The 95,997-nt window shown below is 60.8% G+C and carries 68 protein-coding genes; 36 read left to right on the top strand and 32 right to left on the bottom strand.

The genetic code is table 11. From position 1 onward, the window contains the following. Positions 1–118: 118 nt before the first annotated feature. The 10 genes from SR3_RS32425 to SR3_RS32190 form a co-directional block, all read right to left on the bottom strand. Positions 119–283: a DUF5818 domain-containing protein gene (locus SR3_RS32425; protein WP_245653916.1), complete on the bottom strand. Its 165-nt coding sequence runs from the start codon at positions 281–283 to the stop codon at positions 119–121. A 201-nt stretch (positions 284–484) separates the two neighbouring features. Continuing rightward, positions 485–985, bottom strand: coding sequence for a hypothetical protein (locus SR3_RS32420; RefSeq protein WP_245653915.1), 501 nt, complete (start codon positions 983–985; stop codon positions 485–487). A 900-nt stretch (positions 986–1,885) separates the two neighbouring features. Continuing rightward, on the bottom strand, positions 1,886–2,797 hold the full coding sequence (locus SR3_RS13950; RefSeq protein WP_157098847.1) for an adenine nucleotide alpha hydrolase family protein: 912 nt from the start codon (positions 2,795–2,797) through the stop codon (positions 1,886–1,888). A 207-nt stretch (positions 2,798–3,004) separates the two neighbouring features. Further along, entirely contained in the window at positions 3,005–3,793 is a 789-nt protein-coding gene (locus tag SR3_RS31295; protein WP_068087012.1) for a hypothetical protein, read from the bottom strand. A 55-nt stretch (positions 3,794–3,848) separates the two neighbouring features. Then, the gene (locus SR3_RS13940; RefSeq protein ID WP_157098844.1) at positions 3,849–4,559 is read right to left on the bottom strand and encodes a DUF5983 family protein; all 711 of its coding nucleotides are present in this window, start codon (positions 4,557–4,559) and stop codon (positions 3,849–3,851) included. A 158-nt stretch (positions 4,560–4,717) separates the two neighbouring features. Further along, a complete protein-coding gene (locus SR3_RS13930; RefSeq protein WP_068087004.1) occupies positions 4,718–4,930 on the bottom strand; it encodes a hypothetical protein in 213 nt (70 codons plus the stop codon). A gap of 88 nt (positions 4,931–5,018) precedes the next feature. Continuing rightward, on the bottom strand, positions 5,019–6,215 hold the full coding sequence (locus SR3_RS13925; protein ID WP_068087000.1) for a hypothetical protein: 1,197 nt from the start codon (positions 6,213–6,215) through the stop codon (positions 5,019–5,021). Positions 6,216–6,300: 85 nt separating this feature from the next. Continuing rightward, on the bottom strand, positions 6,301–10,563 hold the full coding sequence (locus SR3_RS13920) for a strawberry notch family protein (protein ID WP_068086995.1): 4,263 nt from the start codon (positions 10,561–10,563) through the stop codon (positions 6,301–6,303). Positions 10,564–10,628: 65 nt separating this feature from the next. After that, positions 10,629–12,653, bottom strand: coding sequence for a ParB/RepB/Spo0J family partition protein (locus SR3_RS13915; protein ID WP_245653914.1), 2,025 nt, complete (start codon positions 12,651–12,653; stop codon positions 10,629–10,631). Continuing rightward, positions 12,646–13,608 (bottom strand): DUF7146 domain-containing protein, encoded by a 963-nt coding sequence (locus tag SR3_RS32190; RefSeq protein ID WP_084455550.1) that lies wholly within the window; start codon positions 13,606–13,608, stop codon positions 12,646–12,648. The genes SR3_RS13915 and SR3_RS32190 overlap by 8 nt, the downstream gene beginning before the upstream one ends. Before the next feature lie 419 nt (positions 13,609–14,027). On the opposite strand from SR3_RS32190, the gene SR3_RS13905 reads away from it, so the two are divergent. The 3 genes from SR3_RS13905 (at position 14,028) to SR3_RS13895 (ending at position 16,237) form a co-directional block, all read left to right on the top strand. Beyond that, positions 14,028–14,921 (top strand): MucR family transcriptional regulator, encoded by an 894-nt coding sequence (locus SR3_RS13905; protein WP_084455549.1) that lies wholly within the window; start codon positions 14,028–14,030, stop codon positions 14,919–14,921. Positions 14,922–15,088: 167 nt separating this feature from the next. Further along, the gene (locus SR3_RS13900; protein WP_068086988.1) at positions 15,089–15,364 is read left to right on the top strand and encodes an HU family DNA-binding protein; all 276 of its coding nucleotides are present in this window, start codon (positions 15,089–15,091) and stop codon (positions 15,362–15,364) included. 282 nt (positions 15,365–15,646) lie between these two features. Then, the gene (locus SR3_RS13895) at positions 15,647–16,237 is read left to right on the top strand and encodes an HD domain-containing protein (RefSeq protein WP_218018827.1); all 591 of its coding nucleotides are present in this window, start codon (positions 15,647–15,649) and stop codon (positions 16,235–16,237) included. Between the two features lie 173 nt (positions 16,238–16,410). Here SR3_RS13895 and SR3_RS13890 read toward each other — a convergent pair whose 3' ends face one another. After that, positions 16,411–20,421 carry an nSTAND3 domain-containing NTPase gene (locus SR3_RS13890; protein WP_068086985.1) on the bottom strand — a complete coding sequence of 1,337 codons (4,011 nt, stop codon included), beginning with the start codon at positions 20,419–20,421 and terminating at the stop codon, positions 16,411–16,413. A 314-nt stretch (positions 20,422–20,735) separates the two neighbouring features. After that, entirely contained in the window at positions 20,736–21,857 is a 1,122-nt protein-coding gene (locus SR3_RS13885) for a hypothetical protein (protein WP_157098843.1), read from the bottom strand. Positions 21,858–22,232: 375 nt separating this feature from the next. Here SR3_RS13885 and SR3_RS13880 point away from each other — a divergent pair, with 375 nt between their 5' ends. Genes SR3_RS13880 through SR3_RS13870 form a run of 3 tightly spaced genes read left to right on the top strand, consistent with a single transcriptional unit; the run spans position 22,233 to position 25,753 of the window. Continuing rightward, positions 22,233–22,751 (top strand): hypothetical protein, encoded by a 519-nt coding sequence (locus SR3_RS13880; RefSeq protein WP_245653913.1) that lies wholly within the window; start codon positions 22,233–22,235, stop codon positions 22,749–22,751. Beyond that, complete coding sequence (locus SR3_RS13875) at positions 22,748–25,255, top strand: N-6 DNA methylase (RefSeq protein WP_068086980.1); 2,508 nt, start codon at positions 22,748–22,750, stop codon at positions 25,253–25,255. The genes SR3_RS13880 and SR3_RS13875 overlap by 4 nt, the downstream gene beginning before the upstream one ends. Next, the gene (locus tag SR3_RS13870) at positions 25,256–25,753 is read left to right on the top strand and encodes a PIN domain-containing protein (protein ID WP_068086976.1); all 498 of its coding nucleotides are present in this window, start codon (positions 25,256–25,258) and stop codon (positions 25,751–25,753) included. Between the two features lie 326 nt (positions 25,754–26,079). On the opposite strand, the gene SR3_RS13865 is transcribed toward SR3_RS13870, so the two are convergent. The 7 genes from SR3_RS13865 to SR3_RS13835 all read right to left on the bottom strand — a co-directional run bounded on the left by SR3_RS13865 (position 26,080) and on the right by SR3_RS13835 (position 37,486). Continuing rightward, complete coding sequence (locus SR3_RS13865; protein WP_068086974.1) at positions 26,080–26,976, bottom strand: LysR family transcriptional regulator; 897 nt, start codon at positions 26,974–26,976, stop codon at positions 26,080–26,082. Between the two features lie 15 nt (positions 26,977–26,991). Next, on the bottom strand, positions 26,992–28,227 hold the full coding sequence (locus SR3_RS13860) for a multidrug effflux MFS transporter (RefSeq protein ID WP_245653912.1): 1,236 nt from the start codon (positions 28,225–28,227) through the stop codon (positions 26,992–26,994). Positions 28,228–28,552: 325 nt separating this feature from the next. Beyond that, a complete protein-coding gene (locus SR3_RS13855; protein WP_245653911.1) occupies positions 28,553–30,058 on the bottom strand; it encodes an efflux transporter outer membrane subunit in 1,506 nt (501 codons plus the stop codon). A gap of 3 nt (positions 30,059–30,061) precedes the next feature. Continuing rightward, positions 30,062–33,223 carry an efflux RND transporter permease subunit gene (locus SR3_RS13850; protein ID WP_068086968.1) on the bottom strand — a complete coding sequence of 1,054 codons (3,162 nt, stop codon included), beginning with the start codon at positions 33,221–33,223 and terminating at the stop codon, positions 30,062–30,064. A gap of 6 nt (positions 33,224–33,229) precedes the next feature. Then, a complete protein-coding gene (locus SR3_RS13845) occupies positions 33,230–34,285 on the bottom strand; it encodes an efflux RND transporter periplasmic adaptor subunit (protein ID WP_245653910.1) in 1,056 nt (351 codons plus the stop codon). Between the two features lie 663 nt (positions 34,286–34,948). Continuing rightward, the gene (locus tag SR3_RS13840) at positions 34,949–36,121 is read right to left on the bottom strand and encodes an aldo/keto reductase (RefSeq protein ID WP_084455548.1); all 1,173 of its coding nucleotides are present in this window, start codon (positions 36,119–36,121) and stop codon (positions 34,949–34,951) included. A gap of 270 nt (positions 36,122–36,391) precedes the next feature. Continuing rightward, positions 36,392–37,486 (bottom strand): alpha/beta hydrolase, encoded by a 1,095-nt coding sequence (locus SR3_RS13835; protein ID WP_068086959.1) that lies wholly within the window; start codon positions 37,484–37,486, stop codon positions 36,392–36,394. A 543-nt stretch (positions 37,487–38,029) separates the two neighbouring features. Here SR3_RS13835 and SR3_RS13830 point away from each other — a divergent pair. The 18 genes from SR3_RS13830 to SR3_RS13745 all read left to right on the top strand — a co-directional run bounded on the left by SR3_RS13830 (position 38,030) and on the right by SR3_RS13745 (position 61,212). Continuing rightward, on the top strand, positions 38,030–39,160 hold the full coding sequence (locus tag SR3_RS13830; protein ID WP_218018826.1) for an FAS1-like dehydratase domain-containing protein: 1,131 nt from the start codon (positions 38,030–38,032) through the stop codon (positions 39,158–39,160). Next, complete coding sequence (locus SR3_RS13825; protein ID WP_068087045.1) at positions 39,160–40,770, top strand: class I adenylate-forming enzyme family protein; 1,611 nt, start codon at positions 39,160–39,162, stop codon at positions 40,768–40,770. The genes SR3_RS13830 and SR3_RS13825 overlap by 1 nt, the downstream gene beginning before the upstream one ends. Positions 40,771–41,153: 383 nt before the next feature. Further along, positions 41,154–42,410, top strand: a complete 1,257-nt coding sequence (locus SR3_RS13820) for an MFS transporter (RefSeq protein ID WP_068087042.1) — start codon at positions 41,154–41,156, stop codon at positions 42,408–42,410. Positions 42,411–42,488: 78 nt separating this feature from the next. Then, positions 42,489–43,613 (top strand): zinc-binding dehydrogenase, encoded by a 1,125-nt coding sequence (locus SR3_RS13815; protein ID WP_218018825.1) that lies wholly within the window; start codon positions 42,489–42,491, stop codon positions 43,611–43,613. A 196-nt stretch (positions 43,614–43,809) separates the two neighbouring features. Beyond that, on the top strand, positions 43,810–45,297 hold the full coding sequence (locus SR3_RS13810) for an aldehyde dehydrogenase (RefSeq protein ID WP_068086948.1): 1,488 nt from the start codon (positions 43,810–43,812) through the stop codon (positions 45,295–45,297). Between the two features lie 40 nt (positions 45,298–45,337). After that, a complete protein-coding gene (locus SR3_RS13805) occupies positions 45,338–46,501 on the top strand; it encodes an iron-containing alcohol dehydrogenase family protein (protein ID WP_068086946.1) in 1,164 nt (387 codons plus the stop codon). Next, the gene (locus tag SR3_RS13800; protein ID WP_218018824.1) at positions 46,498–47,979 is read left to right on the top strand and encodes an aldehyde dehydrogenase family protein; all 1,482 of its coding nucleotides are present in this window, start codon (positions 46,498–46,500) and stop codon (positions 47,977–47,979) included. Before SR3_RS13805 ends, SR3_RS13800 begins: the two co-directional genes overlap by 4 nt. Beyond that, positions 47,979–49,067, top strand: a complete 1,089-nt coding sequence (locus SR3_RS13795) for an NAD(P)-dependent alcohol dehydrogenase (RefSeq protein WP_068086943.1) — start codon at positions 47,979–47,981, stop codon at positions 49,065–49,067. The genes SR3_RS13800 and SR3_RS13795 overlap by 1 nt, the downstream gene beginning before the upstream one ends. Beyond that, a complete protein-coding gene (locus SR3_RS13790; RefSeq protein ID WP_068086941.1) occupies positions 49,064–49,648 on the top strand; it encodes a DUF2889 domain-containing protein in 585 nt (194 codons plus the stop codon). Before SR3_RS13795 ends, SR3_RS13790 begins: the two co-directional genes overlap by 4 nt. Positions 49,649–49,658: 10 nt before the next feature. Beyond that, the gene (locus SR3_RS13785; protein WP_068087038.1) at positions 49,659–50,450 is read left to right on the top strand and encodes a crotonase/enoyl-CoA hydratase family protein; all 792 of its coding nucleotides are present in this window, start codon (positions 49,659–49,661) and stop codon (positions 50,448–50,450) included. A 458-nt stretch (positions 50,451–50,908) separates the two neighbouring features. Beyond that, positions 50,909–52,498 carry a carboxylesterase/lipase family protein gene (locus tag SR3_RS13780; RefSeq protein WP_068086939.1) on the top strand — a complete coding sequence of 530 codons (1,590 nt, stop codon included), beginning with the start codon at positions 50,909–50,911 and terminating at the stop codon, positions 52,496–52,498. Positions 52,499–52,591: 93 nt separating this feature from the next. Then, the gene (locus tag SR3_RS13775) at positions 52,592–53,710 is read left to right on the top strand and encodes an alpha/beta hydrolase (RefSeq protein ID WP_084455545.1); all 1,119 of its coding nucleotides are present in this window, start codon (positions 52,592–52,594) and stop codon (positions 53,708–53,710) included. An 88-nt stretch (positions 53,711–53,798) separates the two neighbouring features. Next, positions 53,799–54,404, top strand: a complete 606-nt coding sequence (locus SR3_RS13770; RefSeq protein WP_068086931.1) for a TetR/AcrR family transcriptional regulator — start codon at positions 53,799–53,801, stop codon at positions 54,402–54,404. Positions 54,405–54,499: 95 nt separating this feature from the next. Further along, complete coding sequence (locus SR3_RS13765) at positions 54,500–56,236, top strand: acyl-CoA dehydrogenase C-terminal domain-containing protein (RefSeq protein WP_068087031.1); 1,737 nt, start codon at positions 54,500–54,502, stop codon at positions 56,234–56,236. An 18-nt stretch (positions 56,237–56,254) separates the two neighbouring features. Further along, positions 56,255–58,324: a 3-hydroxyacyl-CoA dehydrogenase NAD-binding domain-containing protein gene (locus SR3_RS13760; protein ID WP_068086929.1), complete on the top strand. Its 2,070-nt coding sequence runs from the start codon at positions 56,255–56,257 to the stop codon at positions 58,322–58,324. Between the two features lie 16 nt (positions 58,325–58,340). Continuing rightward, positions 58,341–59,519: an acetyl-CoA C-acyltransferase family protein gene (locus tag SR3_RS13755; RefSeq protein WP_068086923.1), complete on the top strand. Its 1,179-nt coding sequence runs from the start codon at positions 58,341–58,343 to the stop codon at positions 59,517–59,519. Between the two features lie 15 nt (positions 59,520–59,534). Beyond that, a complete protein-coding gene (locus SR3_RS13750) occupies positions 59,535–60,281 on the top strand; it encodes an electron transfer flavoprotein subunit beta/FixA family protein (protein WP_068086921.1) in 747 nt (248 codons plus the stop codon). 1 nt (position 60,282) lies between these two features. Next, positions 60,283–61,212, top strand: coding sequence for an electron transfer flavoprotein subunit alpha/FixB family protein (locus SR3_RS13745; protein ID WP_068086917.1), 930 nt, complete (start codon positions 60,283–60,285; stop codon positions 61,210–61,212). Between the two features lie 511 nt (positions 61,213–61,723). On the opposite strand, the gene SR3_RS13740 is transcribed toward SR3_RS13745, so the two are convergent. From SR3_RS13740 to SR3_RS13725, 4 genes are all read right to left on the bottom strand, one after another. Beyond that, on the bottom strand, positions 61,724–62,716 hold the full coding sequence (locus SR3_RS13740) for an aldo/keto reductase (protein WP_068086915.1): 993 nt from the start codon (positions 62,714–62,716) through the stop codon (positions 61,724–61,726). 3 nt (positions 62,717–62,719) lie between these two features. After that, complete coding sequence (locus SR3_RS13735) at positions 62,720–63,307, bottom strand: flavodoxin (protein ID WP_245653908.1); 588 nt, start codon at positions 63,305–63,307, stop codon at positions 62,720–62,722. 106 nt (positions 63,308–63,413) lie between these two features. After that, positions 63,414–64,391, bottom strand: coding sequence for an aldo/keto reductase (locus tag SR3_RS13730; protein ID WP_068086910.1), 978 nt, complete (start codon positions 64,389–64,391; stop codon positions 63,414–63,416). A gap of 189 nt (positions 64,392–64,580) precedes the next feature. Continuing rightward, positions 64,581–66,011 (bottom strand): MFS transporter, encoded by a 1,431-nt coding sequence (locus SR3_RS13725; protein ID WP_068086908.1) that lies wholly within the window; start codon positions 66,009–66,011, stop codon positions 64,581–64,583. 122 nt (positions 66,012–66,133) lie between these two features. On the opposite strand from SR3_RS13725, the gene SR3_RS13720 reads away from it, so the two are divergent. Continuing rightward, on the top strand, positions 66,134–67,027 hold the full coding sequence (locus SR3_RS13720) for a LysR family transcriptional regulator (protein ID WP_068086906.1): 894 nt from the start codon (positions 66,134–66,136) through the stop codon (positions 67,025–67,027). 5 nt (positions 67,028–67,032) lie between these two features. Here SR3_RS13720 and SR3_RS30590 read toward each other — a convergent pair whose 3' ends face one another. Together SR3_RS30590 and SR3_RS13710 are read right to left on the bottom strand one after the other, a co-directional pair. Further along, positions 67,033–67,848 (bottom strand): (R)-mandelonitrile lyase, encoded by an 816-nt coding sequence (locus SR3_RS30590; protein WP_218018823.1) that lies wholly within the window; start codon positions 67,846–67,848, stop codon positions 67,033–67,035. A 157-nt stretch (positions 67,849–68,005) separates the two neighbouring features. Further along, complete coding sequence (locus SR3_RS13710) at positions 68,006–69,082, bottom strand: alpha/beta hydrolase (RefSeq protein WP_068086903.1); 1,077 nt, start codon at positions 69,080–69,082, stop codon at positions 68,006–68,008. A gap of 364 nt (positions 69,083–69,446) precedes the next feature. Between SR3_RS13710 and SR3_RS13705 the strand changes: the two genes are divergently transcribed. After that, positions 69,447–70,688, top strand: a complete 1,242-nt coding sequence (locus SR3_RS13705; protein ID WP_068086901.1) for a CaiB/BaiF CoA transferase family protein — start codon at positions 69,447–69,449, stop codon at positions 70,686–70,688. A 78-nt stretch (positions 70,689–70,766) separates the two neighbouring features. On the opposite strand, the gene SR3_RS13700 is transcribed toward SR3_RS13705, so the two are convergent. Genes SR3_RS13700 through SR3_RS13690 form a run of 3 tightly spaced genes read right to left on the bottom strand, consistent with a single transcriptional unit; the run spans position 70,767 to position 74,044 of the window. Next, positions 70,767–71,570, bottom strand: coding sequence for an SDR family NAD(P)-dependent oxidoreductase (locus tag SR3_RS13700; RefSeq protein ID WP_068086899.1), 804 nt, complete (start codon positions 71,568–71,570; stop codon positions 70,767–70,769). Between the two features lie 10 nt (positions 71,571–71,580). Beyond that, positions 71,581–72,711 (bottom strand): amidohydrolase family protein, encoded by a 1,131-nt coding sequence (locus SR3_RS13695; RefSeq protein WP_068086897.1) that lies wholly within the window; start codon positions 72,709–72,711, stop codon positions 71,581–71,583. Between the two features lie 40 nt (positions 72,712–72,751). Continuing rightward, positions 72,752–74,044: an MFS transporter gene (locus tag SR3_RS13690; protein WP_068086894.1), complete on the bottom strand. Its 1,293-nt coding sequence runs from the start codon at positions 74,042–74,044 to the stop codon at positions 72,752–72,754. Positions 74,045–74,512: 468 nt separating this feature from the next. On the opposite strand from SR3_RS13690, the gene SR3_RS13685 reads away from it, so the two are divergent. From SR3_RS13685 to SR3_RS13670, 4 genes are all read left to right on the top strand, one after another. Further along, positions 74,513–74,896, top strand: a complete 384-nt coding sequence (locus tag SR3_RS13685) for a carboxymuconolactone decarboxylase family protein (protein WP_068086889.1) — start codon at positions 74,513–74,515, stop codon at positions 74,894–74,896. Between the two features lie 47 nt (positions 74,897–74,943). Beyond that, complete coding sequence (locus SR3_RS13680) at positions 74,944–75,981, top strand: alpha/beta hydrolase (RefSeq protein ID WP_084455541.1); 1,038 nt, start codon at positions 74,944–74,946, stop codon at positions 75,979–75,981. Between the two features lie 56 nt (positions 75,982–76,037). After that, on the top strand, positions 76,038–76,967 hold the full coding sequence (locus SR3_RS13675; protein ID WP_068086886.1) for an NAD(P)-dependent oxidoreductase: 930 nt from the start codon (positions 76,038–76,040) through the stop codon (positions 76,965–76,967). A 466-nt stretch (positions 76,968–77,433) separates the two neighbouring features. Continuing rightward, the gene (locus SR3_RS13670; protein WP_084455540.1) at positions 77,434–80,028 is read left to right on the top strand and encodes a TonB-dependent receptor; all 2,595 of its coding nucleotides are present in this window, start codon (positions 77,434–77,436) and stop codon (positions 80,026–80,028) included. 91 nt (positions 80,029–80,119) lie between these two features. Here the strand turns inward: SR3_RS13670 and SR3_RS13665 are convergent, their stop codons facing one another. After that, entirely contained in the window at positions 80,120–80,509 is a 390-nt protein-coding gene (locus SR3_RS13665) for a (R)-mandelonitrile lyase (RefSeq protein ID WP_068086881.1), read from the bottom strand. A gap of 382 nt (positions 80,510–80,891) precedes the next feature. Between SR3_RS13665 and SR3_RS13660 the strand changes: the two genes are divergently transcribed. The 5 genes from SR3_RS13660 to SR3_RS13640 all read left to right on the top strand — a co-directional run bounded on the left by SR3_RS13660 (position 80,892) and on the right by SR3_RS13640 (position 87,670). Continuing rightward, on the top strand, positions 80,892–81,695 hold the full coding sequence (locus SR3_RS13660; RefSeq protein ID WP_084455539.1) for an IclR family transcriptional regulator: 804 nt from the start codon (positions 80,892–80,894) through the stop codon (positions 81,693–81,695). Positions 81,696–82,208: 513 nt separating this feature from the next. Beyond that, the gene (locus SR3_RS13655) at positions 82,209–83,675 is read left to right on the top strand and encodes a serine hydrolase domain-containing protein (protein ID WP_157098842.1); all 1,467 of its coding nucleotides are present in this window, start codon (positions 82,209–82,211) and stop codon (positions 83,673–83,675) included. A gap of 74 nt (positions 83,676–83,749) precedes the next feature. Beyond that, positions 83,750–85,213: an MmgE/PrpD family protein gene (locus SR3_RS13650; RefSeq protein WP_218018822.1), complete on the top strand. Its 1,464-nt coding sequence runs from the start codon at positions 83,750–83,752 to the stop codon at positions 85,211–85,213. A gap of 47 nt (positions 85,214–85,260) precedes the next feature. Further along, the gene (locus tag SR3_RS13645) at positions 85,261–85,971 is read left to right on the top strand and encodes an NRDE family protein (protein ID WP_068086873.1); all 711 of its coding nucleotides are present in this window, start codon (positions 85,261–85,263) and stop codon (positions 85,969–85,971) included. A gap of 61 nt (positions 85,972–86,032) precedes the next feature. Next, positions 86,033–87,670: a carboxylesterase/lipase family protein gene (locus SR3_RS13640; protein ID WP_068086871.1), complete on the top strand. Its 1,638-nt coding sequence runs from the start codon at positions 86,033–86,035 to the stop codon at positions 87,668–87,670. Between the two features lie 16 nt (positions 87,671–87,686). Here SR3_RS13640 and SR3_RS13635 read toward each other — a convergent pair whose 3' ends face one another. Continuing rightward, entirely contained in the window at positions 87,687–89,351 is a 1,665-nt protein-coding gene (locus SR3_RS13635; protein ID WP_084455535.1) for a carboxylesterase/lipase family protein, read from the bottom strand. Positions 89,352–89,818: 467 nt separating this feature from the next. Here SR3_RS13635 and SR3_RS13630 point away from each other — a divergent pair, with 467 nt between their 5' ends. Further along, the gene (locus SR3_RS13630; protein WP_169805636.1) at positions 89,819–92,722 is read left to right on the top strand and encodes a TonB-dependent receptor domain-containing protein; all 2,904 of its coding nucleotides are present in this window, start codon (positions 89,819–89,821) and stop codon (positions 92,720–92,722) included. 150 nt (positions 92,723–92,872) lie between these two features. Here the strand turns inward: SR3_RS13630 and SR3_RS13625 are convergent, their stop codons facing one another. Both SR3_RS13625 and SR3_RS13620 read right to left on the bottom strand, forming a co-directional pair. Continuing rightward, positions 92,873–94,429, bottom strand: coding sequence for a carbohydrate porin (locus tag SR3_RS13625; RefSeq protein WP_084455533.1), 1,557 nt, complete (start codon positions 94,427–94,429; stop codon positions 92,873–92,875). Between the two features lie 766 nt (positions 94,430–95,195). Further along, positions 95,196–95,873, bottom strand: a complete 678-nt coding sequence (locus SR3_RS13620; RefSeq protein WP_068086857.1) for a type IV toxin-antitoxin system AbiEi family antitoxin domain-containing protein — start codon at positions 95,871–95,873, stop codon at positions 95,196–95,198. Between the last annotated feature and the right edge of the window lie 124 nt (positions 95,874–95,997).

Genomic DNA, 95,997 nt, shown 5'->3' with positions numbered 1-95,997 from the left:
CCGAGCCAATAGCGAACGGCGGGACAATTTTTGCCGCCGAAGGTAAGCCACGTTAATCGTGTGATGGTTCAGGACACGCGCAAGGTCAGAGAAACTGCAAAGGCACGTTGGCCTGTGGTCAGACCGCCTGGCGTCCAATCCACTCGACCTGAAGGCGATCGGTCCCGGCGAGACTGCCTTCGACAATAACGTGAAGGCCGTCAAACTCGCGGAGGTTTTCACTGGTGGTGAGGCGGAAAAAGAGGCTGTCTTCAGCCTCAAGCAGTGGGCTGCTGCCGTTCATACGCAAGGTGCCGGTCAAACGGCGATAATGGCTCATTCCCCCGGACATGGTGCTCAATCCCCTGTATTTCAGGGGATCACGGATCGGATCAATGATCCCTTCGCCCCACAAAAAGCCCGCGGCACCATGCCAAATGCGGCGATTCGTAGCAATGGAAAGGCCCCCTCCTCGGGCTCAAAACTGAGTGTTTATCCCAAGGTTTCATGCCGACCCGGCATTGATCGGTCGGCCGATCACATGGGCGATCTGCTGGTCCGTGAAACTCGCTCGAAGTCGAGCTTCGCCTTCGATCATATCGTCGCGGGTCTCATAAACCTCGCTCGTGTATGCGCCGCGGGCAAAGAGGTCGCTCCCCGGTGAAACCATACAGGTATAGGCCGCAGGCCAAAGGCAGACCAGGAGCCACGGCCACCCAGAGGTAGGTGGCCGGTACCGCGCAACGATCACACAGGCGCTGTGGGCGGCAGAGGGCCGGCGGTCGAAAAGGTCCGGCAAGACCAACTCCGGACGCTGCCGGGCGAGGAAGCCCTCAGCCTCCGCCAATTCGTGAGAGTTTTCTAGAAGGATCGGATAATACCGCCCAAGGGGGAGCGTCGAGGCCGCAAAGCGCTCCGGGATATCTATAACCAGCACGTCTGGCATGGTGAGCATTGGACGTCGGTAAAGGCACCGCTTGGCCGCGAGGTCGTCTATCAAACGCATGGTGGCGATTAGGGCTCGCATCGGGATAAGCGTCAAGCACAGAAAGTCGCATAATTGAGAGGGAAAGAAGCGCGCCGCGCCCGAAGGCGCGGGATGTCCATTCCCTCCTCGCTGCAGAACGCGAAATCATATATATGGAAGCGCCATGGCCGAGATTGATCCCCATACGCTGCGAGTCGTCGCCAATCTGCTGCGGTCGCGGGTCTCGTGGCTCCACATGGATAACCGCCTCGATGGACTGCAACGAGTGGGCGTCGAGCGCTGCCTCAAGCAGTTAGCAGCAGACCTTGCAGTATGCGCGGATCATGCCCGCAAGCCAAAGACCGGACGCAATCGTCGAGCCTAGAGGTCGTCCCGGAGCCAGCGGCCAAGACCAAAGCAAGTCATGGTCGAAACGTTAGAGGCGGCTCGCAGACGATTGATACAAGGGCCCAGAATTTTGCTCAGGAGGGGCTGGCGTCGTTCGCAGGGCATTCCCCATTGGCCAGATCCCACTCCGCCCTTGCCGCTTCATCGCGGGTTTTGAAGGTCGGGCGCTCGTCGAATGGGCGTGGATCACAAACGATGCGCCATTTGCGATCTTCGTAGTTTCGGGAGACGCAGCCGCACGCCCCATTGGGATAGCGGACGTCGTGAACATACCATCCGCCATGGCGCCACGGAGAATAGGTGAAAGTGGTTCTACGGGCCAAGATCTGCTCCATTAATAGGATGTTGTTTTTCTTAAGAGAAAACCTGACTTGACGTGCAAATTTCTCATAGCATCAAGCCGGGGAAAGCGTGGAATTGGTTTGCGCTCCCTGCCCATGGACCAGCTCGCGATCACCGGCTTCCCGCGTGGTAAATTGACCGACATGTGGCCGGTGGCAGGTCCCAACCCGAATAGCAGGAAGCGTCTCGTCAGATCTCGATTCCGCTCACGCCGGCATTGAACCGATCAATCCATTCGCGCAGCGCAGGTCGCTCGTGGAGTGGGATTTGCGCGGTGACCTGCTGGAATTCTATCAGATCGACCGGCGCTCCGGTCGCAATGGCGTCGATATCATCATGCGCCAGCAGCTCCCTCTCACGAATGAACGCCGTCATGGTGCCCGGCCGTGTGCGGGTCGCCCTGCGCCAGAGGCCTTCAACATTGCGAAGTCGCGGTGCTGCCCGCGCCTCAAGAAGAACGATGAGCCGGAGAGCCCAGTGCGGCAGCGATGCGACCTCCTCCGGCCGCATCGCCGCGCAGATAAAGCAACTTGACTTGACCGGCACCGGGAGGCCCTCGGCCCGAACGCGTTGAGCGCAGGCCTCGCGATCCCAGCCCCATTCCCGCAAGGGATAGCGGAAATCGTAGCGCGGGTCTTCCACGCCCACGCGATGCGCATACCGTCGGCTGTCTGCCGGAGACGCATCGTAGCCAATGAGCTTCGTCACTCTCCGGCCTCTTGCCCAGGCGGCTTTTGCAGATGGCCAATTCTCAACCCAGCGGTTTTGAGGCGCTATCTTCCACTTTACACTGCAGGACTTCCTGTTGAAGGAGGCCGAGGGCAAAGTCGCATTGGTCAGGCAGTTCTCCAGGATTGTGAAGTAGGGCGGCCAGTGTTTGAAGCGCTGCGGCTCATACTGCACGACGTGATGCTCGATCCCGTGCCTATCCATCCAGCGCTGGAAAACGGGCAGGAATTCGTAGGTCTCTGGACGCTCGGCTCCCGTGTCTGCGGTCAGGACAACATCAAGGCGCATGCGTCTGGCGACCCACTCGATAATCATCGCAGTGCTGTCCACGCCCATGCCCCATGCCGCGACAACCGGGGCATCCGGTTCCATCTTCCACGCGTTCATAGGATCAGAGCCGTCCATTGCTCGGGAAAGGCAGGAAGTCTGCTGGAAACCCGGTAAGGCTGGATCTCATTACCCGTGCAAATGATGTAGACGGGTGCCGAGCTATTGTGTCGGTGCCAGAGGCCCACGGCATAGGCATGGTCGAAAGAGGCGAGGCGCTCACGAAGAGGGGATAGAGAGGGGGGCTCAATCTCAGTCACCAGACTGGTCCCCATTCGGCTTTAAGACAATTGCTTCGTGACCGACATCCACCTCGCAGCCGCCGCAAAAGGCGGCTTCGAACACGTCCACGAGAATCCAGCCCCTTTCGTCGTTTTCCCAGCGAGCGGATGCATCGCAAAGGACATCGCTCGTGCCACATCCCGGGCAGCGCAATGATCTGGGCCTATCCAACTTATCCGCTCTTGAAACACAGCTTTTGTCGGGCTTTTGGCCAGACTTATCCACAAGCACGCGATGTTCCCCGGCGTCCGGCGTTGCCGCCAGATCGCCATGGGTCGCTTGCTCGAACAGACACCTTGCCAAATCGGTTGTCATTTTGGTCAGCGCCTGATCGGCGGTGATCACCGTCACAGCGCCGCCGAACCCATCCTCCTTCATGCGCGAGCAGGTCCAGGCGGACGTAACCATGATATGGTCAATATCTTTGCAACGCCTAAGGATATCCTGGAAGATCCTCACATCAAGGCCTTCGGTCACTTCGACCTCAAAGACCGTGTCTTCCGGTTTGAGGTTGGCGAGGAGCGTCCTCAAGAAGTCGGGCAGGCGACCAGCATCCTCAGGAGCGGCCTCGATCAGGTTAGCGATTTCCGCTACCTGCAACTCGATGGCAGACGGGCGCCCTGTTTTGTTGAAGAAATAGAGCCGATCGCCCCGATGCTCCCAATCATACATCTGGGTGAGCACCAGCACCTCAAGGAGGCTGATTGCGTCGGCAGGCAAGGGTGGCGTGACCACCGTGGGATGGATATATTCGGCCATCACGGCCTCCTTTCATCAATGACAGGGCGCCGGCCCGCCAAGCGGGATCGAGGCCTCACCAATTGTGGACCTTGAGGTCATCGGCGGTATCGCCGTCGCAATCGAGCAGGACGTAGTCGAAACCACCATCCCGCCCGAAGGCCATGAGCGCGGCCAAATCCTCCGGCAGTTGCTCGGCAAACGGGCTTTCTGGCATGCCCGTGGGCACAAACCAGCCATGGACCGAGCCTGCGATATCCATTGGCCTCGAACTCGGTGGCCAATACGACCAATGGCTGATCAGATTGACAGTGCTCATCGTGATATGGGCTGTCGATAGGACGCAGTACCGGCCGCGTTCCAGGTGATGGAGGGAATCGCTTGCCCAGACATTGACCGAAGGCTCGAGCGTAATCGGTTCTCGCGTCATCGTATCCCGATGATGTCGCTCGAAATAAGTCGTGATCGTCGTTTCATCATCCAGCCGCCCTACGTCTTCGGCATCTTCGATCTCGCTCCAATAATCTCGGCAGAAGTTCGCGATTTGGGCTGCTAGGGATTTGGATTCCTGAGCGACATAGATCGTCGTTCCGAAGTTGTGCTCGATCACGCCGACATGGACAGCTATGGGCCAGGGCAAAGCACCCATCGCGAGTGATTTCTCAGCAGCGGCAAGCTCGGCGAGCAGCATCTTGCGGGAGGAGACAGGAGATGACGAATGGGCCTGGAGGGCACGACGGGCGCGGGCGAGCAGTTCCACAAGGGATCTGAGCAAATGGTCGATCATGACGGGATCTCCCAACCGAGGCCGGACATCAAGTTCGGCCATACAAGAAGCTTCAATGCCCTCGGCAGATGGAGACAGGACGGGTTCAACGACTGGACCCATTTGCCGAGGGCAATGGCGGCTGGAGCGAGCTTAAGGCGCTACTGCCAACCGTGACGTCAGGCTTCTCGCGCTACTGCCTCCCGGCGAAGGTCCGGAATCCGGGCGTCGTCATAGGGGCTCTCAACAGACATCTGCAGCGCGGCCTGCTCTGCATGATACCAGTTTCCGGCATCGATCGTGTAATTCTCGCGACCATATCGGTCATTGCCGCTGAAAAACGACACTTCAACAAGGAAGGTTTTCAGGGGATTATGAGGAGATGTGGACATCGGACATATCCTTCAGACATGACTATGGCCGCTCCGGCGGGAACCGAAGCGGCCATCGAGTGGGTTGAAAAGGCGGTGGAAGCGGGGTTCAGTTCACTCGTTCGAGTAGCCTGCGGGCCTTGCCCTCAAGCTCGAGGCGGGCCTCCTGATGGGTCTTGGTGCGCGCATGAGCCGTGATGCCCTGCACAAAATCGTACAGGGATTCCGGCGGGTGGCCTTCCTCAACCAGCACGGTCTCGATAATCTTGGACGTTTCTGCCCTGGAAAAGCCCCGCTTTCTCAGGAAGTCCTCGCGGTCCTCATCCTTGCGCGCCACGATCCGCTCGCGCGCAGTCTTGACACCGGTGATAAAACGCTGCGGTGAACTCTCGGCAAAGTGCTCCAGCGCCGGCGCGGCCTGATGGGCGAAGCGGGCGGCCGCGAATTTCGAGTGGCGGATGTTGACCTCCTCGAAATTCTCGACGCCCCAGAGGCAGCGATTGGCGCAAACGCCGCGCAGATAGAAGGTCGCGATGCCCAGCGTCTTGGAGCCCACCTCTGAATTCCAGCAATAAAATCCGCGGAAATAGATGTCGGGCTCGCCGTTCGGGAGGTGCCCCGCCACAATAGGGTTGCGATCATCCACCAGAAACAGGAAGACGTCGCGATCGGAGGCGTAAAGCGTGGTGGTCTCCTTGGTGATGTCGACATTGGGGTTGTAGCGCATCGAGCCCCAGTCGATGGTACCCGGCACTTTCCAGCGCGTGTCGCCTGTGCCGTCACCGGCAAAGTTCATCACCGCGCTCACCAGCTCGTGATCCCAGATGCGACCGTAATCAGGGCCGGTGGCCGCGCGCAGCTCGGTACGGCCGCTTTCGGTCTGCAGCAATTTGACCTGTTCGCCGCGGTGCGAGATAAGCCCGTGCTGGAGATTGATCCCGGCCAGCGCAGCGGGAAGGTTTCGGAGATAGGAGGCTGGGGCACCGACCAGGCTGGCCAGTTGCCCGAAAGACCAGTTCGTCGGGGCGATCCCGCGCTCGTCACCCGGAGCGATCAGCATCAGGCGTTCGGGATTGTCGCTTCTTGCTTCGACGCGAATGTTGCGGCTTTCGACGATCCGCGTGGTAGCACAATCCGCGCGAGCGCGGACGCTGCCATAGAGATCCCGCAGCGAGAGGAATTTTTCATCATCAGGCCGCGAGAACCATTCTGACGATACCCGCGTGCTGCGCTGGCCACGATTGACATCGATGCTCCAGGGCTGGTGCGACGACGAGGTCTGGTTTGCAGGGGCAGAACTTGCCATTTGCTGTCTCCCGATAGGACGGGGCAAGGTCACCATCCGCCTTGCCACCGCCCCTCCCTCCCCCCTTCCCTCCTTTGGCTGGCCCCTAGGCACGGACCTCGAGTATCTGTGTCAAAATCTCGGCAGCCCGCTCATGGGGGAGAAAGAGCCTTGTCTTAAATCGGATGACCTCGCTGAACGCCCCGCAGGACTTGAGCCAGAGCCGGTCCTCAGGCGGAAAGTCGCGAATTTCCAGACGCCGGCTGTCGTTGACGAAGGCGGAGGCCAGCCTGGCCGGCTTGAGACCGGGAATGGCCACACCCTCGGGCGCGCTCGCCCCTGCGATCATCTCCTGAACGCTGAGGCGGTCGTTGGTTTCGAGACCGAACTCGCGCTCGAGCGCATCATAGGCGTAAGAGGGGATGATGCGGCCGAGGATCGGAACACCGGCGCCATCGTCGATGCGCCAGACCCGCACGTCGCTGTCGGGCAGCCGGTTCCACACGGGCAGCAGCACGCCTGTCGCCATGGTGACCGTATCGACCTCGAGCCTGGCTTCCGCCTCGGCAACCTCTGCGCTCCACAATGCCTCAAAGGCACCGGCATCGACCGGCTCCCAATGCGACGTCGCAAGCGAGGCCACATCGACCCGGAGTGAACCGGTCGGGCGCAGAAGCTGGCAGCGCTCGATCCGTTCTCCCTCATCATTCTGGCCCGGCCAGGTTGGGAGCCGCATGGCGACCCGGCCGGATCGTGCGTTTCGCATCGGCATGGCCTCGCTGGCACCCTTGATCTCGAGCTGAAGGCCGGCCCAGGCCAGCACGCTGGGGCGGCGGTGCAGTTCCAGCCGCATGAGACGGGTTTCAGCACCGGTGGCCGGGTCCCGACGCAAGATCCGGTCGGAGAGCACTTTTGCCTGCTTCACCCGGATCGTCTCGATACCCAGATCAAGCGTTCCGGCCGCGCGCGCGGCTTCGATGCGATCCTCGACCAGGCCGAGGAATTCCTCGAAAATCATGTTCTGGGTGGCAATCCGCAGGGCAAGGATACGGTTGAGCCACCGGTGGATGGGAGGCAGGCGTTCGAGGAGTGCCCCGCCCTCATCGCAGAGCTCGAGACCCGTCATCGCCTGGAAAGCGGCCAGTGACACGCTGCGCAACTTGCCCCGATAGAGCAGACCAAACCATTCATGAAGCGCATCGCGGGCATAGTCGCTTTCCAGATTGTCGGAAGGATCGAAGAGATTTTGCGAGCCGGTCTGCCGCTGGCCACGGGTCAGGGCGCCCAGCGCTTCGAGGCCGCGGATGATCGTGCTCAGGAAACGGCGCTCGCCCCTGCAATTTGTGGTGATTGGCCGGTAGACTGGCGCGCTGGCCTGATTGGTGCGGTGGCTTCGCCCGAACCCTTGCACCGCGGCAAAGATGCGGAAACCCAATTCGAGCAGAAAATGGATGCGCCTCATATGGGCGCTCAGGCTGTTCTTTTCCGCATGCATGGAGCGGCCCGTCGTGCCCGCCAGCGAAAAGGCCCCGACGGGTTTCCTCCCATCCATAAAGGCCTGCGTTTCATAGACGTTTGCACGCGCGCTGCGTCGCTCCAGCTTCTGCCTGCCGGACGCATCGCGCACAATGCGGCGCGAGCGGCCGGTGATTTCTGCAAGCTTGTCGGGCCCGAAATGGGCGAGCAGGGCATCAAGAGCGGTCGGGATGACCGGGAGCGAACAGAGGCTTTCGATCATTTCATCGCGGGCCGCCAATGCCTCCCGGCTCAGCACCGGATTGCCATCGCCATCGCTCATGGGCTCGGCGCGGAGGGCACCATCGTCGCCGCGAAAGACCCGCATCTGCCGTACCGGGAAAGCGTTGTTGAGGTAGTCGGTCATCGTCTCGATCGGCGAGAGTTCGACATCAAGCTGTGCCCGCTCTTCTGCTGAAAGCGCGGCAAGCCGCCGGTCAAGAATGGCCTCGCCCGTGGTCGCAAGCTGAACCAGCACCGCATGGCCGGCTGCCAGTTCCATTTCGATCGCCTCGATCAGCGCGGGCACTTTCATGCCCACCAGCACGGCGGAGAAGAACCGCAGCTTGGCCGATTCAAAAGCGCTCAGGGCAGATCCCTTGGCTCTGGCATTCTGGGACCTGCCGGATATGCGATCGACGATACCGGTCTTGGCAAGCACATCCTGCAAGCCGCGATGAATGATCGCCCAGGCATCGGCATAGGCATCATAGGTCGCGATCTGCTCGGGGGTCAGTTCGTGTTCGAGCGGGTCGTATTCGACATCGGCATAGCTCAGCGCCCGGGCGGTATAGAGGCCCAGCGCCTTCAAATCGCGGCAGATGACCTCGAGCGCCGCAATACCGCCCTCTTCCATCGCCGCCATGAACATGTCGCGGGTGCCAAAGGCCGTGCCCGGGCCCCAGAGCCCGAGGCGAAGCGCATAGGACAGGCTCTCGGGCTTGGCGGCCCCGGTCGCCGACATATAAAGCACGCGGGCACGCGGCAGCGCATTCTGCAAGCGGACACCGGCCAGCCCCTGCTCAGAGCCCTGAGCCTTGCCATAGTCGTTCTCCGTGCCTGCTGCATGGGCCATCGCATGGCTTTCGTCGAAGACCAGCAGGCCCTCGAAATCTCCGCCCGCCCAATCGAGCAATTGCCGGAGACGCGACGCGCTGTCGTGGCGGGCCGTGCGCAGACCGGCATAGGTCAAAAAGACGATGCCGCTGTCCATGGTGATCGGGCTGCCCAGAGGGAAGTTGGCGATGGGCTGGACATCGATGGCGAGCCCACCAAGGGCCACCCAGTCCCGCCGGGCGTCCTCAATGAGATCGGCCATGGAAATCCAGATCGCCCTGCGCCGCCCACGGTTCCACTGATCGAGGATGATCGCCGAGGCCTCGCGCCCTTTGCCGACGCCGGTGCCGTCAGCAATGAAATAGCCCGTGCGGTAAGGTTTGCCCTGAAAATCCTCAAGCAGGCGATCACCGGCAAGATTGGGCGTAAACAGGCCGGTCAGATCGCGGCTGAATGCCTCGCCTGCATGGATGATCGTCTCAAGTTGCGCTTCGGACAGGGCGTCAATGGCCCGCCGCTGCAACAATGGCTGGTAGGTCGGTGCCGGCGGCACGACCGAGGCCATGGCCAGGGACTCGACCAGATCGTCAGGATGGCGCCGCGCACCCTCGATCTCGATCCGGGCGAGCCGCCACGCCGAATAGATTCCAACCTGCTCGCCGGGAGGGAGCGGTTCTTCCCTCACCCGATAGGTCACCAAATCGGGCTCCTGGCCGGATGCCGCGATCCGCAAAGGTGCCGCCGGCTTACGCGTCGGGACCTTCGCTATGACGCCTCCTGCGCGCAGGCGTGGAAGTGGGCGAACAGCCGGCACTGATGGCGGCGGCGTACCCTCCGGTCCCAACCGCTGCGGCAGCGCCAGAACGAGAGGCAGGGCAGCCCTGATATCGGGGGCGATCTGGTTTTGTGTGCGCCCGCTCCAGCCTTTGTCGAAGATGACCAGGCGGACATCGATCGAGGTCCCGTGCTTGGCATAGGGGCTGGAGAGAATGGTGATTGCGACGCGCGGTTGGCAGGTGTCAGCGACGGCAGCGTAACCGGCAGCACCGGTCCCGTCAGCCGAAAAGCTGGAAGGCATGATGGCGACGCAGCGACCGCCCGGCGCCAGACGGCGCAAGGCAGCGGCGAGATGACGCGCGCCGGCATGGCGATCTTTCCCGCGCCCCTCGCTGCGACCGAAAGGCGGGTTGATCAAAACGATGTCCGGCTCTTCATTGGCGGCGAGCAGATCATCGACATGTTCCGCATCGTAGAGCGTGACGCCCTGGCCGAAGATTTGCGCGCACAGATCCGCCCGTGCGGGATCGCGCTCATTGAGCAATAGGCGCGCACCGGCCCGCCTGGCATGGGCCGCCAGCATGCCGGTTCCTGCCGAGGGTTCGAGCACAACGTCGCCAGGCCGGCAGGCTGCCGCGAGCCCGACAAGCCATGACAGCACAAGCGGCGTGCTGAATTGCTGCATCTCGACCTGGCCCTCACTGCGGTAGGTCTGGGTCGGCAAAGCGCCTTCGAGATCGAGCAGCCGGGGCAGGACCTTCTCCGGCGTGTCACCCTTGAGGAGCGGACAATCTTGCGCGGACAGCACCATCGCCTGCGCAGCCTCGAGGGCATTGTAAGCGTCGCGCATCGACCAGAGGCCGGAGCTGTCATCCGCGCCAAAGGTCTCTTTCATCGCGCGCTTGAGCGCCTGGCGGCTGAGCGCGCCAGCGTTGAGGCGGGTGCGCAGGAAGCAGGCGACATCATGGAGCCGCCTTGCGTGCCCCTCATCGGGACGCAAGGCCAGTTGAGCAACCGTCATGGAAAACCTCGTACAAAAAGCAGGCGGGCGCCGCATAGGCGCCCGCCTGTCAGGATCCTCAGAGCTCAGGCGGCGGCAGAGAGGGGCGCGGTCTCGCCGTCCTCGGCGCTCACCTCTTCGAGCGGCTCGTCCGCGAGAGCGGCACCCTCGCTTCCGGCAGGCGCGCTGTGATCGAAACGCATCGGCTCGGGGAGCCAGATGAGGGCCTTGTCCTTCACCTCGGCCTCGACCAGCACATCGCCGGCAAAGAGGCGCTCGGCGGCAGCCGCCAGATCGTGCTTTTTCGACCCGGCATAACGGGATTTCAGATCCGCGCCGCCGATCTCCTCGAAGAGATCGAGCAGCGCTGCCTTCGAGATCTTGTCGAAATAAGTGAGCGCGGTCGGACGCCACCAGGCCGCAACATCGATGTCCAGCTGCACGCCCAGATGATCGAGGAAGGAGGCTTCCTGACGACCATGCGGCACGGCCTGGAGCGTACGGGCAATGGCCCAGCCCAGCCAGGTGCTGCGCGCCGCATCGGGCAGAGCAAGGAAAGCATCGTAGCGCTCGATCAGTTGCCTGTGCTCTTGCCAGCTACGGTCCAACCCTTCCGCCAGCCTGTCCCATTGGTCGGCTGCCGGTGTCCCACTTTCAAAGCCGTGGATCAGGCGGGCAGGCGTGGGGCCACGCAGTTCGCTCGGAGCCCTCGGAAACTGATGACTGGAGGTGTCGGCGAGGATGAAGGTGGCCAGATCCAGCGCGAAGGCCGGATCGCTTGCCACATGAAGCGCGAGCAGTTCGGTTTTCATCATCGCAAGCCTCTCGATCAAGCGCTGATTCAGTGCCGGGCGCTCGTCACTGTCATCCGGCTCGACGAAATCGTCCGCCTGCCCATCGCCCTCATCGCCATCGCCATTCTCATCAACAGCGTCGCCATCCTCGGCGGTCTCGACCGGCACGGCGTAGAAGGTCTCGTGGACACAGGGAACGCCGTCCTCACCGATGACAAGATAGGCCAGCGCCTGCCCTTTCTGATCGTCTGCCAGGATCTCACAGCGGTCCGTCAGATCACTCAGCTCCTTCTCAAGGGCCTCGATGCGCTCTTCATCATCGCCCAGCGCCTCGAAATTGCCCGAGTCCACAGCGTCATTCCAACGCTCAATCTCGGCTTCGAGCTCTTCCTTACGCGCTGCCTGCTCCTCGGTGAGCTCAGGGACTTCCCCGCGCAAACGCTCGAAGCCCAGCGTGGCATGATAGGGCACCCGGGCAGCGACAATGGGCCGAACCTCGCCAAAACCATCGCGCTGGCGCAGGGCTTCGGCCGCTTCGGCCATACGGGCGGTGGCGAGTTCATCGACGATCTGCGTGTCGAGCCAGCGCTGCGTGCCTTCGTCAGAGAAGAGGTCCTCGTCAATGCGGCCGCCGGCTGCCAGATAGGCCTCGCGCCCCACCAACAGGGCCTGGGGATCATTGCCCCGATAGCTGTGGGCCGCGAGCTGACGCCTGATCTCATTGACATTGTCCTGGAAATAGCCGCGCGTCATGATGTCATAGACCGCGACCTGCCGGGCCGTGTCCGAGGTGGATGCATAGGCCTTGGCAACATCGAGCGTGATTTTTCCGGCTTCGAGCGCATCGAAGATCGGCTCTGCCAGACTTGCAAGCCGCAACCGCCCAAGCACAAAGCGCTCGGTAACCCCGAAGCGTTTGGCGACATCGGCCGGCTTCTTGCCTTCGATCTCGATCACATCGCGAAAGGCACGGCAGGCCTGCGCCGGGTTCATATCGAGACGGAAGAAGTTTTCCGAGAGGCTGATCTCGACGGCATCCTTCGCGTTCTTGAGGACCAGCACGGGGACAACGTAATCATCCGGCAAAGTGCCCGCGGCGATCAGACGATGAACGGCATCGAGCCGGCGCCCGCCCGCCGTAATGCGATACTGGCCCTTCTTGCGCGCGACCGGCACGCCCACGAGGTTCTGGATGATGCCGCGATCGGCGATATTGGCCTCGAGCCGCGCATCGGCCTGCGGATCGCTCGTCTTGCGAACATTGGCGGGCGACTTTTCAAGAGCCGAAGCGGCAACAAGAATGGGAAGATCAGACATAGGATTGTATCTCCTGGCGGCAGCGGGCCAACCATTCGGTCCACCTGGCGCCGCCCATCCCTCCCCCCTTCTCTCCCTTGCGCAGGACATCGTTCCAGTCCTTGAAGCCCGCAGGCGGCCAAAGCACATCCACCCGCAGCCCCAACCTCGCGTAGGCATCCACAGCCTTGGCCGCGCCAACCTGACCGGCGGCATCGTGATCAGGCAGCAGGACAATGCGCTCGACGATGGATGGCAGAGCGATCGCGCAAAGACGCCTGGCTCCAAGCGTGGCCCAGACCGGCAAGCCCAGGATTGCCATCGCGGACATGGCCGTTTCTGTCCCTTCCGCGAGCCCCAGCACCGGGCCAGCTTCGGCCAACATCACCGCACCGCCATAAGGGCGCCCAAGCATCCGACGCGAATTGCCCAGATCGCGGGCGCGGCGCGGCTGGCCCCATTCAAGAAAGGTCCGCTGAACGCCGAGCAGGCCAGACCCATCCTGCACGGCGGCAATCATGGCCGGCCGATAGCGAAGATCCTTTCCCTGCCCTAAAGGCGTGGCCCCGCAGAAGCGCAACACCGACGGCAGGGAGACCAGCGAGCGCCTGGCGAGATAGGCCGCTGCCTGCGTGCCGGCGATAGGCCGGCTTTTTTCCCAGAGCTCGCGGGCACGCTGCCGCAGCCAGGCGTCCACGCTCGCCGACTGTCTTGCGATAGGCGCAGGCGCCTCGAGCGATGCCATGGCCCGCCTGTCAAACTGCACAATGGCGCGGATGATGTCGCGTCGGTCGCAACCGGCAAAGCAAGTGAAGAGCAGAGCGCGATCACCGAGCCGGACGGAAAGACTTGGGTTCCGGTCGGCATGGGCAGGACACAGACACATGCCGTTATCACCGCGCCAGGTGCCACCGAGCTTGTGGACCAGCCTGGCTGCGACAAGCGCCAGATCAGGCGCCCGCATGGCAGTGGTCATCGAACAGATTTATAAAAAGAGCAAAGAGCATGAAAGCACCTCGAGCGAATTGGATCGCTCTTCGCCTCCCTTCTCCTCTTCATGTTCACACCTCAGAAACCCAGTAAGGTACCTTGAAGACTATCCCGCTCAAGGCCGGTGCAAAGGAAACAGAGAATTTGCGGAGAAAACCGGCCCGTCGTGCGGGAGGATCGGTGGCAGACGAACCGGCACTCACAGGGAGCCATGCAGAGAGACGACATTTCACGAGCTTGTGCAAGGCTATTGTCTATAAAAAGTCCCTATGCGCAGATGGCGCGAAGCAGTCGTTCAGCCTGAATTTACCAATTCGATCCTACAGAGGCACGATTTCAGTTCACAAGAACCAAATCATCGTGCAGTTATAGCTCGCAGATGGGTCGAAACCAAGGAACAGAACAATGTCCGAAGATACCAACCGCGACGTCACGGATCTCACGGTCCAGCTGCTCAGCGCCTATCTGGCCAACAACACCGTGCCCAGTGACCAGCTCGCCGGCCTGATCGCCAGCACGCGCGAGGCTCTGGCCGCACCGGCGACGCCTGCACCCGTTGAGGAGCAGACCTATACGCCTGCCGTCTCGGTCAAGAAGAGCACGGCATCGCCGGATCACATCATCAGCCTGATCGATGGCAAGGCCTACAAGACGCTCAAGCGTCACCTGAGCTTGCATGGCCTGACGCCGGACGCCTATCGCGCGCGCTACGGCCTGCGTTCGGACTATCCGATGGTTGCTCCTGCCTATTCCGAACATCGCCGCAATGTCGCCCAGACGCTCGGGCTTGGCCGCAAGCCCAAGGCGACCGAAGAGGTGAGTCCGGTGGCTGCCGCAACACCGGCCAAGAAGCCGGCCAAAGCTGCGACCGCCGTGAAAAAGCCTGCTGCGGCTGCCAAGGCCAAGCCTGCGAAGGAAGCTGCGACCACCACGCCGGTCGCCGAGACCACGGCCGCTCCAGCGCCCGGTGCCAAGGCAAAGCCGGCCGCCAAGCCCAAAGCGCCTGCAAAGCCAAAGGCCCCGGCCAAGGCGAAGGCCCCTACCCAGGCTAAAGCCACCCCGGCCGCACCGACAGCAAAGGTGAGCGAAGACAAGGCCCCTGTGGCTCCCAAAGCCGCCAAGCCGGCCCCCAAGGCCAAGCCGGCCGGTGACAAGCCTGCCATCGAGAAGACTGCGAAGGCTGCAACCACCCCGAAGGTCGCGAAGGCCAAGGCTCCGGCTGCCGCCAAGGCTGCTGACGACAAAGCAGTGCAAGAGAAGCCTCCCATCACTGAGGTGGTGAGCCCGAACGCCGCCTGATCAGCGTCACGTCATCAAGGCGAGGCTGGCTCCTGTGAGCCAGCCTTTGTCTTATTCGCTCGGGCCAGAAGCAAAACGGCTTGGACGGGCGGCACCCAACCCTATAGATCATCCCCATAAGCGCGGCATGGATAGTCCGTGCCAAACAATGTCTGGAGTAACCTGCAATGAACAACAGTGATCTGGCCGAGCGCCTGGCTTCCGACCATGGCCTGACCAAGACCGATGCCCGCAAGCTCGTCGATGCTATTTTTGCCGAGATCGGCGATGCCGCAGCCAAGGGCGAAGAAGTCTCGCTCAACGGCTTCGGCAAGTTCAAGGTCAAGGACACGCCGGCGCGCGAAGGCCGCAATCCCTCGACGGGCGAGACCATCCAGATCGCCGCTGCCAAGAAGCTGACCTTCACGGTCGCCAAGGCGGTGAAGGACAAGCTCAACGGCTGATCCTTGCGGGGGCAGATCCACACGCTGCCCCCGCCCCATTCTCTCCCTATCGCCTTTACCCTTACCTCGAACCCTGCGGCCCAGCGATCGTCACCGCAAGGCGGGGACGCGAGCATCGCGGCCCCGGGTGAAGGCGCCGCTCACGGCGCCTTCACCTAGAGCGCGGTCGCGCGGCGCGCAGCGCCGCGCGAGGGCCACAGACCGATCCGCCCCAAAAAATTGGACAGGCTCTGATCCCAAGCAGACTTGCCACAGTCCTATGGATTGAGCAGAGCGAGACACGTGATCGACGCGAAAAGCCATTCCGAGACCTACTCTCTGGATCTTATTCTGAGAGCGGCATCCTATGCATCGCGGATGCATGAAGGGCAGAAGCGCAAATACACCGGTGAACCCTATATCCTCCATTGCCTGGAGGTCGCGCGGTTGGTGGCAAGCGCGGGTGGCACGCCGGCAATGATTGCAGCGGCCCTGCTCCATGATGCTGTCGAAGACACCGCAGCCACCATTGAGGAGATCGGCCAACTTTTCGGCTTTGAGGTGGCGGAGTTGGTGGCCTGGGTGACAGACGTCAGCAAACCGGAGGATGGCAATCGGGCTCACCGCAAGACTCTTGATCGTGACCATATTGCCCAGGCTTCTGCGCAGGCCAAGACCATCAAGCTTGCCGACATCATCTCCAATACCGCGACGATCACGGAACAAGGGACCAGTTTTGCACGCTATTACCTCAAGGAGAAGCAATTACTGCTCAATGTTCTGAGTGAGGGCTCTCCGCCTCTTATGGCAAGAGCAAAGGCGCAGATCGAGGCGGGTCTGGAGAGGCTTGAGCCAGGGCCTCGCGAAAGCCGAGATGAAACGAAGGATGGCTAAGAGCCCGTTTGGAAAATGCGCAAAAGCGCATTTTTAGCGCGGCACCGGTCCTCTCCCCCTCCCGGCCACCTGCGGCAAGTATCCTGTGGGTGGCCGGGAGGGGGAGAGGGCTGGTGCCGCAAATTCGGCTGCGCCGAATTTCCAAACAGCCTCTAAGCCCGGTGAGACCGGCATCACCACCATTTATCGAAACGCATGCGGGTGCCGGCGAGGCGGCGTTTCTTGCCATCTGCCCCGATCATCCCGGCCGCGAGCCAATGCGAGACTTCCGCCCTGATGCGGACACGTCCAAGGTCATCAAGGCAATCGGCGGGCAAGAGGTGGTCGTCATCGATCGTGAAAATCATCGTGCAGGGGTGATCGGGCGGCAAGAGGGTTAGGAGACGGTCGGCCAGGGCGCGATCGCGCTCTGCGAGCCCCACACTGCCGAGCAGGAGTAGTGCCCGCAAATTCGTGTGCGCAGCGATCTTCGTGAAAACCTGATCGACCTGGTCGAGATCACCATGTCGCGCAAGAAGAACAGCTCGAGAAGCGAGCAGCACCGCATGGCCCCCTGAAAGACGTTCGGGCTCAAGCTTCGCGAGGATCTCTGGTTCGAGGAAAGGCGCGGCGCTCAGCGCATCGATGGCCTCAATGGTGAACCAATCAAGGCTCTCGCGTGAGGCAATCGCTTCGAGCTGACAGCGAGCGGCCACCGGGCCAAATCTGGCTGCAGAACGAAAAGCAACGCCTCTGAGTTCGGGATCTTTTGTGACCATGCCTTCTTCGATCAAGGCAAGGGCTCGACCCTCGTCAAGCAAGCCATATCCGGTCAGGCCAGCAATCGCCTCGCGCGCAATGGGAAAGCTTGGCGGCTCATCATGACGGGGGTCGGAGGCCGACCATTGATCGTGGATCAAGGACCAGAGCACATCGCCATGCGCTGGATCCGGGCGCGTGGAGAGCAAATCGACAAGGCTTCGTCGAACCCGGCTCCCCTTGTCCTGGGCCAGAGCCAGCAACTCAGATGGCAGTGGGGTTGGAGCCGTCGGCGCCAGGGCTTCAAGGGCTGCCTGCCGCGCATCCGCATAGCGGCTGGATAGAGCTGCCTCGACAATATCCCAGGCTCCAACATGCGCGGCCATTTGAACTGCCTGTTCCGCAGCTTCCGGCGCGGTTGCCCGATCGAGAGCTGCGCGTAACGTTTCATTCGGCAAATGGCCGCAAGCATATTGAATTCGTGCGATCTGCTCGATCAGTGCGGCGGACGCTTCTGGCACGGCTGCATCAAGCAGCGCCAGAGCTGCTTGGCTCAGATTGGCCCCTTCTTGCGGCATGAATGGTGTCAGGCGGAAGAATTCCAGCTCATCTGGTGACAAGGTTTCGGATAGGACAGCAGTTGCGCGCTGCCCATGCTCGGCATTTCGGTCAATCGCCCTGGATAGATGGAGGATGAAGCAGAGGCGATCTGCTGGCCCAGGGCCCACTGCAGCCAGAGCGTCCGGAATACGATCCTGCGCCACTTTGATCAGACAGGTGGCAAAGGCTGCATTAAGCCCATAATCCAGCTCCCCTGCCGCCAGTCGAGCGAGCAGGAGGACGCCAAGGTCATCCTGCCAGTGGGCTTGAGCCGCACGCCATGCATCCTCCTCACGTCCTGCCAGCTTTCCCAGTTCGATGAGGGCTTCGAGCTCGGCAAGAGAAACTTGTCCCTTGTCTGCTCTGACGTCTCCCTCCCAGAACGCAAAGAGCGCTCGATGCTCGGGATGTCGCGCCAGACCTTCCCAGTGCCCCTTTTCCCTCAGACGCTCGACATAGGTTGCGACGATTTGCTCTGAACCAAAATCTTCCTGGCCGCGGTCAATGAACCAATCCTCTGCTCCTTCATCGAGTTCATGGTTCTGGATCTGAAGCCATATTTCGGCATCCTTGGCTTCCTGCTGTTCATCGGGCCGCAGGTGTCTCAGCGCCTGTTCGAGGATCGGTTCATATTTTAAGAGATCCTTGCTTGCGGCGCGGGCGATTGTCTCAGCGTTGGAATAGTGCGACCCCTTTGCAACCTGCATGGCCGCGTCGAGAAAGGCATCGTCCAGGTCTCCACCAAAGGGAGCGACCTCGGCAGCGAAATCGGCGCCATAGCGATCATTGCTGTTTGGCAGAATTGTGCGGACGAACCGATCGCAGACAAGGTGGCATTGATGGTCATGACCGATGGCGGCAAACATGCTTTGCGGAAAATCCGGACGCTTCCAGTTGTCATCAAAGATGTGACCCCCGGTCTGGAAACCTTTGACCAGCCATCGCGCCAGATTGCCAACTGGGAGTCCAGCACTGCTGACGTCAGCTGTAAGCGAAAGCAGATCCTCAAAGCGCGACGTGGGGTCGATCAAGCCCTCCGTCAGCCAGCTGTCGATAATCGACTGGGCGCGCTCGGGGCACATGAAGTCTTCGTGGAACTGCGATGTCGCCAGGCGCGCCATCAGAGCGGCAGTTTCAGCGCCCCAGGAAGCCAGATCGCCCTTAAGGTTGGTGAGAGCCTCGACCAGGGCCTCCACAGCACCTACAGCTCTGGCAGGATCGATCTGCATGTGCCTTTCAAAGGCATTGCGAACAGATGGATGCGCGAAACTCACGACATCCTCGAGCTGGCGCAGATGCTGGGCGGACACGAGAAAATTCACCAGCGGTGCCAGCCCTTCGCTCCACCTTGTTTGCGTTCGGCGCATAACATGCTGGATTTGCACCAGGGTCGAATAGCGCATGCCACCGCGAACCCTGAACAGGGCCCAGAGGATGGGCGTCCATCCATACCTGTCTTGCCGCAGATCGCTGATCACGACGCCTTCGACCGCATCGCGGTGAGCAAGGTCGATCGCATTCGACATATGCTGCCAGGCGCTCTGCTTTGCTCCTGGGCCTTTGGAGACCTCGCTGAAAAACCGCTTCACCTCGAAGGGCGTCTTGAGCCTGGATAGTGCGGTTGGGCGAAACTTATAGGCGTCCTCCTGATGTTGCACGGCCAGGGCGTTGAGGTGGCGATCGTAGATCGCCGCAAGCTGGCCTTCTTCATAGTCCCCCTCGTCAAGCGTGACCGACCAGTCATCCAGCGCTGCTTCGGCTTCCCCCAGTTTCAGCATGTCGGTTCTGCTTGTGACGATGTAACGGCAGTCGGGGCGCGCATCGGAAAAGGCGGCCTGGGCCTGTCTGCCGAAGGTCTCCGATCCGGGGCGAAGTGTCGATTGCCCCCAGGGATCGTCAACATAAAACAATGTCGGCCCTGAAAGGTTGAACGGGCTCAAACGGTTGATGTCACTACTTGTATCGATTGCAAGGCGAGGATTTCTTTCGCGGGCCCATTCGCACAGTGCCAGGGCTGTGACGGTCTTTCCCGTGCCTGAGGGCCCCTTGATCAGGAGGGCATTGGATTGTTCGAGCTTTGCGGTAAGCTCGCTCCAATTTCCAGGTCGCACATAGTGTTCGAGCAGCGGTGAACTTGCCAGAAACCCGCCAAAGGCGCGGATAAGGGTTTCCATTTCAGACCGCAACCAGCGCCCCGCGCCAGTGCCTTGCATCCGAGAGGAGGCCTCCTCGCGCAATGCGCGTTTGCAGTCATCCCATCGAGCATACGGCACGCGCAATTTTGTGAAAATATCCCCGATCTTGTGATCGAGAACGTAGTCACTCAGGCTTTCCCAGATCGCGACACGGGTATCAACGCTGTCACCAAGTGCCGAGATGAGGTCGCCCTCCAGAGATCCTGGTTCAGGCCAAGCCCCGAAATCCTCGATCCGCAAGGACCTCAGGGTGCCTCTCACAGCGGCGGTGGTGATCAACAGATAGCGATTGCGTTGCAGCTCGAGGGTTTTGCGCGCGGAATCCCGGCTTTTACCGTGGTTGAGCAACCTGATGAAATCCGCGGGCCGCCAGGGCTCACCGCTCCTGCGTTTGACCTGGATAATCAGATTATAGCCTTCGCTCATCGTGCTATGGGCTTCGGTCGTGTCGGGTTGCCCTTCATCGAGGATGCTCTCGATGTCCTCGCTGTTGGCAGGCTCGAGAGTCACGACGCGTGCGGATTTCTGGATAAGAAGCAGGTCGAGCGCGACAAAGATCGATACATTGAGCTGATAGGCAAATCCGGCGAGAGCGGCCGGCGCGCCAGAGGATGACCCACCCTTCCCCGGCTTGTCAGCTTTGAGTTCCATCACGTCATTCCCCCAGCAGCCGGTTCAACTCTTTATGCGAGGATATCACACCCTTTACTCGAGGCAATTTTTGAAGGATCTTGCGAGCCAATGCTGTGGAAAGACGGGCGAGGACGATCATGAAAGAGATCCGAAATTCACCGCTCCCATCCAGCGGAGCAATCAGACAACCAAAGCACGATCGAACTCGACCAGCGCGCGTATCGGAACCCAGATCTCTGCTCCGGTCATGCTACGCTATCCGAGCGTTTACCATGGGGCTTTGGAAAAAGGCTGGACGTCAGCCCGACGCGTATTGTTTGGTTTGATTTAAATCATCGTGTTGATTTGACGCGTTCCCATTCACGTTTGAGCACGACATGGGCGAGCCGCACGGCATATCCGATCAGATCACTGTAGCTTTTGGCACGCTTCTCTTGCGGTATCGAAAATCTGGCAGGAATAGGCTTCAATATATCACCCCATTTCCCCGCATCATAGCCATCGGAATTTTCAATCACCTCTTTAAGATTCTCGACATCCCTGATTTTATCAAAACCGCCATATTTGTTGTTTTCGTGCTCTTCGAAAAATGCCAGCTTTTGAACGAGAAAAATCAACAGTCGATGATCTTTCTCGTTGGGATTGAGCATGAGCTCCATCTCCAATCGTACATCGATCAGTTCTTTGGCCAGATCGGGCTTATCCGGTGCTCCAGGATCATAGCGCATCGCGTCAGCCAGAGCGATTGCCCGCGCAATCCGGGCTCGCAACTTGTCGATCCATGCCTGTCGACTGTCTGCCTTGACCTTTGCCTGGAGTTGCCGGTGCGTAAAATAGATTGAAATCGCCGCCGCGATCAGAGCGAGAAATGCTGTCAGATTGCCGGAGACGTTCATGACCATACCGGCTTCGTCGGCGCCAATGTCCGGCTTGACGTATCCGGTGAACAGGAATGGGAGAATTCGGTCCTGAGCTATCACTGCGAGGCCAGAAAGGGTGGTTCCTCCGACAATAAGGAAGCCGATCAAGAGCAAAATTGATCGATATGCGATCTGATGCTGTCGCTCAGCCTTCTCGAATTTTACAGGATCGAACTCGATACAGCCCATCGTCATCCTCCGGACATCTTCCCAGCTCGGCTCCTCGGGAACAGATCCAACATTCCACCATCGGGTCTTGAAATTGCCCTCGTGAAGGCGCCACATCCACTGGCAAACGCAAAGAGCGATAGTCAGCAGGAGCAACAAGCCAACCAGTCTGGGAAAGGTATTTTCCGTTGGGTCATAGATTGAGAGCGTCTGGCCAGACGCAACACCCACCGCCGCAAGGACGAGGATGGCAAGCCCTGCGGAGCCCAACCGCCAACAATTTCCACAGATCTCGCTGCCTGGATCAACCTTGTCGCAGCCGCATCGGGGGCCACACTCATTAACGGAATCAGGCAGGTTCATCATCTGGGGAGCTTAGTCATGAGCAGGCTTTCCTGAACAGGAAAATCATCGAGGGGTACAAGCCTGCCCTGCACAGGAATGGATATATCTCGAGCAACCGCCAAGGGCAGTCCTCCGCCGTAAGCCAGTCGAGAGAGGTCATTTCCATCGTGGGGGAAAAGGTGTCCGACTTAGGATATCACGTACAGGTGCGATCTGGGCGATCGGCCCAAGGCGAGATGACCCTTAGCTCCCTTAGGGGATACGACAATCAGCGCACTATAGGAGTGTTACAGGGGCGAGAAGGTTCGGTAGCGCCGTGTACACCGCCTTTACCTTCAAGTTCGGGCATGATACCCAACCTCAGATCGGGCATGGCGCCCAATCTTGAGAGTGATCGTGCGTTTCATCAAATCGCGAGATGTGCTGGCTATAACGGGTCTTTCGGCAGACCAGCTGCGTGAATGGACCGTGCGCCGCGCGCTTATCCAGCCCGATGTCCCAGCCCCCAGGCAAGGACAGCAGGCCCTGTTCGGCTGGCAGAGCGTGTTGCTGCTGCGCCTTGCTGTTGTGCTGCGCAGCCGCTTTCATGTTGAACTCCAGGTTCATCGCGATCTTTTGCTCCAGGCCAGAAAACTGCTCGATGGGCGTTCTTTTCCCGGGCTCTGGGGCTCGACACTGGTCATTCTGGGACTGGAACGCTGTATGCTCCTGGCTCCCTATGAGGCCCTTCCCGAGGAGGAAGATGCGATCCTGCTACGCCTCAACAGTCATCTTGAAGCTCTGTCCCAAGGCTTCGGTGTGACCGAGCCGATCGCCCAACTGCCACTTTTCCCGGCTATCGGCCTGCGCCGGAGCGAGGCTGCCAACGGGGAAGCGGAGCCACTGCCTGTCCGTGTTGAGGGAGGTCGCTCGTGAACGCCCTCGCTCAAATTCAGGACGGTCTGCTCCAATTGGGATATCGTCCCGAAGCGATCATCGCCGATTACAGCTTCGCGGACGTGCTGACGCCCGCTGGGGATGACCGGCTGGTGGAGCTCGCTGCTTTCACCCAGATCCCGGAGTCCTATCGCTCGGCAGCCTTCGGGGTCATCGCCGGGGGCCATGACGAAATGGCCGTCGCGTCGCGGCGGGCACTGGGCGCGCCAATCCTCTTTTCGATCGGATCGGCGGACATTGGGGTCTGGCGGGTTGGAGCTGAAGGCAGGCCGAGACTGATCGAACGTGTTGCCCTCGATCTCATTCCTGAGCTTTTTGCCCGCAATGCACCGCAGTGGAGTCCGCTGGCGGTTCACCGCGCCAAGTCGTTGGGCCAGAATCAGGCGGCCTATCAGCTCGACTTTGTCGATCTGGGCCTGATGCCGGCGATCGAGCGTGAAGTCGAACTCAAGCTCGATGTATTGCTCGATCGTGTCGTGCGCCATCTGCTTGCGGCGGTGGACGATGGTGCTGGCGAGGAAGCGGTTTTTCGCACGACCTTTCGCCTTTTGGCCGCTAAAATCTTGGCCGATCGCCGCCATCCCGATGCTGCGGCTTGGACAGTTGCGCCCGTCCGAGAGGTGCTCGATGGGATCGAGGCCTATTACAACCTACATCATCTGGGCCAAGCCAGCGGCGCTGTCCTGCCCGATGAAGTGATGGAACTGGCGTGGTCCTGGATGCGCGGTTCGATCAATTTCCGCAATATCTCATCCGACAGTCTCGCCTTTGTGTATGAGAATACTCTGGTGACCGCCGATACTCGGCGTCGGTTCGGGACCCACAGCACGCCGCGTCAGGTGGCTGAATATGTCGTCAACCAGCTCGATCTCAACCGCTATGACGCGCAAGAAGTCAGTATCTTCGAGCCCTTTGCCGGGGCGGGCACCTTCCTTGTCGCCGCATTGCGTCATTTGCGCGATCAATTGCCGGGAGATTGCACCAGCGCTGAGCGGCACGATTTCCTGGTGTCCCGGATCGGCGGCGCGGAAATCGACAGCTTCGCCTGCGAGGTTGCGACACTCTCTCTGATCCTGGCCGACTATCCCAATGCCAACGGCTGGAAGATCAAACCGCAGGACCTGTTTCTTGAGCAAGCTCTTGCAACAGCGGTCGAAGGCAAGAAAATCGTGCTGTGCAACCCACCATGGGAGGAGTTCGACAGCGACGAACGGCAAGCCTATCCCGCCATGGCGGGACGCTCCTTTTCCAAGCCGATGGCGGTTCTTCAGACGGTGCTCGACGCCAGGCCAGAAGCTTTTGGATTCGTCCTGCCACAAGGTATCTTGAGGCAGCACCAATATAGCGAACTGCGTCAGCGGGTCGCAGATCTCTATCAGAAGGTCGAGCTCACCTCGCTGCCTGATCGTATCTTCCAGCGCGCGGGCTTTGAGGCCGCCGTCATCATTGCGGCCGATCCGCGCGATGAAACGGCAGCCGATCTTCCCTCCGAACTGCGTACCATTGTGGTCGAAGATCGCGACAGGCTCTCCTTTCTCGCTACGGGCCGGATAACAGCGGAGCGCCGACGTACCAAGGTCGTGACGAACGGCGATCTCTGGATCGGCCAGCTCGATGAGATCTGGGAACAGCTCGGTCGGTATCCCCGTCTGGGACAGGTTGCGGACGTGTATCGTGGGCTCAAATGGTGGAAACAGGGTGACGGGCTGTCGCCAACACCCAGGGAGATGTTCGTCCCGGGCGTCTTCAAGCCGGCAACATCCCTCAGTCAGTTCAGCCTGCAGAACACAAGCTATGTCAATATGAGACCGGAAGATGCCATGTTTCCGGGACCTCTTACCCGGCCATGGAAAGAGCCCAAGGTTCTGACCAATGTTGCGCGCCTTTCGCGCGGCCCATGGCGCATTGCTGCGGCGTTCGACCGCAGCGGCCTTGTGCCTTCACAGGCATTTTTCGGTATCTGGTCGACAAGCGAGGCGCTTCCGGTCGAGGCGCTCGAGGCGATCATCAACGGGCCACTTACAAATGCCTTTCTGACCGAGCACGCTTCCAACCAGCATTTCACCAATGAATTGCTCAAACAGCTGCCACTGCCGCGCCTGGAACGCATTCCTCCCATTCTCGATGCACTTCGTCGCTATCATACCGCCAGGGATCAGATCCGCGGCTACGCCCTACAGCCAGTGGGCGCTGACGACCAGCTTGCGGCTCTGCTGGTCGATGTCGATGCAGCCGTGCTCAAGGCCTATGATCTTTCTCCTCGGCTTGAGAGACGGTTGCTGGAATTTTTCCGGGGCTATGAGCAAGATAGACGGCTCGACCACGCCTTCAAGGGATGGATTCCCGAGGATTTCACCGCCTATATCCCTCTTCACGAATATACAGGCAAACTGGTGCGTGAAAATCTGGGATCGTGGGCCCTGGAGGTCTTCTCGCCTGCCCCCGAAGACGAGGTTCAGCATCTCAGACAGTATATCCATTAAATGGACAGCTATCTGCTCGACACAAATTTGGTATCGGTGCTCTACGATGCCCATCGTCCGAGCCATGATGCCGTGAGGCAGGCGGTGGCCTCGCTTGATCAGCGTTCGGTTCAGTTGGTGTCGGTGGTCACGGTTGGCGAATTGCGTTTCGGCCTTGCTCTTTCCAGGGCCTGCGGCCGACCACTCGCCCATATCGAGGCATGCCTCGAAAAGGCCGAAGAACATCCGCTCGCCGAGGTCTCGCGTCATACTGCCGAAGCTTTCGCCGAGGTCAAATCGCGCATCGCCATGGCCCGCGTTGACATTCGCAAGCGCATCCCGCGCTGGGTCGAGGGCTGGAGCGACCGCGTGAGCGGCCAATTGCTGCAGATCGACGAAAATGATCTCTGGATTGCGGCTCAGGCCCTCGAACGAAATTACGTGGTGATCACCAGCGACAAAGACTTCACCCGGATCATCGCAGCAGCCGTCTCTGACCTGAGGGTTCTTCTGGTCTAGAACGCCTCGCGATTGGATAAACGCTCGTTCCAACAGAGAACGCCGCGCATATCAACCGAGCATTATAAAAATTTTCCATTTAGTGTGCGACATATCAGTAGTATTGAACAACCCATTTTCTGACGAAGATCCGGGCGCAACATCGCGTTTCCGCTTCGATCGTGAAAAACGAGCGATGTTGAAAAGAGAACCCTGAAGCTATCAATCTTTCAGTCATGAATCCGACCGCTATAGAGACGAATTCGCATCAGATGCCATTCGCCGGCTACCCCTTTAATTACCGATCGCTGGCCGAGGCAGAACTCTCAGAGGAACTCCTTGAACCTCTACCCACCCTTGTAGCGCAACGTATCCACCAACAAAGCGAAGGCCGGCGACGTCTGACGGCGGCTCGGGTAGTAGAGGTGATAACCCTCAAAAGGCGGGCACCAGTCTTCAAGCACTCTGATCAATGTCCCGTTGGCTATGCTTTCCTTGACGACGTCGTCGATTGTGATGGCCAGCCCCAGACCTACCTCGACAGCGGGTACCACAAAGCTGCTCCCGGTGATGGTAACCTGCCCCCCTACCCTTACGTTCATGGCTCGCTGGTCGTTCTCGAATTCCCACGAATATAAGCCACCCGCCGAGGTAAAGCGAATGTTGATGCAGTTGTGATCAGCAAGGTCATGCGGGGTCAAAGGCGCGGGCCGACGTTCGAAATATGCCGGCGACCCCACACAGGCCATGCGCACCGGTGGGCCGATGCGTACGGCAATCATGTCGCGATCGATCGCCTCGCCGAGCCGGATTCCGGCATCAAAGCGCTCCTCAACGATATCGACAAAACCACCGTTGATGCTGACCTCGACATTGAGGTCCGGATAGTCCGGAAGAAGCTTTTCGAGTGCCGGCAGGAGGAGGCTGCGCGCGGCATGGTCCGAGGTCGTGATCCGGATCGTGCCTGCTGGCTTATCACGCAACAAACCGATCTTGGTCACACCGGCATCGATCTGATCGAGTGCAGGCCGCACGATTTCGACCAATTTATCACCTGCATCGGTAGGTGAGACTGAGCGAGTCGTCCGGGTTAGCAGCAGCACGCCCATGCGTTCTTCCAGCCTGCGCATCGCATGGCTCAGGGCCGACTGGGAAATGCCAAGTTGCGCTGCCGCTTTTGTGAAGCTGCGCTGTTCGGCCACCATCAGGAAGGCGGAGAGATCGGCAAGGTCGGTGCGGTTCATGTGAATTGTCTTCTCTCATGCCAAGCGGGTGGTGGGGCGGTCTCCGCGACCACCAAAGCAGAAGTAGCTCATCATTGCGGCTACACCCGCAATGGCCATGACGGCCGACATCGGGCGAGGCGTTCCATCAGCCATCAGACTGATCGCGGCGGAGCCGAGCATGCCGAAGCCGTATTGAGCCGCCCCTAACAGAGCGGAGACAGCGCCAGCCTGATCAGGCCGGTATGCCATTGCGCGAGCCATGGAATTGGCGACAATCAAGCCTGACGCCCCGACAAAGACGTAGCATGGCAGAACAAGACCCAGGAGCCCGCCCCATTGAGTCCATGCTGCGAGGAAGAGGATCAGCCCGGCTCCAGCCGAGCCGATGGCTCCCCAGCCAATCAACTGCAGCCCTCCGAAACGGGGCAGCAGACGGACATTGGCCATATTCGCCAGCATGATCGTCAAAATGCCGCCGCCGAACAGGAAGCCATAAAGCTGAGGAGGCACATGGCTGAAAGTGATGAAGGCAAAAGGGCTACCTGCCACATAGGCAAAGACGCCAAAGTAGAAGAACCCGCCGATAAGAGCGCATGCCATGACCCGGCCATCAACAAACAATATCCGGTATCCAGTCAATATCCCGAGCATGCCGTGCCTGGAGCGCATGTGCGCCGGCAGAGTCTCAGGGATTGTCGCCAGGCCCGCGCCGGTCAGAACACCGATGACCACCAGAAGCCAGAAGATCGCTCGCCATCCGGCCAAAATCAGAATTTGTCCGCCGAGCAAAGGACCAACCAGTGGAGCGACCGCCATCACCGTGATAAGAGTGGAAAGCATCGCCCCCGAACGCTCGGCGCCGTATATATCGCGAACCATGGCCCGCGAAAGCACGACACCGGCACAAGCTCCGCAAGCCTGCACGACACGCCAGGCAATGATCTCATTTGCAGACCCCGCAAGGGCGCAACCGACCGAGCCAATGATGAAAAGCACGAGACCTACTGCAATCGGTCGTTTGCGGCCGAAGCGATCTCCCAAAGGCCCCCAGACCAATTGCCCGCTGCTGAAGCCTATGAGGTAGCCCGAGATGGTCAGTTCCATCGCACCGGCGTCGGCATGAAGCGCCCTGCCCATCATCGGCATCGCGGGTAGATAAAAATCGGTGGAGATCGCTGCAAATCCCATCAGCGCGCAGAGTACCACCATCAGGCGAAGCGGCGGCGGAACATCTGTTTCCGGCTCGGCGAGCTTGACCGTTACAGACATGACGTGAACTCAGGCGTAGCGGAACCCTGAAGAGCGGCGATGATCGGAACCGCAATTCGGCGAGCAGCAACGCAGAGAACTGGCATCGGACTTTTTAGATCCTTATGGCGGATGGGGGACGCCACCTCTCTACGCTCATTAATTCCCGCCGATTAGCGGCATAAAACCGCATGCCTCTATGAATAAAATTCATCAGTTGGCGCAAGATATCCAGCGAACCCTACAAGGCGAAAAAATACCTCCGCAAATAGCTTGCGGAGGTCAGTCCCCGTGCGCCAACCCCGCTTTTCAGCCGTGTGCGCCGGCCATTGGAGCTGGCGTTAACTCAGTTATCGGATGTGATTGCGGCGTTTGCTGTATTGGCCAGACCACCGCCCAGAGCGCGATAAAGCTCGACGGCATTGGTCTGCTTTTCCAGCCTCACGGAAACGAGATCCTGACGGGCAGTGTAGGCGCTGCGCTCACTGTCCAGCGTGGTCAAGAAGGGATCGACACCCTCCTGATAGCGTGCCCGCGAAATCCGCAACGCCCCCTGCGCGGCATCGGCGCGCTTCTGCTCGGCGCTCAACTGCTCGTCGATGGTCGCGCGGCGGGCCAAGGCGTCGGCCACCTCGCGGAAGGCGGTCTGCACCGCCTTTTCATAAGTCGCCACCATCGCGTCGCGGTTTGCGTTGGCCACATGCAGATTGCCGATGTTGCGCCCGGCATCGAAGATCGGCAGGCTGACCGTGGGCGTCACCGTCCAGACCTGACTGCCGTTCCCGAACAGGTTCGACAGGCCAAGGCTGAGCGTGCCGAAGGCCGCCGTCAGCGAGATGTTGGGGAAGAAAGCCGCCCGCGCCGCGCCGATGTTGGCATTGGCCGATTTCAGCTGATGCTCGGCGGCCGACACATCAGGCCGCTTGAGCAACACGCTGGAGGCCAGACCGCCCGGCAGCTGGCCGACGGTGGCATCCTGCTCGCTCTGCCCGGTGACCAGCAGATCGTCAGGCACATGAGTGCCCGCCAGCAGGTCGAGCGCATTGCGGTCCTGCGCCACGGTGGTGGTCAGCCGGGCGACATCCGCGCGGGCCTGCTGCAGGGTGGTTTCGGCCTGATGCAGATCCAGATCGGAGGCCACGCCCATGCTCGCGCGGCCCTGGGTGATCTTGAGTGTCTGCTCGAAGGTCGCGGCAGTATCCTTGGCGATGCTCAGCTGCTCGCGATCCGATCCCAGTTGCAGCCAGGCACTGGCCACTTCGGAGACCAATGTGACCTGGGCGGCGCGCTGAGTGTCGGCGCTGGCGAGATATTGCTCCAGCGCGGCCTGGGTCAGGCTACGCACCCGTCCGAAGAGATCGATCTCCCACGCCGAGACGCCGACCTGGGCCTGATAGATGTTGTAGCGCGCACTGCCGCCGCCGGTCGGCACACCGGCGCCCGCACCAGCTCCGGTGCCGCCGCCAGCCAGACCGCCCAGCGTGCGCTGATAGGTCGCCCCGGCGCTTGCGTTGATCGTGGGAAACAGATCCGCGCCCTGCACATGGGCCTGGGCCCGCGCCTGTGCCACATGGGCCATGGCGATGCGCAGATCACGGTTGTTGGCCAGCGCCAGCGCGATCACCTGCCGCAACTGAGGCTGGGTGAAGAAGCCTTCCCAGCCTAGTGGCGGAACATTCTGGCTTCGCGCCGCCGCGATCTCCGGTGTGTCCTGCATGCCGTCTGCCTGAGGCGGAGCGGCAGGCACCGGCAGATCTGGGCGATGATAATGGGGCGCCATGGTGCAGCCCGCCAGCAGCAGGCCTGGGGCCAACAGCAGCAATCCGCGCGCGCGCATTGTGGAGAGAGTCATGGGTCAGGAATCCTGTGCAGCCTCGCCAGCGGGCTGATCCTGACGGAACAGTTGCTTGACGATGCGAAAGAAGGTGGGAACGAAGAAGATCGCCAGCACCGTGGCCGAGAGCATGCCGCCCACGACCGCCCAGCCTATGGCGTTCTGCCCGCCGGAGCCCGCTCCATGCGACAGCGCCAGCGGCAGCACGCCCAGGGTGAAGGCAAAGCTGGTCATCAGGATCGGGCGCAGGCGCAGCTTGGCCGCTTCGACGGCAGCGGCGGCGGCGCTCATGCCCTCACGCATCTTCTCCTCGGCAAATTCGATGATAAGGATCGCGTTCTTCGCCGAGACGCCCACCGTGGTGATCAGGCCCACCTGCAGGTAGATGTCATTGCTCTGCCCCGTGATCCACGAGAGCAGCACGGCACCGAACACGCCGAGCGGCACCACCAGCAGTACCGCAATCGGCACCGACCAGCTTTCATACAGCGCGGCAAGGCACAGGAAGACGATCAGCAGCGAGAGCGTGTACAGCAGGCCGCTCTGGCCCGAACTCTGCTGTTGCTCATAGCTCAGGCCCGTCCACTCATAGCCGATGCCCTTTGGCATCTTGCCGGCCAGCTCTTCCATCGCCTGCATCGCCTCGCCGGTGCTGTGACCGGGCGCGGCAGAGCCCATGATCTCAAGCGAGGACACGCCATTGTAGCGCTCCAGCTTGCTGGGGCCAAAGATCCAGTGCCAGTTGGCAAAGGCCGAGAAGGGGGTCATCACCCCGCCGCTGCCGCGCACATAGAGATCGCCTATGGAATCTGGCTTGGTGCGGAAATCCTGATCGGCCTCGACATAGACCTTCTTCACGCGGCCACGGTCCATAAAGTCATTGACATAAGTTCCGCCGAAGGCCGTCGAGATGGTGGTGTTCACATCGGCCAGCGAGAGGCCCAGAGCGCCGGCACGGTTCTTGTCGACATCCAGCTTGATCTGGGGCGTCGATTCAAGACCGTTGGCGCGTACGAAGGCCAGACGCGGGTCCTTGCGGGCCAAAGCGATCAGCTGGTCGCGCGCGGCGACGAGCTTGTCATGGCCAAGGTTGCCATTGTCCTTGAGCTGGAAGTCGAAACCCTCGGCATTGCCCAGTTCGAAAACAGCGGGAGGGCCGAAAGCCAGCACCTGCGCGCCGCGGATCTTGGCAAAGGCGGCATTGGCGCGCGCCGCAATGGCATTGGCGGTGTTGGCGTTGCCCTCACGCAGCGACCAGTCCTTGAGGCGAATAAAGGTTAGACCCACATTCTGCGCCTGACCAACGAAACCGAAACCCGGCGCGGCGAACACGCCCTCGACATTTCCGCTTTCATTCTTGCGGTAATAGTCGGTCATCTGGCGCATCACGGTTTCGGTCTGCTTGATCGATGCGCCCGTGGGCAGGGTGACCTGGCTGAAGATAAAGCCCTGATCCTCCGAAGGCATGAAGCCACCCGGAAGGCGCAGGAAGATGCTCACCATACCGGCCACGATGACGACGTAGATCGTCATCGTGCGCTTCCATTTGCGGTCAGCTTTGAGCACGCCCGCTTCATAGCGGTCGCGGTTGACGTTGAAGGTATGGTTGAAGCGATTGAAGAAACGGTCGAGCAGACCGCTGATGCCCTTGCCCACCGGACGATCCTCTGACTCGAAGTCATCGCCCTCCTTCAGGATCGTGGCACAGAGCGCGGGTGTCAGCACCAGCGCCACCAGCACCGAGAGCGCCATCGAGATCACGATGGTCATCGAGAACTGGCGATAGATCACGCCCGCCGAGCCCCCGAAAAAGGCCATCGGCAGAAACACCGCAGCCAGCACCAGAGCGATACCCACCAGTGCCCCTGAAATCTCTTCCATTGACTTGAGCGCCGCATCCTTAGGGTTGAGGCCCTCTTCATGGATCAGGCGCTCGACATTTTCGACCACCACGATCGCATCATCGACAAGCAGACCGATGGCCAGCACCATGCCGAACAGCGTCAGCGTGTTGAGCGTGAAGCCCGTGTAGTAGAGGGTGGCAAAGGCCCCTAGTAGGACCACTGGCACGGCAATCGTCGGAATCAGCGTGGCCCGCCAGTTCTGCAGGAACAGATACATAACCAGAAAGACCAGGACGATCGCCTCGAACAGCGTCTCAACCACATCCTTGATCGACAGCTTCACGAATTCGGAGTTGTCGAGCGGATAGACGACCTTTACGTCAGGCGGGAACTGGGCCGAAATCTCGGTGATCTTTTCCTTCACCGCCGCCACCGTGTCGAGCGCATTGGCGCCGGGCGCCAGCTTGATGGCAAAGCCGCTGGCGGGATGGTTGTTGTAGAAGGGGCGGAAGTTGAAGTTCTCGCCGCCCAGCGACACGCGCGCCACGTCCGACAGCCGCACATTCGAGCCGTCGGCATTGGTCCGAAGAATGATGTCCTTGAACTCCTGCGAGGTCTGCAGACGGGTTTGCGCGGTGATGACAGCATTTAGCTCTTGATCGTCCCGCGCGGGCAGCGCGCCCACCTGTCCCGCCGACACCTGCGCGTTCTGCGCGGTGATGGCGGCGGTGATGTCACCCATCGTCAGATTCAGACTGGTCAGCTTGAAGGGGTTGACCCAGATACGCATTGCATATTGCGCGCCGAACTGCTGGGTGTCGCCCACGCCGGTCACGCGGCTGATCGGGTCCTTCAGCTTGGAGGCGACCATGTCGCCCAGATCTTCCTGATTATGGCTGCCGTCGGTGGAGGTCAGGCCGAAGAACAGCAGGAAGTTCTTGGCCGCCTTGGTGACGGTCAGACCCTGATGCTGCACTTCCTGAGGCAGCATGGGCGTGGCCTGCTGCAGCTTGTTCTGCACCTGCACCTGCGCGATATCAGGGTTGGTACCCTGCGCGAAGGTGAGGATCATCGTCAGCTGGCCCGAGCTGTCGCTGGTCGTGCTGAAATATTCGAGATGATCCAGACCGCTCATCTGCTGTTCGATCACCTGGGCGGTGGTCTGTTCCAGCGTGCGCGCGTCAGCACCCGGAAGCGTGGTGGAAATCTGCACCATGGGCGGCGCGATGGCGGGAAACTGCGCGACCGAAATCTGCCGCAGCGCGATGGTGCCCGCCAGCATGAAGATGATCGCGATCACCCATGCAAAGATGGGGCGATTGATGAAAAAGCGCGACATGACGGATCAATCCTTCGCGGCGGCCTGACCTGCGGGAACCGCTGTTGCGGCATCACCCGGTTTGACATTGAGCTGACCTTCCACGATCAGCCGGTCACCGGCCTTCAGACCGCTCTCAACCACCCATGCGTCGCCCTGGGCTTCGCCCAGCACCAGCTTGCGCTGCGCCACCTTGCCGCCAGCCCCCATTACAAGAGCGACGGCATCGCCATGTTCGTCATGTGTGACGCCGCGCTGCGGGGCCATGACTGCACGGTGGATCACCCCGTCAGTGACACGAGCGCGGACATACATTCCCGGCAGCAGCACTCCATCTGCATTGGCAAAGCGCGCCCGAACCGTGACCGAACCCGAACTGCCGTCCACCGTGGGTTCGGTAAATTCCAGCTGGCCCTTCACAGGATAGATCTTCCCGTTAGGGAGCGTCAGCTCGACCTTCGCGCCGGCCTTGCCTTCGCGCGATAGCGAACCCTTCTTCAGCGCCTCGGTCAGATCGAGCAGCTTGCCGGCTGGCTCGGTGACATCGACATAGACCTGATCGATCTTGCTGATGGTCGCAAGTGGCTGACTCTGTCCGGTCTGGGCCAGGCCGCCAACCGTCACAAGTGAGCGGCCGATGCGCCCGGAAATCGGTGCCCGCACGCGGGTAAAACCGAGATTGACCTGCGCGCTCGAGACATCGGCGCGGCGCGCCTGCAACGTGGCGCGGGCCACATCAGCCGCCGCCACGGCATTGTCGAGATCTTGCTGGCTCACACCCTTGATATCGATCAGGCGCTTATAGCGATCGGCCTGAAGCGCAGTCGAGCGGATGGAGGCCTGCGCTACGGCCATCTGCCCATTGGCGCTGCCCAGGGCCGCGCGATAGGGAGTGTCCTCGATCTCGTAGAGGACCTGCCCGGCCTTCACCAGCGAACCTTCCTCAAAGAAACGTCGGCGGATCAAACCGTTGATCTGCGGGCGTACCTCGGAGGTTTCGACCGCCACCACACGACCGGGCAGTGAACTGCTCTGTGTCGCATCCTGCTCGGTGAGCGTCACAACGCCCACTTCGGGCGTCACCGCTGCCCCCTTGGCTGCTGGATGCCCGCAACCTGCGAGCGCCAGACTCAGGGCCGCAGCTCCAAAAGCGAAGGTGATTTGAGGTCGTGACATACATGGTCCCTGCAAAAGGCGGGCACCGAACATGGGCGCACAAACAGGGGCCGCCCCCAAACCCGGGAACGACCCACCAGTCCGTCCATCCACTCGATTTCAACCCAGATAGGCAGACAGTGACACGCGCTACCCTCTTGGGAGGCTAACGGGATTCTGTGCCCTGCCAGTTGGAGAGACCTGTTAGAATGTTAGGATTGTTACGAGAACATACTGATTTCGGCATGTGGTTGTGAATGAGATTCATAAATCAGCACAAGGACACCCCAATTTGTCTCACAATCTCGTCATAATTAACAACAGGCTCTCGCTTGCCATGTGAAAGTGGAGTTATCTTCGACCCCATCTTCACCGCAACTGTCACTGCCAAGCGTCATGCCCACATCGATGGGCCCGCACGATGTGCGCATGCTGCGCATCGATGCGAACCATCGACGGTGAAAAACATTAGGAGCGATGAGGAGGGTAAAGGTCGCTGTTCCAGCCAGTTCATGCCAGCCATGACCCAGCCGCCAACAGGAAAAGCCGAAGAGCAGCGGGAAAACCGCGACCAGTTTGAGGGCTATCCTATCAGCGCCGGGGCGCCGCTTCGACGCCCGACATCGCTAAAACACCGGCCGGTAGGCGTGCTCCTGCGATATGCACCGCATCGACATCGCCGTTGATCAGCGCCAGCTCGTCAGGCGTGAAGCGGATCGCGGCTGCGCCAAGATTTTGCTCCATATGCGCGATTTTCGTGGTGCCGGGGATGGCGACGATCCATGGCCTCTGGGCCAGCAACCAGGCAAGGGCGATCTGGGCGGGCGCGGCTTCCTTTTCACGAGCCCAGCGTTCGCCCACTTCGACAAGCGCCATGTTCACCTTGAGCGCATCGGGCGCAAAGCGCGGGACCATCGCGCGAAACTCGTTGGTGAAGCGCCGCGATGCGTCGATGCTGCCCGACAGGAAGCCCATCCCCAGCGGGCTCCAGCAGACAAAGCCGATTCCAAGTTCCTCGCAGAGTGGGAGCACCTGCTGTTCGGGCCCGCGCCACAACATGGAATATTCATTCTGGATCGCGGTGACCGGGTGAACGGCATGGGCCCGCCGAATGGTCTCGATGCCTGGCTCCGACAGACCGTAATGCCGAAGCTTGCCCTCGGCGATCAGATCGCCCAGCGTCCCCGCGACATCTTCGATTGGCACATCCGGATCGACACGGTGCTGATAAGCCAGATCGATCCTGTCGGTCCGCAAACGCTTAAGCATACCCTCAATCGCCAGGCGGATATGCGCCGGGCGGCTGTTGAGACCAGGCAACTGGCGACCAGTTTCGGGATCGATGTTGAAGCCGAACTTGGTTTCCAGCACCACTTTGTCGCGTAGGCCCTGCAAAGCCTCTCCCACCACGCCTTCCGAAATAAAGGGGCCATAGGCTTCCGCGGTGTCGATCAGCGTCACGCCCCGATCGACCGCACGGCGGATCAGGGCGACGGCCGCAGGTCGGTCCATCGAACTGCCATAGAAATCAGCCACTCCACCGGGTGTACGACCTGGGGTCCATTGGCACCCCAGGCCAATGGATGATACATCAAGTGAACCGAGCTTACGCCTTGCGGTTGCGGGTAACGAAGTGGGCAATTGTGGCGCCGCGGCAAGGCCTGCCGGAACCGCAGAGGCCAGTCCAAGCACCGCACCTGCCCGCAGCAGGTCACGGCGGTCCATAAGGGAGCCGGTTGACGGATTTGCTGGTTCGAGAACCATTATGCTGGATTTCCTTGCAAAGGGGGTGATGATTGACGGACTGTCAGCCCGGCGCAGCGAGCGAGCCGGCGCCCCGGGCGCACGCGGATGCCCCGGACCGATAGGCGCGGGTGCCGGGCAGCGGCGTCAATCAAGGATCGCGTGACATCGCTTGGCCCGGTCACATCGGCAACGAAAGGAGTGGCCAACGATCCCAGTTCTTGGGCCAGCACCGCGAACCATTTTTCGAGCCTCACCGCCAGCAGAATAGTCGCCCCGCCTGTCAGCCGTTCAGAGTGTCCTTGCGAAGAACGGGGCCATCTTGGCCAACGCCGCTTGCGTGTACTCCGGAACCCAATAGGTCTCGATGTGGCGCGCGCCTTCGATGAGGTAGAGTTCTTTGTCCTTCGTTCCAGTCGCCTTGGGGAAGGCATCTTGCGTCATGTACAGACTGTCCGCCTTGCTCCCGGCGATCATCAGCAGCGGCTGATCGATGAGGTCGATCTGGTCGGTCGCGTCCCAGCGCATCAGGTCCAGCAGGCTGCTCATCGTATATTTGAAGGTCGAGCCGGAATGGGCATGCGTGCGCCAATAATATTGATACCCCTGCCGGTAGAGATCGTAAGGCAGGGCAGCGATCTGCGCATCGGTCATGTTGGCATCGCCGGCATAAAGTACGGTGCCACCGGCAATTTCTTGCGCGCGCGCCGCAGAAGCCTGATGCAGGCGCTTCTGGATGCTGTCCATCTGCGAATCGTTGTAGCCGTTGCGGCGAACCCGGCCCGAATTGAACATGCTCAAGGTGGTGAGCGCCTTGAAGCGCTTGTCGGTTTTGGCAGCGGCAAGGGAATAGCCGCCGCCCCCGCAGATGCCCAGCAGCCCAAGGCGCTCGGGATCGACACCGGGATAGCGCGTGATGAAGTCCGCCATGCCGTGAATGTCTTCGATACGGTTGGTGGGCTTATCAACACTGCGCGGCAGGCCGCCGCTTGCACCCTGATAGGAAGCATCCGCCGCAATTGTGATGAAACCATGCTCGGCCAGATTTTGCGCATAGAGACCGGCAGTCTGTTCCTTCACACCACCATTGGGATGCGCCACAACGATCGCAGGGTAAGTGCGGGCCGGGTCATACGCCGGGGGCGTGTAGACGTTCGCCGCAATGTCCAACCCATGAAGCTTGTAGCTGACAGGGTGGATATTGACCTTGCCCGGCTCGTTCTTGGTCAAGGCGCCTTCATAAACCAGCGTGAACGGGTTCTTCTTTTCGTCATAGACGATCGTGTCTGCAATCTGGGACATGGCTGGGGCTCCTACGAGGATTCCGGAAAGGGCAATCGCGGAGGCGCCAAGAAACTTACGCCTGTTGCCGTACATAACTTCCATCGCTGGACTTCTCTGTTGCGGCCAAGCGCTGCCTCAATTCCGGCGAGCGCCACAGCACATTTCGTCAGTGGGCGACCTGGCCGCCGCGGCGACCCATCCAGTTTATACCGAGCCTGAAGCCACGCGATTAGATACAATGATCAGCATTCAGCAATTAGCTAACCTAATGAATGCCGCCGGCAGGCATCGCGACGGATACGAACTGGCTGTGCGCCAACCTTGAAAGCGGCCGTAACCTCACTCGAGTGAACTGTCCCGCGATCGAATGGCGTGAGCCATAAGACTGGATTTACGCAATAACCTTGGAAAAATCCTTCTGAAACCCAGGCAAAATCGGTGGTCGCGCGGGTTCCCTCCGCACTATAATCGGGCCGACAGGCTAAAGGAATTGACCATCTCTTACCTGCTTGACAGGCGCGTTCACAGGTTCATAAAGGACGCAGATACGACCCTTGGTTCATATAGGCGGACAACATGAGTGGAGAGGCAGGCATTAGCCGCGAACTGGCGCGAGCAGAATTCACCCCGAAGATGCTTGATGACATGCGGTCACGCATCGGCATGCAAATTCGCACCGATGGCTGCGTCAACAATGAGTTGGCGACCCGTATTGCGATCCTGCGCTTCTGCGAAGGCATCGGCGACGACAATCCCTTGTGGACAGACAAGAGCTACGGCGAACAGACTGTGTATGGCGGACTGATCGCTCCGCCCAGCTTCATCTTCGCCTGCATGGCATCGGTCCAATTTGGCTGGGCCGGCCTTGGCGGTTTCCATGCCGAAACCACTATGGAATTCCACAAGCCGATCCGGATGAACGACACCATCGACGCAACTGTGTTCTTTGATGGTTTCGACGGGCCCACCGAAAGCCAGTTTGGCGGACGTCGCATCAAGGATTACATTCGCCAGGAATATCGTGATCAGACGGGCGATCTTGTCACCAAATTCATCTGCTCGCGCATGCGCTTCGAACGCGGCGAGATGCAGAAGCGCCGCGAGTCGCGCAAGATCGAGCTTCCGCATCCCTGGACAGAGGCGGAACTGACGCAGATCGAAAACGACGTGCTCGCCGAAAGCCCAAGGGGCGCCGAACCACGGCTCTGGGAGAGCGTCGAAATCGGTGACGAGATCGACATCATCACCAAGGGCCCACTGGGCCTGACCGACGAAATCGCCTTCGTGGCGGCGGGCGCCGCGCCGATCCCCCGCATCGCGGCGCATCGCATCGCGCTTCAGCGTTATCGCCGCCATCCCAACTGGGCGTTTCGCGATCCGGCCACCAATGCGTTGGAACCAGTCTATTCGGTTCACTACAACGATCACGCCGCGCGGATGCAAGGCGCACAGATCGCCTATGACGTCGGCATTCAGCGTACTTGCTGGCAGATCCATTCGCTCACCAACTGGATGGGCGACACCGGCTTTCTCAAGAAGCTGTCCGGCCAATATCGCGCTCACGTCTACCTCTCGGACGTGGTGCGCCTGAGTGGTCGGGTGGTAGGCAAGGAGATCGATGCCGACGGCGACCATGTCGTGCTTCTCGAGACATGGGCCACCAACCAGCGCGATCAGAATGTCATGCCCGGCACCGCCGTGGTCGCCCTGCCCCATCTCGACGGCGCGCAGACGATGATCCTGCCGCGCGCGCTCCAGACGGCGGGAGGAAAATGATGGCACAGGCAGCTATTCGCGACGGCGAGGGTCCGGCAGCGACAGCCGAGTGGGGCAAGGATATCGCCGTGGAGATTGCGGACGGGAAACCGTTCAAGATGTACACGCGTCGGCCCCATCGCCTTGCCCAGCTTCTCGAACTGGGCCGGCGATGGGGGGACAGGCCCCATATCGTGCAGGGCGACCGCGTCCTCACCTTCAACGACCTGTTGCGCCTCGCCCCGGCCAAGGCCGCCGATCTGGCGCGCCGGGGTGTTAAGTCAGGCGATCGCGTTTTTCTGATGGCCTTCAACAGCCCGGATTATGTGATCAACTATTGGGCCGTGCTGCTCGCCGGCGCTGTGCCGACCCTCGTGAATGCGTGGTGGAGCGAGGTTGAGGTCAACGACGCGGTGGCAAGCATGAAGCCCGCGCTGATCCTGGCCGACACCAAGGCCTCGGCCCGCATCCCGGCGAATGCGGCAACAGGGCCTTGGGGCAATGATGATATCATGATCGGCGAAACGCCCGATCACGCCCCGGATCAGGGCGATGAAAACGAACCGGGGGTCATCATTTTCACCTCCGGCACCTCGGGCAAGCCCAAAGGCGTCGTGCTTTCACACCGATCTTTGCTGGCCAATCTGCAGATGCTGCTGCACATGACCAAACGCCTGCCGCAGCAACTCACCGAAACGTCAGCGGATATAGCGCTTCACACCGGACCGCTCTTCCACATCGGCGGGGCGCAGGCGATGTTGCGGGCAGTGACCGTGGGGAACACTCTGATCATGCCGCGTGGCCGTTTCGACGCGGGTGAGACGCTGGATCTTATCGAGGCGTGGAAGGTCAACCGTTGGTCCGCTGTGCCCACGATGATTTCGCGCGTGCTCGAACATCCCGATCTGGCTTCCCGGAACCTGACCAGCCTCAAAGCCGTGACGCTAGGCGGCGCGCCCCTGCATTCCGAACTGCAGCAACGCATTCGCACGGGTTTTCCGGGCGCGGATGCGCGCATCGCCACGGGTTACGGGCTGTCGGAAAACGGCGGCCAGGCGACTGCCGCTTCGGATGGGGATACCGTCAACAGGCCGGGTACGAGCGGGAGGCCCCTGCCGCTTACAGAACTCAAAATTGTCGAGCGGGAGGGCTTGCCGGATGGCGAGATCTTCATCCGCGCACCCACGCAAATGAGCGAATATTTCGGCGTCGCCGAGACGCCCATCGATACCGAAGGATGGCTGGCAACGGGCGACCTCGGTCGCGTCGATGCCGATGGCTATGTGTGGATCACCGGCCGCTGCAAGGATTTGATCATCAGAGGCGGCGAAAATATCGCTCCAGCCGCGGTTGAAGCGGCCTTGATGTCCATCCCCGGGGTCAGCGACACGGTGGTTTTCGGCATTGCGCACCCTGATCTGGGTGAGGAAGTGGCCGCCATTGTGGTCCTGCAGGAGGGCACATCTCAGGATGTGGTGAAGGCACAGATGCGCGGCGCTGTTGCCTCCTTCTCGGTGCCCAGTTGGTGGCGCTTCCAGACTGATCCGCTGCCCGTCAATGCAACCGGGAAGATTGATAAGCCCGCCGTGATCGCTGGCATGCGAGCGAAATTGGGCACCCAGCAGACCTAGCCGATACCATCCCGATCGATCATTTGCGAGGGGGGTGTCACCGTGATTGACAAGTGAGGCCGCCCCATCATAAGTTCGTTGTTACGGCACGTTATGCGTAAATAAGAACAAATTGGATAGAGGAACCGGGCCTTCATTTTCGCCCGGAGTCATCAGGCTCGACAAGGTGAGACAAGCGACCCGCACATGGGGCTGCCAATAGCTGCCCACACCTTGCAGCCTCAAAAATACGCAGGATCACTGCGACCCCGGAATTGCGAAAAGCCCTGGCCCGCGGTGGCGGGAAGACCGTCTGAGACTCGGGAAGGACAGAGAGGATGCACGTGACCAAAGCCGACGCCTTTGTGCGACCAGCGATACAGGCCAGTGATGACGGCAAGACCATGCGCCGCATCGCCATGGCCAGTTATGTCGGCACACTGATCGAATTCTACGACCTCAGCATATATTCGACCGCTGCGGCCATTGTTTTTCCAAGCATTTTCTTCTCGCGCCTGGGCGAGGCGGGCGGAACTGTCGCCGCATTCGGCACCATCGGCGTGGCTTTCGTGGCCCGCCCTCTCGGCAGTATCATCTTCGGCCATTTCGGCGATCTCGTCGGGCGCAAAAGCACGTTGGTGACCTGCCTGCTGATGATGGGGCTCGGCACGATCATGGTGGGTTTCCTGCCCTCGGGCGACCAGATCGGCATTCTCGCGCCGATCCTCCTTGTGCTGCTGCGCATTCTTCAGGGACTAGCCGCAGGTGGTGAATTTGCCGGCGCGACCCTTTTCGTTTCAGAGAGCGCCCCGCCCCATGAACGGGGAAAATGGTCCTCCATGCCGATCCGGGGCGGGGCGATCGCCACCAGCCTGGCAGCCCTGACCTTCCTGCTAACCAGCCTCACCATGAGCAGCGAGGCTTTCCATAGCTGGGGATGGCGTGTGCCGTTCCTGCTCAGCAGTGTCCTGCTGGTGATCGGGCTCTACATTCGCGTCAAGATGGAGGAAACCTCGGTCTTCAAGCGTGATGCCACCCATAAGGGGCGATCGGACATTCCCTTTCTGGCCGCGTTCCGCGCACAAAAGCGCGAGATCTTCCTGGGATGCCTGGTCGAGGTCCCCGCTTTCGCTCTGCTCTACCTTGTCCTCACCTATGTCGTGAACTTCGGAGCCAATGATCTCAAGCTCGGCTATTCCTGGGTGTTGGCCATGACGGTGCTGAGCGGCCTGACGACCCTGGCATCGGCAACCTACTCCTCGAACCTGTCTGATCGGATTGGCCGCCGCCCTGTTCTGATCGCGGCAAACACGCTGGCAACGATCTGGGTGCTTGCCCTATTCCCCATCCTTCACAGCAGCAGCGCCTTCATCTTCGGGTTGTGTGTTGTGGTATCAGCCCTGATCAACGGCATGATTTTCGGCCCCGTCGGCGCGTTCATGTCGGAACTGTTCAAGACGCGCTATCGCTATACGGCAGTCGGCCTCTGCTACAATGCCGCAGGAATTCTGGGGGGCGCGATCCCGCCCTTGTTCGCGGGCCACATTATATCGGCTTATGGCAGTCTGGCCTTTGGCGGCGTCATGGCAGCGCTCTTCGCTTGCAGCGTCCTGAGTTGCGTGGCGCTGAGCGAAACGCGCGGTCGCAGCCTCCTCGATTGACATTGGGAACCCCATGGGTCCCGAATTAGGGCCCGACCGTCTGGCCCGGCCCCTCCAGCGGAAGGTGATATTATGCGCATGACCGCCGCCGTTCTTTACGAACTGGGTCTGCCCACGCCTTATGAAACCAGCACCCCTTTCGTCATCGAGGAGGTGGACCTTGATGGCCCCGGAGACGGCGAGGTGCTGGTGGAAATCCGCGCGGCAGGACTTTGCCATTCTGATCTGTCGATCGTCGCGGGCCTCAGGCAAAGGATACTGCCCTGCGTGGGCGGGCATGAAGGCGCTGGTATCGTCCGTGAGGTCGGGCGTGGCGTGATGGGCCTGCGTAACGGCGATCATGTTGTGATGACCGTCGGCGCGGGATGCGGACATTGCCGCCCCTGTTATGACGGGCGTTCCGCCCTATGCGACGAGAGCGGAGCGCCGCGCGGGCAAGGCTTGCTTCCGCTTGGAACGCGCCGCCTGCATCGCGGTGGCCAGCCGGTCTTTCATTTCAGCGGCGTCTCATCCTTCGCCCAATATGCGGTGACCGGAGCGGAAGCGCTGGTCAAGATCGATCCAGACATTCCTTTCGATGTGGCAGCCATGTTCGGTTGCGCCGTGGTGACGGGGGTGGGCGCCGTATTCAACACTGCCAAGGTGCGCCCCAGCCAGTCTGTCGCAATCTTCGGATTGGGAGGGGTCGGACTGAATGCGGTTATGGCCGCCCGCCTGTCTGGCGCCTCGCAGATTATCGGGATCGACATCAAGCCGGACAAGTTCCCGCTTGCCCATGAGCTTGGGTGCACGGCAACGCTGGATGCGACCGCCCCGGACATGGTGGAGCAGGTGCGCGCCATGACGGACGGCGGTGTCGATTTTGCTTTCGATATGACCGGCGTGACCTCGGCGGTCACCGCCGGCATCGCAATGACTCGCAAGGCCGGTGAAATGATTTGCGTCGGGCTCGGGTCATCCTCGGAACTCACCAGCTACAATCATGCCTCTCTGGTGCTGAGAGAAACAGTGCTGCGCGGCTCGCTGATGGGGGGCGGCGTTGCCGCGCGCGACATCGCCGATTATCTGCGCCTTTATCAGCAAGGGCACCTCCCGGTAGACCGACTCAGAAGCGAGACGATCGGCTTTGGACGCTTGAATGAAAGTCTCGACCTGCTCTCGCGCGGCGCTGTCTTGCGGCAAATTCTGCTTCCGCATGGATGATGGCCTTTGAGTTATCTGAGGGACTTTGAATTGCTCTTTCATGCCTGCCACGCCGGTTGACTCATCCCGGCATCAGGCCTAGAAAACATAATACCGCACATCGATGCGCATATAAGAACAAATTCACTGAATCGCAGGCGAGGATAACTGTCGGTCCCGTGGACTCGGCCTTCCCGCCAAGAGAGGAGACATTCAGATGGATCATATGATCACCGCCCGACAGGCTGTACGGCACGCAGGCCGCTTCTTCATTGGCGGTCAATGGGTCGAGCCCAGCTCGGATGCGACCATCACTGTCATCGACTCGGCCACCGAACAGCCGTTCCTCGAAGTGGCAGAAGCGCAGGCAGCCGATATGTCCCGGGCTATCGCGGCAGCGCGCGAGGCCTTCGACAACGGCCCCTGGCCGCGCATGAGTCACGCCGAACGGGCGGGCTACATGCGCGCCCTGGCTCAGGCGCTGCGCAAGCGCGGGCAAGATATTCGCGAGTTGTGGCCGCGCGAGGCAGGCGCGCTTGCAACACTCGCCCAGCCCTACACCGACCGGGCCGCCAGTGAATTCGAATATTATGCCGATTTTGCAGCCACTCACGCCTTTGAGGAATATCACAAGCCGACCAATGGCGAGTTCGGCCTGCTGGTGCGCGAACCGGTTGGTGTCGTGGGCGCGATCGTACCCTGGAACGGCCCGGTGGTGGCCATTTCGCACAAGCTGGCCCCGGCCCTGCTGTGCGGCTGCACGGTGGTCCTCAAATCCTCGCCCGAGGCGCCCGGCGAAGGCCTGATCTATGGCGAGATCGCCGAAGAAATCGGCCTCCCCCCCGGCGTGTTCAACGTGGTGACTGCCAACCGCGAAGTGTCTGAAATGCTTGTGACCGATCCCCGGGTGGACAAGATCTCCTTCACCGGATCGACAGCAACCGGTCGCCGCATCGGTGCGCTATGTGGCGAACGGATCGCACGCTGCAGCCTTGAACTGGGCGGCAAGTCCGCCGCTATCATCCTCGACGACGCCGACATCGAAAGCGCAGCCGAAGCTCTGGCGCGTGCGGAGTGCGCGATCAACGGCCAGGTCTGCGCCTCGCTCACCCGCATCATTGTCTCCCAACAGCGACACGATGCCTTTGTCGAGGCCCTCACCGCCTCTTTCTCGCGTGTGCGCGTCGGCGATCCCTATGACAGTTCCAGCGAGATGGGGCCGCTGGCCACTCGCCAGCAGCACGAAAAGGTGTTCGGCCTGATCGCCAAGGGCACCGAGCAAGGCGCCAGGCTGGTGACCGGTGGTGGCAGACCGCACGGGCTGAACCGCGGCTTCTATGTCGAGCCGACGGTCTTTGCCTCGGTCGAAAGCCGTAACATCATCGCGCAGGAAGAGATTTTCGGTCCCGTGCTCAGCGTCCTGCCCGCGCGCGACGAAGCCCATGCGATCGACATCGCCAATGACACGATCTATGGGCTCAATGCCTCCGTTTTCACTCCCGACATCGATCATGCCCGCAAGGTCGCGGCACAATTGCGCTCAGGGACCGTCGCTCAAAACGCCTTTCGCATTGACTTCGGCATCGCCTTTGGCGGGTTCAAGCAATCTGGTATCGGTCGCGAAGGCGGGACAGAGGCGCTGGGGATTTACACCGAAGCCAAGACCGTCATTCTGGATGGCCGCCCGTCGAGCTTCATCGCGTGAATGGCTCGCCTCCCTTTCCAGCACGCTACCGGATACGCCCATGAGCGATACCATCGATTTTCAGCATGTGACACCTGCCCTTCGGGTTCATGCCGGTACGCGCGCTTTCACGCATTTACCGCGTGAACTCGACAGGCTCGGGAGCAAACGCGCCGTGATCATCTGCGGCGCGACTCTGGGCCGAGAGGCTTCGCCTCTCGACCTTGTCCGCGAGGCGCTGGGGGGGCGCCTCGCGGGCACTTTCAGCAGCGTCAAGGCCCACAGCCCGGTTTCAAGCGTGAAGGCAGCGGCGGATTTGCTGCGCTCGCTTAAAGCTGATGCGGTGATCGCAGTGGGCGGCGGGTCTGCCATCGTTACGGCCCGGGCGGCGAGCATATTGGTGGCCGAACAAGGTGACGTCGCCTCGCTGGCGACGACTGTCAGGGACGGCGCGCTCACCAGCCCCCGCCTGGGCAACCCAAAGCTCCCCCAATTGATCGTCCCGACGACACCGACCACGGCAATGGCGAAGGCCGGAAGCGCCTTGTTGGATGATGAGACCCATGCCCGCCTCGCCCTGTTCGATCCAAAGACCCGGGCGCAGTGTCTGTTCATCCACCCGGATCTGCTGGCATCGGCGCCCCGCCACCTGATTGTCTCGGCGAGCCTGAACACGTTGGCCATGTCAATCGAAGGCCTGATGTCGTCCAAGGGCGATCCGATCGCCGACGGCGAGCTCATCCATGCGTTGCGCCTGTGCGATCAGCATCTGCGGAATGACGAAACTGTCGATACGCCCAAGGCACGGGTCAATCTGGCCATTGCTGCGCTGCTGTGCGGTCAGGGAACCGACCATAGCGGCGCCGGGATGACCACCGTGCTGGGCCATGCCATAGGCTCGCACTTCGGCATCGAGAACGGCGTGGTCAATGCTATCGTGCTTCCCACCGTGTTGCATTTCAATGCGGCGGCGGCGCGGGATGGGATCGACAAAGTGGCGGTGGCGCTAGGCCTGCCCGGCGGCGACGTTGCGCGGGTGGCCGGACGGCTGCGCGCTCTGTTTGAAACATTGAACGTACCCGCGCATCTGCGGGAAGCGGGCGTAAAGAAAACCGATCTGCCCGACATCGCGAAACGCGCGATGGGCGACTGGTTTCTCAAGAGCAACCCGCGACCGGTACAAGACGAGCACGAGCTTGTCGCACTGATGGAGGACGCCTGGTGACACATTCCCTCGAAACTTCGGAGGCAGGCATCGGCCTGGCACCACCCTCCTCCCTCCCCGCGCTGGGCGAGCGCGATCAGATTTACATCGATGGCCACTGGGTGGCCTCCAGCGGCACAGAGATGATCGAGGTCATCAATCCGGCAACCGAAGAACGCATCGGCTCGGTTGTGCGTGGCACCGAGCAGGATGTGGACCGTGCCACGCAGGCTGCCGCCCGCGCGTTCGACGACTGGTCGAACACCACCATCGAGGAACGCAAGGCCATCTTCCACCAGCTCGCGCAGCTGACCCGTGAACGAACCGAGGAGATCACCCGCACCATCGTAACCGAGGTTGGCCAGCCGATCACCTCGGCGCGCGTGTCCCAGGCAGAAGGCGCGGTCGATGAACTCGACATCATGGCTGACGCGCTGGACGACATCTCCTGGGTCGATCACTATGATGGAGCCGAAGTGCGGCGCGAGGCGGCGGGCATCGTCGGAGCGATCACCGCCTGGAACGCCCCGCTGCGCTCGATCATCTCCAAGGCCGGAGCGGCCATGGCCGCGGGCTGCACTGTCGTTCTCAAGAGCAGCGAGGTCGCACCGTTCAGCGCCTTCATCTTTGCCGAGATGGTGGAGAAGGCGGGTGTTCCGGCGGGTGTGTTCAATCTGGTGAACGGCACCGGGCCGGAAGTTGGCGAAGCCATCGCCAGCCACCCGCTGATCGATCTGGTATCGCTGACGGGCTCGGTGCGCGCCGGGCAGCGGGTGATGGCTCTGGCATCCGATACGGTCAAACGTGTCCATCTTGAACTGGGCGGCAAATCGGCCAACATCATTTTTGACGGCGCCGATTTCGAAAAAGCGATCAAGACCGGCATTGCCGATGCCTTCCGCAACGCCGGGCAGGTCTGCGGCGGCCTTACGCGCATGCTCGTCCCGCGCAGCAAGCTCGCGCAGGTCGAAGCGATGGCGATCGCGGCGGCGCAAGCCTATGTGCTGGGCGACCCATTCGACCCGGCCACCACGCTGGGCCCGGTCATCACCGGCATCCAGCGCGAGCGCATCCGCGACTACATCCGCACCGCGCCTCAAGAAGGCGCGCGCCTGCTGACCGGAGGGGCAGAAGCGCCTGAGGGACTGGAACGCGGCTATTTCATCCGCCCGACCGTTTTTACCGCCGACAATTCCATGCGCATCGCCCGCGAGGAAATTTTCGGCCCGGTGGTCACGATCATCCCCTTCGACAATGAGGACGATGCCTTCGCGATCGCCAACGACTCCCCCTATGGTCTGGCCGGCGGCATCTGGGCTGAAACGCCCGACCGCGCCCGCGCCCTGGCCCGGCGCCTGCGAACCGGACGCATCCGCATCAACGGCGCGCCGATCAGCAAGCTTGCCCCGCATGGTGGCTTCAAACTGTCGGGCATCGGCCGTGAATGGGGTCGCTACGGATTGGAGGAATTCCTCGAATACAAATCGGTAAACGGCTGATGGGACTGACAACTCACGCCCGTTGCGTGTGCGATCGCGGGGGCCCCTTCGTTCCCGCGATCATCGAAAGGCGTGAGCCGGGCCCACACGATGTGGTGATCGCCATCGCCTACGCCGGAATCTGTCATTCCGACCTTGAGCATGTCCACGCCAAACGCGGCACCCCGATCTTCCCCATGGTGCCCGGGCATGAAATCGCCGGAGTGGTCACCGCGGTTGGCAGCGCGGTGTCAAAATTCAAGGTCGGCGACCATGCCGGGGTCGGCAATATGGTGGATTCATGCCGCGAATGCGACAGCTGCAAGGCCGGACTTGAGCAATATTGCAGCGGTCGCCGCGTGCTGACCTACAACTCGCGCGATCATGACGGCGATCCGACCTATGGCGGATACAGCGACCAAATCGTGGTCGATCAAGCCTATACCATCAAGATACCGGCGGGCATGGATCTGGCGCAGACCGCGCCTCTGTTCTGCGCGGGCATCACGCTCTACTCGCCATTGCGGCATTGGGGAGCGGGCCCGGGGCGCCGCGTCGCCATTGTCGGTTTCGGGGGGCTGGGCCATGTCGGGGTGCAAATTGCCCATGCCATGGGAGCGCGCACTACCGTTCTCGACATCTCCGACGCTAAGCGTCCGGATGCGCTGCGCATGGGTGCCGAGGACTATGTCGTGGTTACCCAGCCCGGGGCGATGGAGGCTCTGACGGGCCGTTTCGACCTTATCATTTCGACGGTGCCCGCCAATGTCGATATCGACGCCTACCTCGCCATGCTGGCGGTCGATGGCGTGATGGTCACCCTTGCGATCCCCGAAAAGCCGCTCTCCTGCTCAGCCGCATCCCTGCTTGCAAACCGGCGTTCAATCGCTGGTACCCGCAGCGGCGGCATTGCCGAAACGCAGGATATGATCGACTTTTGTGCAGCCCACGGCATCGGCGCCGAGGTCGAGATCATAGCGGCGGACGCCATTGCCGGCGCTTATGAGCGCCTGGAAAAAGGCGATGTGCGCTATCGCTTCGTCATCGATGCAGCCACCATGAAGGAAGGGCAGGCGGTCGCGCTGGCCGACGCCGGTGTTATGCCATGAACGGACCGGGGGCCCCTTACGAAAGGCTCGACGACCTTCATCTGCGGCGTATCACGATGCGGGGGTATCGCCTGGCCAACGATCTGTTCGAGATCGAGGGGCATATCATCGACACCAAGCCGGTCGATTTTGCCCCCGCCAGCGGCGATTACCGTGTCCCGGCCGATGAGCCCATTCACGACATGGGGCTTTCCCTCATCTTCGGCTCCGACATGGTGGTGCGCGACGTGCGGACCTTCACCCGCGCCACCCCCTATGAGATGTGCCCGGCCGCCGCATCGGCGATGCGCGCGATTATCGGGCTTCAGATCGGCCGTGGGTGGAACAAGGAGGTGCAGCGCCGTCTGCCGCCGGCGTCGCGCTGCACCCATCTCGCCGAATTGCTCGGCCCCATGGCCACTGCCGCGCTTCAGGCCATGAGCGGACTGCGGCAGGACAGGCCAGACCCTGTCGACGCACAGGGAAGGCCCCTCCAGTTGGGCACTTGTTTCGCCTACAGCCCGCACAGCGATCTGGTGAAGCGGCGCTGGCCAGACTTTTATGAGCCTGTTTCCCAGCAGGCTGAAATCGACGAGCGATGAGGATGACTGCGTGACCGATTTCCTGATTTATGAACAGCAGGGCCCTGTGGTGACCCTGACCATGAACGATCCGGCTCGGCGCAACCCGCTAACCGGCAACAGCGCGATCCCGGAATTCCTCGCCGCAATCGATCGCATTCACGACGATCACAGCGTGCGCTGCGTGATCCTGACAGGCAATGGCCCCTCCTTCTGCGCGGGCGGCGACATCAACGAGATGAAGCGCCAGGCCACACCCGAGGTTTCAGAGATCGCCATCCGCCACGAATATCGACGCGGCATCCAGCGCCTCACTCTGGCGCTCTTCAATCTGGAAGTGCCCGTCATCGCGGCGGTCAACGGCCATGCTATCGGTGCCGGGCTCGATCTGGCCTGCATGTGCGACATCAGGATCGCCGCCGAGAAGGCCAAATTCGCCGAAAGTTTCATTCGCCTCGGGATCATTCCGGGTGACGGTGGCGCCTGGCTGCTGCCGCGCATCGTCGGCCTTTCGGCGGCGGCGGAAATGGCTTTCACCGGCGATATGATCGATGCCGAACAGGCCCTGCAGATGCGGCTCATTTCCAAAATCGTGCCGGGTGAAGAGTTGCTGGCCGCTGCGCGCGAACTGGCCGGGCGGATCGCGCGCAATCCTTCGCATGGCATTCGGCTGAGCAAGCGTCTGATGCGTGAATCGCTCCACAGCCGGCTGAGCGATGTTCTCGAGCTTTCCGCAGCCTATCAGGCGATTTCGCACAAGACAGCAGATCACAGCGAGGCGGTCGAGGCCTTTCTGGAAAAGCGCGAGCCCCGTTTCGACTGACAGGCCAAGCGGGTGACGGCGCGCGTCGAATGTTGCGACTTCACGTTGCGCCGCCCTCCACTCACATGGAAGCATGGCAGGTAAGGCAGGACCGCCGCTTCACGGCGGTTGACCCGAGACGGTGCGCCACCCATGTCTGCGCGGCATTCATTAGCCAGCCTTATGACGCTATGCCGATGCTCCCCTCTAATCAAAACGTTCGGCCCTGTTAGGATCGGGCTTACGTGGAGATTGGAGAGGCCTGACCTTGCGTCGGGCTCTTGAGCAGGGGGCAGTGTGATGGCAGCAATTGCCGCCAAACCGGCAGGACGCAGCCAGCACGAAGCCAGGCTGGCACCTGCAAGAGCGTTTCGTCACGCGGACCCAGCAGTTCATCCCGGCCAGTCATTTGGCCATCGGCCCAGGACTGGTGCGACGGTACTGCCCGGCCACCACCCTCTCTTGCGCAGGACCATGCTATGAACCGGCTGTCTCGTCTCTTCCTGCTTGCCTGCGGCCTGTCCGCTCTGTCCCCCGCCCATGCGCAAACGGTCACCCTGCCCGATGGCGCGCTGCGCGGCTCCACCCAGGATGGCGTGACCAGCTACAAGGGCATTCCCTTCGCCGCGCCTCCGGTGGGTGCCTGGCGCTGGCGCCCGCCTCAGCCCGTCGAGCCCTGGCAGGGCGAACGGGATGCCACAAGCTTCGGCGCCGATTGCGCGCAGGTGGCCTTCGGCCCCCCTTCGGCCCGTCCAAAATCCGAGGATTGCCTGTTCCTCAACATCTGGCGCCCGGCCCAGAGCGAGCCGGGACGCAAGCTTCCCGTCATGGTCTGGATCTACGGCGGCGCCTTCCTGTTCGGAAGCGGTGCCGATCCGACCTATTCCGGCGCTCAGTTTGCGCGGCAGGGCGTGATGCTCATCACGATCAATTACCGTCTCGGGCGCTTCGGCTTCTTCGCTTTCCCTGCGCTGAGCAAGGAACACCCCGATGAGCCCAAAGGCAATTATGCCTATATGGACCAGATCGCCGCGCTGAAATGGGTGCGGCGCAATGTGGCGGCTTTTGGAGGCGATCCGGAGAATGTCACCATCTTCGGTGAATCCGCCGGCGGAGTTTCGGTTCACACCCTGCTGACCTCGCCGGCTGCACGGGGCCTGTTCAACAAGGCGATTATCGAATCCGGGGGCGGCCGCGACGGCACCCTGACCGGGCGACCAATGAGCAAGGACAATGCCGATCCCAACTATCCGGTGTCGGCACAGACCACCGGGATCAACTTCGCCCGCAGGCAGAAGATCGAGGGCACTGATCCGGCCGCGCTGGCCAATCTGCGTGCACTGCCCGCCGACCAGATCCTCGATGGCGGACTCGAAACCGACGGCAAGGATGGCGCGCGGATCTACCCCGGGCCGATTGTCGATGGCACGATCGTGACGCAAACCGCCGAGCAGGCCTATCGCAAGGGGCAGCAGACCGTCGTCCCGCTGGTGATCGGTTCCAACAGCGCCGAGGTCACCGGAGGATTCCTGGCCGCCTCGTCCAAGGATGAGCTTTTCTCCCAATTCAAGTCCGGCAAGCAGGCGGCGATGGCCGCTTACGATCCGGCGGGGGATCGCCCGCTGGCCGAACTGCTCACAATGGCGATCACCGACCGGGTGTGGGCGGAACCTGCACGCCTGACCGCGGCGGCCTATGCCGCCAAGGGCGCGCCTGCCTATATCTATCGTTTCTCCTATGTCGCCGACGCCATGCGCGATCGCTTCAAAGAGGGGGCGCCGCATGCCTCCGAACTGCCTTTCGTCTTCGACACACTCCAGAGCCGACCCGGTAGCCAACCCACGGCAAAGGACGAGGCGGTCGCCCGGACGATGAATCGCTATTGGGCAAATTTTGCCAGGACTGGAAAGCCTGACGGCGAAGGCATGCCGACATGGCAGGCCTACACCCCTGCCGGTGACATGATCATGGATTTCCGCGCCGACGGGACAGCGGTCGGGGAGGCCGATCCCCGCAAGGCTCGGCTTGACGCCACCGAAAAAGCGGACGGCTCGGTAATACCACGCTAACATCGCGTCCCTGAGAAATATTGGACAGACAAACAGGGACAAGCTGATCGCCCGCCTCGTGGAGCGATCAGCATCATTCAAGGATGCTCAACAATGCAGGACATTTCCCTTTCGCGGCGATCACTGCTGTCTCGTTCAGCGACCGGGGCGGCGGCGGCCGGGATGGCAGCCTCCGGGTTTGCGACTGCCGCCGCTGGCGCGCCCGTTGCGGGTGCAGCACGCGCGCCACTGGTGATTGACGAGCAGGGCAGCTTCGCCGCAGGCGGCAGCATCGTCACCAGTCCCGGCACGGTCGACCACTATGCGCAAGGCACCACAGGGCAAACCCTGCATGGTGACCACGCCTACATCTTCTACCAGAAACCGGTAGGGGCCAAGCCGCTGCCGCTGGTGTTCTGGCATGGCATCGGCCAGTTTTCCAAGACCTGGGAAACCACACCAGATGGCCGCGAAGGGTTCCAAAACATCTTTCTGCGCCGCAAGCACAGCGTCTATCTGATCGATCAGCCACGCCGAGGTCGCGCCGGGCGCACCACACAGGCCGCGCCGATCAGCACCACGCCTGACGACCAGCGCTGGTTCGATACTTTTCGCGTCGGCGTCTGGCCCGACTACAATCCGGGTGTTCAATTTTCCCGCGATCCCGAAGCGCTCAATCAGTATTTTCGGCAGATGTCGCCCAGCACGGGGCCGTTCGATCTCAAGATCACCTCTGATGCCATCGTCGCTCTGTTCGACCGCATTGGCCCTGGCGTGCTGGTCACGCATTCACACAGCGGCGGGCTTGGCTGGCAGACGGCCATGCACAACCACAATGTACACGGTATCGTTTCCTTCGAACCCGGCAGCAATTTTGCCTTTCCCCCCGGTGAATTGCCCGCTCCAATCGCTAGTTCATCCGGTCCGATCGAGCCCATCGAAGCCCCCCTCGAAGAATTCCGGATGCTCACCAGGATTCCTATTCTCATCGTCTATGGTGATTTCATTCCAGCCAAGCCGGACCCCAATCCGGGCGCGGACGGTTGGCGTGCGCGTCTGGAGATGGCGCGCCTTTGGCGCGATGCCGTCAACCGCCATGGAGGGGATGTGACCGTCATTCACCTTCCCGAGATCGGGATACACGGCAACACTCATTTCCCCTTCTCCGACCTCAACAACATTGCGGTGGCCGATGTGATGTCCGCCTTTCTCACAAGGAAGAAGCTCGGCTGATGACCACAATGGCTTGAGCGGGACAATTTGCGGTTTATTGAAAACAGCCATATTGCTTTTGCCCGCTCAAGCTGGCCGTGGATGAATGATGACTGCTGAGAAGCAAGATGTACCCAATGAACTTTCGGACCCGAGAATCGAGATCAAGGGCTCCGAACGTCGGCGGCAGGTCGTTGAGATCGCGGCGCAACTCTTTGCGCAAAAAGGCTACCGCGGGACTTCCATGCGCGACATCGGCGAGCAAGCGGGCATGTTGGGCGGCTCGCTTTATCATCACATCAAATCGAAGGACGTGCTTTTCATCGAATTGCACAATGGCGCTCTGGACGCAGCCCAGCATCGCATCGAAGGTGAAATCAGCCGCCACACTGATCCTTGGGATCGCTTTGAGGCCGCTTGCGTCGCTCTTGCGCAAATACAACTCGATCCCGATTCGCTGACCTTGCCGATGATGAATGACTTCCGGGAGGTTCCTCCAGCCACAAGGGCCAAGTTGATCGCTCGGCGCGATGCCTTCGAGGACGTTTTCCGCCATCTGATCGAAGCTCTGCCTCTCCCGGCAGATATGGACCGCTCGATTTATCGTAATGCGCTGCTCTCACAGCTCAACAATGCCTCGACGTGGTATCGCGAAGGCCGCCTGTCCCCTGCGGGGATCGGGCGCCAGATAGCTCTGATTTTCCGGCACGGCTGATAGGCCTGGCGCGCTTCCCGCAGGCAAACTCGTCGCACAGTTGATTGTAACAAGTGTTTGGTGTACTCGATTCTCATCTTTGGAGAGGAACGATGATGCAGCCCTACCAGCCCCCCATTGAGGATTACCGTTTCCTGCTCGGCGAGGTTCTGAACTTCGACGAAGCCATGGGTGAGTTGGGCATTGAGGTTGACGCAACCCTTGCCGAAGCAGTCCTGGAAGAAGCTGGACGTTATTGTGCCGAGCGCCTTCAGCCGATTAACCGCGAGGGTGACGAACACGGCTGTTCGCTCAAGGACGGAGAGGTCATCACCCCTCCGGGCTTCGCTCAGGCTTGGCATGGGTTCACCGAGGCCGGCTGGACCTCGCTGTCGGCCCATCCCGAATTTGGCGGGCAAGGGTTGCCCTTTATCCTTCAGCTCTGGCTCGACGAGATGCTCTCGGCGACAAACATGTCCTTCGGGCTCTTCGCCGGCCTGACGCGCGGCGCCGCCGAAGCCATTGCCGCCCATGCCCGCGATGACCTCAAAGCCACCTATCTACCCCATCTCACCAGCGGCGCCTGGACCGGTGCCATGGCCCTGACGGAAAGCGGTGCCGGCACCGATCTGGCCCTGCTCAAGACCAAGGCGGAGCCTCTGAGCGAGGATCGCTTCGCCGTCACCGGAACGAAGATTTTCATCTCTTCGGGCGATCATGATTTTGGCGGCAACGTGGTGCATCTGGTGCTGGCGCGCCTGCCCGATGCTCCGGCAGGGGTGAAGGGTATCAGCCTGTTTCTCGTGCCAAAATTCCTGCCCGATACATCAGGCGGCCATACGCTGCGTAACACGCTGTCGGTGGGCGCGCTGGAAAAGAAGATGGGCATCCATGCCCAGCCGACCTGCGTGATGAATTACGATGGTGCCATCGGCTGGCTCGTGGGTGAGCCCAACCGGGGCCTCGCCGCCATGTTTACCATGATGAACGCCGAAAGGCTGATGGTGGGCATTCAGGGCTTGGGCCAGGCAGGCGGCGCCTACAGCCAAGCCGCCGCCTATGCGCGCGAGCGCCTGCAGGGCCGGAGCGCCGACGGTAAGCGCAGCTGCGTACCGATTATCGAACATGGCGATGTGCGCCGCATGCTGCTGGAGGTGCGCAGTTTCGTCGAGGGCGGGCGCGCTCTGGCCGGCTGGACCGCGCTGCATCTCGACCGCGCGCAGCGCCACGCCGATGCCGCAGAGCGCGCGAGATCGGACGCCTTGGTCGCGCTGCTGACGCCGGTGATCAAGGCGGGCTTCACCGATCTGGGCTTTGAAGGCGCCGTCCAGGCTCAGCAGGTCTTTGGCGGCCATGGCTACATCCGTGAATGGGGGATGGAGCAATTCGTCCGTGATGCTCGCATCGCCCAGATCTACGAGGGCACCAATGGCGTGCAGGCCATTGACCTTGTGGGCCGCAAGCTTGGGATGGACGACGGCAAGGTCGTCGCAGACTTCTTTGCGCGGATCGACACCGATCTCGCCGCGGCAGCGGGAGATGTCGGCGAGGTCGCTGCCGCGGTCGGTCAGGCACTGGCGCTTCTGCGTGACGCCACCGCAGCCCTCAAGGACGCGGATGCCGAGGAAGCAAGCGGTGCGGCGGTGGATTATCTTCGCCTCTTCGCGCTGGTGGCAATGGGGTGGATGTGGGCCCGTATGGCGGCCGTGCCCGGTGATACGCCGCAGCATACTGCCAAGCGTGCCGTCGCCCAGTTCTATGTTCGCCGCATCCTTCCCCAGGCGGAAGGTCTGGCGGCGAAGCTCTCTGCCGGGTCAGCGTCGCTGTTCCTGCTGCCCGCCGAGGCATTTTGATCCATCGGAGAATTCATCATGAGTGTTGTTGCTACCCGTCACGGCGCGACCCTGCTGCTGACCATGGAAAACGGCGCGGTCAATGCCCTTTCCGTCGCCAATGGGCATGTCCGATCGATCCTTGAGGCTTTTGAGGCGGGCTTACAGGATGCCACCTGCTCGGTCATTGTGATCGCCGGCGCCGGCTCATTCTTCTGCTGCGGCGCAGACATCACGGAGTTTGCGCGGCGCAACATCGCGGTCGATTTGCGCGACCTTGTCAACCGGATCGAAGCCTCGCCCAAGCCCGTCATCATGGCCATTCATGGCGCGGCGCTCGGCGGCGGCCTCGAACTTGCGCTTGCCGGCCATTACCGTGTCGCGCATCGCGCCGCGCGCCTGGGCCTGCCCGAAGTTTCGCTGGGACTTGTGCCCGGCGCTGGAGGCACCCAGCGGCTTCCCCGCCTGATCGGCGCCGGTCCGGCGCTGGAGATCATGCTCTCTGGGAAGCCCATCCAGGCTGCGCGTGCCAAGACGTTGGGTCTGGTGGACAAGGTCGTCGACGGCGATGTCGTCGCCGCGGCTCTGGACTTTGGCGGCGATGCCGCCCTTCCCGCTCGCCGGACGGGAGAGCTTCCTCCCCCCAACGATCTGGCCAACGCTGTTACGGCTGCGCGGGGCAGTCTCCGTACCACGCTGGGCAACGCCCCGCAGACCATTGTCGACTGCGTCGAAAACATCACGTCGGACCTCTGCGCGGGTCTTGCCTATGAGGCCGGTGTCTTTGCCGCCTTGCTCCTCAGCGAAGCCTCAGGGGCGCTGCGTCACGCCTTTCTGGGCGAACGGCAGGCGGCACGGATTCCCGGCCTGCCGCGCGATCTGCCCTTGCGCCCCATCGAGGCTGTTGGCGTCATCGGCGGCGGCACCATGGGCACCGGAATTGCCATCGCCTTGCTGAACGCCGGTCTGACCGTCACCATGGTGGAACTGCGCGAGGACGCGCTGGCCCGCGCGCAGAACATCATCGGCAAGTCGCTGGCACGCGATGTCGAGAAGCGGCGCATCAGCGCCGATGAAGCTGATGCCCGCCTCGCGCGCTTCACCGGAGCCACAGCCTATGAGGCTCTGGGTCCGGTCGATCTGGTGATCGAGGCGGTGTTTGAGGAGATGGCGGTGAAGACCGCAGTGCTGCAAGCCGTCGAGACCGTCGTAAGGCCCGACGCCATTCTTGCCAGCAACACCTCCACGCTCGATCTTGACCGCATCGCGGACGCCGTGGCCGATCCTTCGCGCGTTGTCGGCCTGCATTTCTTCTCGCCAGCCAACATCATGCGGCTGCTGGAGGTGGTGCGGGGCGCAAAGACCGCGCCCGATGTGCTGGCCACCGCCATGGCGCTCGGCAAAAGGCTTGGCAAGGTGGCAGTCGTCTCGGGCGTATGTGACGGTTTTATCGGCAATCGCATGTTCGAGGAATATTTGCGGCAGGTCTGGTTCCTGCTGGAGGAAGGTGCCCTGCCCCAGCAGATCGACACCGCGCTGGAGCGCTGGGGCTTTGCCATGGGGCCGTGCCGCACGATGGATCTGGTGGGGCAGGACATCGGCTGGGCGATCCGCCAGCGCCGCGCCACAGAGCAGCCTGACCGACCGTATTCCGGCGTGATCGACCGTATCTGTGCGCTGGGCCGTTTTGGGCAGAAGACCGGCAAGGGCATCTATCTGTATGCCGATGGCCGCTTGCCCTCACCCGATCCCGAGATCGAAGCGTTGATCCTCGACTATTCCGCCGAGATCGGCCTGACCCGCCGCGCCATCAGCGATGAGGAGATCGTCGAACGCTGCCTGCTCGCCCTTATCAACGAGGGGCTGCGGATCGTGGGCGAAGGGATCGCCTACCGCCCGGTCGATGTCGATATGGTCTTCCTGCATGGCTACGGCTTTGCGAGGGAAAGGGGTGGCCCGCTGTTTCAAGCCGACCGCATCGGCGCGCCTGAACTGGCGCGACGCATCGCCGCTTTGGCGGCGGGGCGCAATGGCTGGGCATGGGCTCCGGCTCCGCTGATCGCAACCATGGCGGACAAGGATGCCGCTTTCTCGACGCTTAACGCATAAATATCAGGAGAGTAGCATGACGACCGTCTATATCGTTGGCGCGGCCCGCGCCCCGATCGGCAGCTTCGGCGGAGCGCTCAAGGACCAGAAACCAGGAGAGCTGGCTGCGCTGGTCACGCGCGCCGCCATCGAGCGTGCAGGCCTTGCTCCAGGTGACATCGAAAGCTTCGTGCTTGGCAATGTCATCCACACCGAACCCCGCGATGCCTATGCCGCGAGGGTTGCGGCAATCCTTGCCGGTATTCCCAAGGAAAGCCCCGCGCATACGGTCAACCGCCTGTGCGGCTCCGGGATGCAGGCCATCGTTTCAGCGGCCCAGTCGATCATGCTGGGCGACCATCATCTGGCTGTGGGTGCCGGTGCCGAAGTGATGAGCCGGGCGCCCTATTTCGCCCCTGCCATGCGCTGGGGCCAGAAGATGGGCGACGCAGCCATGTTGGATGGGCTGGTCGGCGCGCTGACCGATCCCTTCGAGGCGATCCACATGGGCATCACCGCCGAGAACGTTGCCGAGCGCTATGGCATTTCTCGCGAGGATCAGGATGCGCTGGCGCTGGAAAGCCAGCAGCGCGCCGCCCATGCCATCAAGGAAGGTCGTTTTGCCGGTCAAATCGTCCCAATCGAAATCAAGAGCCGCAAAGGCCTTACGATCTTCGACACAGACGAATATGTCCGCCACGATGCATCGGCGGAGAATTTTGGCAAGCTCAAGCCAGTGTTCAAGAAAGAGGGCACCGTGACGGCGGGCAATGCCAGCGGCATCAACGACGGTGCGGGTGCGGTGGTGCTGGCCAGTGAAGCATCGGTTCATGCCCTTGCTCTCACGCCCCTGGCCCGCATTGTCGCTTATGGTCATGCGGGCGTGGAGCCCTCGCATATGGGCATCGGCCCGGTGCCCGCCACGCGCAATGCCCTGGCCAAGGCTGGCCTCACCATCGGTGATATCGATGTGATCGAATCCAACGAGGCCTTTGCCGCTCAGGCCTGCGCCGTCTCGCGCGAATTGGGCTTCGATCCGGCGAAGGTGAATCCCAATGGAAGCGGCATTTCGCTGGGCCATCCCATCGGCGCGACAGGCGCGATCATCGCCACCAAGCTGGTGCATGAGCTGCATCGCGTCGGCGGGCGCTATGGGCTGGCCACCATGTGCATCGGCGGCGGTCAGGGCATCGCGCTGATTGTCGAGGCGGTATAAGCGGGGAGCTGCGTCATGAAGATTATGGTGCCGGTCAAGCGGGTGCTTGATTACAATGTGAAGCCGCGCGTGAAGGCGGATGGGTCGGGCGTGGATCTGGCCAATGCCAAGATGAGCCTCAACCCCTTCGACGAAATCGCTGTCGAGGAAGCGGTGCGGCTTAAGGAACAGGGCATCGCCAGCGAGGTGCTGGTGGTCTCGGTCGGCCAGGCCAAGGCGCAGGATGTGCTGCGCACGGCGCTGGCGATGGGGGCGGACCGGGCCATTCTGGTGCAGTGCGACACCGAGGTCGAGCCGCTGGCCATCGCCAAGATCCTGCAGGTGATCGCCGATGATGAGGCCCCCGGGCTGATCCTGCTGGGCAAGCAGGCCATCGATGATGACAGCAACCAGGTGGGCCAGATGCTGGCCGCGCTGCTGGGCCGCCCTCAGGGCACCTTTGCCAGCAAGCTGGTGGTCGAGGGCGATCATGTGCTGGTGACGCGTGAGGTCGATGGCGGGCTGGAGACCTTGCGGCTTTCCTTGCCCGCCATCGTCACCACCGATCTGCGCCTCAACGAGCCGCGCTATGCCAGCCTGCCGGGGATCATGAAGGCCAAGTCCAAGCCTTTGGCCACCAAGACGCCTGCCGATTACGGCGTGGACGTCACGCCACGCCTCACCACGCTCAAGGTTTCCGAACCTGCGGTGCGGGGGGCCGGGATCAGGGTGGCCGATGTCGCAGGGCTGGTGGTCAAACTCAGGGAATTGGGAGTCGCATAAGATGGCGCAAATTTTGGTATGGGCCGACCATGATGGGGCCGTGTTGAAAGACGCCACGCGCAATGCCGTCACCGCTGCGGCGCAGCTGGGCGCGGTGCATGTGCTGGTGGCAGGGTCTGGTGTCGCTGGCGTGGCGCAGGCGGCGGCCATGATCTCGGGCGTGGCGAAGGTGCTGGTGGCCGATGATGCCGCCTATGCCCATGGGCTGGCGGAGAATGTGGCGCCGCTTATCCTCGGGCTGATGGCGGATCATGACGCCTTTGTCGCCCCGGCGACCACCACCGGCAAGAACATCGCGCCGCGCGTGGCGGCCTTGCTGGATGTGGCACAAATCTCGGAAATCCTCAGCGTCGAGGGGCCGAAGCGTTTTACCCGCCCCATCTATGCGGGCAACGCCATCGCCACGGTGGAAAGCAGCGACGCCAAGCTGGTGATCACCGTGCGCGGCACGGCTTTCGCCAAAGCGGGAGACGCAGGATCGGCGCAGATCGAGACCATCGGCACCACGGGCGATCGCGGCCAGTCCAGCTTTATCGGTGCCGAGGTCGCCACAAGCGAGCGCCCCGAACTGACCAGCGCGCGCGTGGTGGTCTCGGGTGGGCGGGCGCTGAAGGATGCGCCGACCTTCGAACAGGTGCTCTTCCCCCTGGCCGACAGGCTAGGCGCGGCCGTGGGCGCATCGCGCGCGGCGGTGGATGCCGGTTACGCCCCCAATGACTGTCAGGTGGGCCAGACGGGCAAGATCGTCGCGCCGGAGGTCTATATCGCCGTGGGCATCTCCGGGGCGATCCAGCATCTGGCGGGCATGAAGGACAGCAAGATCATCGTGGCGATCAACAAGGATGAAGAGGCGCCGATCTTCCAGATCGCCGACATCGCTCTGGTGGCCGATCTGTTCGAGGCTGTGCCGGCCTTGACGGCAAGCCTGTAAGGAAAGGCGATGACCATAGCTACCGCGCGATAGGTCTTGGCCTGGACGTCGTGGTGATGGGACTGATCCTTCAGGCGCAGGCCTGGCTTGTGTTCGAAACGGAGCACGGCGTCGCGGCCTCCTCCGCCATCAGAAGGCCGGGCGACTGGCTTTTGGGCCTTGTCCCGCGCTGGGTAATAGGGTCTGCTATGTCAGCCTCTATGGGGCTTTGCAATGCAGGCAGCATCACTCCGCGATCCACACCATCGCGCTTTCCCAACGGGGGATCGGTCGCACGGCAAGCTTCGTCAATGTTCCACCTATCAAGGGCAGCGCTATAGGCATGCGGATCGCCGAAAGCGCCGCGGGCCATCGCGGCGCACCCGGTATGAAGAAACTGGCTGAGTGCCGCCGGGATGGTCTGAACAAAGATGGATAAAGCCGCGATTCCATGATTGGAATCGCGGCCTCCCTGACCGAAGAGACGCGAACAAGCCACCCGGAGTCAAACGTCAGGATTAGCATCCAGTCGTCAAAGCCCTGTCATCTTCAGGACGGCTTCGGGCAGGCGTTCTCCCTGCACGATCACTGCCGAAGTACCGGCGTCGATCTCCGCAAGATCCTGCGAGGTCAGCTCAAGCTCTACCGATCCCAGATTTTCCTGCAGACGATGCAGCTTGGTCGTCCCGGGGATCGGAACAATCCAGGGATGCTGGGCCAGCAGCCACGCCAGAGCCACCTGCGCAGGCGTTGCCTCCTTGCGAGCGGCGACGCCGCGGATGACCTCGACCAGCGCCATATTGGCCTTACGGGCTTCCGGGCTGAAGCGAGGCACGAAATTGCGGAAATCGCTGTCGTCGAACTTGGTGTTCTCGTCGATCTGGCCAGTCAGGAACCCTGCACCAAGCGGGCTGAAGGGCACGAAACCGATTCCCAGCTCGCCCAGTGTCGGCAGCAGTTCCGCCTCTGGGCCGCGATAAAACAACGAATATTCGCTCTGCACTGCAGTCACCGGCTGAACGGCATGCGCGCGACGAATGGTATTGACCCCGGCTTCTGACATGCCGAAATGCTTGACCTTGCCTTCCGCAATCAGCTCTTTGACCGCGCCCGCCACGTCCTCGATCGGCACCGCGGGATCGACGCGATGCTGATAAAGGATATCGATACGGTCGGTGCGCAAGCGCTTGAGCATCGCTTCGGTCACCGCCTTGATGTGCTCGGGTCGGCTGTTGGTGCCGCCACGACGCTCACCTGTCGCCTGATCGATGTCGAAACCGAATTTGGTCGCAATGACGACGTGATCGCGGATCGGAGCAAGCGCTTCACCCACAAGTTCCTCATTGGCAAAGGGTCCATAAGCCTCTGCCGTATCGAAAAAGGTGACGCCTTCGTCATGGGTGGAGCGGATCATGGCGATCATCGCATCCTTGTCGGCCGCCGGTCCGTAGACCGAGGTCATGCTCATGCAACCCAGACCCAGTGCCGAAACTTCCAGGCCATTGCCCAAAATGCGCGTTTTCATTGTTTATCCTTTCGCCTGGCCAAGCCAGTCCTTGACCTGATTGAGTGTGCGCCGTTCCTGGTCAGCCTCCACAACGAACGGCTTTTCGATTTTGGCACCCGGCGTGTGACGTGTGAGCACCGACAGGCTTTCGCCAACGCCGTAGCCTCCATGGGTGATGAAGGGGCGAATGACCTTGCCCTTCCAGTCATGGCTTTTCAGAAACGAACGGATCGGAGGCGGTGTGGTTTCACCCCACACAGGAAAGCCGAGGAAAATCTCGTCGAACGAGGCGAAGTCAGCGACCTCACTCGCGAGGCTGGGCTCATAGCCACGATCGCGCTCCTGCGCGGCCTGTGCCACGTTTTGCTCATAGTCCTCTGGATAGGGTGTCGCGGGGCGAATCTCGAAGAGTTCCGCACCAAGGAGGCGATGCAATGTGCCGGCAATCACCCGCGTGTTGCCCGAACGGGAAAGATAGGCCACCAGCATCTTGCCTTGGCTCATGCGACTTGCTCCTCCATTTTGCGCGCAGGCATTGGTTCCGGCAAATGCAGCCAAGGCCGTGGATGCCAGAACCATTCTGCGAGAAAATCCTTCAACTTCAGTCACGCCGCGTCTCCTGGCACCGCCCTGACGTCCTTGAGCCGATACCAGCGGGACGGCTCGAAGCCGCCGCAGGTCCATACCCGAGGGCGTTGTCATCGCAGCGCTCCCCTCAACGGTTGATCAGCGTCTGATAGGAGGCGGGATAGCGATCGCCAACGATCTTGATCCCGGCCAAAGCCTTGGCAATGCTGTCGATATCCGCCGTCGTCAGATCGATGTTGACCGCGCCAATGTTCTCCTCGAGGCGATGCAGTTTCGTGGTTCCGGGAATGGGAACGATCCACGGCCGCTGTGCCAGAAGCCAGGCAAGAGCCACCTGGGCAGGAGTAGCCTCCTTCTCTTCCGCAATGGCCTTCACGAGATCAACCAGCGCCTGATTGGCGGCGAGCGCATCGGCCTGGAAACGCGGGACCATGCCGCGGAAATCGCCCTCGGCATAGGTCGCCTCCAGCTTGCCGGTCAGAAAACCCTTGCCCAGAGGCGCAAAGGGCACGAAACCGATGCCAAGCTCTTCGAGCAGGGGCAAAATCTTCTCTTCAGGCTCACGCCACCACATCGAATATTCGCTCTGCAGCGCCGCGAGCGGCTGAACGGCATGGGCACGGCGGATGGCGTCAGGTCCGGCTTCGGACATGCCGAAGGCGCGCACCTTTCCTTCCGCGATCAGGTCCTTGACGGTTCCTGCCACATCTTCGACCGGCACATTAGGATCGATACGATGCTGATAGAACAGGTCGATACGATCGGTGCGCAAGCGTGTGAGCGCCTCATCGGCCACCTGCCGGATACGTTCAGGCCGACTGTCGAGCCCTTTTTCAGGAACGCCTTCGGCAAAGCCGAACTTGGTTGCGATGACCACCTGATCACGCACAGGCTCAAGCGCCTCGCCCACGACATCTTCGTTCGTAAAGGGCCCGTAAGCTTCGGCGGTGTCGAAAAAGGTCACGCCCTTATCGACGGCGGCACGGATCAGCTGGATCGCGTCTCCACGATCCGCCGTAACGCCGTAGCCGTGACTGAGCCCCATACAACCGAGACCAATCGCGGAAACCTCCAGATCAGACGCGCCAAGCTTGCGGTTAATCATTTCGATGCTCCTGGTGTTAGGACATGGCTCACAGGCCGATAGAATGGGCCGGTCCTGATTATAGGACCATCAGATCGTTGCGATTAGTCACGGCAATCAGCATGTTGTCATTAGCCGATCTTATGGATCTTTTATGATCGCAATTTCGACCACTAAGTCCAATGACGCAGGCTGCCGCCGCCGCTTTTGTCAGCAACCCTGCTCCTGAGCCCTGGTCTCGTTGGTGCTTGCAGGAACGACAATCGTGACAAGAACGATAACCAGCGCCAGAATCAGCATCACTGTTCCCCCGTCATAGGCCTGAGCAATTCTGCGCGCCGTCATATCCAGACCTTTGAGGCTACCGGTTCCAATCGCTGCAACCGATACGAGAATGCTCAAACCAACCGAGGCCCCGATCTGGTGTGCGGCGTTCACCGCTCCTGATGCCGCTCCGGCGTATCGCGGATCGACGCCTGCTACGCCCGCTATCGTCAAAGGGCTCAGTGTGAGGCCCTGACTGATCCCGATCAGCAACATCGGCAGTCCAACGGCAAGCATGTAATTGGCTTCGGGCCTGGCCAGACTCAGCCAGCCCATCGCGACGATCCCGATCGGCATACCGACGGATAGCAACTGTGCCGGACTGTACCGACGGAGCAGGCGGGGCACAGCTAGCGCAAATGGGAACTGTAGCACTGTCGCCGGCAGGAAGGCCAATCCCGACCGTGCTGGACCAAAACCGGCTACTTCCTGGAGATAGATGGTGGTGAAGAAGAAGAAGCCGACCATTGCGCCCAGATAAAGCACTCGCGCTGCATACGCACCTGAACGCTGCATGCTCGAAAACAGCCATAGGGGCAGAATCGGCTGTTCAGCTCGATGTTCGATGGCGATGAAGCTCGCCAGACAGACGATGGCTAGTCCGATCGTCAACATCGTGAACGGATCCTCCCAACCTTCCTGCCCCGAGCGGATGAAACCATAGACCAATCCGGCCATCCCGGCCGTCGACGTCAGGGCACCGGCAAGATCGAAGCGACCACTATGCTTCACTGTTTCGGGAATATAGCGGCGCGCCGCCGCGATCATGCCCACTCCGATAGGCAAGTTGATGTAGAAACCTGCACGCCAGGACACCCATTGCGCAAGAATTCCGCCCAGAATGAGTCCGACCATGGCCGAAAGCCCAGCCGCAGCGCTGTACCAGGATACGGCACGGGTTCGTTCCTCACCTTCTTCAAAGTTCGTCTGAAGCAGGGCCAGCGTAGAAGGCGCGAGAACTGCCGCACCGACGCCCTGGATTGCCCTCCACGAAAGCATCCATGCAGCGCTCTGCGCCGCGCCGATCGCAAGAGACGCCAGCGTGAAGATGGCCAGCCCCGCGATGAACATGAGCCTGCGCCCAAGGATGTCCCCCGCCCGCGCCCCAAGGAGAAGCAACCCCCCGAATGTCAGTGTATAGGCGCTCTGCACCCATGCCAGATTGGCTTCGGTAAAGCCCAACTGATGCTGGATCGCGGGAAGACCGGTCAGCACCACCGAGATGTCGAGGACGATCATCACATAGCTCACCAATATGATGGCGAGAATGATGCCCTTGTGCGGAGCGGCGCGATCAAGCGCGATGGGGGTGGACATATGGACCCTTTCGTGCGGATCCCGGTGAAATGTGCGGGAAACCATCGAAGGTGCAGATAGCGCTCGCCCCGGCCAGTGATTAGATGCTATAATTGGCATGTCACTATAAGGTCGACTAATTAATGTCCGTCGAAAACTTCAATCATCTGGCGGCCTTTGTCGCGGTTGCGCAGGAGCGCAGTTTCACGCGATCAGCCGCGAAACTTGGCCTGTCGCAATCGGCGCTAAGCCAGACGATCCGCAGTTTGGAAGAGCGCGTTGGGCTCCGCCTTTTGACGCGAACAACGCGCAGCGTGGCTCTCACTGAAGCGGGACAACGCCTCTTTAACACGCTCGCGCCCCGTTTCGAGGACATCACCCAGGAACTGGCATCACTGAGCGATCTGCGTGACACGCCGGCAGGGACGATCCGCATCAATGCCGGTGAGCATCCTGCGATTTCGCTACTGCAACCGGCCTTGAAACGGATCATTCCGCAAAACCCGGATTTGCGGGTGGAAATAATTGTCGATTACGGCCTGACCGACATTGTGGCGGAGGGTTACGATGCCGGCGTGCGTCTTGGCGATCAGGTTGCCAAGGATATGATCGCGGTGCGCATCGGGCCCGATCTGCGCATGGCCGTTGTCGGTTCTCCCGATTATTTCTCGTCTCATAGCATACCTCAGTCTCCTCAGGATCTCACCGCCCATAACTGCATCGGCATCAGACTACCGACATATGGTGGCATTTTCCCGTGGGATCTTGAACGGGATGGGCACGAGATCAACGTCCGTATCGAAGGGCAACTCGTTTTCAACAATATCGCGCTGCGGCTAAATTCGGCCCTCGAAGGGCTCGGGCTCGCCTATCTCCCCGAGGATCAGGTGATTGGCCATATCAATGAAGGCAGGCTGATCCGGGTGCTGGAGGACTGGTGCCCACCCTTTGCTGGCTATCATCTCTACTACCCGAGCCGCCGCCACGCCTCGCCTGCCTTTTCCCTTTTGCTCGAGACCCTGCGCTATCGGCGATGATACGCCTAACGAGAGCTTCGGGCGGCCTCCCCATATTGCGTGTCGCTCACCTTTTCCATCCAGGTCACCGTATTGCCGTTCTGAACATCGGCGATGCCAACATGGGTCATCGCCTCCTTGGGGGCGGCACCGTGCCAATGCTTCACGCCCGCCGGAATCCAGGCGATGTCGCCGGGGCCGAGCGCATGGGCTGGGCTGCCCCAGGTCTGAACGATGCCATGCCCGCTCAAGACGATCAGCGTTTGCCCCAGTGGGTGACTGTGCCATGCTGTCCGCCCGCCCGGGCCAAAGGCCACCGTTCCACCGCTTCCATGGGAGGGAGGCGCCGTGCGGTAACGACTCGTAATTTTGGCATCGCCGGTAAAATTCCCTGGCTCACCTGCTGAAAACGGTCCGCTATTCGCCTTGAATATCTCCGCGTCAGTCGTCTTTGCGGTAGCCGAGGCACTCTGGTTCCTCGCGAAGGTCTCGCGAGCAACACCGATTGCCGCGACTGCATTCGGCCAGCCTGTATAAAAGGCCAGATGGGTAATCTCTTCGACCAGTTCCTCGCGAGTCACCCCGTTTTGAAGCGCCAACTCCAGATGCGAACGTAGCGATTCAGCTCTTCCCATTGCTATGAGCGCGGCCACGGTCACCAAAGATCGATCATGTTTTGAGAGTCCCGGACGCTCCCAAACGTCCGAGAACAGAACTTTATCGGTGATGTCAGCAAGCTTTGGGGCCACATCATCCATAAGCTGATGAGCCCGCGCGCCCGGGTCCATCGGCTTCGCCGCGGACGGGCTGGCAACCTCGGCAGGTTTTGTTTCCTGAGCCATAGCGCTCCCTCCGATACACGTCGCCAGAAGGCCTGCAAAAAAGGTCGAGACGATTGGTTGTGATATGAAACGCGACATCGAACCTCTCCACGCATTCATTTGTTGTCAAATCCGCAGACGACTTCTTCGCCAGTGCACCAACAAAAGGTCAACGCACTCAATCGAGGTGTTTGTCTGCGAGATATTTCGTGACCAGATCGGCAATCTGGACGTTGTTGAGATCGGAGAAAATAAAGTGAGTGTTCCCACGAATGCCGATCTTGGGAAGCTCTATCAGCGTCACATCCCCACCGTGCCGATTGACGGCGTCGCGCCACGCTTTGGCCATCGCCACGCGGGCACGCCAGCTATCTTGCGCCGGAAGGTCGACAGGTTGGTCGGGAATATTGTCACCATAGATCACCAGAATCGGAATCCGGGTCAGCGCCTTAAAACGCTCCAAAGGAACGGCTTCTCCTTTCACCGTATCAAAGGCGCTGGGGATCGGAGCCGGCATTTCTCCATCAGGGAAGACAAAGCTGCTTCCCGGCTCGAAAGCGATGATACCCTTGACCTTGGCATTCTTGATTGCCGTCAGCCAGCCTGGGCCGCCGCCCTGGCTATGGGTGAACAGCACCCCCGGTCCGATGCGATCAAAGATCGCCGAAACCCCGTCAGAGACGACATTCATATCGAACGGTCCGGTGTTGGGGGTCATCATCCGGAAATACTGATTGAGCGTTTCGGCCCTACGGTCGAACTGAACGCCCGGAAAATAGTCCGGCCACACGCCGACCCGGAACTGATTGAACCATAGCTGCTCGTCCGGTGTCGGCTTGAGCGTGCTCTCCACCATGCTGCGTCCAGCTTCGCCGCGCCGTGGCTGATCGACCAGATAGGTGGCATAATGGCGGCGCAGAAAGATGGTCTGGAAGCCCTCTCTGCCATCGGGTGTCGTCTGCCAAGACCGGGACGACTGACCGGCCCCATGCCACATCACGATCGGAAGGTGATGCGCATGGCTTGGGATCTGGTAGAAAGCATAGGCATGGTCGCCATGATAGGACTGGCCAGCCGGATCGAGCGGCTTGCGCGGGTCGAATGTTCCGGGCGCGACTGTAATGGAACCGCCCACTGCAAAGCTGCCTTGATCGACAATTTCGATCGGTGCTTGCGGCTGTGCTGACAGGCTGGATGAGCAGATGAGGATCATCGCCGTGAAGGAGCCAGCGATCAAGTTTCTCCAGGATTTCATTCAGCGCTCCACCTGTTTGCCCGGACAAAGGTAACCCACGCCCGGTGCAACGACTATCCTGCTGAAACAGCATGCAGCCATTAGTTCGGCTAATGAATGTACCCAGCGCTGCCGGCAAAGACATCACACCAAAAGTGGCTCAATCAATGCAGGCCATGAAGCATGGTCGGCCCTGGGCTGTGCCGGTCGTCCATTGATCAGCGCCGTCCATCAACCAAACCTGCTTAAAAGCCATTGTGAATGGCGAGCTTAGCCTTCGCCTGCGCCAAAGATGATCATTTTCCGTATATAGGGCCTTGCGTTCGTACCTGCGCACATTTAAACATCAAGGGATAGATAAGCTAAAGGAAGAGGGGACCCCTTCATGCATTCGGATGCCCAGCTCATGGCAAACAACGCCGCTGAACAAGCGACCGCTCCAGGACGGCCCCTGCCCTTGCAGGGCGTTGTTGTCCTTGACCTCGGCCATGTCTTCCAGGGACCCTACGCCACCTTCCTGATGGCAATGGCGGGGGCCACGGTCATCAAGATCGAGTCGCCGGCCGGTGACATGTCTCGCCGTCGGGGCCGTGATGGCGACTATCCGTTCCGCGCGCTTAACGGCAACAAGCGCGGTGTCGTCCTCAATCTCAAGACGCAGGATGGCCGCAAGCTCCTTCTCGAGATGGCGCGCAAGGCAGATGTTTTGGTGGAGAACTTCGCTCCGTCAGTGATGCCGCGCCTCGGCCTGGGCGCTGACGTGCTCTTCAAGGAAAATCCCCGTCTCATCTATTGCTCGGCGTCCGGCTTCGGCGCGAGCGGCCCCTATGCCGACAAGAACGCGCTCGATCTCACCATCCAGGCCATGGGGGGCATGATGAGCGCAACCGGAGAAAAGGGTGGTCGTCCGCTCAAAGCAGGCGTTCCGGTGGCCGATTTCATGTCTGGCGCCCACCTCTACGGTGCTATTGTAACCGCCCTTTACGAACGCGAGCGTACCGGGCTTGGCCGTGCAGTTGAGGTATCAATGTACGAGGCGATCTTCGCCACGCTTCTGCCCTCAGCGGGGCACGCCTATGCCAGCAACCATGTGCCTGAACGCAGCGGTAATCGCCATGTGGCCGACTCCTATGTGCCCTTCGACACTTTTGAGGCCAATGACGGCTGGATCGCCATTGTGTGCGCCACCGATGAGCACTGGACAAAGCTTACGCGGGCCATGAAGCGCCCCGACCTTGAGCACGATGAGGATCTCAAGGGGCTCATGGGACGCATCAACCGTATTGATGAGGTCACCGAGGCCATATCTCAATGGGCCAAGCTGCACACACGCGCTGAGATCGCCTCGCTGTGCGAAATCAATCGCGTCGCCGCAGCGCCGCTGCAGGATGTCGTTGAGGTCCTGAACGATCCGCATCTGCTTGCACGCGGTTTCCTCACGCCGCAACCCGCCGACACCGGGATCGTCAACCTTCCCAACAGCCCCATTCGCTATACCGGTTCGGATCTGCAACCCCTGACGCCGGCTCCTCAACTCGGCGGTGATACCGATGCCGTCCTTCGTGAAATGCTCGGGATCGATGACGGTAAGCTGGCCGATCTTCGTGCAGAGGGCGCGATCCAGTAACGCCGGGTCATGACACAAACCATCCCGGACCGGTCAACCCGGTCCGGGATACGATATCAGTCGACCGCGGTCAGAGTGTCATGAAGTCCGGGTTTTCGGCAATTGCGACATCAGGTTGCGCCCCAGGCCGCCATCCACGATCAGTTCCGCTCCATTGACATATGAGGACACGGGGCTCGCCAGGTAGAGCACGGCCGAGGTGATGTCTTCCGGCTCGCCGATGCGCTTGCTTGGAACAAGCGCCGCCCTCCCCTCGGTGATGCCGGGCTGATCGTAAGCGGCCTGCGACAGCGGCGTGCGGACAAAGCCGGGGTGAATGATGTTGCTGCGCACCCCGCGCGGCCCCCATTCGACCGCGAGTTGGGTCGACAGCATGGTGACCGCCGCCTTGCTCACGCTATAGGCGCCGCCCAAAGGTATCACTTCCTTGGCGGAGATCGAACCGACATGCACCAGCGTACCATGGCCCGTATCCAACATAGCGCGACCAAAGATCTGGGAACACAAAAAATACCCTGTCAGGTTGATGTCCAGAAGATCATTCCACGCCTGAACCGGAAGGTCGGCTAATCCACCGCGCTGCAACTGTCCGGCGTTGTTGACCAGTATCTCGGGATGTCCTGCCTCGCCCACCACGGCGGCATGGGCGGCCTCCACACTTTCAGCATCGGAAACATCGCATCGCAGAGCCAGGCCCGCTCCTCCTATGGCTGCAATGCCTGCTAACGTCTCCTGCGCAGACGCCTCATCCAGATCCAGAACTGCAACCTGCGCACCCTCATTCGCCAAAGCGAGACATATGGCGCGTCCGATTCCACTTCCTCCACCGGTTACGGCAACCAGCCGGCCAGAGAGCCCCATCGTCATCGGTGAAACTGTCATCAAAAAATCCTTATGGAGAGGCTGACACCGATGGTGTCGCCATGGCCTGATCGCAGCGCAGGGCGATGTCGGGTAAATTATAGGCCTCAGCGGCCGTGCCATAGAACAGAGCACGTCGCTCGGATGCGGAAAGCCCGCGAGCCAGCAGCTTGAGCGCATTCCAGACCGTAGCGTAACTGGCAGTCTGCCCATCGACAGGAAAATTGCTCTCGAACATGCAGCGCTCGGCACCGAAAGCATCGAGGCAAATCGCAAAATTCTCCCGCCAGGCCATGGCGAGTTCGGCGGACCCCGGGGGGCATTCGCGGTGCTCGAAGCCGAAGCCGAACATCGTCATACCCATGCCGCCGACTTTCATCTTTACATTCGGGCGCTGCGCGAGGCGCTTGAGATCGTCGAGCCAAAGCCGCCGTCGTTCCGCGCGCTCAGCGTCATGTTCCAGAACACCGACCGGCCCACCCAGATGATCGACCACAAAACAGACGCCAGGGCAGGCATCCGCCAGCGCCGCGACTTCGCCCAACTGCTCGTCATAGGCCCAGACATCGAAAGCCAGCCCGTAGCGTTCCAGTTTTGCTATGCCATGCTGGAAGCGCGGATCGAGCAGAAGATGTGGTCGGGGAGGCGATACGATGGTGCGCCCAACCGGTCCGCCGGTCACCGCCGTTCGATAGCGGATGCCGCGCAAGCGCTGCTCGCCTGCGGCGACCAGGGCATCGAGGACTGCTTCGAAACGCTCGCCCAGAAGAACATCGGCAAAAGCGACTACCCCGGCCGCAACCTGGCACGGGCCAGTGTCCAGATCGACCGGGATCCTTGTCATGGCGACGATGGTCTCAACTTCCCCCACTGTGCGCAGATCTTCGGGACCATCGGTTCGCCACCCCGCACCATAGGCCTCGATGTAGGCGGTGCCCAGGATGCGATGGCCGCTCCTCAGGTCACGCGCGAGTTCGTCCATCGTGTAATAATTGCGTTTGCCCGCCGTACCATAGACATGGTGATGCGGATCGAAGATCGCCTGTGCGGGATCAAGGATCGTTTCGGCCGCGGCACCGCTCAGCCACGCGGCCAGATCATCTGTGCTGCGCGGAAAACTGCCGACAAATGAGACGGGGCGGGATGCTGGCTCTTGGGTCATATCAGGCTCCGAACAGGCAGCACAGGATCAAAAAACGCGGTCAGAGCGCTCCAGTTTCGACCGGATCATAGCCCCGATTAAGAAAATGGTAGAGCAGCAAGGTGACGGGAAATGCCAGGCCGCTGTAAATGAACATCGGCGCGTAACTGCCGGTCGTGGCAAGCACCCAGCCTGCAAAGCGCGCCATGAACATGCCGCCAAGCGCTCCGGCAAACCCGCCCAGCCCGACAATCGTGCCCTGCGCCCATTTCGGAAAGAGATCGGACGGCATGGCGAACAGATTGGTCGAATAACCCTGCGTACCGAAGGCCGCGAAGCCGAGCAGGAACACCGCGCTCCACAAGGTAGGGGCATATTCAGCAAAGCAGATCGGCATCGCGAAGCAGCAGCAGCCGAGCATCGCCATCTTCCGCGCGAAATTGGCCGACCGCCCTTTGCCCAGCAGCCGGGACGACGCCCATCCCGCCCCGATCGCCCCGAGATCCGCCATCAGATACACAACCACGATCGGCGGCCCGAAATCCTTGAGCTTGACCGCAAACTGGCGCGAAAAGAAATCGGGCAGCCAGAAGATGAACAGCCACCAGATGGGGTCCAGCAGCAACCGCCCGGAGAGATAGGCCCAGGTCTGCCGCAAGCGCAGGATCGCCAGAAACGAGATCGGCTTCTGCCCGATCGGCGGATCACTCTCGATATAGGCCACCTCTGCGGCCGAGGCGCGCGGATGGTCGCGCGGCTTGCGATAAAAGGTCAGCCAGACAACAAGCCAGATGATGTTGAGCCCACCTGTGATCCAGAAGCCCGCACGCCAACCCAGCGCAATCACGATGGCCGGCACCAGCAAGGGGGTGATCACTGCCCCCAGGTGAGCCCCCGCGTTGAAGATGCCGATCGCGAGGGCCCGCTCGCGCTTGGGGAACCATTCGGCGACCGCAGCCAGCGATGCGGGATAGGCTCCGCTTTCCCCCAGCGCCAGCGGTAGCCGCACCAACGCCAGGCCGAAAGTGGTCGTCACCAGTGTCTGCGCCATGTGGCCGACCGTCCAGATCGACATGGCAACCGAATAACCGACCTTGGCACCAACGCGGTCGATAAAACGACCGAATGCGATATAGCCAAAACCGTAAACGGCCTGGAACCAGAAGGCGACATTGGCATAGCCCTGTTCAGTCCAGCCATATTCTTGCTGCAATGACGGCTTGAGGATGGACAGCACAAGGCGGTCGACATAGTTCAGTACCACAGCCGAAAAGAGCAGAACACAAATCGTCCAGCGTATTCGTCCTGCCGGCGAAGCTATAGCCGCAGTCGCGGCGGATTCGGGTCCGCCCATCGCCGCGGTCGCTCCCTCGCCATCCCCAGCAACGTGGCTGTTCTGGTCGACCGGCACTGGGGGGGACAGCCGGGTCATCTCCGAAAGCTCCAAAGAAGGCCGCATCGCACAAGCGCGCCGCCACTCGCCTGCGCCAGAGCGCGCCGCCCTGTTGCCGAAACCTCGGCGCGCGCGCTGATGGCCTCCAGGATTTCAGCGGGGGCGGCGGACAAGGCGAAACCTCTCTTGGCGAACAGACATGTCACTCTCCATGGCGTGCGGTTTTACGAACCGTCGATTGCAATTGCGAATATGTCAGCATTTCAGACCGGGTCAAGCGTGGATCGCCGCCACATCAATAGCGCCTGATATTCCTCGCGCAGCTGTGCCGACAAACCGTACTTGGTGTTTGACAGGCGCTTCTGAAGGAGTACAAATGCGCCATTACGACGTTATGTTCGTATATCAGCATAAAATGGAGAGGAAACGATGACATCATCCCTGATGGAAGTGGGCGAACAGGTCATGCGGGATCTGATGGGCGATGCGTTCATGGTCCGCCGGGCCGAAGCGCGTAACGGCTTCAACGGCGAATTGCAGGACTATGCGGCCGAGGTATGCTTCGGGCGGGTCTGGGCGCGTGACGGCATCGATCGCAAGTTGCGCAGCATTCTGAACATCGCGATGCTCACCGCCCTCAATCGCCCCAACCAGCTGAAGGTTCATGTCGAAGGGGCCCTCAACAACGGCTGCACACCGGAAGAACTGCTGGAAATCCTGCTCCAGACTGCAGTCTATTGCGGCCTGCCCGCAGCGACCGAAGCCATGCGTATTGCCGAAGAGGTCCTCAAGGAGCGTAACCTCGTCAAATAGCCGATCCTCTGCCGGAGAAAACACATTCGCCGATCGAGGACACGACTATGCAAACGATGAAACAGGGCGCCCCCTGGCCACCTGCTACCATGGAGCCGTTGACGATCGCTCATCAGGCCACCTTTTCCGTGGGGGGGACCGTCACGACCCATCCCGGCACTTTCACGACTCACAGTATGGATCCGGCGGGGCAGACTACGCATGGCGATCATGCCTTCATAGCCTGCCAGATCCCCGTGGACGCGCGCCGTCTGCCTTTGGCTTTTCTGCACGGTGACGGCCAATTCGGCAGAACCTGGCAGACAACGGCGGATGGCAGGGAGGGCTTCCAGACTATTTTTCTGCGCCGGCGCCATTCTGTCTATTTGATTGACCAGCCACGCCGGGGGGGCGCGGGGCAATCGACGCTCGCGCCCACACAGCCATTGGTTGCGAAGGACCAGGCCTGGTATGAACAATTCCGGATCGGGCTATGGCCAGAGAGATTTCCCGGCGTGCAGTTCAGCGGCGACCCCGAGGCGCTCGACCAGTATTTCCGCCATATGGTTCCCAACACCGGGCCGTTTGACGTGGATGTCGCCGCCTCCGGCGTTGCGGCGCTGTTCGACAAGATCGGCCCTGGCATCCTCGTCAGCCATTCACAGGGCGGCGGCGTCGGTTGGGCCGCGGTCCTGAAGCAGCCCGAGATCAGGGCGGTGATTTCCTACGAACCGGGAAGCAACTTCATCTTTCCCCGTGGTGAGGCACCGGCCCCAATGCCGAGTTCGGGCGGAGAGCTACATGCGGTCGAGGTCGAGCCCGAGCTGTTTGAGCGTTTCACCCGCATCCCGATCATCATGTATTATGGCGATTATATCCCCGAGCAACCAAGCCCGAACCGCGGCGTCGACCTGTGGCGTGTGCGGCTGGATATGGCCCGCTTGTGGGCAGAGGCGGTCAACCGCCGCGGAGGCGATGTCACCGTAGTCCATCTGCCGTCCATCGGGATCACGGGCAACACGCATTTCCCGTTCTCCGACCTCAACAATGTCGAAATCGCAGATTTGATGTCGGCGTTTCTGGCCGAAAAACATCTGGACCTGTGATCTACGCAAACTGAACACGCGGACCCTGTCCGCCGATACTTCGAAGGACTTTTAACATGAAGGTTGGTTTTATCGGTCTTGGCACGATGGGCAAAGGCATGGCGGCAAACATCCAGCGCGCCGGATACGACCTTGTCGTGAACGACCTGAACAAGACTTCGGCTGAAAGCTTTGTCGAGAAGGGAGCCAGTTGGGCCCAAACCCCTCGTGCTCTGGCCGAGCAATGCGATGTGATCTTCACCTCCCTGCCCACGCCGGTCGATGTCGAGGCCGTCGCGAATGGGCCGGACGGCGTCTCCGACGCGCTCAAGCCTGGCGCAGCATGGTTCGATCTTTCGACCAACTCGGTCGACGGGGTGCGTCAACTGCAGGCTTCCCTGGCGGAAAAGGGCGTGGCGTTTCTGGACGCTCCGGTCAGCGGCGGCCCGCAAGGCGCGGCAAGCGGGAAAATGGCCATCTGGGTCGGCGGTGACAAGGACGCCTTTGATCGCTTTGCCGACGTCCTGTCCTCGATGTCCAATGCGCTGCGTCATATCGGGCCGATCGGTGCCGGTACGATCGCGAAGCTGACACATAATATGGCCAGCGCCGCGCTCAGCTCGCTTATGGCCGAAGTCTTCTCGATGGGGGTCAAGGCCGGCGTCGATCCCCTGCCGCTGTGGGCTGCGATCCGCCAGGGCGCGACCGGTCGCCAACGCACCTTCGAACGCATTGGCGAGCGTTTCTTGGCGCAGCCTTTCGATCACCCCACATTCGCTCTGCGTTTGATCCAGAAGGACGTCAATCTCGCGCTCAAACTCGGCCGCGAGGTCGGCGTTCCCATGAACATGTGCGAGCTTGTCGGGAAGGATCTGCAAGAGGCGATGGATCGGGGCTGGGCCGGGCGCGACGCTCATACCTATATGTTGCTGCAATGGGAGCGCGCTGGCCTTCCCGACCTCACAACAACCGTTCAGGACGTTCGCGAGGTCGAAGCCGAGGGTTGATGGTGCCGGTCCGGTGCCGATCCAAAGCAGGCCGTGGGGGGACCGCCCTGGCGCTCCCCGTGGTTGCGCGCCCACGCCCTCTCCACATCGAGGGTCTTGCCTGTCTTTTACCACCTCTACTGGTGCGCCAGCGCGCGCGGAGATGAAATCTGCCTCGTCCCACAGCTGCCGGACTTGACACCCATGCGCCTCCGGGCAAGTATCGTAAATACGACTCATGGTTCGCATATAAGATCAAAATGAAAGCCTGAGATTTCGGGGGGATCAAATCAGGAAACGTCGCCGCGGTGACACGCAAGCCCGTGTCACCGCCCCGCCTGGTCGAAGTTGGGCAATCACTGCCAGGTGCCGATCTGCACCAGCGGGCAGAAACACAAAACCAACCTGTAGACATCGACGATTTGAAAGCACCCCCGAATAAACTGAATTTAAATAATAAAATATTTCGGTAAAATGGGAGAGTGACATGAAGACAACGACGTCTGACACGCGAAAGCGGCGGGCCGCACTGCTCTGCGCAGCCATGCCCCTGCTGATGGCCAGCCCAGTCATCGCGCAGGAGACTCCTCAAACAAGCGCAAGCACGGCCGCCACCGAAGAAGCAGCGCCTCCAGCGCAAGCACAACCAGCAGCGAAAACGGATGCGGCCGCTCCAGCCTTTGCGGATATCGTGGTGACGGCCCGTCGCAAGCAGGAGAGCGAGCAGCGCGTGCCCATCGCAATCACGGCGATAGGTGCCGCAGCGTTGCAAAAGCAGCAAATCTACGATGCCCGCTCCTTGATGATGCAGGTTCCCGGTTTGCAGCAGGCAACGCGCATTCCGGGCAATCCAGTCCCCTCCCAGCTTACCCGCATTCGCGGCGTTGGCGGTGTGGCAACCTATTTTGACGACGCGCCCTATCCGGCGGCCCAGTACAGCTTCTACGCGCCCTTCTTCGACATCGAGAACGTCCAGGTCCTCAAGGGCCCTCAGGGCACACTTTTCGGCCAGGCAAGCAACGCCGGCGCAATTGTGATCCAGCCCCGGCGCCCAGGCGAAACCTTCGGCGGCTACATCAAGGCGCAGGTCGGCAATTACAACGACCGGGCGATCGAAGGCGCACTCGACATTCCCATCATCAAGGACCACCTGTTCCTGCGTGTCGCCGGCAAGGCTGATTACCGCCAGGGCTGGGCCAAGGACCTTTATACAGGTGCCCGTAACGGCAAGGAAGATTATGACGTCGAACGGGCCACGCTGATCGCGAAGTTGACCGACAATCTCGATAACGAGACGATGGTCCAGCTCGAGCATGTGCGCGACTATGGCCAGATCGTCTGGACTATCAACGATTTCGACTTCCAGGCCCAGAATTCGCAATATGCGCCATCCGTAGCGCTCAACGCCCGTCAGGCTGCTCTGAACGGGATGACGCTGCCGCAATGGAACGCAGCGCGTGACAGATTGCTCGCTCAGCAGGCCCAATTGGGGCCCAACATCTTTCAAGGGTCGTCCATGGGTTGCCCGGCGACGGCCTATTCGGCAGCCACACCGTCAGTCGTGCCGGGACCGGATCTCGCCAATGTCGCGCAAAGCCCTTGTGAGCCCGGCTCATCGGGCTATGCCGCCGATTATGCCGTTATCAACAAAACAACCTGGAGGTTCGCGAACGGCTTTGCACTGAAGAATATCTTCAGCAAGACCTGGGGCTACACCAATGTCTACGCTCAGGATCTCGATGGAACGCGCCTGATCCTTCAGGATAGCAATCCCAAGGGCAACGGCCTGCGCCAAAATCTCCCCGGAACGACATCGGACGAACTTCAGCTGACCGGCAATCTTTTCAAGAACAGGCTTGATTTCGTCGTGGGCGGCTTCTGGTTCCAGCAGAAACAAGGCATTCAGCCCTCCCCCACCTGGGCAATCAATAACGCCAACACCGCCACCAACAGTGCAGCCGAAAACCACACTTATGCGGTCTATGGCCAGGGCAATTTCAAGATCACGGACAAGCTGACCTTCACAGGCGGCCTGCGATACAATCATGACGAGGCCTCGGCGACCAACTGGCTGCTCGATCCCAACACTCTTCAAATCGTTCGCATCACATCGGGCGGTCCGGGGTCCCCGGCAGGTCAGGCATCATGGAGCGCGGTCAGCTATACTGCCGGATTGCAGTATCAGCTCACGCCAAGGACAATGTTGTTTGTCACAAACTCAAAGGGATACAGCTCCGGTGGCCTTCAAAATGTGGCGGGTCTGGAAAAATATAATCCAGATACCCTCAACAACATCGAAGTTGGCATCAAGAGCACAGTACGCCTCAACAGCGATTTCCAACTTCGCACCAATTTGAGCGGATTCTACGGGTTCTACAACGACGTCAAGGTAACCACCGGCTTCTTCGCCCCGATCCCCGGCACTACGGCCACACAGGTTGTGATCGCGACAACCAACGGCGCGACGGCCCGAAACAAAGGCTTCGATTTCGAAACACAGCTGGCCTACAAGAACATCTTCGATCTTCATGGCTGGGTGACTTATGCCAAAAACACCTACACCAAATTCGTCGGTGTGGTGCAGCAAACCGGCCAGATCGCTGATCTCAGCGATTCCCCATTCCCCAACAGTCCCCCCTGGAAATTCGGCATTTCAGGTACGCTGCACGCTCCTGTTGATCGTTCGGCGGTGGGGGATATCAGTCTGACCGCTCAGTACACCTATACTTCCATGTATTGGGTGACCTACGGCAAGCCGCAAACTCCGGCAATTCCAGGTGATCCAGACACGGGCGCGATCTGCCGGGCGCGGCGAACTACGGCCAATGGTTATGGGCCGTTGTCTGCAGATGGGAGCTGGGCTTACAAGGATTGCGCGCCGGCCCTGGACAATCTCAATCTGACGCTGACATGGTCCAATCCCTTCCGCCATCAAGGGCTTGAGGCACAGGTGACTGTTACCAACGTACTCAACAATAAGACTCCGATGGGTATCTCCAGCGGCTATGACACCGCAAACTTCAATGCCGCATTCTCCAACATGCCGCGGTTTATTTACGCGTCGCTCAAATACGCCTTTTGAACGGAAGACCCCCTCGAGCCCTTTGGCTCGAGGGGGTGTCCATGGTCGCTGGCCCGGCCTGAGCCACGCCGCCTGACAGGTGGAATGCCGATCAGCTGCTGTAATCGACGTCCGAGACCTTCTCCATCCAGGTCACAGCCGCTCCATCGAGTTTCTCGGCAATTGCGACGTGGCTCATCGCGCAATCGGGCGCAGCCCCATGCCAATGCCGCTCGTTCGGTTCGAAGAAGACAATGTCTCCGGCACGTACCTCCTCGACAGGGCCGCCGTCGCGTTGCACCCGGCCAAAACCAGAGACCACCAGCAACGTCTGCCCCAGCGGGTGCGTATGCCAATCGGTCCTGGCACCAGGCTCAAAGGTCACCGTGCCCGCGCTCAGCCCCCCACTTCCAGCAAAGCGCCCGTCAACGCGCGCATTGCCCGTGAAATTGTCGGGCGATGCCTGTTGCGATGCCTGCGATCCGACGCGGATGATATCCATAGCTGATCCTCTTGCTTCCTGACTTGTTGCGGCGCACTGTTTTGCGCCTTGCGAAGCGAGCCGGGCTCAAATCGATCGTATGAGCACTGGCCCTGATATCATCAACCTGCGGCCAAAAGCGTGGCATGCTGGTCGAAGACAATTTTTAGTCGCCTGTGCGACCCGATCATCGTATATACGAACTGACAACCCTTTGCAAAGACGATCATCGGCCGCTCACTGCGGTTCCTGAAAGAAAATGCGAGCGTCTCCCAGCGCGCGTCGGCGGCATGAAAGCTTGACCACGCTGAAAGGGACAGTCAGGTAAGCACGTCGAGGCCATACCGTACCGGCCCATGATAACGTTGACTGGCTGGGTGACGGGCTGGAAAGGAAACATGAAATGAGCCGTGATGCCGACGAGGCAACCGCGAATGACGACGACTTCGAATCGTCCAAGGCGGGGAAGAATTATCAAAATCATCGAACCGTCGACCGCGTCACGCAGATTCTCGAGGAAGTGGTCTACAATCCTGGCATGACGCTCACGCAGATCGTGCGGGCCTGTGACGCGGCAAAAAGCTCGATCTACGGTTTCGTGAACGGCCTGCTGGCCAATGGCTGGTTGTATGAAGAAGATCACCGCTATTTCCTTGGACCAGCGATCTACGCCCTGACTCTTGCGAGCGGGCACATCCGGGCGGGCCTCGTCACGCATGCGGACCTTCTGGAACTTCATAATGCAACCGGACTAACGGTGTTTCTGGGTGTGCAGGCTGGCGATCATCTGATCTATCTGGACGAGGCCGGAAGCGATACGATCGACAATTTCGAAGCTCGCTCGGATATCCGACGCCCGTTGCTCGCCACAGCGGGCGGAAAAGCGTTGCTGGCAAGCCGTCCCCGAAACGAGATCGAGGCCTTCCTGAAGCGTCGTACCCCACAGGATGCCAGCAGCGTCGACGCTTTCCTGACCGAGTACGACGAAATCCGACGCACGGGCATTGCCACCAATGTACGCCGCCGAGGTTCTCAGCTCGCGATTGCCCAAGTTATCGATAGCAAATCGAGAGGTGCGCTGGCTGCAATCACGCTGGTCGGGTCCCGCCAGATCGCCGAGCCCAAGCTGGCAGAAATCAGCGCTCTGTTAAGCCAGCATATCCAATCATGGGTAGACCGCCGGGCCCCCACGCGCGAAGCTATTTAGCCTCACACAGGGTCGTGCCGGCACATCGCAGACAAACTGGGCATGCTTTTCTGCCTCTCTGCTATAGGCCCGGGCCGGTGCGGCCCGGGCCTCCCGCCTTGCTAGATTTGCGGGGTTGCGGGGATTTCTCCGGCATAGAATGACGGGCGGCGGGGCGGGGCCGTCGTACCTGCTATTTGCTATGGCCAGTCGTGGCCGGTTTGCATTGACCGGAAATCCTTCACCCCCGACGCATCGGCTTCGCGCTCGATCTCCCAAAACAGCTCACCAACGCGCTTGACGCCCTAGCGTGCGGCGACTAATCATCGCATATACGACCGATCGTTTCCAAATACGTCCTCCGCCACTGTTGATATTTTCGACTGGCACGGATCAACACGCCTCACAGTTTGGACGGCATGCCTGATCCTCCGAGGATAACGCTCAATACGAAGCGAAACAGTCGTGGCGGAAGGAATCGCCAACCGGACAAAGCGCCGGCCTTTTCCTTCGTCGGTGGAGAGGAAATGCCTGGTGACGACCAAGAATGGATATCCGTCCGTGAACGCGGTTAAGCTGTCTCTCGCGTTTTGCGTGGGAGGCGTGATCGCGGTCACAGGAATAGAGGGTTCACCCGCCCGCGCTGCTCGTGCACCGGCAACGCCGAGCCATGCCGCAGCCCAGGCAGCGGGCTTGCGGGCACTTCATCTTTGCAGCGGCTATTTCAACACCCAAGCTCCCCGCACCCTGACTGATGCGACAGTCGCAGCCGATGCCCCGGAGCCTGCAAGCGACGCTCCGACCCCAGTCGTCGATGAAACCGCCCATAAAGTCAGCGTGCCTTTCGCATCGGGACTGCCGCCCCGTCAGGCAGTGTCTCGTCCAGGCGCGGGCTGCACGCTTTTGCCGATCGGTGCGGATGGTTCGCTGGGCGCGCCACTGGCAGACCTGTCCTTGAGCGCTCCAGACCTGGATCACATGGCGTGGCCACAAGGTGACGTGGGCGCTGCTTCACCCCTGCCCCAGCCACGCAAAGCAGCCATTGATCGCCTGTTGGCTCAGGTTTTCGCGAATGAGCAAGGTGCCTATGGGGGACAGAGCTGGGGCATTGTCGTTGTCAGCAAGGGCAAGATCGTCGCCGAGGACTATCGCCTGGGATACGGCCCGCACATCGCCGCGCGCACAAACTCAATGTGCAAGAGTCTGGGGGCCACTGTTGTGGGGGTGGGCGTCCGCAAGGGCTTGCTGAACCTTGCCAGCAAAGCCCCCCTGAAGGAATGGCAGATGCCCGGCGATCCACGAGGGTCGATCACTTTGGACAACCTGCTCCATATGTCGAGCGGGCTCTACAGCGACGGAGCGCAAGACCCACAGACCGAGATTTACCAGTCCGGCGCAGCGATTTCGGAGATCGCCGCGCTCAACATGATGGACTCCGCGCCCGGCCAGCGCTTTGTCTACGCCGGGACTGACAACAATCTCGCCACGCGCGCCTTGCGTCAGGCCATCGGCAATGACGATACCTTCGCCCGCTTCCCCTATCAGGAACTTCTGTGGAAGATCGGCATGACGCGCACCATCGTGGAAGCCGATTGGAAGGGCGATCTCATCACCTCGGGCCAATGCTGGAGCACCGCCCGTGATTTTGCCCGGCTTGGACTTCTCTATCTGGCAGATGGCGTCTGGAACGGGCAGCAATTGCTTCCGGCAGAATGGAGCCATTACGTCCGCACCCCGGCGCCCGCCCAGCCTGTCAAGCCGAGCATTGGCGGCGAAGCAGGTTACGGTGCTCAGTTCTGGCTCTTTGGCGGCATCGAGGCGCTCCCTGCCGACAGTTTCGCTGCCTTTGGCGCGCGCGGCCAATATGCCGTGATCGTGCCATCACACGATCTGGTTGTGGTGCGACGCGGATTTGATCGGCAGTCAGATTTCAAAATCCAGCGCTTCGTCGCAGACATCATCGCGGCACTGGACAATCAAAAGGCGAGGTTGGTGCAATGACTCGACAGAAAAACGAACTGCCCCCTGCCATCCCGCATCGTCTGGACAGGCGATCCGCGCTCAAGGGCGCTGGCTTGGCGCTTTCCGCATCGCTGGTTCCGGCAGTGTCCGCAGCTCAGCCCAACACCCAGGCTGCACCGGCTTTACCCCAATCCAGCACCAGCAATGCCGAGCGTTTAATCGGCGGCCGGACGCTGACCGCCATCGTCGCAAGCTACGCGTCGCAGAGCCGAGCCGAGGCGATCCCTCCAGCGGTGCGTGAGCGTGCGAAAAAGGTGATCTTTGACGAAATGGCCTGTGCCTGTTTCGGCCGCCGCAGCCCCGCCGGAGAGATGACCGCGCGCTATGCCGCCATGTACCATTCAGCGGGCGAGACGCGGATTTATGGCACGGACTTGCGCGCGCCCCTGCCCTATGCGGCGCTGGCCAACGGGACGGCCGGCCACGGTTTCGAGGTCGATGGAGCCCATGTCATCGGCGGGCATCCGGGCGCATCGATCGTCCATGCCGCAACGGCTACGGCAGAACTCCATAAGTCCTCCGGCGCGGATCTCATCAACGCGGTCGTGCTGGGCTATGACATCGGAGTCAGGATGGTGGAGGCCTGCGGCGGGCTTTTCGCCATGATCGACCGGCGCCATCTGCAAAGCGATTTTCTCTTTTCGCTTGGCTGCTGCGCCGCCTCCGGCAGGCTGATGGGCCTTTCTGCGGAGCAGCAAGCCCATGCCTGGGCGCTCACCACATTTCAGGCCAACGGGCTCAACGCCTTGTTTGCCGAAAAACACCACATCAGCAAATCCTTCTGCAACGGCCAATATGCCTTCGGCGGCGTCAGTGGTGCGCTGCTGGCGTCGATCGGCATGGAGGGCAATGAGGACATTATCGGCGCCAAGGACGGCGTGCTGGATGCCTGGGGCGATGGCCAGCACGATGCCGCCGTTACTGCTGGATTGGGCCAAGCGTTCAAGATCATGGGAGCCAACTTCAAGTTCTTCAACGCGGGCTATCCGATCCATGCCGCCATCGAAGCTGCGATGGGCGCCATCACCCGGGACCACATCCCCACCGATACGATCGCCTCAATCCATGTCGGCATGCCGCGCGCCGCGCTGGCGGTGGTCGACAACCGGGCCATGCACAACATTTGCGTACAGGACATGGTAGCGGCCAACATCGCCGCTGGCGGCCTCAAGCTGGCAGACGAACCCTTCCCGGCGATGCTGAGCAATCCGACCTATGTCAGGCTGCGTGCCGCGATCACGGCGGGTGTCGATCCCGACCTGCAGCGCGATGCCCCCGAAGGGCGTGGTGCACGTGTCACCATCGTCACGCGTGACGGCAAGCAACATGCGCTTCGCGTGGACAATCCGCGTGGACACAGCCTGCGAGGAGAAATCAGCTGGAACGATCTGGCGGACAAATGGCGCGGCTCCCTGCCTCATTGCGATGTTGATGCGACGATCCGCATCGCATCAAGCCTGGAGACACTGCCTCAAGCCGAGACGCTGTTCGCGGCCTTCGGCACCGCCCGTGTCTGATCGCGGTGCATGATCATCAACGCAAATCCTATGCCGGTGTGCGCGCAATGTGCGTGATAGCGATTGCCCATCGCGCGCATCCCGCTTGGCGACTCGTCGTGGCAGCGAACCGTGACGAGTTGCATGCCCGCCCCAGCGATCCGCTGGCGCATTGGCCCGATCGCGACATCATTGCCGGTCGCGATCGTGAAGCGGGCGGTAGCTGGCTGGCGATCTCGCCAGCCGGCCGATTGGCGGCGGTGACGAATCTACGCGAACCCGTGGAGGTGGGGCGGGACTTCGCATCACGCGGGAACCTGGTGGTGGACATTGCTGCGGATAGCGGATTGTATCGTGACCCGACGCTGCAGCAGATCGGCGCTTTCAAGCCTTTCTATGCGGTTGCCATCACATCTGCGGGCATGTCGCTTCTGTCCAGCGGGCCGCCTTCGCGCGAAAGGATGGAGTCGGGAGTTCACGTCCTTTCCAATACCCGCCGGGATAGGCCTCTGCCCAAGACCGAGAAATTGGCGACAGCAATCAGGAAAGAACTGGTCGCCGCAGATGATCTGGTGGACAATCTGATGGCCGCGCTGGCGGACGAAAGCAGCGAGGATGGCCAAACGAACTCGGGCATTTTCGTGCGCGATCCGCGATACGGCACGCGATGCAGCACTGTCATCACGATCGATGCGGACGGCAAGGGCCTGGTCGTGGAGCGTCGGTTCGATGCTGCGGGTAACGTATCAGGCAACACGGCGATCAAGTTCAACTGGTGAATGTAAGCACCTGAAGCCCCGCCCCCGGCCTTGCCGGAGCAAATGGAACTGGAATCATGCCATGACCGAGCACACGCATAGCCTGCCTTTTGCATGTCATCCGGTGATCGGGCGCCGAACCGTGATCGCTGGCCTGCTTGCCTCCACGCTCTCCGGCGGCGCCACGGCCGCAGGCAATACGCACCTCATTGTTGAGACCGCTCTGGGCCACGTTCGGGGCAGCCGCGAACAGGGCGTTAGCCTGTTTGCCGGAATTCCTTACGCGGCATCGACCGCTGGCCCCAATCGGTTCCTGCCCCCCCAACCGGCGGCACCATGGCATGGGCTACGCGATTGCCAGACATTCGGCAATTCGGCGCCTCAATTGCCCAATGCCGCGCCCGAGCGCGCGGCGTTCGCCCAACTCGAAACCATAAGCGAGGACTGCCTCAGCTTGAACATCTACACGCCCGCTGCCTCATCAACGGCCCGGTTGCCGGTGATGGTCTGGCTGCATGGCGGGGCATGGCGCGTGGGGGCTGGTTCGGCGCCTGGCCTGCGCGGAATACGGCTGGCGCGCGAAGGCGACGTCGTGTTGGTGACGATCAACCATCGCCTCGACGTCATGGGCTTTCTGCAGATCGACGATGGCGACCCGCGCTTTGCCGATGCTGGAAACACCGGCCTGCTGGACATGATCGCCGCCCTGCGGTGGGTGCGGGACAGCATTGCCAACTTTGGCGGTGACGAGAACAATGTGACGATCTTCGGCCAGTCCGGCGGCGCGGCCAAGGTTGCCACGCTGCTGGCGGCGCCCGCCGCCAAGGGTTTGTTCCACAAAGCCATCGCCATGAGCGGCAGCGGCTGCCTGCGCGTCTCAGGCCCCGATGAGGCGGCAATGCTGGCCCATGGTGTCGCCAAGCGGCTGAACCTTTCCCGGCTTAGCGGTACAGCGCTGCAGGCCATGCCGCTGTCACAGATCGTCGCAGCCTCTGCCGGACGCCACCGGCCCGTGATCGATAGCAGGACTTTACACCGTCATCCCTTCGATCCGGACGCTCCGGGTACCGCAAAACATGTTCCGCTCATGATCGGCAATGTCGTCGATGAAACCAGGATCGTGATCGCCGCCGCCTCCCCGGCAAATTTCGATCTTTCCCAGGACGACGTCATCGCGCGCATGTCGCGGTTTTTTCAACTGCCACACGACAACACTGCCCTCATCTACCAGGCCTATCAGAAGAGTTATCCCGGTGACAGACCGGGTGATCTGATGGCAGCGATCACGAGCGATTACAGCTATGTTCGAAACACCAGATACATGGCTGACCTGCAATCGAAACAGGCCGATGTCTTCAGCTATATGTTCATGCGCCGCACGCCGGTGCTGGGCGGGTTGCTGCGTTCACCGCATGAATGCGATGTGCCTTTTGTCTTTGGCACGACGCGGGCCGCCGTGGGCATGGTGGGGAGCGCCCCCGACATCGAACCGTTGACCCGGATCATGATCCGGACCTGGAGCAGCTTTGCTCGCAATGGGAACCCGAAGAACGCCCTGATTCCGGAATGGCGCGCACATGAAGCAGGTGACCTGGCCAGCATGATGCTCGACCGGGTCAGCCATTACGGGGCGATCCCCGGCCCTATGGCGCGCCAGACGCTGAACATGCTGCCACCCTATGATTACGGCATGCCCGCCAGCTACACGCGTGGATCATAGAGCACAGTGTTCCCGCTCAGCTGATACCGTGAACCAGCGGGCCGTTGGTGACATCCCAGGTCGACTGGGGATTGAGCTGGTCGCACAATTGGCGGCGTTCGGCAAAGCGATCATGGGCAATGTCGGCACGGGCGTCGATCACCATGCTGACACGGGAAGCCTGATCATAGGGAGCCCACGTCGGCAGACTGGAATCCATAGGCTGTCCATGGGTCGCGAAAGCGACATAGGCGCGCATGAGATTGCGTGACGCGTCCAGCGCCGTCTGCCCCCCGCCCGCCGCATAGCGGCTGGCTGCAAGATTGCCGAAAGCGAAGGGAACATCCACCGCATGGGGCCCGCCCCATATTCCCCCTTCGATCGACGAGCGCCAGGCAAAGTCCGCCAGATAGACCGGTTGCGCCCCGGCCTTGGCTCGCATCTCGGTGACCTGCTGCATGGGCACGCGCATCAGGGCATCGCTGGCGATACTCACCAGCAGATCCCATGGCGACTGACCGGCCCCACTGGCCTGATAGGCCGCGATCACCTCGCGGGCTTTGGGCTCCTCGATGCGATATTGCGCCTTGACCCGCGCCAACAGATTCTCGGCGCTGATCTGAAGGTTGCTGCGATTGCTCAGCAGCCAGGGCGTAGCCTCGGTCGCGGTGCAACTCATGATGCCGGGCACCGCCGACTGGAGCATGATACCACGCGCGGACAAAGCCTCGACCGCAATATGCCGCCCATCGATCACAGGCCGTGCCTGATCCGCTTTTAGATTGGCCAGGGCCTTCACATGGGCAGCGTACAATTGCTCTGCGCCGATCTGCTGCAGTTTGCGCGCATCGGCCTTGGGCAGCGCGAGAACTTTCAGCAGTTCATCGGATACGCGCTCGGTCGCGCCGGGCGGGAGCAGATGAAAGGCGCCCGACCCGCTCATGTTGATCGTGTTGCGATAGAGGCCCGATGCCTCGGGCATCAGCGCCAGAGCGACGATCTTGGCGCCGCCACCCGATTCCCCGAAAATTGTTACACGCGCGGGGTCGCCGCCGAAGGCCTCGATGTTGTCGCGCACCCAGCCCAGTGCCGCCGCAAGATCGAGTTGCCCCACATTGCCGGAATCGGCGAATTCAGGCCCAAGATAGGACAGGTTGGCATAGCCGAAGATGTTGAGTCGGTGATTGACAGTGACGACAACCACATCGCCGAAGCGGGCAAGATTACTCCCCTCGACCGATGGCGCATCACCCGATCCACTGCTGTAACCGCCGCCATGAATATAGACCATGACGGGACGCCGATGGTGGTCAATACGGGGTGTGTAGACATTGAGGACGCAGCAATTCTCGCTATAATGCGGCTGCTGAGCATTGGCCGGCTCGGCAAAGGGCCCGCCGCTCTCGCGCCGGGCTTGCGGGCACCGGTCGCCATAGGCGAAGGCATCGCGCACGCCTGACCAGTTGGCGGGCGGCAACGGCCCCATGAAACGGTTGGTTCCGCTGGTGTCGGCCGCATAAGCGATCCCCTTGAAGGCCAGAACACCATCCCCCTGAAGGCCGCGCAACCTGCCCTGGCGTGTTTCAACGACCGTCGCATTGCCAGTACTTCCCCGTGTCGCTGCGATGAGAGCTGGCGCAGCAATGACAGTTGCGGTGCCTGCCACGAACTTACGACGGCTCAATTCTGCACGTTCAATCATGTCCCGCTCCCAATCGCGTCCAACTAATTATTTTTCTTAGTTTTTATATATAGATGGCAGTTTTGGGCGGATCACTTCACGGCTTCGCCCTCGGCAAGCTGTCAGGATTTTCCACGCCCAGTCTATTCTTATATGCGCACCACATGGCGCTTTAGCGCACTTAAGGCTGAAATTTGGACCGGGTCAAGAGGTCGGGAAACATAGTTTGGTCACCCGGAATTCGCTATCGAGGAGCGGAATCGTCGCCACACAGCGCCCCCTGCATATGCAGTCCAACGCGGCTGCAAAAATTAATGTTCTTATTTGAGCCCCATAGGTTGAGGCCAGAACCTCAACCAGATTTTTCGATTGACTTCGGCCAACCGAGTCATAAAGTCGCATTAACGACCATTAGTTCTTATTTACGAACTGACGGCAAAACAGGATCACCGCCAACAGGCTGGGATCATGGGGTGAGGATTATCGACATGCTTTCTTCTTCTGGCCCGGAGGGGCTGTGGGGTCGCCACACACGCAAGCGCTTCGTTGCCCGCTTGCTTCTCACCAGCGCAAGCTTTGCCCTAAGCATCCCGACAGCCATTGCGGGCACCGCAGATGATCCCCAACCTCAAGCATCGCAGCCAGAAACGACCGCACCCACCACGGTCGAGCCCAAGGAGCTGGTGGTGACCGGTTCCCGTGTGGTTCGAGACGGCTACAAGGCGCCCACGCCTCTGTCAGTCATCGGCGCCGACCAGCTTGCCAACAACGCAAATTCCAACATCGCGCAATATGTCACCAACCTCCCCGCCTTCTCGGGATCGGGCAGCCCACGCTCGAATACGACAACGGGCGCCAATGGTGCAGCCGGCATCAACTCTTTGAACCTCCGATCGCTGGGCGCGAACCGCACGCTGGTCCTGCTTGACGGGCGTCGTGTCACGCCCGCCTTGACCACCGGCGTTGTCGATGTCGATGCAATTCCGCAAGCGCTGATCTCACGGGTGGATGTGGTCACCGGCGGCGCATCGGCGACTTATGGATCGGACGCAGTTGCTGGCGTGGTGAATTTCGTCCTCGATCACACGCTCAAAGGCATCAGAGCAGAGGTTTCGGGCGGCGCAACCAGCTATGGCGACGGGCAGAACTACAAGGTCAGCCTTGCCGGAGGTGGAAGCTTCGCTGACGATCGCGGCCATTTCCTGATCGCTGGAGAGCATGTCTATGACTACGGCATTGGCGCCGGCCGACGCGACTGGACTTTACAGGGACGCCAGTTGCTTGCCAATCCCGCCTATACCGCAACCAACGGTCAGCCCCAGCGCCTGATTTACGACAATGTCGGCTATATGACTGCCACGCCGGGCGGCATCATTTTCGCAGGACCGCTCCGGGGTACGGCCTTCGGGCCGGGGGGAAACCCCTACCAGCTCAATTATGGGGACATCCAGGCCGACCCCTTCATGCGCGGCGGGGGCTGGCAGGCGAATGATCTGCGGCATACCAATGCGATTTCCCCGATCGAAAGCCGTCAGATGGCCTTCGCCAGAGCGACCTTCGACGTCTCCCGGGCCCTCAATCTCACCGCACAATTCTCCTTCGTCCGCGCCAAGACGCAGGCCGATCTGACCACGGCCTATATGATCGGCACGAGCGGTCCCAGGGTCCAGCTCGACAATGCCTATCTGCCCGCCAGCATCAGAGCCCAGATGATCGGCGCCGGGCTCAGTTCGATCCAGATCGGAACGCTCAATCAGGATCTGGGTGTGACCTATCAGGTCACGGATCGACAGACATATTCCTACACGCTGGGAGCCAACGGCATCTTCAGGATGCTGGGCACGGACTGGCATTGGGACTCATATGCCCAATATGGTCAGAGCAACAATCTGGTCACCTTCCCGAACAACATCTCGCGCAGCCATTACACGCTTGCGGCAGACGCCGTCGTCAATCCGGCCACCGGATCCATCGTCTGCCGTTCGACGCTGACGTCGCCGGGTAATGGCTGCTCGCCTTACAATGTGTTTGGTACCGGCGTGAACGATACCAACGGGGCCGCCGCCCAGTATATTCGATCCGCGAGCCGTTCCAATCTGGAAATCGACCAGACAGTCGTCGCAGCATCACTGACGGGCGAGCCGGTCAAGACCTGGGCAGGCCCGGTTTCCCTGGCGTTTTCGGGGGAGTATCGCCGTGATCACGCCCATGGCGTCGTTGATGCCGACTCCCTTGCGGTCAATCATATCTACGCCAACTACAGCCCGATTGACGGCTCCACCAACGTCAAGGAAGGCGCAGTCGAAATCGTCATCCCGCTGGCAAAGCATTACAGCTGGGCGGATTCCTGGGATCTGAACGGCGCCGCGCGCTATACCAGCTATAGCCTGGCCGGCAATGTCGTGACATGGAAAATCGGCACGACCTTTTCCCCGACACGTGACTTCACCTTGCGGGTCACTCGCTCGCGCGACATTCGGGCACCCAACCTTCAGGAAACCTTCCTGCCGGCTTCGACGGCGCGCCAATCGATCTTCGACCCCTTCACCAACACCACACCCGCTTTTGACCAGACGACCACCGGCAACCGCAATCTGAAGCCGGAACGCGCGGACACTTTTGGCCTCGGCGGTGTCTTCACTCCGCATTTCATCCCGGGCCTGAGCGCATCGGTCGATTACTGGAGCATCAACGTCAAAGACGAAATTTCGATCATCGCATCGGGTGACGAATTGCAGCTTTGCTATGACGGGTCCCGTCCCGAACTTTGCAACAACATTACGCGCGTCAACGGTGTCGTTACGCAGGTGATCAGCCAGAACATCAACATCGCTGGTCAGAAGGTGCGCGGCCTTGATTTTGAGGCAAGCTACCGCCGCGATCTCGGCTTCCTGGGCCTTCCTGGGCGCATCGACCTGCATGCCAATTTTACGAAATATCTGCAGGATACGATCAGCACGGGCATCAGCGCGCCCATCGATTATGTCGGTGAGAACAGCGGCACCAACCCTCCCAGGTGGCGTACCAATGCCACTTTGGGTTATCAGTTGAACGGCCTGCATACCAGCTTGACCCTTCGCGGATTCAGTTCCGGCACGCAGTTCGCCAACTACATCCAGTGCACCTCGGCTTGCCCGGCCAGCACCACGCTGCACCCCACCATCAACAACAATTATCTCCCTGGCCGAATGTATCTCGATTTCGCAATCAGCTACGACTTTACGGCCGGTCGCCTCAAAGGCTTGTCCCTGTTTTTCAATGCCCAGAACATCACCAATCGCGATCCGGGCTTGACCGTCGCGGGCAATGCGTTCGGCAACGGCGCCAACACAGCAGTTCTCTACGATGTTGCGGGCCCTGTCTTGCGTGGTGGGTTCCGACTGAAAATCTGATCACCATAATCATGATATTCGGTCGCAAACGATGGAAAATCCCTTCGGTAGGAATGTTGTCTAACCGAAGGGATCTTTCTTCTCGCAGATTTATCGAAAATCATCATTGAACAGCTTGGCAAGCAACTGCATCCGCGGGATGGAGATTATTCACAGAATGATCGCAAAGCCTCCAAGAAAGTTGATTGCATGCCCTTCGTCAACGAAGTAGCGCGTGCTCGGATGATCGACGTAACTGATACCAAGCGTGGCTGAAAGTCCGTGTGTCAACACGATCTGGTACGAAGCTGTGATCGAGGTGAGCCCCGTCCTGGCCGGATCTTCTCCAAGCGGATTGTTATCGTCGCGCACATCGGGGGATTCATCAATCGGACCATAATAGTCGCGACTGATCTTGTTATGCTGCACCACAAGGGATGCCATGTCATCTGGACGACTCCTTATGAGGCCAAAGCCATAGACCCGCCCTTCGTAATATTGAGTGATAACGTTGTTTTGAGGTTTGGCCCACATCGCGGAAGCGCCAAGGTACAGGCCTCGGCGCGGAGCGGTGCCACTCATCATGATGATCTGGCGGTCGGCCAGCAAAAAGGCGGCCGCATTCGTACTCGTGCGCCCGGTTTTGAAATTCTGATACTGTGACGTGTTGTAAAGCATCCCTCCCCGCAGCCAGCTAAACGGCGTTCCTTCCGACGCCGCCCGCCGCTGCCCGATTTCGACGACATAAAGTGCTTTCGCCCCCTTTTCGTTGAAATGCCAGCCCGAGGGATTTTTGATCGAATCGTCGTAGATCGCGTTGCCGGTCGGGCTGATGCTCCGCTGAACACCGAACATCGTGTAAATGGATCGGGGGAAATTGGCCTTGATCCAGGCCGTGGGTGCGATCGCGGTGGCCCCCGCCATACCCAGTTCGGAGGTAATGGAGGAACTGGGACCGAAAGGATTGGTCAATTGCCCTCCGACAGATGTCCCCACGAATGTCGTCGTGTTGGACATATAACCAGCTGAAAATTCGATCTTGCGACGGAATAAGCTCTGGTAATATGCCAGCCTGAACAACTTGGCCGCGCCTGTGGGCAAAAAGCTGTCCATCGTGCTGTATGTCGTGTTGTATCCAAACTGGAACTGACCATCCGGGATACCGTATTGCTGCAGATCATAGGTGAGCTGCAGATTTCCCGTATGATACACACTTCCCACCTGCCCCCAATAGCGCTGTTGGCCGGAAGGGTCATGACGGGGTACATTGAGCATGTTGATCGACGAGGCGCCGATATCGTAGAAAACGGCGCCAATCCCAGCTTTAGCGAGGGTTGAGCGCCACCCGCCTACATCCTGGTCCAGCGTCCCGGCATAGGAAAAGAAGGGAGCATTCCATCCGCGCAAGCCCAACTGACGGTCAAGTTCCCGAAGGTGGCCCTCACTATCCTTTGCATGATTTCCATCGGATAGTGCAGAAAAATCCGGTGCGCGATCTGACGGAGTCGCGGGCGTGGTCTGGGCTCGTGTCGGCTCAGACTGCGCGGTCGTCGAGGATGCCAGGACCTCCTGACTTTGCCTCGCTTCCTGATCGACGCCCGCCTGTTGAGCAGAGAGTGTTCCATCTGTGGTTGCTTGGGCATGAGCCATGTTACAGGCCATGGACAAGGTCGCCGCAGTAGCAGTCCATTGGATTGCCAAACGTAATACTGGAACCGGGAGTTGCATGGTGTTCCTCACCGCTTCGGATTTCGCGAACACAGACCATCAATCAGGCCAATTGCACATGCGACGCACATGACAATTGAACCGGCGGAAGCCAGTGCTTAAACGAACATCCGTTAAAAAGAGAAATTGATTATTTCGACAACATTTCGACATCGGATGAATTGTGATTTCCCATCCCATGCGAGATTTTTGAATTACCCGAAATCTTAACCCGGTTCTAAGCGAGAAAATGACTTCTCATTACCACGTATGGCGCATTCATCGTTCTTCCGTGAAAACCCATCTGTCATCCTCTCGGTTTTTATCGATTTTTGAGACCATCGCACGCAAGCCAATGGGTGACAAGATGGATATGCGCACCATTGAGCGCATATACGGAACGTTTGGCTTGGGATTTCTGGCCTAGACTCGAGGGGTGTTGTTTAGCGCCGCTGTTCTAGCGTCAGGACTCACCGATCATAGCCAGAAGAGCACGGTTGCAGCCGAAGCGAGGGCAGAGAAGAACACCGTCGGGCAGACGCGCCATCTGCTCCTCCATTGAGCAATACAGGAAGGTCATGCTTAGCTGGCCCGAGCGCGATTGCTGGCGGGCATGGGCACCTGGAGCGCGGCCTTTTTATGTCGGCCAGTTTGCCAGCCCTCTGATGGTGACGGACGCCAGTCTGGCAACAGGTGGCCTCGGCGGGGCCTTGGCGGCGCTTGGCGCGAGGTCGGCGATCTGCACGCTGGTTGCTTTCCACTTTCACCTTCGCAACCTGAAGAATAATCACCCGGGCAAAAGTGCAGCATTCTGTGAAGGCATCACGTGCTCCCGCAGCGCTGACAGGAATGCCTCGACCGCCTTGTGTTTGTGCACGACCTGAAGGTCGGCGAAATCTTTGCGCTTCAAGGCCATCAACAGGCTTTCATCAATGCGCATGCCGCTGATCATCCATTCGATGCCGCTCCACGCCTCCTTGCGCAAGGCGACAAGGTCGAGGAGTGCCCGCAGCGGCTTGGCGATCAGGCAGGTCGAGGCACCCAGCTTGATCCGCTCGACGCTGGTCAGAAGCCGGTATTCCTGGAGAGCCAGCGGATGGAAGGTAAAAAACCCGTGGTCTGGCGTGTCGAAACTGAGCGTCTTGCGACCGGGCGTCACGCTGGCGGTGGTAAAGACGGCTTCTGGAATCCAGCCATGATAGGACAGGGCAGTTTCGAAGGAGACATAACTGCCGGGATGGAGGCTTTGCGCCACGGCGAATGGATGAAGCGGTTCCTTGCGATATCGGCTGTTGAGGACATAAACTCCCCGCTTGAGGCGGCGCAACGAGCCGTCCTTGAGGGCCCGGTTGACCAGGCCGTAACGCCGCGCGTCCCTTCCGCCGAGCACGTCGCGCAGTTCGTTCTCGCCGAAGACGCGATCGGCCAGTCCAGCGTGTGTGACGGAGTCGGTCAGGCGCGGCATTAATTCTAGATACTTCCAGATTTTGGAAGTATCTAGAATTTATAGGTCGCGGCGACGCAAGGGAATTTGCGCCAAAAGCCGAACCACCGTTGACGAAAAAGAAGGTCACCTCCACCTTTCGCCG

Source organism: Novosphingobium rosa NBRC 15208 (genome assembly GCF_001598555.1).
Taxonomy (GTDB): Bacteria; Pseudomonadota; Alphaproteobacteria; order Sphingomonadales; family Sphingomonadaceae; genus Novosphingobium; species Novosphingobium rosa.
The sequence above is the reverse complement of the archived record's forward strand: the minus strand, read 5'-3'. Positions and strand labels throughout refer to the sequence as shown.

Coding starts and splice junctions, on each gene's coding strand:
- SR3_RS13640 (WP_068086871.1), top strand. CDS start 86,033: ATGACCGAGCACACGCATAGCCTGCCTTTTGCATGTCATCCGGTGATC.
- SR3_RS13925 (WP_068087000.1), bottom strand. CDS start 6,215: ATGGCAAGTTCTGCCCCTGCAAACCAGACCTCGTCGTCGCACCAGCCC.
- SR3_RS13645 (WP_068086873.1), top strand. CDS start 85,261: ATGTGCGTGATAGCGATTGCCCATCGCGCGCATCCCGCTTGGCGACTC.
- SR3_RS13900 (WP_068086988.1), top strand. CDS start 15,089: ATGAACAACAGTGATCTGGCCGAGCGCCTGGCTTCCGACCATGGCCTG.
- SR3_RS13745 (WP_068086917.1), top strand. CDS start 60,283: ATGGCGCAAATTTTGGTATGGGCCGACCATGATGGGGCCGTGTTGAAA.
- SR3_RS13710 (WP_068086903.1), bottom strand. CDS start 69,082: ATGAAATCCTGGAGAAACTTGATCGCTGGCTCCTTCACGGCGATGATC.
- SR3_RS13670 (WP_084455540.1), top strand. CDS start 77,434: ATGAAGACAACGACGTCTGACACGCGAAAGCGGCGGGCCGCACTGCTC.
- SR3_RS13885 (WP_157098843.1), bottom strand. CDS start 21,857: ATGATGAACCTGCCTGATTCCGTTAATGAGTGTGGCCCCCGATGCGGC.
- SR3_RS13850 (WP_068086968.1), bottom strand. CDS start 33,223: ATGTCGCGCTTTTTCATCAATCGCCCCATCTTTGCATGGGTGATCGCG.
- SR3_RS13870 (WP_068086976.1), top strand. CDS start 25,256: ATGGACAGCTATCTGCTCGACACAAATTTGGTATCGGTGCTCTACGAT.
- SR3_RS13835 (WP_068086959.1), bottom strand. CDS start 37,486: ATGGAAGTTATGTACGGCAACAGGCGTAAGTTTCTTGGCGCCTCCGCG.
- SR3_RS13905 (WP_084455549.1), top strand. CDS start 14,028: ATGTCCGAAGATACCAACCGCGACGTCACGGATCTCACGGTCCAGCTG.
- SR3_RS13625 (WP_084455533.1), bottom strand. CDS start 94,429: ATGCAACTCCCGGTTCCAGTATTACGTTTGGCAATCCAATGGACTGCT.
- SR3_RS13630 (WP_169805636.1), top strand. CDS start 89,819: ATGCTTTCTTCTTCTGGCCCGGAGGGGCTGTGGGGTCGCCACACACGC.
- SR3_RS30590 (WP_218018823.1), bottom strand. CDS start 67,848: ATGGCTCAGGAAACAAAACCTGCCGAGGTTGCCAGCCCGTCCGCGGCG.
- SR3_RS13930 (WP_068087004.1), bottom strand. CDS start 4,930: ATGTCCACATCTCCTCATAATCCCCTGAAAACCTTCCTTGTTGAAGTG.
- SR3_RS13750 (WP_068086921.1), top strand. CDS start 59,535: ATGAAGATTATGGTGCCGGTCAAGCGGGTGCTTGATTACAATGTGAAG.
- SR3_RS32420 (WP_245653915.1), bottom strand. CDS start 985: ATGCGTTTGATAGACGACCTCGCGGCCAAGCGGTGCCTTTACCGACGT.
- SR3_RS13940 (WP_157098844.1), bottom strand. CDS start 4,559: ATGATCGACCATTTGCTCAGATCCCTTGTGGAACTGCTCGCCCGCGCC.
- SR3_RS13695 (WP_068086897.1), bottom strand. CDS start 72,711: ATGACCCAAGAGCCAGCATCCCGCCCCGTCTCATTTGTCGGCAGTTTT.
- SR3_RS13920 (WP_068086995.1), bottom strand. CDS start 10,563: ATGACGGTTGCTCAACTGGCCTTGCGTCCCGATGAGGGGCACGCAAGG.
- SR3_RS13690 (WP_068086894.1), bottom strand. CDS start 74,044: ATGGGCGGACCCGAATCCGCCGCGACTGCGGCTATAGCTTCGCCGGCA.
- SR3_RS13765 (WP_068087031.1), top strand. CDS start 54,500: ATGCAGCCCTACCAGCCCCCCATTGAGGATTACCGTTTCCTGCTCGGC.
- SR3_RS13620 (WP_068086857.1), bottom strand. CDS start 95,873: ATGCCGCGCCTGACCGACTCCGTCACACACGCTGGACTGGCCGATCGC.
- SR3_RS13740 (WP_068086915.1), bottom strand. CDS start 62,716: ATGAAAACGCGCATTTTGGGCAATGGCCTGGAAGTTTCGGCACTGGGT.
- SR3_RS32190 (WP_084455550.1), bottom strand. CDS start 13,608: ATGACCACTGCCATGCGGGCGCCTGATCTGGCGCTTGTCGCAGCCAGG.
- SR3_RS13820 (WP_068087042.1), top strand. CDS start 41,154: ATGCGCCGCATCGCCATGGCCAGTTATGTCGGCACACTGATCGAATTC.
- SR3_RS13915 (WP_245653914.1), bottom strand. CDS start 12,653: ATGTCTGATCTTCCCATTCTTGTTGCCGCTTCGGCTCTTGAAAAGTCG.
- SR3_RS13730 (WP_068086910.1), bottom strand. CDS start 64,391: ATGATTAACCGCAAGCTTGGCGCGTCTGATCTGGAGGTTTCCGCGATT.
- SR3_RS13720 (WP_068086906.1), top strand. CDS start 66,134: ATGTCCGTCGAAAACTTCAATCATCTGGCGGCCTTTGTCGCGGTTGCG.
- SR3_RS13840 (WP_084455548.1), bottom strand. CDS start 36,121: ATGGTTCTCGAACCAGCAAATCCGTCAACCGGCTCCCTTATGGACCGC.
- SR3_RS13860 (WP_245653912.1), bottom strand. CDS start 28,227: ATGTCTGTAACGGTCAAGCTCGCCGAGCCGGAAACAGATGTTCCGCCG.
- SR3_RS13675 (WP_068086886.1), top strand. CDS start 76,038: ATGAAGGTTGGTTTTATCGGTCTTGGCACGATGGGCAAAGGCATGGCG.
- SR3_RS13865 (WP_068086974.1), bottom strand. CDS start 26,976: ATGAACCGCACCGACCTTGCCGATCTCTCCGCCTTCCTGATGGTGGCC.
- SR3_RS13665 (WP_068086881.1), bottom strand. CDS start 80,509: ATGGATATCATCCGCGTCGGATCGCAGGCATCGCAACAGGCATCGCCC.
- SR3_RS13780 (WP_068086939.1), top strand. CDS start 50,909: ATGAACCGGCTGTCTCGTCTCTTCCTGCTTGCCTGCGGCCTGTCCGCT.
- SR3_RS13705 (WP_068086901.1), top strand. CDS start 69,447: ATGCATTCGGATGCCCAGCTCATGGCAAACAACGCCGCTGAACAAGCG.
- SR3_RS13775 (WP_084455545.1), top strand. CDS start 52,592: ATGCAGGACATTTCCCTTTCGCGGCGATCACTGCTGTCTCGTTCAGCG.
- SR3_RS13790 (WP_068086941.1), top strand. CDS start 49,064: ATGAACGGACCGGGGGCCCCTTACGAAAGGCTCGACGACCTTCATCTG.
- SR3_RS13770 (WP_068086931.1), top strand. CDS start 53,799: ATGACTGCTGAGAAGCAAGATGTACCCAATGAACTTTCGGACCCGAGA.
- SR3_RS32425 (WP_245653916.1), bottom strand. CDS start 283: ATGAACGGCAGCAGCCCACTGCTTGAGGCTGAAGACAGCCTCTTTTTC.
- SR3_RS13810 (WP_068086948.1), top strand. CDS start 43,810: ATGGATCATATGATCACCGCCCGACAGGCTGTACGGCACGCAGGCCGC.
- SR3_RS31295 (WP_068087012.1), bottom strand. CDS start 3,793: ATGGCCGAATATATCCATCCCACGGTGGTCACGCCACCCTTGCCTGCC.
- SR3_RS13825 (WP_068087045.1), top strand. CDS start 39,160: ATGGCACAGGCAGCTATTCGCGACGGCGAGGGTCCGGCAGCGACAGCC.
- SR3_RS13795 (WP_068086943.1), top strand. CDS start 47,979: ATGGGACTGACAACTCACGCCCGTTGCGTGTGCGATCGCGGGGGCCCC.
- SR3_RS13890 (WP_068086985.1), bottom strand. CDS start 20,421: ATGGAACTCAAAGCTGACAAGCCGGGGAAGGGTGGGTCATCCTCTGGC.
- SR3_RS13830 (WP_218018826.1), top strand. CDS start 38,030: ATGCGGTCACGCATCGGCATGCAAATTCGCACCGATGGCTGCGTCAAC.
- SR3_RS13855 (WP_245653911.1), bottom strand. CDS start 30,058: ATGACTCTCTCCACAATGCGCGCGCGCGGATTGCTGCTGTTGGCCCCA.
- SR3_RS13635 (WP_084455535.1), bottom strand. CDS start 89,351: ATGATTGAACGTGCAGAATTGAGCCGTCGTAAGTTCGTGGCAGGCACC.
- SR3_RS13685 (WP_068086889.1), top strand. CDS start 74,513: ATGACATCATCCCTGATGGAAGTGGGCGAACAGGTCATGCGGGATCTG.
- SR3_RS13755 (WP_068086923.1), top strand. CDS start 58,341: ATGACGACCGTCTATATCGTTGGCGCGGCCCGCGCCCCGATCGGCAGC.
- SR3_RS13760 (WP_068086929.1), top strand. CDS start 56,255: ATGAGTGTTGTTGCTACCCGTCACGGCGCGACCCTGCTGCTGACCATG.
- SR3_RS13660 (WP_084455539.1), top strand. CDS start 80,892: ATGAGCCGTGATGCCGACGAGGCAACCGCGAATGACGACGACTTCGAA.
- SR3_RS13815 (WP_218018825.1), top strand. CDS start 42,489: ATGACCGCCGCCGTTCTTTACGAACTGGGTCTGCCCACGCCTTATGAA.
- SR3_RS13700 (WP_068086899.1), bottom strand. CDS start 71,570: ATGACAGTTTCACCGATGACGATGGGGCTCTCTGGCCGGCTGGTTGCC.
- SR3_RS13805 (WP_068086946.1), top strand. CDS start 45,338: ATGAGCGATACCATCGATTTTCAGCATGTGACACCTGCCCTTCGGGTT.
- SR3_RS13950 (WP_157098847.1), bottom strand. CDS start 2,797: ATGGAACCGGATGCCCCGGTTGTCGCGGCATGGGGCATGGGCGTGGAC.
- SR3_RS13680 (WP_084455541.1), top strand. CDS start 74,944: ATGCAAACGATGAAACAGGGCGCCCCCTGGCCACCTGCTACCATGGAG.
- SR3_RS13725 (WP_068086908.1), bottom strand. CDS start 66,011: ATGTCCACCCCCATCGCGCTTGATCGCGCCGCTCCGCACAAGGGCATC.